Genomic DNA, 115,343 nt, shown 5'->3' with positions numbered 1-115,343 from the left:
TTGGTTTATTTATCAAAATTAACACTGACAGGTTTTCGTATGCTCAATAACAAGATCAAATTTCTTTTTGTGGGATTCATTTGTCTAACACTGTCTGGCTGTTTAGGTTTTGGATCACTCAATTACAAACAAGTTAAAATGTTAAAACAACAAGGTTTTGTCTTAACTGAGGAAGGATGGAGCTTAGGTCTTCCTGAGCGTTTGTTGTTTGAATTTGATCAATCTGAAATTTCTAGCCAAAACCTAACACAATTAACTCGTCTAGCAACGCAATTACACAAATACAAATTAAATAAAGTTCGTATTGTGGGACATGCTGATGATATGGGCAATCCAAATTATAATTTAATATTATCCGAAAAACGTGCTAAAAATGTGGCACAAGTATTTATTATCAATCAATTTTCACCTCAAAATGTTCAAGTGATTGGCCGCGGTTCATCACAACCACTCAACACCAACAATTCAAATGAAGCACGTGCTGAAAATCGACGCGTTTCCGTGATCATCACACCTTAAATAAAGTATAAAAAGATCTCCAACGAGATCTTTTTTTGGATCTAATTTTATGATCACTGAATTTTAGACATAAAAAAACCGCTTTTAAGCGGATTGTCTATTCTAAACTGTTTAATATAAATGGTCGGAGCAGTAGGATTCGAACCTACGACCCCCTGGTCCCAAACCAGGTGCGCTACCAAACTGCGCCATGCTCCGATATTCTACTTTTAAAGTAGTGGGGTGAATGACGGGATTCGAACCCGCGACAACCGGAATCACAATCCGGGGCTCTACCAACTGAGCTACATCCACCATTACAACATTTTGGTTCGCTAATATCAAGCTACGATGGTGCGCCTGACAGGATTCGAACCTGTGACCATCCGCTTAGAAGGCGGATGCTCTATCCAACTGAGCTACAGGCGCATTACCGATGATATTGATACCACTGGAAAACCTTCGCCTTGAAGAATTGGTCGGAGCAGTAGGATTCGAACCTACGACCCCCTGGTCCCAAACCAGGTGCGCTACCAAACTGCGCCATGCTCCGATTCATCTCAGCTTTGGTACCGTTCAACTTATCGTTTGATGTATTGTTCGGTACGGTGTGCATTCTAGGCGTGACGTTGTTACACGTCAACACCTATCTTCAAAAAAAATTAAAAAAACACGTCAAGTGTATATTTATCAAACATTTTGATCGATTTTAACGCTTTAAACTGGCACTAAAGTTCAACATTCGATCGAGCGGTAATTTGGCGCGCTCTGCCAGAGCGGAATCAACGAATATTTCTTGATCACCTTTACGCAGTACATCCAAAATGCCATCCAATTCATTCATTGCCATCCAAGGACAGTGCGCACATGAACGGCATGTTGCACCCTCTCCTGCCGTTGGCGCTTCAATCAGGGTTTTATGCGGTACCAATTGCTGCATTTTATAGAAAATCCCGCGATCCGTTGCTACGATCAGGGTGTCATGTGGTAGATCTTGTGCCGCCTTAATGAGCTGAGAGGTACTTCCGACGGCATCTGCGACGTCAATAACGGCTTCGGGTGATTCAGGATGCACCAAAACAGCTGCATTGGGATATAAAGCCTTCATTTGCTCAATGCCACGTGCTCGGAATTCCTCATGCACAATGCATGAACCATCCCAAAGCAGCATATCAGCACCTGTTTTCTTTTGAATATAACGTCCCAAATGTTGATCAGGTGCCCAAATAATTTTTTCACCGAGACTGTCTAGGTGCTCAATAATATCAACGGCACAACTCGAGGTGACCACCCAATCTGCGCGTGCTTTGACTGCTGCTGAGGTATTGGCATACACCACTACAGTATGGTCTGGATGTGCATCACAAAATGCAGAGAACGTCTCAGCTGGACAGCCGAGGTCTAAAGAGCAAGTGGCTTCTAAGGTCGGCATCAAGATCGTTTTGTTTGGCGATAAGATCTTCGAGGTTTCCCCCATAAACTTCACACCAGCCACCACCAGTGTCGTGGCTTCATGATCACGTCCAAAGCGTGCCATTTCTAAAGAATCCGAAACACAACCACCGCTCAATTCAGCCAACTCCTGAACTTCAGGATCGCAGTAATAATGGGCCACCAACACCGCGTTGTGTTTTTTCAATTCTGCTTGAATCTCGGCAAATTTTTGCTGTTTGGTTTCTTCACTTAAACTTGATGCCTTAGTTTCTCCTAAACGCGCCAAATGAGCTTGAACAATGGTTTTGGCTTCATTGGCAATGAGATGCGTTGAATCATTCATTCTGAATTCTCTATCCTTGGTGCTTATATTCACAAGCGATTAAGCCATAATTGGTAGGGCATCTTGCTTTGACCAATCGTTAAAATAATTAAAGCAACAAAAAAGCCTCACAATGGAGGCTTCTTGAACTTAGGAGCGATAATCTGCGTTGATCTTGACATAGTCATAAGACAAATCGCAGGTATACACCGTATCTTTAGCCTGACCGCGCCCCAAATCAACACGAATGGTGATCTCAGCTTGGTTCATTACCTTGGCACCCGCTTCTTCAGTATAGTCAGCTGCAGCGCCACCATCTTTACAGATTTGCACATCATCTAACCAAACTTGAATTTTTTCAACATTTAAATTTGCAACACCTGCATAACCAATGGCAGCCAAAATACGTCCCCAGTTTGGGTCCGATGCAAAGAATGCAGTTTTTACCAATGGTGAATGTGCAATGCTATAAGCAATATCACAACATTCTTGGGTGTTGGCACCGCCTTCAACTACGACGGTAATGAATTTGGTTGCTCCCTCACCGTCACGTACGATCAGTTGAGCCAAACGCTTCATCACACGCGCTAAAACTTCAAGAACCACAGTATAGCGCTGATCATCAACAGATGTGATTTCAACCCCACCTGCTTGTCCTGTGGCAGCAAAAATACAGGAATCATTGGTCGATGTATCACCATCAATAGTAATACGGTTAAATGACTGCTCGACCGTGGTTTTAAGTAACTGTTGCACCAATGCTCGAGAAATAGGCGCATCTGTGGCTACAAAACCCAGCATGGTCGCCATATTTGGACGAATCATCCCTGCTCCTTTAGAGATCCCCGTCATGCTGCAGGTCACGCCATCCAATATAAATTGTTCAGATGCACCTTTAGGCAGAGTATCTGTGGTCATGATTCCAGACGCGGCTTCTGACCACACGTCGTTTTTCAGACTGTCAAAAGCAGGCTTTAATCCTGCAATCAAGCGCTGCATTGGAAGTTGTTCACCAATGACACCTGTTGAAAATGGTAAAACTTCGTTGCTATTCACCTGTGCCACTGTGGCGAACTCGGCACACGTGGTTTGCGCATTTTGCATGCCAATTACACCAGTCCCTGCATTGGCATTGCCTGTGTTAATCACCAAATAGCGTGGATTAGTCTCCATGAGATGCGCTTTAGATACATGTACAGGAGCAGCACAAAATGCATTTTGAGTGAATACGCCTGCAACATTGGTGCCTTCAGCAAACTCAAATACCACCAAATCACGTCGATTTGGATATCGTACATAGGCTTCTGCCGAACCAATTTTCACACCTTTCACCACATGCATCTGTGGCATTGCTACGTCACCCACCGCCATTTTAGATTGTCCAGAATATAAAATTGAATTCAAAGCTTAGTAGAAATTGAGTTAAAAATCGAGGAAATAAAGTATCTCAATGATTGGAATGATGAATCTTAAAAGCGAGGGTTTTATTTAAAAACTATAAAGCCAGTAGAGTCACTGGCTTTATAGAAGAAGGTGCTAAATCTAAATTTAGTTGGCAGTTAAAGCAGCTGGATCAAGCAATGCTTGTTTGGCTTTTTCTTGACTCGATACTGACAGTGCTGGATTGGTTGCCACAATACGGTTGACTGTTGCAGGTGTCACGGCAGCAACTGCTGCTGTTTTTAAAATAATTGGCCGACCCGCAGTATTACCTAAGGTATAACGAATACCAGTACGTGGACTAATCACTGTGGTTGAATCATTTTTCACTTCAGTCTGCGCAGTGGTCACACCCTGAGCCGCCTGAACTTTTTCTAAAGTCGTGGTTTGAGTTGCTGTATTCGCCAGTGTAAATGTAGGTAAAGCAAAAAGTGCGACAGCTACAGTTTTTAGTATTGTTTTCATTTTCCATCCAAATATTTCAAACATGCCAAGTAAATAACATTAACTTGTTCAATTGGCAATGCTTATTCACATCTAGTCACCAAACCATGGCATAAAATTTTGGGCATAAACAGAATTTTGGACATAAACAGAAAAGTCCAGCGATAAAAAAAGCAGAACACCAAGTTCTGCTTTTTTACTACCACGATTAAATTTTACCGTGACACTGTTTGTATTTTAAACCTGAACCACATGGGCAAGGTGCATTACGACTTTCAGGTGGTGTAAAGCTTGTGCTTGAAAAGTCTGTCGCCTCTTGACGAGCTGTTTGTTGATCTAAAGTTTGTTCACCAGTTAAGCCGTCCACTTCAGCATGCGACAAAGACAGTTGCATCGCTTCTGCTTGCGCTTGCTGCTGTGCTTCCATTTCTGCCAACTCTTCAGCGGTTGGTAAACGCACCAATGACAAATCGGTCACGACATCTGACTTAATTACAGCCAACATACTGACAAATAAGTTAAAGGCTTCTTTTTTGTATTCTTGCTCAGGATTTTTCTGTGCATAACCCCGTAAATGAATCCCTTGACGCAAGTAATCCATCGCTGCCAAATGATCTTTCCAGTGACGATCTAGAGCACTGAGCATAAAGTTACGCTCAAGCATTGCTGCGGATTCATCACCCATTTGCGCACGTCGACTACGGTAGCGCTCAATCACTGCATCAGAAATACGGGCAGCCAATGCTTCTTCGTCGAGGCGGCGATCTTGATCTAACCACTGCTGAACAGGAAGTTCGATACCTAAGTCATTGCGAAGTGCAGACTCTAGACCTGGAATATCCCACTGGTCATGAATCGACTCTGGTGGAATATACGTTTCAATCACACCTTTCATGACTTCACGGTGCATTGACTCGATGTAATCTTGAAGCGTGCTTTCCGCTAGAACTTCATCGCGCTGTGAGTAAATGATCTTACGCTGTTCGTTGTTGACATCATCATATTTCAAGAGATTCTTACGAATATCGAAGTTACGTGCTTCCACTTTACGCTGCGCATTTTCAATTGAGCGTGAGACCATTTTGTGTTCAATCGCTTCATTTTCTTGCAAGCCCATCGCACGCATCATGCCCACAACACGATCACCTGCGAAAATACGCATTAAGTCGTCTTCAAGTGACAAGAAGAAACGTGAAACACCAGGGTCACCTTGACGACCTGAACGACCACGTAACTGGTTATCAATACGGCGTGATTCATGACGCTCAGAACCGATGATGTGTAAACCACCTGAATCCAGCACCATTTGGTTGTTCTGTTCCCACTCCGCTTTAAGACGCTCAACATCTTCGGCAGTGTAGTTTTCAATTTTTTCTAACTTCGCTTTCCAGTTACCACCGAGCAAAATATCTGTACCACGACCCGCCATGTTGGTGGCAATGGTGACTGCACGCGGTGAACCGGCTTGCGCAATAATATCTGCTTCACGCTCATGTTGTTTCGCGTTTAAAACTTCGTGAATAATGCCCGCTTCTTTTAATTTATCAGACAAAATTTCAGAGGCTTCAATGGTCGCTGTACCAATTAAAATTGGTGCAACGCCCGCTTCATGAATTTTCTGGATTTCTTCAATAATGGCATTGTATTTGCCATTACGGTTTAAATAAATTAAATCGTTTTGGTCATTACGCACCATTGGACGATGCGTTGGAATCAGCACCACATCCAAGTTGTAAATTTCTTTCATTTCTGCAGCTTCAGTGTCGGCAGTACCGGTCATGCCTGAAAGCTTTTTGTATAAACGGAAATAGTTTTGAAATGTTGTTGTTGCAAGGGTTTGGTTTTCAGGTTGAATCTCTAAACCTTCTTTGGCTTCTACCGCTTGATGCAAACCTTCAGACCAACGACGACCTGGCATGGTACGACCAGTATTTTCATCCACAATAATCACTTCATTGTCATGAATAATATACTGAACATTACGTTGATACAGATAGTGCGCACGAATTGCAGCAGTCACGTGGTGAACCAAGTTTAAATTTGCTGCTGAATACAGACTCTCGCCTTCAGCCAATAAGCCCATTTCAATCAGTTCAGCTTCAACCGCTTCAAAACCAGCTTCAGTAATTTCCACTGAACGTTGCTTTTCATCAATCCAGAAGTGACCACCATCTGCGACTTTTTCTTCTTTTTGTGCTTTGAGTTTTGGCGGGATCGCATTGATCGCCGCGTAAAGCTGCGAAGAATCTTCACTTTGACCCGAAATAATCAGTGGGGTACGCGCTTCATCGATCAAGATCGAATCGACCTCATCGATAATTGCATAAGTTAAGCCACGTTGTTTTTTCTCAGCGAGAGAAAATACCATGTTGTCACGTAGGTAGTCAAAACCGAATTCGTTGTTGGTACCGTAAGTGATATCTGAACGATAAGCTTCTGCTTTTTCAGTCGGGCTTTGCATAGAGTAAATCACCCCTACGCTTAAGCCCAAAAATTCATACAGTGGACGGTTCAACTCAGCATCACGCTGCGCTAAGTAGTCATTCACGGTAATCACGTGAACGCCTTGTTCACTGATGGCGTTGAGATATACAGCCAAAGTACCCATCAGGGTTTTACCTTCACCTGTGCGCATCTCAGCAATTTTACCTTCATGTAAGGTAATACCACCAATCAACTGGACGTCATAGTGACGCATTCCCATGATACGTTTACCCGCTTCACGGCACACCGCGAATGCTTCTGCTAACAATCGATCTAGACTTTCGCCTTTTTTATATCGTTGTTTGAATTCTTCGGTCTTTGCAGATAAGTCTGCATCATTTAGTGCAGATATGGCCGGCTCGAGCGCATTGATCTTCTCGACAATTTTACGCATACGCTTCAGTTCGCGCTCGTTTTTAGTACCGAAGATTCCTCCGATCAGACTTACCAACATGTATAGACTCTCTAAAACTTGCTTATCAAAATAAATTTTCTCAGACGTTATTATGGTGCTAGAAATTTGAAGTACAAGGGTTTTACACAAAAGCATTCAAAATTTTCTGACCAAGGTGTCTATCACGTATGAGCGACGGCGGATTAATGTAGCAAATTTAGCCATTCCATAGATAGTTGATTCGCATCAATTCTGTGGATTTTTTTCATGACTCAATCTTATATATTCTATTTTCTCATAAAGAAATAATAAAACGCTATTTTTAATTCTAAGAAAATGGGTCGATATTAATCTTCAATCATAGACCACTATTCTAACAATGAGGTTCCAAAATGACTTTACGTTTAGGTGATATCGCCCCAGATTTTGAGCAAGATTCGAGCGAGGGAATCATTTCATTTTATGACTTTCTCGGCGACAGTTGGGGCATTTTGTTTTCACATCCTGCTGACTACACGCCTGTCTGCACCACTGAACTGGGTTTTACTGCAAAATTAAAGCATGAATTTGACAAGCGCAGGGTCAAAGCCATCGCACTTTCTGTCGATGATGTGGAGTCACATCATGGCTGGATTAAAGATATCAATAGCACCCAAGGCACTGACGTTAATTTTCCGATCATTGCAGACAAAGACCGTAAAGTATCGACCTTGTATGACTTTATCCATCCCAATGCCAGTGAAACCCTAACCGTTCGTTCACTGATCATTATTGATCCCAATAAAAAAGTGCGTTTAATCATTACTTATCCCGCATCCACTGGTCGTAATTTCCATGAAATTTTGCGCGTGGTCGATTCATTACAATTGACTGATAAGCACAAAGTGGCTACACCTGCCAACTGGCAGCAAGGTGATGATGTGGTGATTTTACCCTCACTGAAAGATGAAGCTGAAATTCAGCAACGCTTTCCAACGGGGTATACCGCGGTGACGCCTTATTTACGTTTGACGCAACAACCGAAGTAAAAATCAGAAACACGATCCGATCGATACGATCTGAGAAGTTAAGCCCCTAATAAAATTGAAACAAAGACAAATTTAGGTGTTTTTGAACTACCTAAATTTAAAATCATTTAAGACACATTTGACGAGTCGCCTTAAATGTCGATTGCCTGTCTTCGGGCAGGTTTTTATTGCTTTAGCATCAAAATCACTGACTATTTTAAGCGTGCGCTTTAAATATCTTTATTGCTGTGAATGATTTGCGCTATAACAGTTTAAATAATTCAAAAAAAACTGACTATGATTCATAAGATTCATCATTTAAATTGCGGAAGCTTCTGTCCTTACTGTGCGCCTCTGTTCGGTCAACGCGGATTCAAGGCAAAATTGGTTTGTCATTGTCTCTTGCTCGAAACAAATCAAGGTTTGGTACTGGTTGATACTGGACTTGGCATGCAGGATTATTTGCACACCCAAAAGCGTTTAGGCACGATCATTTCCAAGTTTGGTACGATCAAAAACGATATCAATTTGACTGCCATCGCACAGATTCAAAAACTCGGCTTTAAACCGTCCGATGTGAAACATATTTTGGTGACGCATTTAGACTTTGATCATGCAGGTGGAATTTCAGATTTTCCACAGGCCATGGTGCATGTCCTTTCTAGTGAATTTAATGCGACACAAAACTTCAATTATAAAAATAAAATTCGCTATAAGTCAGAGCAGTTAAAACAGCATCGTTATTGGAATTTTATTGAGCCTGAGTTTGGTGAGTCTTGGTATCACTTCTCCAAAGTACAAAATTTTAAAATCTTTCAAGACGAGATTTTGATGATTCCGCTGTTAGGTCATAGTGAGGGTCACTGCGGAATTGCAATTCAACAAAAAGCGCATTGGCTATTGTTCTGTGGCGATGCGTATTATTCACATCAACAATTGAACCCGAAGACCCAACTCCCTGCTTTAGAGATGACTGAGCGCTTATTTGCTCATGATAATCTACAGCGCATACAGAGCTTAAAGCAGATTCAACTGCTCGCGCAAAATCATCCTGAAATTGAAATCATTTGTGCGCATGATCCGATTGAATTCGGCCGCTATCAATCATGATGTAATCAGTGAAGTAACCCATAGATGTTGCTTGATTCGGTTGAAATGATGTCACTCCCAAAAGACGTATATCCAAAGCGCCCTTAGCAAATCAATAGCATCCAAAATAATGATGCAGTGTGATTCATCAAGTCCACATTTTTATCAAAATTTTTTATCAAACCGGTACGGGTATCTTGTCGAAGTTGGCGAACCAAGTCGTTTTAAATCATGTCAAATACAGCAGTCATATTTTTCATCAGATTTAAATCAACAACGAGAAAATCTTTCGTCCTCACCAGAAAAAATGGATTCGAGAGCAGCTCTCGAATCCATTTTAATAGTCTTTATTTCGTTAAGTTTAATTAACGATTCTCGAGTGGCACCCAATCGATAACCCAAGCCGACTTCATGTTTAAGCTCGGATCAGTGTTAATTTTCTTGCGCGCAGCATCTGCCGATTCACGATCTTTTGATGGACCCACCATGATCCGAATACCTTTTGAGGTTGGACTTTTGGTAACTTTGTAGCCTTTGGCACGTAATTTTGCAGCAACAGCGTCCGCATTGGCTTCGTTGGCTGCCAAAGCGACCTGAACCATCCACTGCTTATCGCCATTTTCCAATAATTCACGTGCTTTATCGGCTTCAGCTTTTTTCTTGGCTTCTTCGGCTTTACGTTTTTTCTCATCCGCAGCTTTCTTCTCCGCCGCAAGCTTATCTATATCTGATTTTTTCTTGGCGTCTTCAGCTTTACGCTTATCTTCGACCGCTTTCTTCTCAGCAGCTTTCTTGTCTGCTAATTTTTTATCTGCAGCTAACTGCTCAGCCTGTGCTTTTTTCTTGGCTTCATCTGCGACGCGTTTTTGCTCAGCAGTGGTTTGCTCTGTTTTGGCTTTTTGCTGTTCCAGTTTTTTCTGTTCTGCTTTTTTGTCTTCAGCTAAGCGTTGTGCCTTGGCTTTTTCGTCCTCAATCAGTTCAGGTGGAATATTGTCTGAACTTTGCTGAGCACCTGTACGATTAGCATTCATCGCTGCATATTCTTCAGCGGCACGACGGGCAGCTTCAGCTTCAGCTTGCTGCTGAGTACGTAAAAATTCAGCAGATCGGGCTTCTTGTTCAGCCACTGCTTTTTCACGTGAACGGCGCTGTTCTTCAAGCAACCGTTTTTCAGTTTCAACATCTACCGTCAACGGTTGCAGCTGTACCGTTTCAGATGCGGCATTGCCCTGTCGAACCGTTTCGACCGGTTGATTTGGGCTTGGCATTTGGTTCTGATGTATTTCTTCTTTACCTTTGAGTAAAAGCGCGGCCAATAAAACACCACCACCCAATAGCACAACGCCTCCCATCCAGCGTTGTTTGTTATTCATTGACATTGTCTAAATACTCCCAGACCGCCTCTAAGGTATGAAACGAACCACACACCAAAATCAGCTGATTATTATTTGATTCTTCAAGCGCTGATTGAAATGCTGCTTGTACATGTTGGTAATGTTGTACTGTTTCGCCCGAAAGCGCAGATTCCAATTGCTTTAATGGTGCTGCTCTTGGTACACCCATCTCTGCAATTTTCCACTTGAATACAGTGTTTTTCAATAACTTAACCACAGAATTTATGTCTTTATCTGCAAGCATCGAGAAAACAGCGACAACTTCTGTGTACTGTTTATTGTATTCTAAGAATTTTCGCAATTGCTTTAACAAAAACTCAACACCATGAGGATTATGACCCGCATCGAAAATGACGGTTTTTCTCGCAATTTCTCGAATTTCAAAACGACCTGGTAAATGAGCGTCCACAATGCCTTGAGCAATCGATGCCTGATCTACATCCAGCCCACTGAGTAAAACTGCTGCTACCGCCGTTGAAATATTATCGACAGCCAGAGTACCATGTGGAAGTTTAAGCGTCGTACCAGCAGATGCAAAATTCCAGCTTAGACCATCTTCCGCTTCTACATAAAAATAATCACGATTTAATGCGTACAGCTGTGCATGGCACTGATCAACTTTATCTTGAATGGCTTGAGGCATATCTTGCTGACCAGCAAAAATTACCGGAATATTCGGACGAATAATGCCTGCTTTTTCAAATGCAATTTTTTCAATGGTATCACCCAACCAATCGGTATGATCAAGTCCTATATTGGTGATGACAGCAAGATTTGGATTCACGACATTGACCACATCTAGACGACCGCCAAGCCCGACTTCAAGCACCCAAACATCACATTTTTTATGTTTAAAAATAACAAAAGCCGCAAGTGTCGTGGCTTCAAAAAAAGACAGGCTTAACCCACATTCGCGGCGTGCTTGATCTACCAACACAAAAGCATTTACAAGCGCTTGATCATCTACTTCAATCCCAGACAATTTGACTCGTTCATTAAAACGATAAATATGCGGCGATTGATATAGCCCAACATGGTAACCCTGTGCCTGTAAAATCGAGGCTAAAGTGGTCGAAGTTGACCCTTTACCATTGGTTCCAGCAACGGTGAATACTGTTGCATTGGGGGATACAACACCTAACTTTTCCGCCACAGGAATGACGCGTTCTAAACCTAAATCAATCCCTGTAACGTGAACATGGCTCCAATAATCGAGCCATGTTTTTAAATCATCAGTTTCTAATGGAGCATTCAGCTTCAAGGCAAATTCATCAACTTTGATACGATTCGGTATACAGTATCACGTAATGCATGACGATGAACAATTTGGTCGATTACACCATGATCAAGCAAAAATTCTGCACGTTGGAACGGTTCTTCCAATTTCTCACGCACGGTTTGCTCAATCACACGTTTACCCGCAAAACCAATCATAGCTTTCGGTTCAGCAATATGTACATCACCCAGCATTGCAAGTGATGCAGTCACACCGCCATACACAGGATGGGTAAGCACCACGATATACGGAATGTGTGCATCTTTCATTTTTTGAATCGCAGCTGCTGTACGTGCCATTTGCATTAAAGACAACATGCCTTCTTGCATACGTGCACCGCCAGACGCTGCAAAACAGACCATCGGTTGTTTAGTCGCAATGGCTTTTTCTGCCGCTTGCACAAAACGATCACCCACCACAGTGCCCATTGATCCGCCCATAAAGTCGAATTCGAATGCACATGCGATGAGAGATAAACCTTTAATCTGACCTTGCATCACCACCAAAGCTTCAGTTTCACCGGTTTTTTCCTGTGCTTCTTTCATACGCACTGGATATGGCTTTGAATCTTCAAATTTGAGTGGGTCTTTGGCTACAAACTCTTGTCCCAGCTCGCCTGTGGTTTGGTCAAAAAACCAATTCAGACGATCGCGTGCCTTCATTTTCAAATGTTCATCACACTGCGGACATACATAAGCATTGAACGACATCGCGGTACGCGTGACTAAAGCATGACATTCAGGGCATTCAATCGTTGGCTCTGTAAATGTGGCTTTTAATGTTTGTTGTTCATCAGGTACGTGAATCCCCGGCACTGAGCGGTCAGTCCATGGTGTAACTGGACTTAAAATTTTCCCTGATTTCACTTCTTGATTCATACTAACTCATCGAGCGCAGCTCGAAGCTCCTTGACTTTGTTGACCGCTTGCTCAGCAGCTTGTTCAGGTGCAATGTTGGCAAATGGTTTGACAAAAGCACTTCCCACAATCACAGCATCTGCAACGCTACCCATTGCTTTCGCAGAAGCAGCATCACTAATTCCGAATCCAACACCCACTGGCACATGGGTCACCGCTTTGATTTTTTGAATGCGTGCAGCAGCATCTGCGACATCCAAAGTTGCAGCACCGGTCACCCCTTTTAATGACACGTAATAAATAAAGCCGCTGGCTTGATTTGCCACGTGTTGAATACGCTCATCCGTAGAGGTCGGTGCAAGTAAGAAGATTTGATCCATCTGATACTTTTTCAGTACTACGGCCAAATCTTTGGCTTCTTCAGGGGGTAAGTCCACCAAAAGAATGCCGTCTACACCGCTATCATGTGCAATCGATACAAAACGCTCATAGCCAATGACTTCTACTGGGTTCAAATAGCCCATTAAAACCACTGGTGTTTCTGTATCTTTTTCACGGAATTGCTTGACCATATTCAATGCATCAAGGGTATTGGTGCCCGCAGCTAAAGCACGCTCAGCGGCTAAAGCAATCACAGGACCATCTGCCATTGGGTCAGAAAATGGCAATCCAAGTTCAATCACATCCACCCCTGCCTCGACCATGTCATGCAACAGCGGAACTGTTACTTGTGGTTGAGGGTCACCCGCCATGACATAAGAAACAAGAGCCTTACGCTGTTGAGATTTAAGCTGTGCAAATCGTGTGGCTAAACGTGACATAGGGTTGTGCATTCCTTGAATTGTATAAAATTGAGGAGTTTGTTTTGTATGAATACAAGACAGCTCATTGTAACGCTATTTTTTACTCATTGAACAGAGCATGCGCACTGACAAATCCATCTCATATTCATTGAACAACCCGAGTGCATATTTATCAATGTTTTGGCTTTTTTCACAATGATCAAATAGCTCGTTTTTTTGGCTTTTTTAAAAGGTTCAATTTGAAGATTAGCTTAGCGATCAGCCCGAAAAATGGTTAAAAAAAAGCACGTTATGCATTACATTTTAATTTTTCTGAATTAACCAAAGCTGTTCTATACTATAGCGGCTTACTTATTTATTACTTTTGTTATGACCACATACTCCCAAGGTAAAGCTCCTCCCAGAGCGCTTGCCCTTCTACCGCTTATTGTTTTTTTAGCTATTTTCTTAGGCAGTGGTATTTATCACACCTTGATCGGCACTGAGTTTGCCTTCTATCAAGTGAAGGCACCGGTGGCTGCGCTCCCTGCGATTATTCTTGCAGTCGTGCTTTACCGCGGCAAACTCAACGCGGGTATTGAGGAGTTTTTTAAAGGTGCCAGTCATCCCAACCTGATTCTCATGTTTATGGTTTTTATGCTAGCAGGCGCGTTTGCCAGTGTGAGCAGCGCTATTGGCAGTGTAGATGCAACGGTGCAATTTGGGCTATCGATTATTCCACCAGAATTTGTCCTCCCAATGCTGTTTTTTATCTCAGCCTTTATTGCGACCGCCATGGGCACATCCATGGGCACGATTGCAGCCTGTGCCCCGATTGCTTTTGGCTTCACTCAAGTCACGGATATTAATCCTGCACTTGCCATTGGTGCAGTCGTCGGAGGGGCGATGTTTGGTGACAATTTATCGATGATTTCCGACACCACCATTGCAGCAACACGCAGTCAAAATGTCGAGCTCAGAGACAAATTTAGAGTGAATGTTTGGATTGCAGTCCCCGCTGCGCTACTGACAATATGCGGCTATATGTTGCTAAAATTTAATGCACAAAATGTTGCATATACTGCCTATAACTTTTGGTTAATTCTGCCCTATTTAGCGGTCTTCATTTTGGCATTTACCCGCTTGCATGTACTGGCCGTACTGAGTTTGGGCATCATCATTTCAGGTTTGGCAGGACTCATTGTCCAAGCTGATTTTGATGTGCTAAAACTGAATAATGCCATTTTTGATGGCTTTGTCGGCATGTTTGAAGTGGCATTATTGTCCATGTTCTTGGGCGGGATTTCTGCCATCATGCAAAAAGAAGGCGGTTTAGAATGGCTGATACAACGCATTTATAGTTTGACGCGATGGTTTAAGGTCGGTAAACAACGTGCAGGTGAAATTGGCATTTGTTTCTTGGTGGTCTTTTCCAACTTCTTTGTGGCCAATAATACCGTTGCGATTATTTTATCGGGTGACATGGCACGTGAAGTGGCCAAAGAATATGGTGTCGACCCAAAGCGTGCTGCTGCCTTACTGGATATTTTTTCATGTGTGGTTCAAGGTCTGATTCCCTTTGGCGCACAGTTGCTGTTGGCATGTTCCATTGCAAAATTATCACCTGTTGAATTGATCGGCTCGGTTTACTATTGTTGGGTGCTGGCAGTGATTGCAGTATTATCGATTATATTCCGCTATCCACGGCTGAAACAGGCATAAATAAGTAAGCTCACAATCAAACCTAAAAATACGCTTGGTTAAATTTAAAAAGGTAAGTACATACTTACTTTTTTTTATGTGCACTTTTTAGCATTTTCTTGCGTTCTAATAAAGTATGCCCATGAAATGATTTATAAGCTCTTGCTAGAGCAGATTGATCTGAATAGCCCAGCGCTAGCGCTATTTCAGTGAAACTCAGCTGTAGTAGTAAATTTTCACAGCGCGCCATGCGTTCAGTTTCAATAATGTTTTTAAAAGATGTGTTTAAAGCGCTCAGTTGCCGCTGTAAGGTTCTGACAGACACATGCAGCTCATACGCAATGTCTTCAATTTTAGGTACGGTTTGTTTGAGCCTTAAATATTCCGCCACAATCCCATGCAACTGTTGATCAATCGAATCGTGGCTTATTTTAGAGGCGATTGCATCTTCAGCTTGCTGGATCAGCAAATGAATCAATGACGGATCTGCGTGTTGGGGTTTTAGCGCAAGACTTCCTAAACTCAGCATCAGCGCATATTCGCTGTGTTTAAACAGCACCTCACAGCCATAGAACTTTTGATAATGATAACTTGCCATCAATGGCTCATGTGCCAGCAACACTTTTTCTAATGGAAATAACCCTTCAGGTAAAATGTGTTTCGCCAGTTTGATCATCATGGCAGTGGTGATTTCATTGATCCAAGCATATTCCTCAGTAATCAAAGGCCAACTGAGTTTCAGCAATGTCCCTTCTTGCTGAATGTGCATCGGCGTAATCTCATCGCCATCAATGACCAAACGGCTGAACTTTAAAATGTATTGCAATGCCTCTGCCACGCTGCCACGCTGCCACTTCGGGTTGCCATATACCCAAGGACACCGAAATGTTCGGCTTTGACATATTCTGCCATTTGAAAAATAAAATCAGGCGGTGCCACTTGACGTGTCTGTTCAATTAATTCAATAAAAAAAGCATGCGAGGACTGCCCCGCCAAAGGCAAATTCAAAATTTCATCAAGATAACTACGATCTTCCCCAATATTAAGCAAAAGAATCTGATCAAGATGAAGCTCACATATGTACCGATACCACAAATGAAAATAACCATTGGGAATGTATACATCTTTCATCTTATTCCATTCCGTTCATTAGGTTAGATGCTGACATTTTAGATTTTCTTTTGTCGTAAAATGTATAAAAAATGGCAAGAATTGTCAAAACAAAGCGATGAATGAACGCCATACTGACATGATCTGAAGTGATGCCAGTAAAATTAAAATGAATGCTTTCACCCAATACACTGTTGAACCCGTGGTTCGTAAAAATCTTAATTTTAAATTAGAGGAGATTCCGCGTTTTTGGTTTGGGGGTGATCCATTTAAAACCCGCATGTTTGATGCTTTAAGCCTGACTTTTCCAGACGGCGAGCGTTATTTTATTGAGTCGGTACGTTTATTTAGAGACAAAATTAAAGATCCGAAACTACAACTGCGCGTGGCTGATTTTATTCGTCAAGAAGCCCAGCACGGTATGGCGCATGACAAAATGAATCAAGTGATGAAAGATCAAGGCATGCCTGTTGATCAATTCATTCAAACATTGAACAAAATGTTTAAATTCGAGCTGACTAAACGCTCTCCTGCTTATAACATTGCAATGACGGCTGCCGCAGAACATTTAACGGCATTGATGGCAGATACTTTTTACAGTCATAAAGAAACGTTGCAGGATGCTCATCCCTATGTTCGTGCATTATTGGCTTGGCATGCGATTGAAGAAATGGAACATCGTGATGTTGCTTTTGATGTAATGAAACAAGTTGGTGAAGTTCCCGAACTTACCCGAAAATTTGCCTTAGCATTCACCACGGTATTGATGCTTGGATTTACCACATATCGTGCCAATATCATGCTCAAGCATGATGGTTTTGACCGTTTATCTAGACTGAAAATGACCGTTAAAGGTCTGCCTTGGTTTGTCGGAAGCAATGGTATGCTCACCAAAATGCGTAAACCTTATGCTGAATGGTTTAAGCAAGATTTTCATCCCAGCCAGCATCCGATTATTGCCCAATATGATGTTTGGTTAAAAACACTGGCGGAAACCAATGATCCTATCCAAGCGGGTGAAGCGTTTTGGCAAGCAGGTAAATAAATTAGGTGCGAAGTGCTTGATTGCTTAACATTTTAAAATCAATTGATCACGTTGACCTCGATACACGGAGTCGATGCACTGAATTGTTGGGTATTCATAAAGAGCATTATGACAAATGAAATGATCTTTAATGATAGAGATCCTATTTAATTTTTTTTGCATAATCTTAATTCAATTGATTTGAGTGATAAAAATAAAATGAATGCAATCAATCATCCTTCTTTAGATCCAGTCGTTCGTAAAAATCTAGATTTTCGCTTAGATGAAGTGCCTCGCTTCTGGTTCGATAATGATCCTTTTAAATCAAGACTCTTTGATGCGTTGAGTTTGACCTTTCCAGATGGCGAACGTTATTTCATTCAGTGTGTACGACTTTTTCAAAATCAAATCGAAGATCCTGAATTAGCGAATCGTGTGAAAGTTTTCATTCAACAAGAAGCACAACATGGCATTTCACATGACAAAATGAATAAAATTTTGATCAATCAAGGAATGCCTATTGAAAAATATATTCGACAGGTCAATCAACGTTTCAAACACGCCCTAAAACGGTATCCAAACACCTTTAATATTGCGATTACAGCATCATGCGAGCATTTGACAGCATTGATGGCGACCACATTTTTTAGCGAAAAAAGTACCATGCAGGGTGCACACCCCTTTATTCGCGGACTTTTTGCTTGGCATAGTATTGAGGAAATGGAGCACCGTGACGTTGCTTATGATGTGATGGTCGATGTTGCGAAAACTTCAAACGTAGTTCGGTATACCGCTCTGATTTTGGTTACGATCATGATGTTTGGTTTTACCATGCAACGAACTCATGGTTTATTAAAACAAGATGGATTTACTCGTATTGAAAGAGTCAAAATGTTTAAAGAAGGCTTGAAATGGTTACTTGGTCAAAAAGGCATACTGACCGTAAAAAAACAGGACTATTTAGATTGGTTTGATCCTAAATTTCACCCGAGTCAACATCCGATTATTCAACAATATCAAGTTTGGGTAGATACTTTAAATACAACACAAGATCCAATTGTCGCAGGTGAGGCTTTTTGGCAGGCAGCTCACTAATATCATCATTTAAAGAAAAAAGCTCACCTGATTAGATGAGCTTTTATTAGGATCTCAAACAATCACCACTTCGCGTAGTGTTGCTCAAGCAATCCATATTGTTGATCAAAATGAACAATACCCTGATCTTCTGTTTCAATCTGCCCTGTAATTTTGGATTGCCATTGACTAAATTGACTACAGACCATACGCAAATTTAGGTTTTCATAGCGTCGCCAACCGGTGTTTACAGTCAGATTAAGCTTTTCATCCAGCGAACGAATGCTCCAGACCTGCTCACTTTGCATTTCAAATAATACATCCGACAGTCCAAACAAATGCCCATTGATCCAAAGACAGTTCTCATTGCCAAAACTTTCATTGACGCCAGAGGCTAGATTCAATCCGATACGATTGCCTTGTTTATCCCAAAAGTTACACGACAACCAAAACCACGCTGTTTCAGGTCTTAAAAAACCACAGGTGTCATCAAGCGATGCAAAACTGCGTTCGTTAAATTCATTTTTTTCATTTTCTTTGTTCATGAAAAAGCCTTCCACCGTCAAGGTGCTCAGCTTTTGGGTATAAGTCCAACCATTAATACCCGTCGGACTACACATACTTAAGGAATCCGTTCCAGCACAAAAAATACGTGCTTTTAGCTTTTCTTCACCATGTTTTTTGACACTAATATAGCGCACACCATTGGCATGTTGAATATCCAAACTAAAAGGCGAACTGTGAAAATGACTGTGGTTATAGAGCGGCTGTTCATCCAAAACGGTATGATGTGCCATGACATTAATGGCATTCCACTCCAACACTTGCTGGGTTTGATGATCATAAATATAAATAAAGCCATGTCCCGCCCATGCAATATCGACTATAGCAATGCCAATGCTATAGTGCTCATGCTGAATGCTGCAAAATTTAAATTTCTTATATTTTAGTTTTTTTCGCCAACCATTTAAGGGTTTGCCATAAGGCGTTTTATAAATATAACGTTCAACCGTAATTGCACTGGGTGGCTCACTAAAGCGGCCATAACGTGGCTGTCCATTTGCTTGTATCAAATCCATTGAAAACTTTTCCATTGTCCAACTTTGAATAAGGTTAGACTTTAGTCGACTATTGTCATTATTACCTATTTTTATTATTTATGAAAATGTTGAATTATCGAACCAGAAAACACAGCAAAAAATAAAAAAAGCCAGTGATCAAGCTGGCTTTTTTAAGCAAAGCATACGTTAAAGATAAAAAATGATTACCACTTTCCCTCACCTAGTTCTTGACCAATATAATGGTAGCTCGCTTGTGATCTGGAGAACTTAATCGGACAGGCCAGTTGTCGTTCTGTTTCGGTCGAATTTGGTTTTAATGGGACATCGACCACCCAACCACGCTGCTGAGCCAGATCAGAATTCAGTGCTTCATCTAAATGCATAACCGGTTCCACACACACATCCAGAGATGAGAAAATGGTTTTCCATTCGTCCCAGGTTTTACTTTTAATTTTTTGCCCTATTGCCTCTTTCACCGCCTGACGGTCTTCAGCATCAAAAGACGTGCCTTTTTGTATAAGTATCGGCAATTCGAGTGTGGTTGCAAGGCCTGTCATAAACTGCGGTTCTAAACTACCAATGGAGATATAACGACCATCAAGCGTTGCATAGTAGTCATAAAAAGTGCCGCCATTTAAATGCTCTTGCTCAGGCTGCTGTTTTTGTGAACCCGCAAGCACTGCCGCTGCTGCCATATTGTTTAAGCCAACCACACAATCGGTCATAGAAATATCAATATACTGACCTAGACCACTTTGCTGGCGCTCGATCACCGCAGTTAAAACCCCAATCACGGCATGCAGAGAACCACCTGCCACGTCTGCAATTTGAATTCCCATAGGCGGCGGACCACTCTCTGCACGACCTGAATGACCCGCAATGCCAGATAACGCCACATAATTAATGTCATGTCCGGCCTTATCTTTATAGGCACTCGTTTGACCATAACCCGTAATGGAACAATAAATTAAGCGGGGATTGATCTCGGCCAAGGTTTGATAGTCCAATCCCAAGCGTTGCATTACCCCTGGACGAAACTGTTCAATGACCACATCATAATCAGAAATTTTTTGTTTGACCGCTTCAATACTTTTGGGGTCTTTTAAATCCAGTGTAACTGATTGTTTATTACGGTTTAAATAACTATGAGAGGTAGCCTGACCATTGGCATAAGGCGGTAACATTCGAACCAAATCAGGTCGTGTTGGCGATTCAATATGAACTACCTCTGCACCTAAATCTGCCAGATATAAGGTTGCAAAAGGTCCAGGCAGTAAGGTTGAAAAATCAAGAACTCTTAATCCTTTGAGTGCTGCTGTCATAATACAAATAATCCCAATAATGTTGATTTTTCATCCATCATAGAAATATAAAAGTATCTATACAATGTCATGTTCAGCCATTTACCTTGATAGTTTCGGCAATTTATGATGTAAAAGAGCAATTACTCTAGTGTAAATTGCTAATTTTAATTTTCTTAGCGTCATTTAGGTCAAGAAGAAGTGAACATCAAAGAGACTGAAGGATTTAACATGAGCCGCGATACGATTAGTATCCATTTCGTGAATGCTGCCCTCACCGGCGTCAAACGTCTAGGGATGGATGTTGATACTTTGCTTTCGCACGTCGGAATCGAAGCTGAACTCCTTCGTCAACCTAAAGCACGTATCTCTCCAGAGCAATACACCCGGTTTGTCAAAATGTTATGGATGGTCACCCAAGACGAACACGTTGGATTTGATATCCAGCCCCGTCGTCTAGGGACGTTTGCCATCATGAGTCAGCTCATCATCCATGCTAAAACGCTGGGTGAAGCCTTAGAGCTTTCTTCGCAATTTTACAAATTGTTTGGCGATGAATGGTCGGTGAGTTTAGAGCGTGATAAACATGAAGCACGCTTGGTTCCGATTATTCCAAGAAGCATGGATCCAGATCATTTCATTACTGAAAGTATGCTGATGATTTGGCATGGCTTGGCATCTTGGTTAATTGAACGCCGTATTCCATTAGAACGCGTGCATTTCGCTTATCCACGTCCGCAACATGCAGATGAATACGATGCCCTATTCTTTGCACCCGTGATTCAATTTGATTCAGCGCGAACAGAAATCACCTTTGCAGCAGATTATTTAGATCTACCGATTCGCCAAGATGAGAATACCCTTGAGGAATTTTTAAAAGGCGCACCTGCCAAGCTGTTGGTGAAATTCAAAAATACCAATTCTCTTACCTCACGTATTCGTGAAGTCTTAAAGAGTCAGATTGGTGAAGAAATGCCGACCTTGAATGATGTAGCGGCAATGCTATATTTATCACCGCAAACCTTACGTCGTCGCTTGGCTGCCGAAGGTAAGAGCTATCAGGGTGTAAAAGATGCGCTACGTCGTGATGCTGCGATTCATTTATTGCTTAATCCTTCTTTGACTTTAGAAGACGTGGCACAGCAAGTCGGTTTTAGTGAAACCAGTACATTCCACCGTGCATTTAAAAAATGGACTGGGGTGACTCCGGGTCTGTATCGCCAACTGCATGGTTATCATTAATTAAACATAAACCAAGTAATGAGCCTAGAAGCATTGATTGACTGACTATGATCTAGGTTCATTGCCTCTAGATGATTGGTTTAGATTTTCCTAACATGTGGGCATACAGAACAGGATGTTCTTTATAAAATACAATAAATAAATACCATCATAAGGAACGTGAGATACGACAGGAGTCATATCGAATTAAACCTATACAAAAAAGAGTTCAGCAGGATGTTGGGCTTTTTTGTACGTTTATAGGGACAAAATTGAGTATTAATGTCTAATTTGAATTTAAATTCGAGCTTAATACCCTATTAAATATCAGAATAATAAATATTTGGTATAAATAACTTGAATAATTATTAAATTGATGTAAGATTAACTCAACTAGAAAAAAAGTCTTGTTTCGGTAAATCTTCTTTAAGTATCGCAGTTTTAGTCATAATCCTTCGTTTTTTAGATTTTAAGTTCCATTCTTTATATTTTCAAAGTTATCATTGGTCTATAAAAAGACTTAAAATTATTAAAATCTATAGGATTTATTATGTCAAATTCAGCTGTTGTTAAAGGTACTGTTAAATGGTTCAACGAAACTAAAGGTTTCGGTTTCATTCAACAAGAAAATGGTCCTGACGTTTTTGCTCATTTCAGCGAAATCGCAAGCTCTGGTTTCAAAACATTGATCGAAGGTCAGCAAGTTGAATTCAGCGTTGCTCAAGGCCAAAAAGGTCCAAATGCTGTAAACATCGTTGCAGTTTAAAAAATACTGAACTATGAAGAATAAGATCTGATCTTGTTCTTATAGTGATAAAAAAGCCGACCTGTTCGGCTTTTTTTTTCGTCTTAAATTTGAGGATGCCTTATTTTTAAAGCGTGCAAAATAGATACTTAATATAAGAATAAAAACGATTGAGATGCTTATCGCTAAAATCTCATTTCAGAAAATATCCGACTAAGCTCTCCTCCTCATACCAAACTCGTCCAGCGCAGATAGATTTTAAAAGAAATTATGGTCATAGATCCTCTACGCATAAAAAGCAACCTGACATCATCATTAAAAAATTAAAATAAGAACGTGCCGCAACGTAATTCCAAAAGTTTGGACTCTATTTTCGATATAGCCGATAGGGGTATCCCATGTTGATACTGATGTTCGAAACTGATTCAGATCTTTCACTGATTATACTTTATTGATTCCAATCATTCAGACTGATCGCATGTAGACACACTATTTTAAAGATATTAAAAATTTGAACCACGTTTGAATACTGATCTTTTTTGGTTTTTTTACGGTTTGCGGTTAAGTGTCTATAAATTTGATATTGGCAGAAACCTCCATTGACCTGATTCGTTCTCGTCATTGCAGAATGTATAAGATCAATTACACTCGAAGACACCATAACAATGTTTAATTTATAAAAAAGGAATGCATATGAGCGAGGCATATATCATTGACGCCATTCGCACACCACGCGGAAAAGGAAAAAAAGATGGTTCACTTTATGAAGTTAAACCCATCACTTTATTGACCACCCTGTTGAATGAATTACAAGAACGTCATCAGCTCGACACATCAAAGGTGGATGACATTGTGTTGGGCTGTGTTACTCCAATTGGTGACCAAGGCTCTGATATTGCAAAAACTGCCGCGATTGCTGCAGGTTGGAATGATGATGTTGCGGGTGTGCAAATTAACCGTTTTTGTGCTTCTGGTCTTGAAGCAGTCAACTTAGCTGCACAAAAAGTCCGCTCAGGTTGGGAAGATGTTGTGGTGGCGGGTGGCGTTGAATCCATGTCTCGTATTCCGATGGGTTCAGATGGTGGTCCTTGGGCGCTTGATCCTGAAACCAATTTAAAATCGACCTTTGTCCCACAAGGCATTGGTGCTGATTTAATTGCGACTTTAGATGGTTACACGCGTGCTGATGTCGATGCATTTGCTGCAAATTCACAACAAAAAGCAGCAGCAGCACAAACTGCCGGACATTTTGATAAATCCATCGTGCCTGTCAAAGACAAAGCTGGCGTTGTGATTTTAGACAAAGATGAATTTATTAAACCCACCACTACGGCTGAAGGTTTAGCTCGGCTTAATCCAAGTTTTGAAATGATGGGTGGTATGGGCTTCGATGCTGTTGCCTTACAGAAATATCCAGAAGCGCAAAAAATTAATCACGTACATCATGCTGGAAACTCATCAGGCATTGTCGATGGTGCTGCAGTGGTCTTGATTGCCTCTGAAAAAGCAGTTAAAGAGCAAGGTTTAAAACCACGTGCCAAAATTCTCTCAACTGCACTGGTGGGTACTGACCCCACGATTATGTTGACTGGCCCTGCGCCTGCTGCGCGTAAGGCTTTGGAGAAAGCAGGTCTCACCATTGATGACATTGATTTATTTGAAGTCAATGAAGCATTTGCTGCAGTCGTCATGCGTTTCATTACAGAACTTAAAGTTGACCCTGCAAAAGTCAACGTGAACGGTGGCTCGATTGCCATGGGGCATCCACTTGGCGCAACGGGTGCCATGATCTTGGGCATTTTGCTTGATGAACTGGAACGCCAAGGTAAAAAGCGTGGCTTGGCAACCTTATGTGTGGGTGGTGGTATGGGTATCGCGACCATTATTGAGTTGGTTTAAGGAGAAGAATAATGAGTGCAATTCAATTTGAAAAAAATGCTGATGGCATTGTGATTCTGACCTTAGATTCTCCAAACCAATCTGCCAACACCATGAACGGCGATTTTCGTGTGGCTTTAGAAGACACTGTTGCCAAACTCAAAGCTGAGTCGGGTATTACAGGGATTATTTTTAAATCTGCGAAAAAAACGTTTTTTGCTGGCGGTGATCTAGATGAGCTGATTCAAGCACAACCTGAACATGCAACTGAATTTTTTGGCATGATTCAAAAGATGAAAGCTGAGTTTCGCTATATCGAAACCTTAGGCGTGCCTGTCGTTGCAGCCTTAAACGGTACCGCACTCGGTGGTGGTTGGGAAATTGCCTTAGGCTGTCATTACCGTATTGCATTAAATGATCCAAAAGCAAAATTTGGTTTGCCTGAAGTCACTTTAGGTTTGCTGCCAGGTGGCGGCGGGATCGTGCGCATGGTTCGCTTGCTGGGTTTACAAAATGCCTTCCCATTTTTAATGGAAGGCAAACAGTTTGGCGTGGATAAAGCGAAGTCATTGGGTTTAATTCATGACACTGCCGAATCAAATGAAGAACTGTTTGAAAAAGCGATCGCTTGGGTCAAAGCTAATCCCCCATCTATAAAAGCCTCACAACAACCCTTTGATGTAAAAGGTTATAAAATTCCGGGCGGCACGCCTTCTTCACCACAAGTGGCGCAAGTCCTTGCGATTGCTCCAGCTATGCTGCGAGATAAAACCAAAGGTTGTTACCCTGCCCCTGAAGCCATTATGTCAGCTGCGGTGGAAGGTGCTCAGGTCGATGTAGATACAGCACTGACCATTGAATCACGTTACTTTACTTATCTTGCAACAGGTCAGATTTCTAAAAATATGATCGGTACGTTTTGGCATGGACTCAATGCGATTAAATCAGGTGCAAGCCGTCCGCAAAATGTAGAAAAGTGGCAAGCGACTAAATTAGGTGTTTTGGGTGCAGGCATGATGGGCGCAGGCATTGCGTACTCAAGCGCGATCAAAGGCATTCAAGTGGTACTCAAAGATGTGTCACAGGAAGCTGCGGATAAAGGCAAAGCTTATAGCCAAAAATTGCTGGACAAACGTGTTTCTCAAGGTCGTATGACCGCAGAAAAGCGTGACCAAGTTTTAAGTCTGATTACCGCTACAGCGTCGAGTGAAGATTTAAAAGGCTGTGATCTCATTATTGAAGCCGTCTTTGAAAATCAGGAACTCAAAGCCAAAGTCACCCAAGAGGCTGAAAAACACTTGATTGCTGGCGGTGTCATGGCATCGAATACCTCGACTTTGCCGATTTCTGGTTTAGCGCAAGCAAGTCAAAATGCGAAAAACTTTATTGGTCTGCATTTCTTTAGTCCTGTGGACAAAATGCAATTGGTTGAAATCATTAAAGGCAAAGAAACTTCTGCTGAAACATTGGCCAAAGCCTATGACTACGTGCAGCAAATTGGCAAAACCCCGATTGTAGTGAATGACAGCCGTGGCTTCTTTACCAGTCGAGTCTTTGGTACTTTCGTTCAAGAAGGCTTACGTTTACTGTCAGAAGGCGTTCATCCTGCCAAAATCGAAATGGCAGCGCTTAAAGCAGGTATGCCAATTGGGCCACTGGCGATTCAAGATGAAGTTTCTTTAACCTTATCTGAGCATGTTACAAGTGAAACACGTAAGGCCCTACAGGCTGAAGGCAAAGACTTACCTCGCTCAGGTGCAGATGAAGTGATTGAAACCATGATTCATCAGTTTAACCGTAAAGGCAAAGCTGCTGGGTCAGGCTTCTATGACTATCCTCAAGATGGTAAAAAGCATTTATGGGACGGTTTAACGCACTGGAAAAAAGACAACGATATCTCTGAACAAGAAATCATTGACCGTTTCTTGTTTGTGCAGTCTCTAGACACCCTACGCTGTCTTGAGGAAGGTGTGCTTGAATCAGTGGTCGATGGGAATATCGGATCAATTTTTGGTATTGGTTTTGCACCTTGGACTGGCGGTGCTTTACAGTTCTTAAATCAATATGGATTAAGCAAAGCGGTGACACGCGCGCAAGCTTTAGAAGCCAAATATGGTGAGCGTTTTAAAGCACCTCAGCTTTTATTAGATAAAGCCAAGTCAGGCGAAAAAATTTAAGTCTTCATCAAATCAGTTAAAAAAAACCTCTCTAATCGAGAGGTTTTTTTTAATTCTCAATACATTATTCCGCTCTAAATTATCTTTACAGAATTAATTAAATGTTTTGCCAATAGGAAACCCTTTAAAGGGTTTAATTTCTTTGAGAATAAACATACTTTGCATTTCCTTAATGCCTGGTAAACGTCGAATCGTTGACATTGAAAAATCTGCATACGTATCTAAATCTTGGGATACCACCTGTAATAGAAAATCTGCATCTCCTCCAATACTGTAACAAGCCACTACATTTTCAAGCTCCAATACTTTTTCTTCAAATTTTTTAGCTTCTGCTTCGCTATGACTATCTATAGAGACTCGAATAAAAACCATGACCCCTAAGCCGAGTTTTCTTCGATCCAATAAAACACCATAACCTTTAATGATTTTTTCGTCTTCCAAACGCTTTACTCGTCGCCAACACGGTGATGCAGATACACCAATGTGTTCAGACAACTGTAGGTTGGTCGTTCTAGAATCTTGCTGTAAAACTTTTAAAATTTTCTCATCAACGCGGTCTATTTTCATTTTTGAAATTTTTTACCCAAAATTAAAATATATTATTAAATTTATACCTTAAACAATAAAAAACGAGGAAGAAATAGATAATTTTGACCCAAAAAAATAATCGAAAATCATGAAAAATTAAAACGAGATCATCATGTTTAGTCCATCAACACTCATTTTATACATCTTCACTTTAGGTCTTGCAGCACTCATTCCAGGACCAGGAATGACAGCACTCCTCCTAAAAACACTGACCAGCCATTATAGAAACGGCTTGATGATGTTATTGGGTCTAATCACAGGTGACCTATGTTATTTAATGATTGCATTATTTGGTATCAGCACGATTACCAATCTACTCGATGGAATATTTTCTTTAATTTTCATCTGCTGTGCTTGTGCCTACTTATATTATATTGCGTTCAAATTATGGCAAACCAAAGCAGACTTGTTGATTTTATCAAATATAAAAAATCCATCAAACGAACCTAAATTATTTTTTTTAGATTATTTCAATGGATTAAGTTTGACCTTAAGTAATCCTAAAACCATCACTTTTTATCTTGCGATTGTTCCTAGCATCTTCGGTTCAAGTTTCGTCATCTCTTATTCCTCTCTGATGATTATGATCACTTTAACTATCGTTATTTTATTACTTGTTGGTGGTCTATATATTTTTTCAGCAATCAAAATGAAGCGTTTTTTAAGCATAAAAAGCAATCAGCAACGCTTATTAAAAGCGATTGCCCTGATATTAGCATCCTTAGCAACCTATATGCTTTTGAACAAAATTATGCATCTGAATTAAAATGAAGGTACTTCTAAATTTTATGACTCAAGATTCTAGGGCGTGTCCTCATTTGAAGTATGTATAGCTGCAATCTTATTTTAGGATACAATGATAAAAAATTAATTTGTTCAAGATCATGCCTAAAGTATATTCAGTGGATTTACGTGAAAAAGTCATGCAGTTTTATGAAGAAAATAATCACAAATCATATACATGTAAAACCTTTAAAATATCTAGAACCACTTTGGATGATTGGATTCTTCTTCAAAACACCACTGGAGAATTGAAACAGCCTAAAATCAATGCAGGTCGACCCACTAAAATCAAGGATATGGATGCTTTCAAACACTTTATTGAAACTACTGAATTTTCTCAAGTGAAAGATCTCATCCCTTTATTTGAACAAAAGTTTGGGTATCCAATCCTTTACTCAACCCTGTTAAAAGCCATTCATAGACTTGGTTGGACACGTAAAAAAAGAGTTTTCTCTATAAGCAAGCCGACAAAATAACAAGGGCTGTATTCAACTGGTTTCTTCCGCAATGGAAAGAGGCGTTTGGGGAAGATCAGATTCTTTATATTGATGAGTCTGGGATAAACACCACAGATACAGCGCAATATGGTTGGTCTAAACTAGGCAGTCGTTGCGCTGCTTTAAAATTGGGTGGTCATGGTAAAAGATTAAGTATCATCAGTGCTGTGAGGTCTAATTCAGCGTATCAGTTCCTTTACCCTTTGATTTTTCAAGGTTCATGCGATCGAGCAATGTTCACGGGATGGTTGAGATATCTACTTGAAAATTTAACCAAAGATAATCAAGATAAGACCAAAAGACATCTGCTGATTCTAGATAACGCTTCGATTCATAAGAACGGAGATATCAAAAAACTAGCCAAAGACTTTAACTGTAGAATCATGTACTTGCCTGCTTACAGTCCAGATTTAAATCCAATTGAAAAAGCATGGTCAGTGCTAAAATCCAAAGTTAAAAGTATCGCTGTCCGTTTTGACAAAAACATAGAAGAAGCGCTCGATTTAGGCTTGAAGGCAATGTAGCTTAAAATTTAAATCCAGCTATATTTCACTCATCAGTTTCATTCTATTAAAATAGCTTAACTCGTTGTCTAGAATTAAGCTTCAGATCATGTCACGTAGAGTCATCACAGACGAAATTTGGAACCAAATCCAACAAACTATGCAATTTTATGGCTGTTATCGTTCACGTAAGTAATAGTAAGAATATTATGGAAGCCATCCTATGGAAGCTTCGCACTGGTGCTCCTTGGCGTGATGTTCCTGAAGATCTTTGCCCATGGCAAACGGCTTACAACCGGTTTAATCGTTGGGCGAACAAAGGGCTCTGGGAGAATTTGTTTTTAAATTACGAGGCGTATTGGATAAAGAATGGGTATTCATTGACGGAAGCTATATCCGCGCGCATCAGCATGCAAGTGGAGCTCGGCATGGTGAAGAGAGAGCAATTGGAAAATCAAGAGGTGGAGCGACTACAAAAATTCACCTTGCCGTCGATGCGAGTGGATATCCGATTGATTTTGAAATCACTGGCGGTGAAGTCCACGACAGTCAAGTTGCAAGCCAATTAATTGAATTGGTGGGTGAAGCAGAGTATTTGATTGCAGACAAAGGCTATGATTCAGAGAATATCCGGGAAGTTGCTCGAAATCATCATATGATTCCGATCATTCCAAGAAAATCTAATAGTAAGAAAGTAAACGTTGAATTTGATCATTATCTTTATGGATTAAGACATCTCGTTGAAAATGCGTTTGCTCGCTTAAAACATTTCCGGGGTATTGCCACTCGTTTTGAAAAGTTAGCTCGTAATTACAAATCAATGTTATTTTTGGCTTGCTCATTCATTTGGTGTAAATCCAAATGAGGACAGACCCTAATGTTTTATTAATCCCATAAAAAAATAGGTGTTTATGCTTTTAGGTCAGTTTTAGTGCCAATCTGTGTTATAAAGTTACCTAATAAAGATGCAATTTAACTGCTGGGTATGTACCTATGACTGATCACTCTTCTCCTGAAAAATCGCCTTGGGGCTGGAAAGCCTTAATCATTGCTATCATTTTAAGTATCATTTTCATGATTATTTTTTATGCGGCCATTTCAAATGAACCTGATTACATGCCAAGTCAGAAAAATAAAGAGACCAGTCAACACCATGCTTTTAAAGATTCTCCTGTCATGTCTGCAGAAGATTTAGCCGAAGCTGAAAAACAGAAACTTGCGCGTGAAGCTAATGCCGCAGCATCGACTGAAGCATCGGTTACTCAGCATAATATGAGTGCAGAAGAACATGCGGCAATGTCGAATGACAATGCTGAACACGCTCAAGGTACAACTCATGGTCATTAATGCTGATGAGCATATTTCATCGTAATGCATTGGTGGTCGAAGGCGGCGGCATGCGCGGGGCGTTTACCTGTGGCGTGCTGGATGCTTTTTTAGAAAACAACTTCAATCCTTTTGATCTCTACGTGGGTGTGTCTTCTGGCTCAACCAATGTTGCTAACTTTTTAGCCGGTCAAAAGGGTCGCAATATTGAACTCTATTTAGATCACTCCCTACGTCCTGAATTTATTCGGTATGGTCGCTTTTTTAAAGGCGGTGATCTTCTGGATATGCAGTGGATGTGGGAAGTGGTTGAACGTGAAAATCCGCTCGACCAGCAGGCGTTATTTGCCAACAATCCTGATTTCTATACAGTGCTGACTCATGCAAGAACAGGTCGTGCTGAATATTTGCATGCCGGTCAGGATACTTTAATTGACGCTTTACGTGCCTCAAGCTCTATTCCGGTTTTAACCCGTCAAGCCGTTAACATTATGGGTGAGCCTTATTTTGATGGTGGCGTTGCCGATGCATTACCTGTGAAATGGGCAGCTGAGCAAAGCCATGTGCAAAATCTTTTGGTGCTTCGTACTCGCCCACAGGATTATTTTAAAGCCAGCTCAAAAGGTGATGAGTTTTTAGCAAAATACGTGGTAAAAAAACATCAAGGTTTTGCTTCAAGTTTGAAAAACCGCTGTGCTCGTTATAATGAAGCGGTGAATTTTGTACGTCAATCTACTCAAGAGCATATCCCACAGCGCATTCTTGAAATTTGCCCACCGAATGACAAGCGGCTTGCAGATCGTTTCTGCAATACAGCTATCAAGTCGGTTTAGAAACAGGTGCAAAAGCCATAGAGCGCTGGAATAGTGAAATTGTTTAAATACGATCTCTTTTTTATAAGTTTGAAATGATGAGATCTAAATCTTTAAAGTAATGTAAATTTTCATTTGAAAGTTGCGAACGCTTATTCGGGTTTTGATTAAAATAAATCGTCTTCATTCCGGCTTTGTGCGCACCTTGAATATCAGCAATTTCATTATCTCCAATAAAAACACAGTGTTCTGGCGCAGTATTCAGTTGCAGACATGACCTATTGAAAATTTCAGGATCAGGTTTTCTTATCCCTATCGCTTCAGAGACGAGCACGCTACTGAAAAACTCATTCAATCCTAAAGCCTTAAAGTTATTTTCTTGAAAAGGTGATCGACCATTCGAAATTAATCCTAATCGATAGCCTTGTTGGTATAGCGTTTTTATCGCAAGTTCCACACCTTCAAATGCAGTCGCAAACTGATTAAAATCTTCAATATAACTTCGCAGTAAGGTATCAACAGATTGCGTTAAAGAAAATTCTTTGATCAGTTGTGTATAAACACTATCTTTCCAAACTGATCCATGACAGTCAAGCTTCATAAACCTGTTTATAAACGCCTTCTTTTTTTGCTGAGGTACAATTTGAAAAAAATTGATTTGCCAATCTAAAAATTTTTCTAAGGAACTTTCACGATCTAAAAGTGTCTGATCTAAATCAAAAATGACAGCATGAATATCTTTGTTTTTGGTCATAGGGATTCCATATTTTGAAGGCTTTAAAAGATTAAAGTCATATCCCTATGAGGAATACCACAATCTAAATATTCAGCACCTTCAGCTTTAAAACCTAAACGTTGATAAAATGCGATGGCGTGGACTTGAGCAGACAGTTTTAAAGTTTCTCTTTTTTGAATTTTAGCTTGTTGAATAATATCCAACATCAAAATCTTTCCAATCCCTTGTCCACGATATTCCTTTAAAACAGCAACTCGTCCAATGCTGTTGTTGTCCAATAATCGTGCCGTCGCAATCGGCTTTAAGTCGCCATACACCACAAAATGTAAAGATATTGGATCTTGCGCATCCCATTCATCTATCGCATCAATCTGCTGTTCCTGAATAAACACCAACTCACGAATATATTGAGCATCTTGCTTTAGCGTTGCCCAATCTGCTGAAACAATGTTGAATTTAGACATGACATTTCCCTCATCAAAAAGAGCAGTCTATCACTGCTCTTAGGCACTCAAATTAACATTTTTCACCCAGATTTTGCTGATCCCACTGATCATTGAGCAGCAGTTCTAAAGAGTGTTTTTGAATCCCATACATCTGCTTTAGAGCGACAATCTGTGCCAGAACTTCGGCGTCCGGTGTTTCATAATTTTTACGTTTGGTGGCCAAAATCATTTTATTTTTACTGGTATGTTCCAAGGCCACGAATTCGAAAACTTTGGTTTCATAACCATAGGCTTTGAGTAACAACGCACGAATGGTATCGGTCAACATTTCTGCTTGTTGCCCAGCATGAATACCAAACTGGAGCATGGGTTTTAACACTTGCGGACTTTGCATTTGTGGACGCAGTTCTTTGTGGCAACACGGCGCACACATAATCATTTGTGCATTTAAACGAATACCGGTATGAATGGCGAAATCGGTTGCGACATCACAGGCATGTAGCGCAATCATCACATCTAAATGTTCAGGCGAATACGTTCGAACATCGCCTTGGAAAAAATCCAACTGGGTATAGTTTGATGCTTGTGCCACATTTTGACAAAATTCGACCATTTTAGGATTCAGTTCGACTCCCGTTACAAAAGGCGTCTCTAGATTTTGATCCAAATAATCATATAAGGCGCAGGTCAGATACCCTTTACCTGAACCAAAGTCGACCACTTTTAGCGCTTGCTCTTTTTGCTCAATATGCGTCAAAGCACCTGCAAAAATCTCGACAAATTTATTAATTTGCTTCCACTTCCTTGCCATGCTCGGAATGATTTGCGCTTTCTGATCTGTAATGCCGAGATGCTGTAAAAACACGCGATCTTGATCAACATAACGATGTTTTATACGATCATGACCTTGCTGCACCTGTCCTGTCTGTGTGGACGCAGTTTGAGTTATTTTGGTCAAAACAGTTCTGGTTAACAATGCCTTTTTCTTATTTTTCTTCAGTTGTAGCTCTTCATCGACTGTGAACAAATTCGCTTGTTTACATGAGCTAGATAAGTCTTTAATCACAGCCTTTGCTTCAGACAGTAGATAGTTTTTAGTGACATCTTGGGTTTTATGACGATACAGACAATTTAAAACTTGCTCATTTTGTAATTGAATCACACGACAGGTTATTTTTTCTAAATCTGCAATATCACCACGATATTGACTCAAAATCAGTCGATCAATGGTTTGGGTTTCAATGGCTTGCTGTACAGCATCCAAAAATTGTTGTTCCTCTGGAAACAAAGAAGCCATCTGTGACATATGCAAAACTCAAATCAATCTAGGCCTGTATTTTAAAGCGTCTTACTTTAAAGGTAAAACTTCATTATGATGATTTGGTGTTTTTCAAGAATTTAATCCGCTATGAGTTCAGCAACCCTTCAGAGTTACGACCCTCGTGAAGAGCAGATCAATGCGCTCAGTCATGCCCTTGGTGCAATTCTGGCCGTTGTGGCCACTATTATGATGTTGGTCAAAGGCAGTTATTTACCTACAGGGCAATACATTGGTTTATGGGTATACGGTCTCAGTATGATTTTGCTTTTTAGTAGCTCAACCCTGTACCATTTTGCCAAAGTTGAACAGCGACGTCAGTTTTATAAAAAACTGGATCACACTGCGATTTATTATTTAATCGCAGGTACATACACGCCTTTTCTATCGATTGCACTGCCTACAGCCAAAGCAGATTATTTATTGATTGCACTTTGGGTGATTGCTGCCATTGGCACCTTATTCAAATTGGTTTTCATTCATCGTTTTCAGAAAGTTTCGCTGATTGCTTATCTGGTCATGGGCTGGCTTGCGCTCTTGGTCATGGATGATATGAAACAATATTTAAGCGATCAAAGTTTAACCCTTCTCATCATTGGTGGACTGGCTTACACTATTGGCGCATTGTTTTATGCATTAAAAAAGGTAAGATATACACACGCTATCTGGCATATTTTTGTACTGATTGGTGCGGGATCACATTTCTTCGCGATTTATCTTTACGTGATATAGCTCATTTTATCCACACTCTTTAGTCACCCTAAAACCGTGGATTCATTTGGGAGTTCGTGTTTTTTTAAAAAATTACGCCTTTTTTAAAAAGATGACGCTTTTAAAACTAATTTCTTTTATTTTTAGTAAGTGTAAGGTTCATCATGGCGTCATTAAACTCAAATACAGCGGCAGTTCAACCCGCTAACTCAAAAACACGTGTACTTACAGCAAGCCTTGTAGGTACGACGATCGAATTCTTCGATTTTTATATTTATGCGACTGCGGCAGTCATTATTTTCCCTTACTTGTTCTTCGCAGCAAGCACGGATCCAATGACGGCGACCATTCAGTCTTTAGCCACGTTTGCGATTGCCTTTATTGCCCGCCCGATCGGTGCTGCATTATTTGGACATTTGGGAGATCGTATTGGGCGTAAAGCAACTTTAGTTGCCGCACTGCTCACCATGGGGATTTCAACAGTATGTATCGGTCTATTGCCGACATACGCTCAAATTGGTATTTTTGCGCCATTATTACTTGCACTGTGTCGCTTAGGTCAAGGTTTGGGTCTGGGCGGTGAATGGAGTGGTGCAGTACTTTTAGCAACAGAAAATGCACCTGAAGGTAAACGTGCTTGGTATGGCATGTTTCCACAACTCGGTGCGCCAATCGGTTTCATTCTTGCAACAGGTTCATTCTTAACGCTGGGTGCGCTTATGTCTGAACAAGACTTTATGCAATGGGGCTGGCGTATTCCGTTTATCTCAAGTGCATTACTTGTGATTGTCGGACTTTGGATTCGTTTAAAACTACATGAAACACCTGCGTTCCAAAACGTGTTAGACAAACAAAAAGAAGTGAACGTTCCTTTTATTCAAGTCTTCAAAAAACATTCACGCATGTTAGTTTTAGGGACCATTGCTGCCATCTGTACCTTTGTGGTGTTCTACTTAACCACCGTATTTGCATTACAATGGGGTACCACCAAGCTGGGCTATAGCCGTGAAGAATTCTTAAAACTTCAGCTGGTGGCAACGCTATGTTTTGCGGCATTTATTCCACTGTCTGCAGTGCTTGCTGAAAAATTTGGTCGCCGAGCAACCTCAATTGGGGTATGTGTCATTTCTGCGATTTTCGGTCTATTCTTTGCGGATTTACTTGAATCAGGCAGCACACTGGTGGTGTTCTTATTCTTGTGTATTGGTTTAGCGATTATGGGCTTAACCTATGGTCCAATTGGTACAGTACTGTCTGAAATTTTCCCTACCTCAGTTCGTTATACGGGTTCAGCTTTAACCTTCAATATGGCGGGTATTTTTGGTGCGTCATTCGCTCCACTGATTGCAACCAAATTGGCAACTACCTACGGTTTATATGCGGTTGGTTACTACTTAACGGCAGCTTCATTACTGTCATTAGTCGCATTCTTAATGATTCGTGAAACCAAAAATGATGATGTCAATAATCAAATTTAAGTGTATTTAACACTTTAAAAAAGCCGGCTTAATTGCCGGCTTTTTTCACTCAATTCAAGGGATTTTCATCCACTAACTCAATTCAATAATATCAATCATTGGGGGGGCGCGAAAACGAAAAGGCACACCGACCATCCCCGTTCCGACTGACACAAAAACGTTGGCATGATCATGCTGATACAGACCGCGTTTGTGCCCCAATATCGAGACTTTCTTCATCACATAATCGGTTAACCACGGCAGTTCAACTTGACCGCCATGTGTGTGCCCAGAGAGCATTAAAGGATGGGTGGGCAGTTTAGGCACCATATCGACTGTATCGGGATTATGCGACAAAATCAGCCAAGGCTTGTCTTGTGGAAGCTCTGGCATATAACGCATATCCGCTTTGCCTGCCCACAAGTCACCGACACCAATTAAACGAAAATCATCAAATTCAACAATCTTCCCTTCGATATCCATGACATTATTCACTTCAAGGGCGTGTCTTAAAAGTTCTTGAATCGGAGGACCGGGATATTGTTCATCATGATTACCATTCACCGAATAGACCGGTGCTTGAATGTTTTTTAATACCGCCAACTCTTCTGCGAGTTTATTTTCAGGCTCATACGTCCAATCCCCAGCAACCACGACAAAATCGGGCTTTTGCTGATTAATTTTGTCTACAATCATACGTAGCTGACGCTCATGCCCTGAAAATAAACCAATATGCAAATCTGCAATAAGAGCAACACGGACAGGACGAGCAAAAGGCTGGTCTGAACTGAGTGTATACTGCACATGATTTATTTTAATTGAATGTGGTTCGATAAAACGTGCATAAATCAGTAAGCCACTGAGTAGGAAAACGAATATACTTTGATGGAGTGAAAAATATCCAATCCATCCTGCAAAAATACTAAAGAAGAACAGTGGAATTAATAAATAAGATAAGTAAAATGCCAACAAATGTACGAATGCTTTAAACGGATGGATCGTTTCAGTTCGAGATTGACTCAGCCAAGCCTGCCCAATGCCCCATATGGCAAGCATTGCAAAGCTGATATAAAATCCGTTTAGGATGATGTTGATGGTAAGCATATTTAATCTCTTAGACGATGAACGTCGGATCACTTTATTTATCTTTAGACGCCAGCCAATTATACTCTAGCCTAGCGAGTTCTCAGACATAGATATGCAAGACATGAACAACAACACGAACCAATTACCGCAATTGGCTCACAAACCGAAGACATCTGGTAAAGCCGTCTTCATTTTAAGTTCATGTTTGATCTTTGGCTTGCCTGCGTGTACGACTTTACCCAAACAACAGCCGATCACACCACAATTTGCTTATGATATTGAAACCGATCAGACTCCTTTGGCGAAGATTATCAATCCGCTTAAAATACAATACCCGGAATTGACCGGATATCATATTTTATACGAACCTTTGGAAGCGATTGCTGCACGCATCCAACTGATTGATAAAGCAGAAAAAACCTTAGATTTACAATATTATATTTGGGATAATGATAAAGTTGGAGCACTGGCACTTTATAAAATTATTCAAGCAGCTGACCGTGGTGTCAAAGTTCGTTTACTGATGGATGATAATAATGCCAAAGCGATGGAAAGCATTTATTTGGCTTTGGATCAACATCAAAATATCGATGTAAAACTGTTTAACCCCTATAAGTTTCGGCGCTTTAGACCTGTCGATATGGTCTTAGATTTAAAGCGTATTAACCGTCGAATGCATAACAAAACGTTTACAGCCGACAATCAAATTACCTTGATTGGCGGGCGTAATATGAGTAATCAATATTATAACGTCAGTGACAGTTACCAATTTTCAGATGTCGATGTGATGTTGGTTGGACATGCAGTCGATGACATTACTCACTCATTTGACGAATACTGGAACCATAGTTTTGCTTATCCTGTGCGAAATATTGTCAATCATCAACAATATACCTTGCGTTATGACAGCTTAAAAGCACAGCTCAGCCAGCATTATCGAGAAATTTCAGTTCAAAACTATTTAGACTTGAGCAACAGAACCCACGACTTTGATCATTGGTTAAATCATGATATTCAACTCGATTGGGTCAAAGCACAAGTGATTAAAGACTCGCCAGAAAAGATCAATGCCAAAGCTAAAAAGGAAGAGCATCTCAACTTTCAACTAGTGGGACGTTTAGAAAAACCTGAGGAAACGGTCGATATTATTTCAGCTTACTTTGTACCCGAGAAAAAAGGCGAACAACGTTTAAGTGCATTGGCACAGTCTGGGGTGCAAGTTCGTGTGCTCACCAACTCCTTTAAAGCCAATGATGTCGCATTGGTGCATGCATTTTATGCAAAGTACCGTGAAGACTTGCTTAAAAATGGCGTACAGCTGTATGAGTTCTTGCCTGCAATTCCTGAAGAATTTCAAAACAAAAATAATCCGCAAATCTCAAAAGAATCTAAAGTCAGCCTCAAGGGTCTCAGCCGTTCAAGTCTTCATGCCAAAATGATGACACTGGATGACAAACAGGTGTTTATTGGCTCGTTTAACTTTGATCCACGCTCAGCCAATTTAAATACTGAAATTGGAGTGATTTTAGACAGCAAGCCACTGGCGGATGCCGTGCATAAGACTATGGATGCCAATCTAAAGAAGTACGCCTATAAATTGGTTTTAGACTCGAAGAACAACATTAATTGGGAGCACAGCACACCTGCTGGCATAAAGACTTTAACGTCTGAGCCAAAAATGAAATGGTGGCAAAAAGCAGGGATTAAAGTTATTTCATGGTTACCGATTGAAGGTTTCATGTAAAGGCAACTTCATCCATTTATGCAGATCTTTATTTAAACCTTTATCCAATTGGAATATAATTTTTATAAAATTTTGAGTAAAAATAAGGCTGATGTTCGGCCTTATTTTTCTTGATCAACCTTTAATTCTAGCGTTGATCACTTGTCAGATGTCTATATTTTCTGGAAGAAAGTTTGCAAGCATTAAGCCCCATTCATATCTCATTCTATTTCAGCTTTAACTAAAACGGCCTGTTGCAACTCTGCCAAACCCTGTCGCATTTTTTCCTGTACCAACTTGGTTAAGCTATCCACAGTATGTCCTTCTACATCAATTGCAGGCAAAGCTTTCAAGTGGGCAACAACTTTTGACATCTCGAGCATCGCTTTGACATGATCGGCAAAACGAATATTGCCGATATACGGCGCGATGCTATCAAGCTCGCCTTGTTTATTGACATAGCAAATCAAACACACTTGAACAGGCTTATTGGCGTCAATTGCAGCTGCCAATATACGTCCATGAACTTTTTTGACTGTACTGCCGTCCGTGGTGGTGGCTTCTGGGAAAAACAGCACTGGAATATCTTGTTTTAAGAATTCCGTGATTTGTTCTTTAATCCGGATCGAGTCTCCTGAACCGCGTTTAATAAACAGCGTTCCGCCACCTTTTGCCAATTTCCCAAAAATTGGCCAATTTTCGATTTCAGCTTTTGCTAAAAAAAATACCCGCGCGCTTGAGCCCAACACCGCAATATCTAACCAAGAAATATGATTGCTAACCCAAAGCGCTGGCTGTCTTGGAATTTCGCCATGGACTTGCACCTCAATATTAAACACCTGACATAGACGGCGACAAAAATGTTGTACGTAGCGCGTATTGTTTGGATTATTTGGCTGCTGATACATTTGATGTCTGAAAATCAGATAAAAACCTTCGGTCACTGCCGCAGTACCTGCAGCAATTTTTCGAGTATAAAGCCATGGTTTAGTAAAAATATTCAATTTTTGGGGTATTACCTGAGTCATAGATTCTTCACTAATCAAAGCCCTGTTGGCTTTTTATCGTTCATTTTCAAATATTCTATACGTTTCCAAGCATCCTTGCATTGATTATAAAAACCGAAAAGCCCGATTAATAAATTCAATTTTAATTCAATAATTAAATCAATTATTATAAATTAATCGAAAATATAGATTTATCATAATGATCAATATCCCTGCTCAATCAGAACCGTGTTCTTTATCTATCCCTCATGCACTGTTCTATATTTTCATCAATGTGATGTTTATGGTGCTGTGTCTATTTGGTTTTGTGCGACTGTTTCAGTCACAATTAGGTTAATTGGTATCTAATTCACCCGAGCAGGTGAATTTCCACTAAAATACAATTTTGAAGTGGAGTTAGGCCTGAGTGGAAGATTTTGAGCAACATCAAGGAAGTGAACGCGCTGTCTTAGTCAGTGTTTCTGTACAAATACTGCAAGACCTTGATCAAGAAGAATTTCGATTACTGGCAAAATCAGCAGGTGCTGACATTCTTGAACATGTTCAAGCTCAACGCGTGAAGCCTGACCCTAAATATTTTATCGGCTCAGGTAAGGCAGAAGAAATTGCAGAATTGGTCAAAGCCATTGAAGCCGATATCGTGATTTTTGATCACTCACTTAGCCCTTCCCAAGAACGTAACCTAGAACGTGTTATTCAGTGCCGCGTCATTGATCGTACTCGCCTCATTTTAGATATTTTCGCGCAGCGTGCGCGAACGCATGAAGGAAAGCTACAGGTTGAGCTGGCTCAGCTTGATCATTTGTCCTCACGTCTGGTCGGTGGTCGCATGGGACTGGATAGTCAAAAAGGCGGGATTGGCTTACGTGGTCCAGGTGAGACACAACTCGAAACCGACCGTCGACTGCTCCGTTTACGCATCAGTCAACTCAAAGAAAAATTAGAAAAAGTGCGTTTAACCCGTATTCAAGGTCGTGCAGCGCGTCAAAAAGCCTCTATCCCCACCGTATCTTTGGTCGGTTATACCAATGCGGGCAAATCAACCCTGTTTAATATTCTCGCAGAAAGCGATGTTTATGCGGCAGATCAATTGTTTGCAACATTGGACCCTACCTTACGCCGTTTAAATTGGGATGGCATAGGCGCGCTGGTACTTGCAGATACAGTAGGTTTCGTGCGTAACCTTGCGCATGCTTTGGTCGACTCATTTAAAGCCACGCTTGAAGAAACACTAGAAGCGACCTTACTGCTGCATGTGATCGATTCAAGTAGCCCTGACATGTTGGAGCAAATTGAAGCCGTTGAAAAAGTGCTTAAGGAAATTGGTACAGACGTGCCGATTCTTCGGGTTTACAACAAAATTGATCAATCTGGTGAAGATGCGAAAATCATTTATGCCAAACCGCATCAACCCGATCGTGTCTATGTATCGGCTCATTCAAGTCAAGGCTTAGATTTACTTAAGCAAGCGGTTCAAGAGTGCCTCATGGGGCAGATTCAAAGCTTTGATGTGGTACTGAAGCCTGAATACGGCAAACTTCGTACCCAGCTTTATGCATTAAATGTAATTCAAGCTGAACGTCATGATGATCTCGGTCATCTCATTTTAAGGGTGAATATGGCTCCGCAAAAACTTGAGCAATTGATTCGACAAGCCCACTTACCTCTTGATGAAATCTTGGGTATGAAGGCGGAACAATTTAAAAGACCTCTAGAAGAGTTTGAAATCGAAGATTAAATGCGTTAAAACGTGATAAGTGCAATTAAAAGTTTAAAAATTATGCAATTTATTAAAAGTATCGATTGGCCAGCATGGATTGGTCTACTCATTTTGATTATCGGGTTTCGAGAAGCTTCGGTTTGGTTAATGACCCAACTGAATCGTCCTGAACTGGGTAATTTGGTGGGACTGCTTAGCTTGCTGGTGGTATTATTTATATGGCGCAAATGGAAAAGTGTCCCTATCCGTATTGTCGATGTGAATAATAAAATCATGAAGGAAAGTGCTTTTGCATTTTTACCCATCAGCGCGGGCTCACTGATGATGCTGCTTCACATGGGAAAAGAAATTCCACTTTTTTTGGTGGTGCTTACCGTCAGCACCTTAATTCCATTATGGATTTACGCCAAAATGGCCAAACGCTGGTTATAGGAGATCACAATGCTGACTGTACTTTATGGTTTTCTACTGACTTTAGTTGCCTATTTGGTTGCCAAACCTTTCAATAAAAAAATTCCTCAAATTCCCGTACTGGTTTTCGGAATGTGCTTTGTTATTGGTTTTTTAATGCTGGTCGGCATTCCTTATGAGTCTTATATGGCAGAGGTTAATCCATTATTTAATCATTTACTGGGTTATGTCACCGTGGCTTTGGCAATTCCTTTAGCTGCAATGCGCTATGACGATTTACCTTTAAAAGGCATTATTGGGATTTTGATCTTTGCCAGTTTAAGTGCTGTGGCTTTACCAATGAGTTTGGCTTATTTATTACATATGGCAGATTCCACCATCATGGCATTCGCGACACGTGCGGTGACCACACCAATTGCAATTAACATTGCGACCTTACTCGATGCACCGATCAGTTTGGCGATTCTCATCGTGATTCTTTCAGGGGTCATTGGTGCTGCTTTTTCACCGCTTATTTTAAGACATATAAATGATGAACGTGCTTCTGGTTTAGCCTTGGGACTCGCAGCCCATGCCATTGGAACGGCGCAAGCATGGCAACGTGGAAGTATCGCTGGTCGTTATGCCGCCTTTGGTATGGCAGTTAATGCCGTATTTACCGCACTCTGGCTGCCAACCCTTATACTGTATCTTAATAAAGTATGAAATGCATCACTATTCATGTGATTGATTAGCATATTTTTTCATCTTATTATGGAGCATGATATTTATTGCTTTTAGCACATGGGACAAAAAAGAATGAAATTCAATATACTGGGTTTAGTACTTGGTTTTTCTTTATTCAGTGGAACAACTTTCGCTCAAGATATTTCAGGAATTTGGCAACAGATTGATGATAAAAGCGGTGCACCTAAGGCAGTCATTCAAATCCGCAAAGAGGTGAATAATACTTATACGGGTAAGATTATTAAAATCACACCTCGCCCAGGCTATACCCCGCGCGCGCAGTGTAATAAATGTCCAGCACCTTACACCAATCAAGCAATTTTAGGCATGGATATTTTAAAAGGATTGATTCCGGTCAATAATTCGAATAACTATGAAAAAGGTCAAATTATTGACCCCTTGGCAGGTAAAATTTATTCGGCCAAAGTGAAAATGAATACTGCGGGTACCCGTCTTACAGTCAAAGCTTATATCGGGGTTTCTACCCTAGGACGAAGTCAAACCTGGATTCGACAAAACTAAAAAATAAAGCCACGCACAGTGGCTTTATTTAACTCAACGACTTGTTAAAAATAAAAATATCCTTTAACTTAAGCTGATATTGGTTTTTTTTTAACCACACATTTAAAGATCAATACCAATCCGCTTACCTATATCAATCAATGGAACTGAAATGATAAAGAAAATACTATTTGCTGTTTTAGGCTTTGGCTTGATCAGCACCTCCGTCATGGCGCAAGATATCTCTGGAGTTTGGCGTCATATCGATGACAAAACTGGAACATCCAAAGCACATATTGAAATCCGTAAAGAAGCCAATGGTACCTACACGGGTAAAATTATTAAAGTCACTCCACGCGAAGGCTATACGCCAAAAGAGACCTGTATTAACTGTCCTGCACCCTACACCAACAAGCCAATACTTGGTTTGGATGTGCTCAAAGGTTTAAAGTTTGATAAAGGCAATATGTACAATAGTGGTAAAATTTTAGACCCACTCTCGGGTAAAATTTACTCCATGAATGCCAAGTTAAGCCCAAATGGTAATCGTCTGCAAATGCGTGGCTACGTCGGTATTTCTGCGATCGGTCGTAGCCAAACGTGGATTAGAAACACTGCTGTTCAATAATAAAAAGCCACATGATGTGGCTTTTTTAACACTATATACGCTTTAATGAACGATATAAATCTCGCTTTTTATTGAATCAATATAAAAAATCCATTCCCCAATCACTCAATTTTTAAACTTTAGGCCGGCTCAGATATTTAATCTATTCCGCCAAAGCCAAGCTTAAACATCTCATATTTGAATTATGCGAAATTAACGGGTGAATCAGACAAAGGATTATTTACCGCAATGGAAAGTTGATCTTCTAAACGGTAAGCAATCAACTGATGTCCCCAAACACACCCACCATCTACATTCTGAATTTTATCTGACACCGTTTTACCTTGAAGGGCCGCCCAATGTCCAAAAATCACCTGATGAGTTTTTACCGCCTGAGATTCAAACTCGAACCACGGTTTAAATCCTGCAGGCATTGGATCATCTAAAGCGTCTTTAAAGCTGAATTCAAGACGTCCATTGCTATCTGTTAACCGCATACGAGTCAAATAATTAACGATACAACGTAGACGTGCATTGCCTTGTAAATCATTTGACCACAAGGTGGGCTCTTTGCCATACATTTCAGACAGAAACGCATCGAGTTGTTCAAAATCTTCATGACCAAGCACATGCTCCACTTCATTTGCGAGCTGAGCTGTTTGCTCTGCTGTCCAGTTCAGGGGGATACCGGCATGGGTCAAAATGGTCTGATCATTCGGGAATAAACATAAAGGTTGTTTACGTAACCAGTCAATCAAATCATCTGAATCAATCGCGTCGATCACATCACGTGTATTGTCTTTTTCTTTGACTGCCTTAATGCCACGTGCACCAGCCAGCAATGTTAAATCATGATTACCCAAGACGGTTGCAGCAACACCACGATCGACCAGCTTTTTAACAAAGCGCAAAACCCCAAGAGAATTTTCACCGCGTGCGACCAAATCCCCTGCAAACCAAATGAAATCTTGATCTGGATCAAACTTAATCTCTTTCAACAATGCTTTGAGTGCTTCAAAACAACCCTGCACATCACCAATGACATAATTGTAGCGGATTTGATCTGAAGGCATTTTAATTCACCATGTTGTCTGCTAATGCAACAAATTGAGCCAAAGTCAACGTCTCTGGACGCGCCATTGGATCAACGCCTGCCTTTTCAAAACCATCTTCAGCCAACATACCTTTTAAGCTATTACGCAAGGTTTTACGACGCTGAGTAAAGACATGTGACACCAAACGTGCCAACGCTTTTTCATTTTTAGCAATGATTGGTTTGGTTGCATAAGGTTCTAAGCGAAAAACGGCAGAAGTCACTTTTGGTGGTGGATTAAATGAACCCGGTGGCACTTCAAACAAATACGTCGGTTTACAGAAATACTGAATCATCACTGAGAGACGACCATATTCTTTGGTATTCGGCTCAGCGGTAATACGATCAACCACTTCTTTTTGCAACATAAAATGCATGTCTTGAACTTTGTCACCGAACTGCAAAAGATGAAACAGTAGTGGGGTTGAAATGTTATACGGTAAATTACCAACTACACGTAAAGGACGACCTTCTTCAAACAGCTCGGTATAGTCGTATTTCAATGCATCCGCTTCAATAATAGTTAAACGTTCAGGATGAGGCACACGACCCGGTAAACCTGCCGCCAAATCACGATCCAGTTCGATCACAGTTAAAGCATCACACTCACCGATTAAAGGCGAAGTTAACGCAGCTAAACCTGGGCCAATCTCTAGAATATTTTGACCTGGACGCGGATTGACTGAACGCACAATTTTCGCAATCACACGTTGGTCATGTAAAAAGTTTTGACCAAATCGTTTACGAGCCTGGTGCCCTTCTTGTTTTGGGTTTAAGGCATTAATTTGATACATAAAACATTTCCAACGTGAGTAAATAGTGAATTAGTGACGTGCCAGATCAAGAGCTAAATCCACAGCAACATGCAAGCTCGAACTTTTTGCAAGTCCCGTGCCTGCAAGGGAGAGCGCTGTGCCATGATCTACAGAGGTACGAATAAAAGGTAAGCCTAAAGTAATATTGATGGCTTCACCAAAGCCTTGGGATTTTAACACAGGTAAACCTTGATCGTGATACATCGCAAGTACAGCATCTGCATCTTTTAAATTTTCTGGGGTAAAGAGTGTGTCTGCGGGTAAACTTAAACTTATGTTAATGCCTTGTGCGCGATAGCATTCAAGTACTGGATTAATCACTTCAATTTCTTCAAGGCCCAAATAGCCATCTTCTCCTGCATGTGGATTTAACCCACAAACCAATATACGCGGATGATCAATTTTAAACTTGCTTTTCAAATCATGAATCAAGATATCAATCACTTGATGGAGTCGCTCTGAGGTAATTGCATCCGCTACATCACGTAAAGGTAAATGCGTTGTCGCAAGTGCTACCCGAAGCGTCTTGGTTGCCAGCATCATCACTACCCGCTCAACACCTGCAAATTCTTGATAATATTCAGTATGTCCACTAAAATGAATACCCGCTTCATTGATCACAGACTTTTGCACAGGTGCTGTTGCCACACCTACACTTTGACCAGACATGGCATAGTCAGCGGAGCGGCGAAGTTGCTCTAACACATAGGCAGCATTTTGAGCATTAAGTTGACCGCAGAGGACATTTGCCGTTAAAGGAACATGCTCAATATAAAGTTCTCCTTGAGACGATGCCTGTGTTTGCCCTTGATATTCAATGAAATTGATCTTATGATTTAACATTTCAGCACGTTGTTGTAGTAATTTTTGATCAACCAATACCACAACAGGACGCTCATCTATACGTTCTGCCAAGCTCAAACAGATATCTGGTCCAATGCCTGCTGGCTCACCGCTGGTCACATATAAAGGCAACATTACACACATCCCATCCCCACTGATGCCTCATTATAAAATGTCTTAGCGAAAACTTCAGTGTTAACTTGATAAAAGATCAACTTTATCTTCAAAGCGCATCATTATCGGAAACTTAAGCTGAGCTGAAATGAGTAAAATGAATAACAGTGATGACCCAAATTCAGGTTTAATACTTTTGGAACATTTGGCTAAATAGGCAGCGGTTAAAAATTCGCTTTAATCTAAAATACGATTCAACTAATAAATATACCCTTCATTTTATTTAATATATGTGACTCAAATCAACTTATTGATTCCTCGAAAATATAATTTAATCGACAATAAATCTCAAAGACCCTATAGAAAAGGGCTTAAATGTCAGATAAAAAATCATATACCACTGTTATTTATAAGTTTAAATAGGTAAAAAATGGACTAACATTATTTTAAGAGCAGGTTTAAATTAAAACGGGTAAATACTATCCATATTGGGTTTTTCTCTATATAATGTAGCCCTTGAAATTTATATATTTCGATTGTGAATCTACCGATTTTCAGATAGAATTCGCTCTCCTTTTTGTTTGGACAGACTCCATCGTCCAAACCAACTATAATAGGTAGTGGTTAATGAAAACTCTCAGCGCTAAGCCAGCTGAAGTTCAACACGACTGGTATGTTGTTGATGCTTCTGGCAAAACTTTAGGTCGTCTTGCGACTGAAATCGCTCGTCGTTTACGCGGTAAGCATAAAACGTCTTATACTCCTCACGTTGACACTGGCGATTATATCGTTGTCGTTAATGCTGAATTGATTACTGTGACTGGTAAAAAAGCTCACGATAAGAAATACTATCGCCACACTGGTTTCCCTGGTGGTATCCGTGAGACTAACTTCGAGAAGTTAATTGCTCACAAACCAGAAACAGTTTTAGAAAAAGCTGTGAAAGGTATGTTACCAAAAGGTCCTCTTGGTTATGCAATGATCAAGAAAATGAAAGTGTATGCTGGTACTGAGCACCCACATACTGCTCAACAGCCACAAGTTTTGGACATCTAAGGGATAACAGCACATGGCTACTAATTATGGTACAGGTCGCCGTAAGACCGCAACTGCACGTGTTTTCCTATCAGCTGGTACTGGTAAACTCGTAATCAACAATCGTACTCTTGAGCAATATTTCGGTCGTGAAACTGCTCGTATGGTTGTTCGTCAACCTTTAGAACTTCTTGAAGTTACTGAAAAGTTTGACCTTTACATCACTGTTGCTGGTGGTGGTATTGGTGGTCAAGCTGGCGCTATCCGTCACGGTATTACTCGTGCGTTGATCGCTTCTGACGAAACTTTAAAACCTGCTCTTCGTCAAGCAGGTTTCGTTACTCGTGATGCTCGTGAAGTTGAACGTAAGAAACTTGGTTTACGTAAAGCACGTAAGCGTCCACAGTTCTCTAAACGTTAATACGTTTACGAACTCGGACAAAAAACCTCGGCTTATGCCGAGGTTTTTTTATACCATCAATCTATATTAAAAATCTAATTACTGATATCTTGATACTCAGAAATATATATGCATTTTAATCTTCCATTTCGTTATCAATTTTTCTTCGCTTAACCACTTTAAAAACGCGAATAAAATAATAAATTACTCAGGCCAAATTTTCATTTCAAGATTAGTTTTATTCTTTTTAACCAGCGATTATTTGATGAAATCAAAGTATCCGTGATTTTGTTGTCCAATTTTAGTATCCTATCTGATTCACTCTGCTTAGTTTGTATATATGTCTGTCGAGAATGCTCCGCTTCAAGGAATTACGCTTTATAGCCATGCAGATGACTTTCGTTCACATTGGATTCGCTTTCTCCTTGCTGAAAAGCAAATTAAGCATCATTTAATTTTAGTGGATGATCAAGACGAAGATTTAGCCAACCTGAATCCATATAACCAACTTCCTATGATGATTGAAAATGAACTCAAAATTTTCAATACTGCCATCATTTCTGAATATTTAGATGATCGATATCGTCAAAATAAATTGTATGCAGATGCGCCCGCACCACGTGCCGAACAGCGTCAATACATTTGGCGTTTTGAACAGGATTGGTTGGGATTGGCAGATACTATGCTACGTCATGCGGATACCTTAGATGTAAAAGCCAAAGCGCAAGCACAAAAAAAATTACGTGATACCTTAATTTCGCTTACGCCATTATTCCAACATTATCCGTATTTTATGTCCGAGCAATTTACAATTTTAGATTGCATGTTAGCCCCAATTTTTATACGGTTAAATGTGATGGGCATTGAGTTGCCTAAACAGCAGTGTCGCCCAATCCATCTCTATTGCCAAAGAGTTTTTAGTCGCCCTGCTTTTATTAAGTCAATGACTGTTCAAGAAAAAAGCCGTTTTAGCGCAGTTTTAGCCAATCAATAGTTTGTCTTCAAAAGAGTTATGTACCATGTCTGATCAAGAATTAAATCTAAGCCCGACACGTCCCTATCTAGCACGTGGAATTTATGAATGGATTTGTGATAACAATCTGACGCCTTATCTATTGGTCGATGCGACAAAGCCTTATACAGATGTGCCGACTCAGTTTATTCAAGATGGTCAAATTGTCCTCAATATCGTGCCGCATGCAGTACACAAGCTAAATATGAGCAATGATGCCATTACCTTTTCTGCACGTTTTGGTGGGGCATCTAAAGATATTTATGTTCCAATGGCGGCAGTTTTAGGTTTATATGCCAAAGAAAATGGTCAAGGCTTGTTCTTTGATCCAGATGAATATGCAAATGCACAAACAGAGCAAAATGCTTTAGAATCAACACAGCCAGAAGTATTAGAAACAGAAACACCGAAGAAAAAACCAAGTTTAAGAATTCTAGATTAAATATAAGAGGAGAAATGAATGGCTTTTGATTTAGTACAATATTTTGCTGAGCAGATTAAGATTCAAAAGCCTCAGCTTCTTCGCCAATATTCTTCAGAAGAGCGCTGCGAGTATTTAAATGAAATCAATACCTTAAGCCTGGGTAAGTTGATTAGTTTGTGGCGTAAAGATGAAGATAAAATCTATCATGAAATTCATTCTCAAGATCAACTTTATATTCAAGAAGTGGCACGACACCTGACCACCTCAAAGCACAATCAGTCGACCTTATCCAAAACTGAACTTGAAGCGGCAACCAGTGAAATTTTGACTCTACAAATCAATGAACTCAAACAGCTTGATGTTACCGGTCAATATAAGGTTCGTGGTATGCGTGAATTGCTTCTTGGGCAAATTGAGCATCTTTCCGGTCATGCAAAAGACTGGGTTTGGTCAACAAACGAACTAACTGAACTGATTGGTTCTCAACCTGTAGAGCAAGAAGAGTTATCATTAGACCAAACGATGAAGGAATTTAATCATATGGTCACCCATCCACACGTAGATACTCCTATAGTTGCTGAGCCAATTGTTGTTACTGTACCAACATGGTCAAAAATTGTAGAGCCTGCCGTTGCAATCTTTATTCTCGCTGTACTGTACTGTGCCTTGCAAACCATATTTGCTTAATTTGTTTTAAATAAAAAAGCGATCATTAGGTCGCTTTTTTTATTTTAAATCAGTTTAAATCACAACAATATAATTAATACGTGATTAAAATCACAATTATAAAGGCATTAATTAAAATATGAAAAATTAATATTCAAGTTATTGCATTTATAATCTTCTCCACTATACTAAAATAAGTAAAAAAAACTGAGTATACCAGTCAGTTATTTTTTAGCTAAATAAAATTTAATATAACTTCATACATATAAATAAATAGAGTGAGAAAAAGCATGGGTAAAGTAACATTACAATCACTAGAATCAATTGATGGCTTCTGTGCTGCTGCATTAGTAGATGGTGAAAGTGGATTAGCACTAGCGACGCAAGGTGGAGGTGGGATTGACCTTGAGCTAGCAGCCGCAGGTAATACAGAAGTCATTCGATCAAAGCGCAAAGTTGCTAAAGCACTCAACTTGAACGATAATATTGAAGATATCTTGATTACCTTAGGGAAACAATATCATTTAATTCGTCCCTTAGAAAAAAATCAGAATATTTTCCTTTATTTAGTATTAGACCGGAGCAAATCGAATCTTGCTATGGCACGACATGAGTTAAAAAGCTTTGAAAATGAATTAGATTTTTCGTAATGCTTTAATGCCCATTTATTATTTCATAAATGGGCTTTTCTCGAATAAATATTAAAGTGTAGCTATGAATAATAACTGTGTAAATATAGCAATATCGGGATTAGGATTATTAACCATAGATGATATTAAGAAGAGATTAATAAATGGATTACCACATTCCACTCAAATTAACTGGACACATATTACAGACAATAAATTAGATTGCTTGGTTATCAATGAAGATTTTTTTGAAAATAATAATATCCAAAAAATTATTAATGAAAAAAATATTCCTTATCTGAAAGTATCTAAAGTTAAACGAGCAAATGATCCACATTTATTATGTACACCAATCACAGATGAGGCAGCTCTACAAAATTTGATTCAATCCTGTCTGAAAATGATATCAAATACCCCTGTGCAATTCCAACCATCAGACCTTGATTCAAACTCAGCTATGGATTCCCAGCTTTTTAATCAAATATACAATGAATACAGCCGAAAACTATTATTGAAAGATCAGTATGGAACCATTGCGGTGTTGGATCACCATGCACACTGGGCATGGCCCGATACTACTCGCCAAACATTTATGACCAATGAAAGTATTATGTATGTGGATGCAACAACCTCAGATTTTTTAAGAATTTCACGTAAACATCAAAAAAATTTAGAAAATTGGTTGTTTGAACTGATTTGGAATTCACCTCACTTTATGCACCTACCAGATGATTTTGCCACTTTTAGATTGCATTATTGGCCACAGCCTATTGTGACGGATCAAAAAATCATTTTGCAACTATCGGCAGCATTTAGTCTAGGCGCACAGGTTTCCACAGTTTCAGAAAAACTGAATATTTCATTGATGACTGTTAAAAAGTTTGTTATCGCCAATCAAGCCATCAAAAATATTGAAAAAATATCGCTTAAAGATGTTCGATTTTCTGTGCAAAATACCAAGATTCAAGAATCAGCTGAATCTTCCCAAATAGCAAACTTTTTCCAGAAATTAAAACGTCGATTCGGTTTTTAAATCAAGGTTCGTATGATTATTCAAAAATATAAAATTGTATTTGCTGGTTCAATGGGATCAGGTAAAACAGAGGCCATTAAGTCGCTTTCGGAAATTCCAGTTCTCGCCACGGAAACGCTGAATACAGACGATGCTAGCCATAAAAAAATGTTAACCACTGTAGGGATTGATTATGGCGAAATCACTTTAGAAGATGGGGCAAAAATAGGTTTATACGGTACACCTGGTCAAGAGCGTTTTAATTTTATGTGGGGTGTCATTAGCCAAGGAGCGATTGGCACGATTATTCTGATTGATCACAATGTAAATGCTCCCCTTGATGAGCTTCAATATTATTTAGATTTCTTTAAACATCACGCTGAAAATATTGCTATTGGTGTGACCCATATTGATGAAAACCTTGACCACTCCACGCACCAATATCGGGAATGGTTAGTCTCTAATCATCTCAATTACCCGCTATTTTTTATCGATGCACGCAAAAAAGAAGATGTTTTAATGTTGATTGAAACACTCATCACCAAGTTAGAAATAGAGCATATGTAAGGCGATTGATATGATTCCAGCATTTAAACAAAGACAAGCGCCAGAAAAGTTAGTGCAATTTGCAAAAGAGCAGATTCATGATGTATTGATGCATGTGAAAGGGGTCGATTATATTATGATCTGCTCATCTGACGGTTTTGAACTCGAATCCGTTTCACGACGTACCGACTTCAACTCCAGTAAGCTTGCTGCTGTCAGCAGCTCAATTCTTGCCATGGTGAGCGCATTTTTGAATGAGATTCAACTTACAGGTTGTAATAGTATGACGCTGGATGCTGAAAATGGTAAAGCGATTTTGACCTCCGTACCCTCAAATCAACATCCGATGGTGATCGTCACATTGGCAGCCAAAGATGTGCTATTGGGTCAGCTGCTCTACAGTTTAAAGCAAGCCAAAAATGCCATCATTGAAGCTGATCAATAATCTATTTCGTTAAAAAAACCCGCTATCAGCGGGTTTTTTTTAGTTCATAATTACAGCTCAACACTCAATAAAACTTGACGTTTTTTCACTTGCTGACCAACCTGTCCCACAATCTCACCCACAACCCCATCGACATCGGATTTAATCTGCTGCTGAATCTTCATGGCTTCTAAGATCAATAAGGTCTGCCCTTTAGTTACTGTATCGCCGGGATTCACGACCACATTAATAATGGATCCATCCATTGGGGCGCGGATTTTACCATCACCTGCCACTTGAGCCGTTTCTGGCGGTAAATAGGTAATGTTTTCAACACTCACATTGCCGTTGGCGGTATCTAGATACACTTGATCACCTACAAGCACATAACTGATTTTACGGCGCACCCCATTGATCAGATAAATCAGCTGCTGCGTATTTTGCTCCACAATTTCAATAGTTTGCTGCTCACCGCAAATCTCAACGCTGACTTTGGAGGCATCAAGTTTCACAATCAAATCTAGCTTTTGCTCATCGTAACGAAGCTTTAATGGCAGTGACAATGCAATGCCAGTGTTCCAGCTACTTTGTGTGGATGCATTTGAGAACAATGCTGCAATCAACGCTAAGCTTTCAAGACTTAAACTCTGTTTATTTAAACTGACATCTTCTTGGAAATGTTGTTGAATAAAGGCGGTGTTGGTATCCCCTGCCACGACCACGGGGTGACGTAGCAAATTCACCAAGAACTCTTTATTGCTGTTCACACCGAGCAAAACGCTCTCTTCTACCGCCGCCGCCAGTATGCGAATGGCATCCTTGCGGTTTTTACCATAGGCAATCACTTTTGCAACCATAGGGTCATAAAACGGACTAATCTCACCTTGGGATAACATGCCATGATCAATACGAACATTCGGCAACTGTGCAGATTCCCAACGTAAAATTTGACCTGTTTGCGGCAAAAAATCTAAACGTGGATCTTCTGCATATAAACGTACTTCAATCGCATGACCTTTGAAAGTCAATTCAGATTGTCGTAAGGGTAATGTCTCACCATTGGCCACACGGAGTTGCCATTCGACCAAATCTAGTCCAGTGATCATTTCGGTCACCGGATGCTCAACTTGCAGACGGGTATTCATCTCTAGAAAATAAAATGCACCCGATGCGTCCAATAAAAATTCAACCGTGCCTGCACCCACATAATCACATGATTTTGCCGCAGCGACTGCCGCTTCCCCCATACGTTGACGCAAATCTGGTGTCATCACCGGACAAGGTGCTTCCTCCACCACTTTTTGGTGACGGCGCTGAATTGAGCAATCACGCTCAAACAGATAGACATAATTGCCATGGGTATCACCAAAGACTTGAATCTCCACGTGACGAGGTGCTATCACTGCTTTTTCAATAATCAGCTCGCCTGAACCAAAAGCATTTTCAGCTTCTGAGCGCGCTGTGTTGAGTGACTCCAGCAGTTCAGATTCCTGATGCACCAAACGCATTCCGCGTCCGCCGCCGCCTGCCGAAGCTTTGACCATCAGCGGGAAACCCACCTTACGTGCTTGCTCTGCCAGAAAATCGATCTCTTGATTGTCGCCTTCATAACCCGGTACGCAGGGTACACCCGCTTGAATCATCGCAATTTTAGACAGACGTTTACTGCCCATCAGCTCAATCGCTGCTGCGGTCGGTCCAATGAAGGTGATACCATTCTCAATACAAGCTTGTGCAAAATCAGTATTTTCAGACAAAAAGCCATAGCCTGGATGCACGGCATTGGCTCCGGTTTTTTTACATGCTTCAATAATATTGGGAATAGATAAATATGATGCGGATACTTTTGAAGGTCCGATATACACGGCTTCATCTGCGACCTGTACATGACGTGCATGTTGGTCTGCATCTGAATACACTGCAACTGTTTTGTAGCCCATTGCTTTAGCTGTTTGCATTACACGTACCGCAATTTCACCACGATTCGCCACTAAGACTTTAGAAAACGCCATATCACCACCACTATTTTTATCAGACCTCCTTTATCCAAGGAGGTGATTTTCATTTTTTATTTGGGTATAGAACATAGAGTGTGATCCCTATTCATCTGCCCAACTTGGTTTTCTTTTTTGAATAAAGGCCATGGTTCCTTCCATACCCTCTGCACTGTTGACAGCCTCTGCAAACTGCGCTGCTGCATCATCCAATAATGTACTTAACGCTTCTTGATTCGATGCACGATGTAATAACGCTTTGGTTGCACGTGATGCCAATGGCGCTGTACGTTTGATTTGCTCAAGCGTGGTTTCAATGATTTGCTCAAGCGCCATCGTGGTATCAGCAACTTCATGCACAACACCAAAATGTAAGGCTTTTTCACCACTAAAACGTCCACCTAACAGCGCTAAACGGCGTGCCTGTGTTAAACCAACACGTTTCACGACAAATGGTGCAATTTGTGCAGGTAAAATACCAAGCCCAGTTTCAGGCAAACCAAATTGAGCATCCGCATGACTGATTGCGATATCCGATACACAGGCCAATCCAAAACCACCGCCAAGCACAGCTCCTTCCAATACCGCTACAACCGTTTGTGGTGCTTGTTCAACCAGTTCAAGCATGGCGCCAAATTGGCGGTTAAATGCGATATAAGGCGTGTTGTTCCCTAGACTCATTGCTTCAGCACGAATGCCTGCCATGTCTTTAATGTCACCACCTGCACAAAAATGATTGCCATGCCCACGGAAAACCACAGCACGAATAGAGGTATCATCCGCAATCGCGTTAAAGACACTCATGATCGATTTGACCATGTTTAAACTCATGGCATTACGGCTGTCTGGACGATTTAACCAAATTTTAAGTATCGAGCCATGTTGCTCAAGCTGAATACTGTCATCTTCCAAGATGCTATTGAGTGGATGTGAATAGGACATCATCTATCTCCTTATTTACGTTTGCTTGGCAAGGTATCCATCAGTTTACAGATAATGCCGAGCATGATTTCATCTGCACCTCCACCAATGGAAACCAAACGACCATCACGGAAAAATTGTGCAGCAGGGTTATCATTCATAAAACCATTTCCACCCCAGAACTGTAAACAACTATCTGCCACTTCACGAGTCAAACGACCTGCTTTGAGTTTTGCCATAGAGGCGATTTGGGTGACATCTTCGCCAGCAATGTGTAATTCACATGCACGATAATTCAATGCCTTAAGCGCTTCGACTTCAGTCATCAGTTCTGCAAAACGAAAATGAATATACTGGTTATCAATGAGTGGCTGACCAAAAGTCGTGCGTTCTCTGGTGTATTGGATGGTCTTTTCAATACAACTCAGCATCCCCCCCATGGCATTGGCTGCACCCCACATACGCTCTTCTTGAAATTGAAGCATTTGCATCATAAAACCCATACCTTCAGTACCCACCAAGTTTCGCTGGGGTACTCGGACATTATCGAAGAAGACTTGCGCTGTGGTACTAGAACGCATCCCCAATTTATCTAAAGGTTCTGAGAAACTAATGCCTGGCGTTTTTGCAGGAACAATAATCATCGATTTATTAAAGTGTGGTTTCCCATCAGAAGTGTTGGCCAATAAACAGAAAAAATCTGCTTGGAGTGAATTGGTGATCCACATTTTATGACCATTAATAATGTAATCATCACCGTCTTTCACTGCTGTGGTTTTTAGTGCTGCAACATCAGAACCTGCTTGAACTTCTGAGACGGCAATCGCAGCCACATAGTCACCCGCAATGGCGGGTGTTAAAAACTCATCGCGCAATTCTTTACTGCCAAAACGTGCAATTGCAGGGGTTGCCATATCAGTTTGCACGCCCATTGCCAGCGGCACACCCCCACAATTAATACGACCCAACTCTTCTGCGACCACCAAATTGTATGAATAATCTAACCCGAGTCCGCCATTTTCTTCAGGCTTACAAATACCCAGCAAACCCAAATCGCCCATTTTTTTAAACACTTGATGAATCGGGAATTGACCGGCTGCTTCCCACTCCGCGACGAATGGATTGATTTCGCTGTCAATAAATTGGCGTGTGGTACGACGTAATGCATCATGTTCTGCGGTAAATTTCATTTTTTATATCCTTAATTTTAATTATGTTTTAATCCCTCCCTTGCGAAGCGATGCTTCTCACCTCTTTGAAAAGAGGGGAAAGTCCCTCCTTAGTAAAGAGGCTCTCTCTCCTTTTAGGAGAGGTGAGGCATATATGCCGCAAGGGAGGTTGTAAATCGTTAGAACCGCGATACACCAAATCGTGTTGGATTCAAATTACGGTTTTCTGCTTCATAAATGGTTTGCAGAAGGAAGATCAGCACTTTACGGGTATCCCGTGGGTCAATAATGCCATCGTCATGCAACATGGCCGTATTGAACAAAGCCGTCGATTGCGATTCCAACTTTACTGCGGTACTTTGCTCCAAGAAATCCAGCATTTGCTCATTGGGTTCCATGCCGGATGCGCGCTGTTTGCCTTCGGTAACAATCCGCAGCACTTTGCCTGCCTGCGCTGAACCCATGACCGCCACATGTGAATTCGGCCATGCAAAAATAAAATCTGGCGCCAGTGGACGTCCACACATCGCATAGTTGCCTGCGCCATATGAGCCATGCGCAATGATTGAAATTTTGGGTACAGTACAATTGGCAACGGCTTGAATCAGTTTTGAACCATGTTTAATAATCCCGTTTTGCTCAGCATCGGTTCCCACCATAAAGCCTGTGGTGTTGTGCAAGAACAATAGTGGACGACGCGTTTGCTCACACAGATGAATAAACTGCGCAGCCTTGGCTGCACCTTGCGGGGTAATTGGACCATTATTGGTGATTATCCCAATATGTAGCCCCCCGATTTTCGACCAGCCACACACCGTATGTGCGTCATATTCTGCTTTAAACTCGAAGAAATCAGAATCATCCACCAGACGTGCAATAATTTCTTTCATATCCAAAGGCTGTTTCGGATCAGCTGGAATAATGCCCAGCAATTCTTCAACATCAAAGCGTGGTTCTTTATAATCCACATCTAAGCTTTGGGTTTGTTCCTTCCAGTTTAAATGTCCACAAATTTCACGTGCAATAAGAATTCCATCAGCATCATTTTCAGCTAAAAATTCTGCAGTTCCTGCTACTTGAGCATGCATTTCTGCCCCGCCGAGTTCTTCAGCGGTTGCCACTTCACCTGTTGCGGCCAAAAGGAGTGGCGGTCCAGCAAGAAGCATTTCAGTTTGTTTACGTACCGTAATCACATAATCAGAAAGACCTGGCTGATAGGCTCCACCCGCAGTTGCATTACCATGTACCACTGAAATTTGTGGAATCCCCATCGCAGACATGCGGGCTTGATTGGCAAATGTGGTTCCACCTGCTGTAAACACTTCAGCAGCATAGTTTAGGTTTGCACCACCACTTTCCGCCAAGGTCACGATCGGCAATTTTTGCTGCATCGCGATCTGTTGTAGACGTAAGGTTTTATGCACACCCATCGGTGCCATCGTGCCGCCTTTGATTGCACTATTACTAGCAGTGACTAAACTACGCACACCATTAATGAAACCGATTCCCGCAATAATACCCCCGCCAGCATCTGAGCCATCCTTATCATCATGCATGTTATAGCCCACTAGGCCACAGAGTTCTACAAATGGAGAGTCGGAATCGAGTAATAAACGCACACGCTCATAAGGCAAAATTTTGCCTTTCTTTTCAAATTTAGCTTTAGCGGCATAAGATTTATCCACACCTTTTTGTTGGACTGCACGCACTTCTTCAAGCTGTGCCAGTAGCGACGCTCTATTGCTTTCAAATACTTCACTGCCCACAGCCACTTCAGATTGGAGTATCGGCATGACTTCGCTCCTTAAGCTTGATGATTTCTTTTTTTAATGACATCAGGAATAAATGCACGGTGAAAGCCGTTATAGGATTCACTGTTTTTTGCATCTGATAATGGATACATGCGTGTGCCTTGCGATGCTGCACCATCTATTCTGAGCGTGACACCCGAGACAAATCCTGCCGCTTCAGACAGCAAATACACAATTGCAGATGAGACTTCTGATTCGGTCCCCATACGCTGTAGAGGGACATTATTGGATAAACTCGGAATAATCACTTCCGCAAATACGCCCGAATACGTATCCATGCCTGATGATAAAATCCAGCCCGGTGCCACAGCATTGACCCGCACCCCAGATTTACCCCATTCAACAGATGCAGTCTTGGTCAAATTATCCACCCCAGAACGTGCTGCCCCTGAATGTCCCATACCTGGCATCCCGCCCCACATATCAGCCGTCATATTGACGATGCTGCCGCCATTTTTTTCCATCCACTGGTTATACGCTTCGCGCATTAAATAAAAGGTTGAATGCAGGTTATTACGGATGACCGCATCAAAACCATTGGCAGAAATCCCTTCTAAACTTGATGGAAATTGACCGCCCGCGTTATTCACTAAACCATCGATTCTGCCAAATGTTTCAATCACTTCAGCAATCATGTCTTTGACTTGTTGTTCTTCACGGTTATCACAGACGATGAAATGAACCTTGCCACCATCTTCAGTAATTTCGTTGCTGACATGTTGAAGTTTTTCAATCTTTCGACCAGTGATCACCACTTGTGCACCCAGTGCAGCAAGCTCATGTGCCGTACAACGTCCTATCCCTGAACCACCACCCGTCACAATCACGACTTTTTCGGCAAATGCATCGGGTCTAAATATCGAGCGATAACTCATCCTGATTTTCTTCCTTTATTAATTCACACTTATTTTTTACAGTTTTTCTGATTCAATTTTTTACAATTTCAACGATTAGCCGCTTGATTCAATAATGATACAGGTACTTTGACAGGCATATCTAAAAGTTGTTGCGCAAAGGCTTTACCTTGGGGGTCAATGCGTAAACTCGCCACTCCACCACCGCCCAAAGCATCAAGTAGTAAGAAATTCAGCGCATGAAACCCTGGAATTTCATAACGTTGCACTTTATTTTCTTGATTATCTACAGCTTCGAACACATGCTTCATGTATTCCGCGACATTCACTTCAGTCAGTGATGCACGAATCCAAGGCAGAAATTCTGGTCGACGCGCAATCACCCCGATATTGCTGTAATTGCCTTTATCCCCACTGCGCGCATGCGCCACTTTGACCAAAGGCACTTCAATTTCATCGCCTTTAAATTCCGCCACTTCACCCGCAGGCAATGTTTGCGTCTGCACAGCGGAACCCACTGGAATTTGAACGGGATGACGTTCACCATTAAGATCCACTTCAACCTTCAAAGATGATTTATCCACCAAGAAAGAAAACAGTTTAATCACAGGAGATGGTTTAGGACGTCCCCCCACAATGCCAGTCAATGCAGGTGCCATACCGGTTGATGCTTGTGCAATTTCAGATGCAAAAAACATACAGGCTTCTTTAAACATATGCTTTACCGCAATTTTCACCACCACCTCACGGTTGCCTTGTACGCGGCGGTTCGCGCCATAGGTGGTTTCAGTTCCCAAAATTTCCACTGACTTTTCACTAAATGGTGGAACTGAACGCATTGCAAGCACACGTTCAACTTTGGTTAAGATTGCATTTGAAACAGCTAAAGCTTTTTCTTCAGCATCTTGACCGGCAAGTAAGAAACTGACCAATACGCGGTGACCATCTGGGTAGGTGGTGCTGACTTTATAGTGTGAGCTGGGTGCGGATCCTAAAGCCCCAGAGACTTTGACGCGGTGCTCGCCGACTTGCTCCAACTTCACTTGAGTGAAATCTGCAGTCACATCTGGCAATAAATATGCTTGCGGATGACCAATTTCATACACCACTTGTTCAGCGACTGTACCCACCGAAACCAGACCGCCGGTGCCTGCAGGTTTAGTCACCACAAATGTACCGTCTGCTGCCACTTCAACAATGGGAAAACCCATGTTGTCAAAGCCTTCAACCAAACGCCAATCGGTAAAATTACCCCCGGTACACTGCACACCACACTCAATCACGTGACCTGCAAGTGATCCTTGAGACAGTTTGTCATAATCGTCCAATGACCACTTGTATTCATGTAAAAGTGGACCCAACACTACTGCTGAATCCACCACACGCCCGGTAATGACGATATCTGCGCCCAAATCTAGAGCATCACGAATCGCAACAGCACCTAAGTAAGCATTACTACTTGCCACATGCGCAGGTAAATCTTCGCCGCTAAACATCTCATTGATATTTTGTTTTTGCAAAGTGGTATGTTGATCCATTAAATCATCACCCAATACCACCGCGACTTTCAAATCAAGTCCTGCATTTTCAATCACTTTGACTAAGGCATCACGGCATGCCAATGGATTGACTCCACCTGCATTGCTGATCACTTTTATTTTTTTATCGGCAATTTTTTTAATGAGGGGCGTCATCACACGACTGACAAAATCAAGTGCATAGCCATGCGAAGGCTCTGTCATTTTCGCCTTGGCCATTATCGACATGGTAATTTCTGAAAGATAGTCAAACACTAAATAATCAATATCGGACATGTGCACCAGTTGGAATGCCGCGGTATTGGTATCCCCCCAAAAACCAGAAGCACAGCCAATTTTTACAATTTTTTGATCATCCTGATGTGTAGTCATTATTGCCTTCTCATTATTATGTTTAAACTTTAAACACAATCTACCAAGCAAGCGCTTGGTTTGTAAAGTGCAAAATGTTATTATTCTTGGCAAATCTGCTTAACTTAAATTTAGATACTGATACAGCAAGGCTTTCGCCAATAGAACGGGATAAAATAATAAAATGATTGCTTCTTCAATTGAACACATTCAACCGATTGCATGTTTTGATGACACCCCCCGTGGGCGTTTACTGTTAGGTGCGGCTTATCTATTCCATAAACAAGGTTATGCCAAAACCACAGTCAGAGAATTGGCGCAATTTATCGGGATCCAATCGGGCAGTTTATTTCACCATTTCAAAACCAAAGACGATATTTTAGCCAATGTGATGGAACAAACCATTATCTACAATAATGCTTGTCTTGAAGGTGCGATAGCCACATCAGATGATCCTGAACTGCAACTTAAGGAATTGATTAAAGCCGAACTCGAAGCGATTTCCGGTGATACAGGATCTGCTATGGCGGTCTTGGTGTATGAATGGTTTGCGCTTTCGCCAGAAAATCAGAAAAAATTACTCAAACTTAGAAATGATTATGAACGTATTTGGCTGAATGTGATTCAAGTATTACATGATCAAGGAAAAATTAAACACGATCCATTTATTTGGCGCCGCTTAATTGGGGGGGCTATTGCATGGACGGTGACATGGTATAAGCCAGAAGGAAAATTAAGTTTGGATCAATTGACCGATATCGTCTGGGAAATGACCCTCAATCCGACATAAGCTCTTACACCTCAAAATAAAACATAGGTGACTCATGAGCCACCCATTATTATTCATTTAACTTAATTCATTCAACTTAAATCATTAGAAGCCCAATTGACGACTGGCCAAATCTTTCATGATTTCTTCTGCACCACCACCAATCATATTCACCTTCACTTCACGGTAGATTCGCTCTGATTTCATTCCGCGCATAAACCCCATACCACCCAACGTTTGCACCGCAGCATCTGCACAAAACTGCATGGTTTGTGTCGCAACATTTTTGAGCATACAAATTTGTGCAATCAGTTCATTGCCTTGTAATTCAGGACGTCCCATTTTATATGCGGTGTCTTCGAGCATGGTTCTGGTCATTTGCAGACGTGTCGCCATATCGACTAATTTATGACGCACCACTTGATGATCAACTAGACGTTTACCAAAAGTTTTACGCTGTTGCGCCCAATCGAGTGCTTCTTTATAACACACTTGGGCATAACCATAACTGCCCGCGGCTAAGAAAAAGCGCTCCATATTAAAATTATTCATGATCACAAAGAATCCCATATTTTCAGGACCAATTAAATTTTTCGCAGGTACACGTACTTGATCAAAATGTAGATGTGCTGTATCAGATGCCCACCAACCCATTTTATCTAATTTAGTTTTAGTAATTCCTGCAGAATGCGCATCAATCAATAACATCGAAATCCCATTTGGGCCTTTGGCTTCAGGATCCGTGCGTACTGCAACCGTATAATAATCAGCGCGAATGCCTGAGGTAATAAAGGTTTTTTCGCCTGTCACTATATAATCATCACCCTCTTTAATCGCTTTGGTCTGCAAAGCAGCCACATCTGAGCCACCGCCCGGTTCAGTAATGGCTAAGGCTGATATTTTTTCACCCGATAAAATTTGTGGTAAAACTTCTGCTTTTATCTCTTCACTTGCGAAACTATTGATCGGTGGTGCACCAATCATATGCGAAAGCAATGATGCAACTAAACCTCCTGAAGCACATTTCGCTAATTCGACACAGGCCAGTAAGGTATAGAATGCATCTGTCTCCGTGGTACCACCATATCTCTCATCAAAACCTGATGCCATCAATCCAATATCTGCCGCTTTTTTATAAAGTTCACGTGGAAATGTTCCAGCCTCATCCCATTCATTCACAAAAGGCGTAATTTCTTTTTCTACGAATTTTTTAACTGCATTGGCAAAGGCAAAGTGCTCATCTGTATAGTAAATTGGATTGTATTGCATTATCTATGTCCCTGAAATTATTTAAATCCTTCCTTTTCATACTGACATTTACTGATGTTTATTTAATAGCAAGAAGCATCATTTTTTTGGCATAAATCAACAATCATCTAATTTTCAGACACTATGAGATTGATTATTGAAGAGTTATTAAAATTTATGATTTAATTTTAATAACAATCTTGTAAGATTCAGTGATTCTAGAGGACAAATAAATTCAAATTGGACTTTTTCAACACTTCAAAATTCTCATCAATCGCATCACAATATTCAATAACTTCAATTTTACTGAGATCACTTTGACATCACATTCTTGAATATTAAAGACTTGCAGAACATTAATATCTCTATAAAAAATGTTGCCACATTCAACATAATAAGCAAAATAGACAGTTTGGTATTTGAGCAGTCTGCCCTTCAAAAAATCAGTTGCAGTTATTTTGAGGTCCGAAAATAAAATTTGGGGCAAACAAGCTTCAAAGCACAAGATTTATAGCGATATTCGATATCGTCATCTATTTTGAATTTCATCATCATTCTAAAATTTTAGGATATTTCAATATTTTACTTCTATTTTGCACTCTTCCTCATGCTAATTAAGATTTACATTAACCAATAAGACAAGCTATGTTGTTCAGATTTTTTTTCTAAGCAAAAAAAACACCCCCTTCATCATTAAGATGAAGGGGGTGTTTTAGGAATTAATGAGCTGGCGATGACTTACTCTCACATGGGTAACCCCACACTACCATCAGCGCGAAGAGGTTTCACTTCTGAGTTCGGGAAGGGATCAGGTGGTTCACTCTTGCTATTGTCGCCAGCACAACTGTTTATGGATACTTGCATTGGTCTTATTTAGATGCCAAGGCGTTCTACCAAAAGAGTTATTAACAGAATAATATTTGAGTTGCAGTTTAGGTACTTGCGATTACTAAATCAAGGTTTTTGTATCAATTAGATCAACAACACCAACTGTTTGGGTGTTGTATAGTCAAGCCTCACGAGTAATTAGTATTGGTCAGCTTCACATATCACTATGCTTCCACATCCAACCTATCAACGTTGTAGTCTTCAACGGCTCTTTAGAGGACATATAGTCCTAGGGAAATCTAATCTTGAGGTAGGCTTCCCGCTTAGATGCTTTCAGCGGTTATCCCTTCCGAACATAGCTACCCGGCGATGCGACTGGCGTCACAACCGGTACACCAGAGGTTCGTCCACTCTGGTCCTCTCGTACTAGGAGCAGATCCTCTCAAATTTCCAACGCCCACGGTAGATAGGGACCGAACTGTCTCACGACGTTCTAAACCCAGCTCGCGTACCTCTTTAAATGGCGAACAGCCATACCCTTGGGACCTGCTTCAGCCCCAGGATGAGATGAGCCGACATCGAGGTGCCAAACACCGCCGTCGATATGAACTCTTGGGCGGTATCAGCCTGTTATCCCCAGAGTACCTTTTATCCGTTGAGCGATGGCCCTTCCATACAGAACCACCGGATCACTAAGACCTACTTTCGTACCTGCTCGACTTGTGGGTCTCGCAGTTAAGCGCGCTTTTGCCTTTATACTCTACGCGTGATTTCCGACCACGCTGAGCGCACCTTCGTACTCCTCCGTTACTCTTTAGGAGGAGACCGCCCCAGTCAAACTACCCACCAGACATGGTCCTCGCTCCAGATTATGGAGCAGAGTTAGAACCTCAATATTACCAGGGTGGTATTTCAAGATTGGCTCCACTTGAACTAGCGTCCAAGTTTCAAAGCCTCCCACCTATCCTACACAAGTAAGATCAAAGTTCAATGTCAAGCTGCAGTAAAGGTTCACGGGGTCTTTCCGTCTAGCCGCGGGTACACCGCATCTTCACGGCGAATTCGATTTCACTGAGTCTCTGCTGGAGACAGCGCCCCCATCATTATGCCATTCGTGCAGGTCGGAACTTACCCGACAAGGAATTTCGCTACCTTAGGACCGTTATAGTTACGGCCGCCGTTTACTGGGGCTTCGATCAAGAGCTTCGCTTACGCTAACCCCATCAATTAACCTTCCAGCACCGGGCAGGCATCACACCCTATACGTCCACTTTCGTGTTTGCAGAGTGCTATGTTTTTAATAAACAGTTGCAGGGGCCTGGTTTCTGTGGCTATCAATAGCTCAGGAAGTAAATTCCATCACCGTCGACAGCGTACCTTCTCCCGAAGTTACGGTACCATTTTGCCTAGTTCCTTCAGCAGAGTTCTCTCAAGCGCTTTGGTCTACTCGACCTGACCACCTGTGTCGGTTTAGGGTACGATTCCTGTGTAACTGAAGCTTAGAGACTTTTCCTGGAAGTATGGTATCAGCCACTTCGCTAATAAATTAGCTTGCTATCAGTTCTCAGCATAGAGCACCCCGGATTTGCCTAAGATGCATGCCTACTACCTTTCACCTGGACAACCAACGCCAGGCTGACTTAACCTTCTCCGTCCTCTCATCGCATTACACAGAAGTATTGGAATATTAACCAATTTCCCATCGACTACGCCTCTCGGCCTCGCCTTAGGGGTCGACTCACCCAGCCCCGATTAACGTTGGACTGGAACCCTTGGTCTTTCAGCGAACGAGTTTTTCACTCGTTTTGTCGTTACTCACGTCAGCATTCGCACTTCTGATACCTCCAGCAGACTTCTCAATCCACCTTCATCGGCTTACAGAACGCTCCCCTACCACTTGCAATAAATTGCAAATCCGCAGCTTCGGCATATAGTTTTAGCCCCGTTACATCTTCCGCGCAGGCCGACTCGACTAGTGAGCTATTACGCTTTCTTTAAAGGATGGCTGCTTCTAAGCCAACCTCCTAGCTGTCTATGCCTTCCCACATCGTTTCCCACTTAACTATAATTTTGGGGCCTTAGCTGGCGGTCTGGATTGTTTTCCTCTTGACTACGGACGTTAGCACCCGCAGTCTGTCTCCCGGATAGTACTCATTGGTATTCGGAGTTTGCATCGGTTTGGTAAGTCGGGATGACCCCCTAGCCGAAACAGTGCTCTACCCCCAATGGTATTCGTCCGAGGCGCTACCTAAATAGCTTTCGGGGAGAACCAGCTATCACCAGGCTTGATTAGCCTTTCACCCCTATCCACAAGTCATCCCCTGGCTTTTCAACGACAGTGGGTTCGGTCCTCCAGTTAGTGTTACCCAACCTTCAACCTGCTCATGGATAGATCGCCTGGTTTCGGGTCTACACCCAGCAACTAAACGCCCTATTAAGACTCGATTTCTCTACGGCTCCCCTATTCGGTTAACCTTGCTACTGAATGTAAGTCGCTGACCCATTATACAAAAGGTACGCAGTCACCGGACTCAATGCCGGCTCCCACTGCTTGTATGCATGCGGTTTCAGGATCTATTTCACTCCCCTCACAGGGGTTCTTTTCGCCTTTCCCTCACGGTACTGGTTCACTATCGGTCAGTCAGGAGTATTTAGCCTTGGAGGATGGTCCCCCCATATTCAGACAAGGTTTCACGTGCCCCGCCCTACTCGACATCATCATATAAGCCCTTTCGTGTACAGGACTATCACCCACTACGGTTGCACTTCCCAGAGCATTCCACTAGAACTTATATGACTTAATGGGCTTTTCCCCGTTCGCTCGCCGCTACTAAGGGAATCTCAATTGATTTCTTTTCCTAAGGGTACTGAGATGTTTCACTTCCCCTCGTTCGCCTTGCAACACTATGTATTCATGTTGCAATACCTACCTTATGGTAAGTGGGTTTCCCCATTCAGAAATCTCCGGATCACAGGATATTTGCCGCCTCCCCGGAGCTTATCGCAGGCTATTACGTCTTTCATCGCCTCTGACTGCCAAGGCATCCACCACATGCACTTAATTACTTGACTATACAACCCCAAACAGTCGTAGTACTTTACAAGCAGTACTAGGACAGAAGTCACTTACGTTACTTCATACAGTTCGTTGTTTCGTGTATTTAAACACTATATAGCTTCAATCTAATTCATATACCAAAACGCTTGATTCAGTTAATCGCTAGTTTCTCATCACTTCACTTTCATTCAATCGTTTCACTTGCGTGTAACAATTCAATGTCAATTTAGTTCTGAGCCTTAAACAATTTATTTCAACTCAAATATATTCTGTTAATGATTGCTCTAGCCTTCGTCAGGTCTAGAAACTGTGATAAATCACAGAGATTACCAAGTCCGCATATCTTAATGCTTGTACTTGTTAATCTCTATAAGCTATCTAGCTGTTTGCTTGTTTTGCATTCGAACATCGCTTCGTTTGATTAAAGCCTGCGCGAAGCATAGCTTCTTGCTTTAAATTTCAAGGAAAAGCATGCTTTTCTTGTCTTGAAATTTGGTGGAGACTAACGGAGTCGAACCGTTGACCTCCTGCGTGCAAAGCAGGCGCTCTACCAACTAAGCTAAGTCCCCAGCTTATCATATAGATTCGATATATCTTCTTATCCTTCACTCCGATGAATTGCTTCATCTTCGTTCGTTAGATTGGTGGGTCTGACAAGATTTGAACTTGTGACCCCACGCTTATCAAGCGTGTGCTCTAACCAACTGAGCTACAGACCCTCAGATACATCTTCATGAAGAACAACTTGTTGTGGATTCTTACCGATCGTCAATCTTTCGTTAAGGAGGTGATCCAGCCGCAGGTTCCCCTACGGCTACCTTGTTACGACTTCACCCCAGTCATCGGCCACACCGTGGTAAGCGTCCCCCCTAAGGTTAGACTACCTACTTCTGGTGCAACAAACTCCCATGGTGTGACGGGCGGTGTGTACAAGGCCCGGGAACGTATTCACCGCGGCATTCTGATCCGCGATTACTAGCGATTCCGACTTCATGGAGTCGAGTTGCAGACTCCAATCCGGACTACGATCGGCTTTTTGAGATTAGCATCCTATCGCTAGGTAGCAACCCTTTGTACCGACCATTGTAGCACGTGTGTAGCCCTGGTCGTAAGGGCCATGATGACTTGACGTCGTCCCCGCCTTCCTCCAGTTTGTCACTGGCAGTATCCTTAAAGTTCCCGGCTTAACCCGCTGGCAAATAAGGAAAAGGGTTGCGCTCGTTGCGGGACTTAACCCAACATCTCACGACACGAGCTGACGACAGCCATGCAGCACCTGTATCAGAGTTCCCGAAGGCACCAATCCATCTCTGGAAAGTTCTCTGTATGTCAAGACCAGGTAAGGTTCTTCGCGTTGCATCGAATTAAACCACATGCTCCACCGCTTGTGCGGGCCCCCGTCAATTCATTTGAGTTTTAGTCTTGCGACCGTACTCCCCAGGCGGTCTACTTATCGCGTTAGCTGCGCCACTAAAGTCTCAAAGACCCCAACGGCTAGTAGACATCGTTTACGGCATGGACTACCAGGGTATCTAATCCTGTTTGCTCCCCATGCTTTCGTACCTCAGTGTCAGTATTAGGCCAGATGGCTGCCTTCGCCATCGGTATTCCTCCAGATCTCTACGCATTTCACCGCTACACCTGGAATTCTACCATCCTCTCCCATACTCTAGCCAACCAGTATCGAATGCAATTCCTAAGTTAAGCTCAGGGATTTCACATTTGACTTAATTGGCCACCTACGCACGCTTTACGCCCAGTAAATCCGATTAACGCTTGCACCCTCTGTATTACCGCGGCTGCTGGCACAGAGTTAGCCGGTGCTTATTCTGCGAGTAACGTCCACTATCTCAGAGTATTAATCCAAGTAGCCTCCTCCTCGCTTAAAGTGCTTTACAACCAAAAGGCCTTCTTCACACACGCGGCATGGCTGGATCAGGGTTCCCCCCATTGTCCAATATTCCCCACTGCTGCCTCCCGTAGGAGTCTGGGCCGTGTCTCAGTCCCAGTGTGGCGGATCATCCTCTCAGACCCGCTACAGATCGTCGCCTTGGTAGGCCTTTACCCCACCAACTAGCTAATCCGACTTAGGCTCATCTATTAGCGCAAGGTCCGAAGATCCCCTGCTTTCCCCCGTAGGGCGTATGCGGTATTAGCAGTCGTTTCCAACTGTTGTCCCCCACTAATAGGCAGATTCCTAAGTATTACTCACCCGTCCGCCGCTAAGTTAGGTAGCAAGCTACCTTCCCCCGCTCGACTTGCATGTGTTAAGCCTGCCGCCAGCGTTCAATCTGAGCCATGATCAAACTCTTCAGTTTAATATTGCTTAGTACCTTAAAGGGTACCAATCTTGGCTCATCAATCTTCTGACAAATATTTCTCAAATAAACTTCGAGTAATTTCTACCAGTAAATCAATGAAAATAATTTCGATCGATCAATCAGTAAAAATCCACACAAGTTGTTCTTCATAATCTCTTAATGATCTTCTTGTTGGTTCGTCACCAGCAAGCTAGGTCGGCTATACTACTCTCTTTCGAAGAATAGTCAACAGGTTTTGCTAATTATTTTTTAACTCGTTCAATAAACTTAAATTTAACCACTTGGACTAAGCTATTGTTTATCAACAAGTTTTAATCAACATCACCGCCGATGGATGTGCATTCTACAGCATTTCTAACGCCATACAACCCCCTTTCTCAATTATTTTAAAATAAATCCAACGAGTGGTTGTTCTGTGTACAAAATCGGTATTTTTATGACGATTTCTAACATTATTTGATCAAATTTAGCTTAATACTTATCAGATAAGACCTGCTAGAATGTTGAAATGCTATATTTCCATACATAATGAATATTTTTTTTAGAATTTAGGAACTTTTTATGCATCGTTCTTCTCTTATATGGGTCGGTATGCTGAGTTTTAGTTTATCGACTCCTGTTTTTGCACAAGATGAAAGCATCAATAACAATACGACTGATTCTGCTGTGCCTAAAATGAATGAGTCACCAGTAGTTGAGACAAAATCTGATGTGAAGCATCCACGCCTTGAGTCACTAAAAGAACTTAAAAATTTAAAAGTTGATGATTTAAAGGTGAATGCGTCTGCTGCTCAGTCAGATGGTATTAAAGACCCGCTGCAACCTTTAAACCGTCAGATCTATGAATTTAACGATATGCTTGACCGTAATGTGGCGCGTCCGCTTGCTGTTCAGTACACAGAAAAAGTGCCAACTGAAGTTCGTGGTTCATACCGACAGTTTCGTAAAAATTTAGGTGAACCTTGGAATGCAGTCAACCAAGTGGCGCAAGGTCGTTTTGGCCGTGCCGCACAAACCTTAGGTCGCTTTACCCTTAATACAGTGACCACATTGGGTTTTGCAGATCCAGCGCGACGTTTAGGTCTAGGCACTGAAGATGAATCTTTAGGAACCACATTGGGCTACTACGGTGTACCTTCTGGTCCTTATTTGATGCTGCCATTGATGGGTCCTAGTACGCTTAGGGATGGCTTAAGTAGTATTGTGGACAGTCAAGCACGTCCTCAGAAATATCTACTCGAAGACAATGATCGCTTGTACTACTCAGAACAAGTGATGCGTGGCATTGATGCGCGTTCGCAACTGCTCGATGTAGAAGATGTTTTACAAGGTGACAAATACGCGGCTATTCGTGATATTTATTTACAGCGTAAAAATTTCCAAATTGCTCAGAAAAAAGGTGGTGAAACTGGCGCAGACTTATTTATTGATTCAGACGGCGATGCCGATTTTATTAAATAATTAAGCCATACGATTTTGTATTTTCTTGATTCTAATTGCATTGAGGGGGATTCACTATGAATTCCCCTCAATGCTTGGATAAGCCTCTTACATCGTCTAAGATAACTTAAGCGACTATTAATCAGGATCATCGTTCAATTCTATGTATTTCATTCAGCCCACGCGTAACATTCCCAATTTAGATCAAGTTCTAGATACGCTTCCGAGCCTGCAAATGATCAATATAGAAGATATTCATTTATATGATCCAACTATTATCGCAATTGCTGATGTCAATGATTTTCTAGATTATCAATGGTCATTACCAACAATTGTGATTGCCTATGAACATGAAGGGGCACAATTGTCTCAAGCCTGGGAAATGGGTGCCCTCGCTGGTTGGTTATGGTCTCGCTTGCCAGTAAATCCTGAAAAGGCACTGTCAAAAATTGATGCGCAGTACAAGCGTAATCAAGACAGTCGTGATTTGCCTTCAGCTGCGGCATTACAGAAGAAGCTTTTACCCAATCCGATTGAACTACAAAACTATAAAGTCGAAACCTTGTTTCAACCGTCTGCTTATTTATCTGGGGATTGGTACGATTACTGGAAAATTAGTGATAAAGAAGTCATTTTTTATTTAGCTGATGTCTCTGGGCACGGTGTGACCAGTTCATTACTCACCTCTTGGATGGCAGCCTTTCATGGTCGTTCTAAAACACCGCGAGAGCTATTAAAGAAACTTAACGGCATGTTGTTGCAAGAGAATATTGAAAAACATATCACCATGTTAGCGGGTGTATTGAATTTGGAAACCCATCATTTAAAATGGTCAAGTGCTGGGCATTATCCACCTGCGATTATCTTTGAGCCGAACCAACCGCCCCGTATCTTAAATACCAGTAGTTTTCCGTTGGGTTTGACTGCCGATTTTGAAATTGAAGAACAAGAATGCGTATTAAGTCGTTATGCGCGTTTCATTATTTGTTCAGATGGCGCACTTGAACCTTTTGATGGGGGTTTGAATGAACAATTCACACAATTGCTATTTCATTTGCAGAACCAATCATTTGAAGCACCAGAACATGTCGCAGATGATATTGCAATCTTAAGCTTTCAAAGAATGAATTAACTTTATAATCAATAGTCTACGTTTTTAGACCCCTCTCTACGACCCTAGACCACTTGAGTATAGGGTTGTGCTATGTGATAATTTTACCATCCTTTTCTGCACATGGCATTTATATGTCAACAGGTCATGTTGAATATGCAAGCTTAAATGGCACGCATATCTTCAAACTTATTGGTGAAGTTCGAGCGCAATCTTGTATTAGTTTAGACAAGCTGCTGTCTCGAATTGAACAACAAAATAACGTCATTGGCGCAATTGTTGATTTAACACAAACCACATTTATAGACAGTACTGTTTTGGGTATTTTGGCGAAGCTGGGTTTAAAGCTGAAGCAAGTGCACAATATTCAGGCTGTGATGTTATCGACCAATTCAGACATTACCACTCTGGCCAATAGTATGGGCCTAGGGCAGGTTTTCGTGATCCTGAATTATTGTGGAGATCCGAATGTATGCACGCGTGAATTGCTCGATGAGCACATTACGCACAATACCATGCTGTCTACGGTGTTAGATGCGCATAAAACCTTAATGAAGTTAAATCAGAATAATCAAAATATGTTTGAACCTTTGGTCAAACAGCTGGAAAAGCAAAAAGATACGATTGATCATAGTATCTAAAAACAATAAATTTTAAGCCTAGGAAGAGCATCATGACTTTAGTTTCTATTGTTCAAATGAATTCTCAAGATGATATTGAAGCAAACTTCAAGGCCATTGAATCATTGATCATTAAAGCGAAAAGTGGTGGTGCTTCTTTAATTGTTTTTCCTGAAAATTTTGCATGTTTCGCCGCGGGTAAACAGCGTGAAACAGCGGAACGCTTTCAAGAGTTTCAGCAGCGCCTACAACAGCTTGCGCATACGCATCAAATTTGGATCGTCGCGGGAACGCTTCCTTGCCCATATCGCCCAGATGGAACAGTTGTTCCCGATGGTCGTGTGCGTACCACCAGTTTATGTATTAGCCCTGAGCGTACCGAAGCACGTTACGATAAAATTCATTTGTTTGATGTTCAAGTCGGTGATGCGGTCGGTGGGTATCAAGAATCTAAATTCTTTGAACCTGGGGATGAGGTGGTGGTTGCACAAACACCATTTGGCAATATTGGTCTTATGGTTTGTTATGATCTGCGCTTTCCTGAACTTGCGTTAAATTTAAGACACCAAGGTGCTCATCTATTAACCGCACCTTCTGCTTTTACTTACACCACAGGTCAAATGCACTGGCAATTGTTATTACAGGCACGTGCGATGGACAGTCAATGTCAAGTCTTGGGTGCAGCGCAACAAGGCTTACACGGCGAAAAACGTCAAACTTGGGGGCATTCTGCAGCCAGTAACAGTCGTGGGCAAATTTTAGATAGGATTGATAGTGAAGGTGCACAGCTGATTACTGTACATTTTGATTTAGAAGAGCAAGCCAAAATTCGTGAATCGATGCCGCTCATGCAGCATCGCAGACTGCTGCAATTTTAATAGTTAAATTACACAAATTTTAATTTTCAATCACACAATAACGCGTAAATTTACAATTTCACTGATTATTTGTTCATCAAAATCAGCCACGATCAGAGTTCACATTGATTAATGGGATTTTGTCATGTCATTAGAAAAAATAGTATATACCGCAAAAGCCAAAGCAACCGGTGGTCGTGACGGTCGTGCAACATCATCAGATGGGGTCTTAGATGTTCAATTGGCTGTGCCGAAAGAAATGGGCGGTCCCGGTGGTGGAACAAACCCTGAACAGCTTTTTGCCGCAGGTTATTCGGCGTGTTTTTTGGGTGCGATGAAGTTTGTCGCGAATCGAGATAAATTAAATATCTCTAAAGATGCGTATATTGAGGGCGAAGTGAGTATTGGCCCTATTCCGACAGGTTTTGGCTTAGCGGTAATACTGAATGTTCACTTAGAAGGTTTAGAGCAAAACGAGGCGCAAAAGCTGGTTGATGCTGCACATATTGTGTGTCCATATTCAAATGCAACACGTGGCAATATTGATGTGACCTTGAATGTGATTGTTTGATTTTATAAAAAATTGCAATCCACTATAAAAAATAAAAAGCTGATATGTTTTGCATATCAGCTTTTCTATGAATAATAGATTTAACTTCTTATAAGAGATTTTATCTAAAATGATTGCTCGAAATAACTTCGATCGGAGAATTTCGCATAACGTCCATTATGTTAAATAGAAGGAATATTTATCACTATTCTAAGGTTCTTATATATTCTTTCTGTACTCCAGTTAAGATCCTCACAAGTTGTTTCTTTAAATCATCAGCATCTTCTTTATAGTCAGTATTCCAATCATTCCAATCAGTTGGTCTACTAGCTAAATCCCAGTCGCATAGTGCTAATCCATTTATGACTTCCATATCAAAAATTAAAATGTTTAATTGTTCTTGGATTTCTAATGGAAATTTATCTTTAAAATTTTCATAAATATTTTCAACATTTTTGGCAAACTCAGCATAGTGGTAATGAGTTTCTGTTGCTGTCGAATATTCTTGTACAAATTCTAAAAGTTCATTCATTTTATTTCCCCTTACCATCAATTTTTCCATGTGATACCGTAACCACATCGCCTCGTTTATTAGTTACTACAGTGACATTATTTGTTGGACTATAATGGTTGGTTGTAGATTTTTTACCTACTGTTTGAGAACCATGTTTAATCGTATCTTTTACAACTGATGGCATAATACCTCTATCCTGCATCCTATCAAGAGCATGCCCAGAATAGTTACGACCATCTATATTGGTAGGATTATTTCTAACTGGTTGGTAATTGGGATTTTTGGGTTGATTCATTTGATTATGGCGGCTACCTAAAACGCCTGTAGCTTCTCTACCTAAAGCTTTTTCTCCTGCTTCTTTTGCAGCTTTGCCAATAACTTTAACTTTACCAGGGCCAATTACTGCTCCTATAATCTCTCCTTGTTCTAATTTCTTAGGATCAGCAGGTTCCATTCCTAAAGCTGTTAAAACTTTTTCACTCATTCCAAAAGTTAAATCGTTTAATACGCCTCTAGTTGTATCAGGATCACCGCGCCCACTGCCAGTAAATGGCCCTTTCGGCTGATTACTTTGATCTGTTAACCCCATTGTCATATTCGGTAAGCTTGAGGCGGCCTTCGCTATTGGGGATTGAGTATTCTGTAGTTTTGACATAGCAGAGCTAGGAGATGAAGAACTCTTAGGTTGAGATACAACAAGGTGTTGATTACCAAGAAATGTAGCACCACACGTTGTTTTATCTCCTGCAAGAACTACGGCTCTGCCATTAACGATAGTTGATTGATCAGAGGCAATTGCTGAAACGACAGTTTTACACTTGGGACAGAAATGTTTCATGCCATTCAAATGAACGGCAATTCCATTGATGATAAAGGTAGTATCACATTCCGAAACAATCCCGCCATGATTGGTCATTGATCCAATGGTTACTAAAGCTTTTGACATAGTTGCATATTTCTAGTTCTTTTATTTCGTACTTAACCTATCATAATTAACAAAAATTTGAAGCCAAGCGATTATTCTAATTTGTTAATATTTCTAAAATTAACATAATACACCTTATGCGAACTGTGTTATATTTCCCTTTAAAATTCAAATAGTTATTTCAAATTTTACAGCCCAAACATCACTGTTTGGGCTTTTTTTCTGATCATTCACGTTTCCCGCCTATTCTTTGATTATTATTTCACAGCTTTAATTAAACTCATTGAATAATACGTTTCGGATCCGCAGACAATATTTTCTACATCACTCCGCTGCTTCATTGGTCACTCTCAACACTTCCTCTAAAGTTGTTTTACCTTGCAATACTTTACGCAATCCATCTTCTCGAATCGAACCCGACTGCTGACGTACATAGCTTTCAAGCTCATACTCCGCTGCGTTGCCATGAATTAAACGGCGCATTTGATCATCAACAGGTGCTATTTCATATATCGCAGTTCGACCACTAAACCCTGTATGCGAGCAATGCTCACACCCTTTGGGCTGAGGTAACTTAATGATGCTTTCTTGACTTACAGTTCTAAATATTTCATGTTCAAAATCATCTGAATCACGTAAAGTATGACAATGCGAACACAGCGTACGCACTAGTCTTTGCGCAATCACGCCAATCAGTGAACTGGCTAAAAGGAAGGGCTCAATGCCCATGTCTTTAAGACGCGTCACTGCACCAATCGCTGTATTGGTATGTAGGGTGGACAAAACTAAATGTCCGGTGAGTGAGGCCTGAACTGCAATTTCTGCTGTTTCTAAATCTCGAATCTCCCCGACCATCACCACATCTGGATCTTGACGCAGCATAGCCTTTAACGCACGAGCAAAAGTCATATCGACTTTGGTATTGACTTGAGTCTGCCCAATGCCTTCAAGTTGATATTCAATGGGATCTTCTGCAGTGAGAATATTTTTAGAGCCATCATTTAAATCGGACAGTGCTGCATACAGTGTGGTGGTTTTACCCGAACCTGTCGGCCCTGTGACCAAAATAATGCCATGCGGACGGTGTACCAACTGAGTCAAGCGATCATAATCACTTTGCATCAGTCCCAAATGGGTCATATTCAAACGCCCTGCTTGTTTATCAAGAAGACGCATCACCACACGTTCACCATGCGAGGACGGTAAGGTGGAAACACGTACGTCTACCTCACGCCCTGCAAGTCTTAAGGAAATACGACCATCTTGCGGAATGCGTTTTTCCGCGATATCGAGCTTTGCCATGACTTTAATACGAGATACCAAAAGCGGCGCAAGCTCACGACGCGGTTGTACAATTTCTCGAAGTTGACCATCGACACGTAAACGAACTGACAGTTTTTTTTCAAAGGCTTCAATATGAATATCGGATGCCCCAACACGAATGGCCTCAGACAACAAGGCATTGATTAAACGGACAATTGGTGCATCATCTTCTTGATCCATGAGATCTTCAGTTTCAGGCACTTGATCCGCTAGGCTGAGTAAATCTGGATGATCCTCAAGTCCCGCTGCGACTTGTTGAGACTCACCTGTTTCCCCTGCGTAACTTGAACTCAGCAGTTGATTAAAATCTTGTTCAGTGCTTAATTGGTGGTGAGCCACACGTCCAATATAACGACGGGCTTCTTGAATGGAAACCAATGATGCATCTTGACGACGAACAATAAAAACTTGATCACCTTCATAACGTAGCAGCACTCCATGCTTTTTTGCAAAACTATAAGGTATTTGTAATTGTTTAAGTACTTGCATTGCGACTTATAATGATGATTAGAATTGTTTTAAGTGTACTCTAAGCACATGACAGCGTGAAGTCTGTTTTTTCACAGAATTTTTTTAAGGATATGCCGCTTTGTTTCAAAATGAACCGCGAGAGCCAGAGAATACAAACCTAAAATGGTGGGGCGAACAAAAATTTGAATTGAATCAATCCAAGGCATGGCAATTTGGTTCTTTAATGTTTCGCTTAACCCGTGGGATGCAAGAATGGCGTTTAGAATATTACCGCCCACAGGTACAGCATGATTATGAGCAAAACTGGCATATCATTGAGGATGTCCATTTTGCTTTTCCACAACCGGTGCATGTGGAGCGCTATATGTTCCGCGAAACCAGTCCAAATGTACAACTGCTGCCGCGCTTGGCCGATCGTTCAGTGGTGATTCGGCCTGTGGATCCCATCTATATTCCCGCAGGTCAGCGCGGTACGCTTTACATCAGTACGCCTTTATGGATTTCGGGTTATGTACAGGGTCAAAAAAGCCCACTCTTTGATATTCCGGTGATTATGCCCAAAGACACGTGGTTCGGCCCAGACCCGAGAAGTGGTGAAATGTGTTATGCGACTTCCGTAGATGGACGCACAGAGCTTAAACAGCTTCGACCTCGTGCATTTCGTGCGGTGACGCCGATTGATTTTCATAATGTGAGTGGGCAACAGCTGCGTTTTGATCGAATGAATGTCCCGGTGCCTGCCCTACCTTTGTTCTATAGTGAAAGTACCCAGCGCTTATGGACATCACAAATTAAAGTCATTCATGAAGGCAGTGATCGTCCTGCACGTATCCGAATAGAAAACCGTACCCCCCCTTTGGCGGGTGAAGTCAGTTATGTGAACCCTGCACGTTCACCGGGCGGTGCACTGTTCAATATGTTTGATTCATTCTTTTAAGAGGGCAATATGGCTGATAGTCTTACCAAAACAATTGCTGAGAGTCTTAAAAGCATATTCACCACGGTTAACACCGATCGTCTCACTGAAATTTTAATTGCAGTGGTGCTGTGTTTTATTGGATTTCTGTTCGCCCGTGTAGTGTCGAATACGTTTATTCGCACCATTGGTCATAAGTTTAATGCACACCAAAGACTGGTCTGGCGACGCGGTATTTTTTACTTCATTTTTTTGATTTTTGTGATGGCAAGCTTAAAAGAAGCCGGTTTTAAATTGAGCGTCTTCTTAGGTGCAGCCGGTATTTTGACGGTTGCCTTAGGTTTTGCTTCACAAACCTCTGCAACCAACTTAATCAGTGGTCTGTTTTTGATTGGTGAAGGTTCATTTGAAATTGGGGATACCATTCAACTTACGCTGATACGCGGTAATACCATCGAAGGTGAAGTGATTTCAATTGACTTACTTTCGGTCAAATTGCTCACGCAGGACAATGTCTATGTGCGCTTACCGAATGAACAGCTGATTCGTGCTCCCGTGCATAACTTGTCGAAATTTCCCATACGGCGCATTCCGATTACCCTTGCGATTAACTTTCATGAAGACATCATTAAAGTGCGTGAAGTGTTATTGGGCGTTGCAAATAGCTACCCACTGGTACTGGCAGATCCGAAACCTGCGGTGACCGTGACCGCATTTCGTGAATCCTCCATTGAGCTGTTATTTGCCATATGGTGCCAACAAGAAAACTTCCTACAAGTTCGTGATGAAATGCAGGAAAGAATTCGAAATGGTTTTGTGGATAATCTTATTGAAATTCCAGTACCTAAAATGGGTTTTGTAGACCGTACATCACAGCAAGCGCTGAGCAATGAAGAAATTGACAACTATGCCCATGCAGAAGACTTAAAGCGTGAACCAAAAATTTAAGGCTTGATGCTTAAGCTTTGAAGATTGAACACAAGCATTTAAAAATTTGAGAATGAGGTGTTTTAAAGCGCCTCATTCTCAACTGCTTTTATACGGTCTTTTAAATTTATTCTTTTGAATCGAGAGCCAACAGGTTCTCACCTTCTGGCATCGGGGCAATATAAGCAATGATTAACATCACAAAGCCTGCACCCAAAAACGAAATTACACGCGTCAATGTTCCGACGTGAGACAAATCCAGCAGCACCAGTTTTAAGGTCACAATCAATAAAATACTGCCGCCTAAAATCCAGAGCGAACGAATCTGCTTCCGCGCGGCGACACTCATGGTGATGAACGCGAGACTGACCCAAAGTAAAGTCAAACTCAGCTGTACCGAAGCATTTTCCCAAAGCTGTAAATCGTTATACGGCGTTTGGAAATAAACATGCAAAGCACGCAGTACAATATAGCTGCTCAGCCACAATAAACTCATCACCATTAAAATAGCGACCACACTTCGATCTAAACCTGATTTAAGCTGCGAAGACAACATCCCTATAAACACCAACAGCATGGCTAAACTCACCAAATCAAATAGATTCAATAGTGGCAACACATAAGCTTGAAATGCTTGCTCAGAGAATAACTGTGAACAAATCATCCAAATGACCATCAGCATGACAGCGCTTCTTGACTGCCATGACAGAACCCATATGGGATGTGACTGAGAAAACCTAGACCAGACACACATCAGTAGCGGCAAGATCACCACACTGATATACGGCATACTCGGTAGCAGCGTCAAACTCGCCAATCCCAATGAGCTAAACATGCCTAAACTGATCCATTCTCGTTCAGATTGTTCACTTGACACAGGCCTGAACCACAACACAGTGAGCACCAATCCAGATAAAGCAAAAAGTATCCGCTCAGAGATGGAGTTCCATTGCAAAGCGCCCTGCTCGACCTGCGTTAGTGTGATCCAGAATGCAAAAATCATCAGTGGAATCAGCCCCGACCATTTAGGGATGAGCCATGTCCAGTTTGCTTTTCTAAACAACAGCACTTCATTGATCACAAAATAAATCAAGCTGACCAGCAACAGACTTAAGCCTGACTGCAAAGTGTCCTCCAAACCGTGCAACCCATCCAACCAAAGAACAAGCTGTATAGTACTGGCAGAGAGACTTAATAGACTGAGAAAGAGCACACTGGGTAATGACAATTGTGAGCGAAAATCTGTACGGATATTTGCAATCAGCACCACAGCCAAATAACTGAAACTGAGTATCCAATACATATTGCTTGGAAATACAGCCAACTCAACCCAATAATAAAGACTGGATAAGCCCGCCACAATCAGTAAACCCATCGCCAAATAACGGCTGATGCTTGACTGACGATAAAGCGCAAAGATAAAAATCAGGACACCTTCAAGCGCCCAACCCGTCACACTCCACTCTTCGGGCAATAAAATAGGTGGAACTAAGGCGAGAAAAATTAAGCTCAAACTGAGATAACTTTGTGAAATTAAACCAACAGATTGATTACGCTTGGCCAGTTGATACAGTATGGCAAAGATCACAGCAAAACCAAAACTCATACCGGCTTGCCAAGCAATCTCTTCAAAGTACATCAGGTAAATACACAGATAACCGACTATGGGCGCACTAAAGATCAATGCAACATCAAGCACCGGTTTTAAACCGAGTTGAACCCCGTCTTTTTTGGCCAGCAACTGACTAAAACGAAAACCCAGCCAGATAAAAATAGCCGTATGCGCAAGCACCAAAGCAGTAATTAAGTCACGCTCTTGCACATAGCCATGAATAAAAACATAGATGCTGCCAATCAATGCGGTGGCCAAAAATGCAATTTGATTGAGCATTTTCCACGGTCTTAAGGTGCTTAATATTGCAACTGCAACATTAATGACTAAATAATATGCGACCAACTCAACAGCAGTGGCTTCTCGCACGGGCAGGGTAAAAGGCGCAATATAAGCAATCAACATTGCCATGAGTGCCAACTCAACACTTTGTTGGCGCAAACTTAAAGCCAAGGTGCCCGCCATAATCACCATATAACACAGTGATGCACTGCCTAAACTTGGAATGACATGATTGTAATACGCAAAAAATAAGGTCAGAAACAGTCCAGCCAAACCCAGCCCTTCCAGTGCCAAGGCAAAGCTTCTATTTTTATTTCTTAAAGTTAATCCCAATATCGTTGTAATTAAACTCAGTAAAGCCACAATGGTCAGTTTTAAGGCAAGACTCAATTGCCAATGCTCTGTTGCAAAGCGCAATAACAAAATGAGACCGATGACCAACACCACAATCGCCACTTTTAACACGGGATTGCCATTGAATATCCAAGATTTGATTTGATCCGTGAAACCCAATTCTGGTGTGGAGGCTTGAAGTGTTGAAGATATGGATTGCTGAGAATTCAACGAAGGATCCAAAAGACCATCATGACTTGACGCCATTCCTTCTGTATTTTTGATTTTTTGATGGGCTTGAATATGATTTAAATTTTGTTCCAACCTCCGGAGCCAACGTAAAAAAAAGAAAATCCAACTCGATGCTGCTAAGCCCACCAACCAATACCAACTCATCAGACTACCCACTACCGCAACAATTGAAGACAGATATAGCGGTATTTTTGAGGTCACCTCAAAAGCTGAATCTGATTGTGCTGCTAATTTTTCAGCAGGTTTTTCAATTGCATCGATATATTGCATTACGCTCAAAACGAAAGCGATAGCACACAGAAAGGTCAGAATCGGGAGTTTTAAAAACCACGCACCAACCGCGGAGATGATTAAAACCATCAACCAAATCATTCGAATTTCACTGTGTTGCTTCAGCATATTGTCTTTCTCTGTCCTTGAAATTTGATCATACAGTAGCGCTCCAGCTTGTTCTGCTCAATTCATCAGATATTCGGTAAGCGTAAGCCCTGCCAAGAGTCAGCGGAATGCCCAAAAATCACGTACAATAATCGGGTTATTTGGATAAGGAAAGTTTCAATGCCACCATTTGTCTTGGTCGATGGGTCATATTTTTTATTTCGTGCCTATCACGCACTCCCGCCGTTAACCACGTCAACAGGTTTACAGACCAACGCTATTCGTGGCGCAATTTCTGCAATCCAAAAACTGATGCGCCGTGTGCAACCGACCCATATGGCGGTGATTTTTGACACGCCAGAGCCGACTTTTCGACATGAATTGTCACCCATTTATAAAGGTGATCGTCCAAGCATGCCGGATGAGTTGTCACAACAAATACCATATTTGCATAATTTGATTCGGGCATTAGGCATTCCTCTGCATGTACTGCCGGGCGCTGAAGCCGATGATATTATCGGGACACTGGCCAAACGTGCAGAAAAAGAGGGTTACCAAGTTCTTATCTCCACTGGTGATAAAGACATGGCGCAGTTGGTCACGGACAAAGTGACATTAGAAGACAGCTTTAAAGACAAACCGATGGATGTGAATGGCGTCTTTGAAAAATTTGGGGTATGGCCAAATCAAATCATCGACTATTTAACCTTGATGGGCGATGCCTCTGACGGAATTATGGGCGTTCCGGGTGTGGGGGCCAAAACCGCAGCGAAACTGTTGAATGAATACGGCTCGATTGGCGGTATTTTAGAAAATGTCGATCAGATTAAAGGTAAAGTTGGTCAAAACATTAAAGACAGTGTCGAAGGTATAACGCTGGATCATCAATTGGCGAGTATTGTCTGTGACTTGGAATTAAATCTTACCTATGAAGATTTAAGAGTGGCTGATCCAAATGTCGCTGAATTACGCCGTCTGTATACTGAACTTGAATTTCGCAACCAATTACAGTCCTTAGATCATCCGAATAATCCAAATCACAGCGCATATAAGCAAAGCGCCAAAGCCATTGAAAAATCAGTTGCACCGCAAGCACCGAGCGAGATTGCGACTGAGGATCAAGCGACACAAAGTAGTGTCGATGATCAATTGGGTCAAGCCACCTACCACACGATACTGACCCCATCAGATTGGGAAAACTTCTTCAAACGTTTCAGTACGGAAACCTGCTTTGCATTTGATACTGAAACCACCAGCTTAGATTATCGTGTAGCCGAAATGGTCGGATTCTCTGTTGCATTCGATGCCAATGATGCCTATTACATTCCACTGGCACATGACTACGAAGGCGCACCTGAACAACTCAATCGTGATGCAATTATTGCGCAAATTAAACCGATTTTAGAAAATCCCGAAGTCAAGAAAATTGGCCATCATTTAAAATATGATGCGCACATTTTAGAAAATCATGGGATTCATTTACAAGGTTGGTATTTCGATACCATGCTCGCATCCTATGTCTTGAATGCTGTCGCAACTCGTCATGGTATGGATGATGTGGCACGGGTTTACTTAAGCCACCTCACCACCACCTATGAACAAGTGGCAGGCAAAGGCGCGAAACAAAAGACCTTCAATCAAATCGAGATTGAAACTGCTGCCCATTATGCCGCGGAAGATGCGCATGTGACCTATCGTTTGTATGAGGTATTGGAACGTAAACTGAAAGAAACGCCTCCACTGCTGGATATTTTACAAAACATCGAAGTTCCAACCGCGACTGTTTTAACCTCAATGGAAGAAAATGGCATTGCTTTGGATCTGGCATTTCTGGACCAGTTAGGCTGTGAATTTGCAGACACCATTCAAAATCTGGAAAATCAGATCATTGAAATCGCAGGTCAACCGTTTAATGTCAGCTCACCAAAACAAGTCGGTGAAATCCTATTTGATAAATTAGGGCTTAAAGGCGGTAAGAAAACTGCAACAGGTCAGTACAGCACCAGTGAAAGTATTTTAGAAAAAATTAATCATCCGATTGCTGAACTGATTTTAGAGTATCGTGGTCTATCAAAACTCAAAAGTACCTATACCGATGGATTGCTCAAGCAAGCCAATGATGGTTCGCATCGTGTACATACCAGTTATCATCAAGCATTAACCGCAACTGGACGGCTCTCTTCAACTGATCCAAACTTACAAAATATTCCTATACGTGAGGAAATTGGGCGTCAAATTCGCAAAGCCTTTGTCGCACCTGAAGGGCGTGTGTTACTGGCAGCCGATTATTCTCAAATTGAACTGCGTTTAATGGCACATTTTTCTCAAGATGAAGCCTTGGTCGATGCCTTTAACAATGGTCAAGACGTGCATCGCCGTACTGCTGCTGAAGTGTTAAATGTTGCCCTTGAGGATGTCACGAATGATCAACGTCGCCAAGCCAAAGCGGTCAACTTTGGACTACTCTACGGCATGTCTGAGTTTGGTTTAATTCGTCAGTTGGGCTTTAGCCGTGAAGAATCACAAAACTATATCAAGCAGTATTTCCAGCGTTATCCGGGCATTTATGAGTATATGCAACGTACCCGCCAAGTGGCATTGGAGCAAGGTTTTGTGGAAACCATTTTAGGTCGTCGCCTGTATACGCCTGAAATTGATGCCCGTAATATGATGATTCGTAAAGCAGCAGAACGGGCTGCGATTAATGCGCCACTTCAAGGCTCAGCGGCAGAAATTATTAAACTTGCCATGATCGCGGTGGATAAAATTTTACCGAAAGACCAAGCCAAATTATTACTCCAAGTCCACGATGAATTGGTCTTTGAAGTGGATGAAAGCATTGCAGATGAATTGGCGCTGAAAATTGCCGAAGCGATGCAAAATGTGGTGAAAATTTCAGTGCCTTTACTGGTTGAAGTAGGCAAAGGTAAAAACTGGGACGAAGCGCATTAATCATTAAAATCTCCCTAAATCCCTCTTTGAAAAGAGGGACTTCACAGCCTCTCCCCTTTTCTAAAGGTGAGAAGCACTGCTTCGTAAGGGGAGGGATTCATTATCCCTAAAGCTAAAAAAGGACTCCATGGAGTCCTTTTTTACATCTGAAACTTTATCCAATCGACTTCAACATCATCTCAGCAATATATAAAGTAAAGAATGCCAATATGGGAGAAAGATCAATCATGCCCATATTCGGCATAATCTTACGAAAAGGCGCCAGCATCGGTTCAGCCAATTCTTGAATCGCCTCAATATAAGGTGAACGCGATTGAGAAAACATCACAATCCAGCTACAAATAATGTAACCAAAGAGCAAGTATTTCAAAATCGAGATCAATGCTTGCAGCATAGACAACACAGTCGATGCAATAAAATAAAGCGCATCACCTGTAGGCTGAGCATTCAGATATTTAACACCAAATACTTTTAAGAAGTACAGCAAAATGACCAAGACCAAAGCCGCGAGATTGACTCGCCCACCGCCGACGGTTGGTAAAATACGACCAAAAATATCGACAATTTGAGTGGCTTTGGTGGTGGATAAAACCACAGGATTATATGCGTTCACACCCGCCAGTTGCATTAAAAAGCGAAAGAACACCAATAAGATTGCGACATTAATAATAATGTCAAAAAATAGCGCAGAACTCGCACCCATACTTAAATTTTCCTAATCAATTCGGTTATTTAGCACTTTCACTTAATTCTTCTGCTAACTCTTGGCTACGCTTTTGCGCAGCAGCCAAAGCCGCTTGAATGTTCTGTGAAATTTGAGCACGATCAAAAACTTCCAATGCCGCTTGGGTTGTCCCATTGGGGGAAGTGACATTTTTACGCAGTTCAGCCGGTGTATTTGAGCTAGTGATTGCCATTTGTGCAGCACCTAAAGCGGTTTGCAAGGTTAATGCAGTGGCAACTTTTTCATCGAGTCCCAAGTTTTTACCGGCTTGGATCATACTTTCCATCATATAGAAAAAGTAGGCAGGACCTGAACCCGATACGGCAGTCACCGCATCAATTTGCGATTCGGTGTTAAGCCAAAGCGTTAAACCTGTCGCAGCTAAGATCTGACTGGCCAACTCACGTTTAGAGGCATCAACAACTTCATGCGCATATAAACCATGCGCCCCAGTTTGAACCAATGCGGGCGTATTAGGCATCACGCGAACGACATACGCAGATCCGGTAAATTGGCTAATGGTTGCAATTTCTGCACCTGCAACAATTGAAACAATCAACTTACCGTCAAATAAACCGTGAAGCGGCTTCAACACTGAGGCCAAAACTTGGGGCTTTACGGCCAAAACCACCACATCTGCATCACGAATGGCAGCCAAATTATCTTCGGTTACATGGACATCTTTTTCTTGTAATAACTCACGAACACGCTCGACCGGATCAGACACTGTAATGCGTGTAGCAGGAAGTCCACGACTGAGCAAGCCACCAATTAAGGCTTGAGCCATGTTTCCACCGCCAATGAAACAAATATTACAATTTAAAGCAGCACTCATGAATCACACTCGACTTTTGCATCTTTATTATAACGAAGAGATTAACTTTGGTTGCCATCCACCCACTTCGCAGTATTTAGACTGAGCCAACCAAAACCCTTGTGGCGTAAAAACACCAAGCATAACATTATCTATGCTTAATATTTGAATTGTCTGACGCATCCACGGAAAAATTTGTGCTCCTTGAATCGCTTTTTTTAGCGGCCAAGTTCCTACTCTGCCATACAAATGAATTTTTTCACCGCCCGTACGCCATCTCAAATTAAGTACTTTGCCCAGCAACTCAGGGCTTAAACCCATGTCATGAGACTCAATTTTAAATTGACCTGAGTGCAAATCAATCTGCTGATTCAATTCAAACTTTAAATGAATGTCTGAAGGTTTGGGCTGTTGATCTGCTAGATAGATATCTTGTGCAAGTCGATGAAGTACATTTTGATAACGTACATAATAAAAACCGTTCCAATGAAGTGCCCCTTGTGCATCCACCTTGGCATCGATGACTTCATCTTGCAGACGCTCTACCATGTCATAGGCAGGACGATAGTTTGATTTTCCTCGCATCCAAACAGACAGCAGTTGCCGTTGCCGTGCTTTAGAAAGTTGCTTAAGTTTATGTAAATCAAGCTGCCGATCATGACCACAATAGGCTAAATCTTGGGCCAAAACTTCATTTAAAATTTCATCCGCATCCTGCATCAGATAGCTGGTTCGGCTTAAAGCATCCTGCATTTTTGGAAAGCGACTTTGCAAAATATGCCAAAGCTCCTGTCTGCACCATGCACGATCAAAGTGGGTATCGAGATTGGTTGGATCATTCACATAAGGAATCTGTAGCTGGCGGACCCATTGGCAAATCTGCTCACGCGAGAGATCCAAAAGTGGTCGCCACATGGTGATTTTTTCGCGTTGATCAATCATTTTCATGGCAGATAAACCTTGCACACCTGCGCCTGAAAGTAGACGTAGCATTAAGGTTTCAGCTTGATCTTGCTGATGGTGCGCAAGCAGAAGAATTTCGTTGGCTTGCAGATGCTGCTCAAAGGCACGATATCGCGCTTCGCGTGCTTGATTCTCTAAATTACCTGATAAAACAGCAACATTTTGAACAATAACAGGAATATTTTTGGCGAGGCAGTAATTTTCAACGAAAACAGCCCAATCATCACTGACTCGCTGTAATTGGTGATTCACATAGATCGCCCGAACACGATCAGGATAAATTTCAGACAGCAAAAAAAGCAGCAGCATGGAATCCATGCCGCCGCTACATCCAATTAAGAATGTGGTTTGATCACTAAATTGTGAACCCTGTTTTAAGAAGCTAGACCTGAATTGTCGCTGCCAAACTTCATTAAACGTTGGTAACGCGCTTCGCATCGTTCGCTTGCATCCATTGGAGTCAGTTCATCAAGTGCTTGTTGTAACACATCTTTAAGCTTTTCCATTACAGCAATGGGCTGTAAATGTGCGCCTTCACCTTCATCCACCACGTATTCGACAATACCCAGCGCAGAAAGTTTATCTGCCGTTAATGCCAGTGCTTCACTGGCTTGTTCTGCTTTTTCTGCAGTTTTCCATAAAATTGACGCACAGCCTTCAGGTGAAATCACTGAATAAATACTGTGAGAGAGCATAATCACACGGTCCGCCACGCCAATGCCGAGCGCACCACCAGAACCGCCTTCACCCAAAACTGTTGCAATCACAGGCACTTTCAAAGATGAAAGCTGCGCTAAACTGGTCGCAATCGCTTCTGCTTGACCACGTTCTTCTGCGCCTACCCCGGGATATGCACCCATGGTATCAATAAAGGTAAATACAGGCAGATTGAAACGTTCAGCCATATTCAGTAAACGTTGTGATTTACGATAACCTTCAGGATTACTCATTCCAAAGTTATATTGCAGTTTTTCACGTGTACTACGACCGCGATGTTGACCCACTATCATTACCGCTTGACCGTTAAAACGTGCTAAACCACCCACCATTGCACCATCATCACCATAGAGACGGTCGCCATGTAAAGCATCGAATTCAGTAAAAATTTCACCGACATAATCCAAAAATTGTGGACGATCTGGATGACGTGCAATTTGAACCGTTTTCCATGCTTTAGACTGCGCAGCTTTATTTTTCATAAGTCGATGAATATCCCTAAATTAACCAACATTTAGTTAACTGATAAAATTCTGATTACCGATTGACTCAGCATCGATAAATTGTTCCGACTGAATATGCAAATCAATGTCCCAATGTTTAAATTGCACTTGCTCATCATGCAAATCTGCAACCAACAGCGGCCATTGTTTGGCATCACCAGAAACTCTAAGCTGCCATTGTTGCTCATCTAGAATGGTTAATTCAATGGCAGGAAGCATCTCATCACTACGGCTGTGATTCAGCAAAATCGCTAAACGAAGCAGTAGACATAGGTAAACTAACTTGATTCCACCGACTTTTTGCACGTCACTTTTCGCTTCAACACGTAATTTACGACGATGATGAGCGACCAAATGTGACAAATAGTTCTGATCAATTTGCGAGAAACCTGCGATGTCAGAATGCTGCAACAGGTATGCACCATGACGATGATAGCCCGCATGACTAATCGCCAAACCAATTTCATGTAAATAAGCAGCACGACGAAGCAAATCACTGTCATCACTGCCCAGTTTCAATGTTGCTGCGACACGATTAAACAATTCTTGCGCTGTTTCCACCACTCGTTCTGCTTGCTTTTGATCTGCACCGTAACGTCCCATCAGGGCTTGGACACTGCGATCACGTACGTCTTCATGCTGAAAACGACCCAACAGGTCATACATCACGCCTTCACGCAATGCCCCATCCGAATAGACCAATTTATCAATATTAAGAACTTCAAAGACTGCATATAAAATAGCAACACCCGCGGGTAATACAGCACGACGATCTTCTTTGAGTCCATCAAATTCGAGTTCTGAGACATGCTTATATTTCAGCAGTTTATCTTTAAGCTTTTCTAAGCCTTCACGGGTGAGATTCTCTTGATCATCACTCCAGCCCATATTGACGGCAATTTGACGACAGGCTTTGATGGTTCCGCTTGAACCAACCACTGTTTCCCAACCTGCCGCTTTATAAGTATTCACTAAACCTGACATTTCTTTACGCGCCGCAGTCATGGCTTTATCAAACGCTTTTTGACTAATTTCGCCATCAGCAAAATAGGCTTTGGTAAAAGCAACACAGCCCATTTGTACAGATTCTGTATGAATAGGCTCAAACTCTTCACCAATAATTAACTCTGTCGACCCACCACCAATATCGATCACTAAACGGCGACCGGAATTTACCATGGTGTGTGACACGCCCAAATAAATTAAACGTGCCTCTTCTCGACCCGCAATAATTTCAATCGGTTTGGGTAAAATTTCTGCGGCTTTTTGAATAAACTCGTGCCCGTTCTTGGCTTGACGTAGTGCGTTGGTCGCTACGATTCGTAAACGGTTTGATTGCACCGAACTTAAACGCCCGACAAAACGCGCTAAACATGCCAATCCACGCTGCTGCGCGGCTTCTGTTAAATTTTTATTTTCGTCTAACCCTGCAGCCAATTGTACTTTTTCTGACATGGACGCCACTTTTTTGACTTCGCCGTGGTCCACACGTGCAATCGCCAAATGGAAACTGTTTGAGCCCATATCGATGGCTGCAAGTAATTCTTCATCAATTAAAAAATCAGACATTATTTAAACAAGTTCATCCAGAATTGTGCCTAGATTAATTCACCTCAGACTAATTTCAAAGCCATTTATTCAGTCAATTTCACGAGCTATTACTTTTTCTGCATATATGACAGTTGTGTTACACCGATCGTCAATATCGTCAGCATCAATTGGACAAATGCACAATAAAGCTTGAAAATTTACGCATTCCCCTACTTTGTTAAAGATGTCTATGTAATACTTATATTCATAGATAGATCATCTTTAAAAAAACATTTGGAGCAACTTCCATGTCCGCTAATATTGTAAATACCACTGATGCTAATTTTGAAGCTGACGTTTTAAACTCCGATACACCTGTACTTGTCGATTTCTGGGCAGGCTGGTGTGCGCCTTGTAAAGCCATTGCACCTGTACTTGAAGTACTTGCAAATGAATATGAAGGTAAAGTGAAAATTGTTAAAGTTGACGTGACTGCCTGCGAAGAGACCGCGGTAAACTATAACATTCGTAACATTCCTGCACTTTTGATGTTTAAAAATGGTGAAGTTGTGGGTCAACAAGTGGGTGCTGCGCCTAAATCTAAATTGGCTGCATTCATCGAAGAAAATATCTAAATTTTAAATTCAAATTTAGAACATCAAGCGCCGTGATTTCATGGCGTTTTTTTCATCCTTAAATTGACAAAGTTCGCTATCTCACTTATATTGCATGTTCAAGGAACACTTGGAAATTTCCTCCACGTTTCTTACAAAACACAAAACATAAGATCGCCGCTCGGCTAAAGAAATTGTTTTTACACATTTCTCCTCGAAAGAACTAACTAGATTCTGAGTTTGTTGTTGTGCAAATCAATTGCTACTCTTTTCTTGCACTGCGGATGTCTTTTGCTTCATTTCTATTTTGTACCACACATCCTTAATTCAATCTGACCATATATGAACTTAACTGAACTCAAGAAAAAACCGATAGGCGAACTCATCAAAATTGCTGAGTTCATGGGCCTAGAAGGAATGGCACGTAACCGTAAGCAAGACATTATCTTTGCCATTTTGAAACGCCATGCAATGAATGGTGAAGAGATTTTTGGTGATGGTGTTCTTGAAATTCTTTCTGATGGTTTTGGCTTTCTTCGTTCCGCAGCAGGCTCTTACCTCGCGGGTCCTGATGATATCTATATCAGTCCGTCGCAAATTCGTCGTTTTAACTTACGCACGGGTGACACCATTACAGGTACGATTCGTCCACCAAAAGAAGGTGAACGTTATTTTGCACTGTTAAAAGTCAACCAAATTAACTACGACACACCTGAAAACTCACGTAATAAAATTCTTTTTGAAAACTTAACCCCACTCTTCCCAACTGAACAGTTGATGATGGAGTTAGGGAATGGTTCGACTGAAGATTTGACCTCTCGTGTGGTCGATCTGATAGCGCCGATTGGTAAAGGTCAACGTTCAATTATCGTTGCACCACCCAAAGCGGGTAAAACCATTTTACTTCAAAATATCGCACAATCGATTGTACGTAATAACCCTGAAATTTTCCTGATCGTTCTTCTTATTGACGAACGTCCAGAGGAAGTAACAGAAATGGAACGTACAGTTCGCGGTGAAGTCATTGCATCAACCTTCGATGAAGCCCCTGCTCGTCACGTTCAAGTGGCTGAAATGGTCATTGAAAAAGCGAAACGTTTAGTTGAACACAAGAAAGATGTGGTTATTCTACTTGACTCCATCACGCGTTTAGCGCGTGCTTATAATACTGTGATTCCGTCATCGGGCAAAGTATTGACCGGTGGTTTGGATGCACATGCACTTGAGCGTCCAAAGCGTTTCTTCGGTGCTGCACGTAATATCGAAGAAGGTGGCTCATTGACCATCATTTCTACTGCGCTGATTGAAACGGGCAGTAAAATGGATGAAGTGATTTACGAAGAATTCAAAGGTACAGGTAACCAAGAGATTACACTTGATCGCCGTATTGCTGAAAAACGCGTCTTCCCTGCTATGAACATTAAAAAATCAGGCACGCGTCGTGAAGAACGTCTCATGTCTGAAGATAATCTACGTAAAGTCTGGATTTTACGTAAGCTACTACATCCAATGGATGAGCTTGCAGCAATGGAATTTCTACTCGACCGTATGAAAGAAACCAAAACCAATGATGACTTCTTTGATCAAATGAAGCGTAAAGCTGCAAATTAATTCTTTAGTCATAAAAAAAGACCACCTTTAATAGGTGGTCTTTTTTTGGTTGACAGCTATTACATAAATACACAATTGGCTCAAAACTCTGTAAAGTTATTTATAAGAATTTGATAAATATCAAGCCTCACTATAAAACTACCATATTTTTAGTAGCTTAGTTTGTATTTATCCAATTTAAAATGACAAATCAATTGTAATTATCTGTTAAAAAAGCATCGTTTTTTTGTCATTTTGGGCATTTTTTTCATTTTACCCAGTAGTAATTCAAAATGCGCAGTGATAGCATGTCGGCATACCAGTTAGGCTGCTCCATGCGTTATTAACCTTGCTAACGTTAGGAATAATAAAAGCACACAACAGACTAACCGGGTTTTTTGTCTCTATATATTTAATGAGAGTGATGCCATGTTATTCAAAAAAATTGCTATTGCTGCTGCCGTTGCTACTACTTTAGCTTTCGTTGGTTGTGCTAAAAAAACTGAAGAAGCTGCTGCTGACGCTAACGCTGCTGCATCTGAAGCTGTTGAAGCTGCATCTGAAGCTGTTGTAGCTGCTGATGCTGCTGCAGTTGAAGCTGCATCTGACGTAGCTGTTGAAGCTGCTGCTGCTGCTGACACTGCTGTTGATGCTGCATCTGCTGCTGTTGATGCTGCTGCTGACGCTACTGCTTCTGCTTCTGCTGCTCAATAATAGTCTTTTAGATTATTATTCGAAAAAAGAGAACCTCTGGTTCTCTTTTTTTTCGCCCAGATTTTGCGTAAGAAGTTATTTTTCATGATCAAATCAAAATATTCATAATAAAAAACCCCGAATAGCGAACTATTCGAGGTTCTTAAAATCAGAGAGTATTAATCAACTTGCTCTGTACCCACACGTTGTCTAAATTTCTGACCCGCGCGGAATGTAACAACACGTCGCGCTGAAATTGGAATCTCTTCCCCAGTCTTCGGGTTTCGCCCTGGACGTTGACGTTTGTCACGTAGTTCAAAATTACCAAAACCTGAAAGTTTGACGTGTTCGCCAGCAATCAATGCTTGGCTAATTTCATCAAAAAACAACTCAACCATTTGCTTAGCTTCACGACGGTTTAAACTCGTGAGCTCACTCAAATGATCAGCCATTTCTGCTTTTGTTAATGCTGTCATGAGGCCCTCAATGTCGCTTGGTAAGTGTCTTGCAACACTTGAATAATGTGATCCATGCCGGATTTAATTTCAGCATCTTCAAGTGTGCGTGATGGATGTTGCCATAGAAGTGCAAATGCCAATGAGCGCTTGCCATCTTCAACACCTTGACCCGTGTACACATCGAATAACCAAGTAGAGTCTAAAAGCTCACCACCTGCTTTTTCGATAAGTTGCTGAATTTCACTAACATTAATCTTATCATTAATTAAAAGCGCAATATCACGTCTAACCGATGGAAATCGTGATAATTCTGTAAAATTAGATACATAAGTTTGCAAAACAGACAATTGATCGACTTCTGCAACCCATGTTGTGCCTAAGTCGAGTTTCTCCTCCAATGAAGGATGCATGCGACCTAAGTAACCGATTGATTTTCCATTCACTAAAATTTCAGCAGATTGTCCTGGATGTAGCCAACTACGCGTTGAACGAATATACTCAACCTTGACACGACCTGCCGCTAAAATCTCTTCTACCTCACCTTTAAGATCGAAGAAATCCATGGTCTGTGCTTTAGCATGCCAAGATTCTGAAGTTTTTGCACCCACTGCAATCATCGCAAGCGTTGGAATTTGCTTTAAGTCATGAATGCTGCTTGCATCTTGATAATCAAAACGCAAACCTAATTCAAAGAAGCGAACACGACTCTGCTGACGATTAATATTGTGCTGTACACATGGAATTAAGCTTGAGAGTAGAGTTGAACGCATGACTGCCAAATCGCTTGAAATTGGGTTTGCCAATGCCAATGGATTCACCGCAGGATTCAATTGCTTTTCAAGTTTTAAATCTGCAAAGCTAAAGCTGATGGCTTCTTGATAACCCAAAGTGACTAGAGTTTGACGTAATTGTGGCAATTCAAACTGGTCCTGATGCTTCGCCAATTTTACATCAATGACGGGTAAGCTGATTTGAATGTTGTCATAACCATGAATACGTGCCACTTCTTCAATCAAATCTTGGTAAATGGCCATATCATAACGATGTGATGGTGGAATCACTGACCATTGCCCTTCTGCTTGAACAGTAACAATACAGCCAAGACGTGTTAATGCATCGCCAATGAAATCAGATTCAACTTTATAACCTAGCAATTGATCCACTTGGACTTGATTCAGTTGAATTGCATCACGCGTTGGCAAAACTGCCGCGTTTTCTGCAATGGTAATTGGACCAAATTCACCACCAGCAAGCTCAGAAATCAATTGTGATACACGTTGCATTGCCATCATAGGTAATTCAAAATCTACACCGCGTTCATAACGCTGTGATGCATCTGTATGCAGACCAAATTTACGCGCACGACCCGCAATTGCAAGTGGTGCAAAGAATGCAGATTCAAGAAAAATTTCAGTGGTTTCATCTGTTACAGATGAAGATAATCCGCCCATAACCCCTGCGATTGCCAATGCTTTCTCATCATCTGCAATGACCATAACATCAGTATTCAGCTCAACTTCTTGTTCATTCAGTAGAACCAGTTTCTCACTTGCGGTCGCTTGACGGACATGAACCGAACCTTGAACTTTTCCAGCATCAAACGCATGTAGCGGTTGACCCAGTTCCATAAGCACATAGTTGGTAATATCAACTAAAATGCTGTGCTGACGAATACCTGAACGCGCAAGTGCTCGCTCCATCCATACAGGTGTTGCAGCTTTGGTGTTTACATTTTTGATTACGCGACCTAAATAGCGTGGGCAACCTTCAGTTGTAACAACCACTTTCTTTTCATCTGAAATCGTTGCAGTAACATCTTTAATTTCAGGGGCATTTACAGGCAATTGGTTGATCACTCCAATTTCACGTGCAATCCCACGAATACTGAAACAGTCACCACGGTTAGGCGTAATACTGATATCGATGACGTTGTCATCAAGGTCTAAGTATTCACGAATATTTACACCCACTGGCGCATCATCTGGAAGCTCTAACAAACCATCAATTTTATCTTCTAAATCAATTTCAGATGCACCGCATAGCATGCCTTGTGATTCAACACCACGAAGCTTGCCTTTTTTAATTTTAAAATCGCCAGGCAACACCGCACCAATGGTTGCAACCGGTGCTTTCATACCCACACGCACGTTTGGTGCACCGCATACGATTTGTAATGGCTCACCCGAACCAATATTGACCGTCGTTACACGTAAGCGGTCTGCATCTGGATGTTGCTCTACAGTCAACACTTCACCCACAAGCACGCCTGTAAATGGTTTAGCTGCAGGAGAAAGCTCATCAACCTCTAAACCCAACATGGTGAGTTGATTTGAAAGCGTATCGCTGTCTACAGCAGGATTCACCCATGTACGTAACCAATTTTCGCTAATTTTCATATTCAATTTCCTTAATCTCCCCTAACCCCTCTTTGAAAAAGAGGGGGAAACACGTGCGATCTTCATAACGTGGAAGTCCCCCTTTCTAAAGGGGGATTTAGGGGGATTTTTATAAACCTTTAAATTGTTAAATATCGATTCAAACTATTAAGCAAACTGGCGTAAGAAACGCACATCATTTTGGAAGAACATACGCAAGTCATTCACTCCGTAGCGAAGCATTGCGAAACGCTCTACACCTAGACCAAATGCAAAACCTGTATATTTTTCAGGATCAATGCCCGCAGCTTGAAGTACATTGGGATGCACCATACCGCAGCCTAAAACCTCCAACCAACGACCACGTTCATCCATAATATCCACTTCAGCACTTGGTTCTGTAAATGGGAAATAAGAAGGACGGAAACGCACCGTTAAGTCTTTTTCGAAGAACTCATTTAAAAGGTTAATCAATAACCCTTTCAGTTCTGCGAAGCTGGTTTTCTCAGCCACATACAACCCTTCAATTTGATGGAACATTGGAGAATGCGTTTGATCCGAGTCACAGCGATAGACACGACCCGGGCAGACAATACGAATGGGTGGCTGTGAGGTTTCCATGGTGCGAATCTGCACACCAGATGTATGCGTACGTAGCAAATGATTCACATCAAAGTAAAAAGTATCATGCATTGCACGCGCAGGATGATGACCCGGAATATTGAGTGCTTCAAAGTTATGATAGTCATCTTCAACTTCTGGACCTGTGGCAATACTAAAACCAGCCTTGGTAAAGAATTGGCAAATACGATCTTGCACTTGTGTCACAGGGTGAATACTGCCCACTGCCTGACCACGACCCGGCAAAGTAATATCAATCTGTTCACTTGCAAGTTTTTGTTCTAATGCAGCTTTTTGCAAAGACGCTTGTCGCTCAGTCAATGCACTATTGATGGCTTCACGTACTGCATGAATCTGAGCACCAAAAACTTTACGTTCTTCAGGGTCCATTTTGCCCAGCGACTTCGATTGTTCAGCGAGCTGGCTTTTCTTACCCGTAAACTGCACACGTACTTGATCGAGTGTAGCAAGGTCGTCTGCTGCTGCAATGGCAGCGAGCGCTTCAGTGGTCAAGGCTTCCAGTGACATAGTAACTCTCAAAGCAACAATATAAGAAAAAATAATATAACTGCATATTCTAACAGTTTTTATGCAGTCGAATGAAGTTTAGAAAGCGGAAAATTATATGCGCAATAAGAATAGTAATTTGATTTATAAAAAGGATAAGATATTGCCAATGTCACCCAGAAGATGAACCATGGCTCTTGACCCAATTTGGAAACAACAACTTGCACTTGTCAGCTATGGCAATGAATATCTAAATCAAAACCTCAGTTTCAATGACTGGGCGAATCATGCCATTTTTAACCAACATATTTTGGCTTTTCGTGATTTAAATAATCAGCATTTGCTAGCACAACATTTTCAAATATGGTTAGAAAGTTTAAAAAAACAAGGGGTAAGCAAAATTAGCTTACACAACTCAAGCCTCCTTATGGATGAAAAAAACCCCAATCCGAATGTGGAATTGCTGCCCTATGCGCACTTTATTGTCAGTCATCATGCCAAATCCCAAGTTGCTTGGATTTTTGGTAAAGAACTGGCTGAATGGTATACCGCGGACAATGATTTTGACGTACCACTACATCAAAGAAGTAAGGTTCGTACAGAAATCATGTGGCGTTTTGAACTCAACTCAACCCATGCAAAACGTGTCGAGGCTGATCTGCAACAGCCAAATTGGGATGATATTCACGTCTTTACAGAACATGCATTATTTGATCAGCCTTTGGCTCAAGGCTTTATTGCACCTCATTTGTTGGGTCAGTCCTATTATGGCTATGAATTGAAACCAAACAGTGAAGACTCCATTATTTCAGATCAACTGAACTTGGCTCTTCTACCCAGCCATTACAATGCTACATATGCCCACGACAGCTTGATTCGATTAGATGCCCTGCATCGTTATATATCCCAAAAAATCAGACAGCCTATTCAAGAGAATGGCCAAGCATTAGCGGCGGATGAAATTTTGAATCTGCGTCACTTCCAACAAAAACTTGAAGACCTCACTGCAAAATTCGTGACCAAAGTGGCCAATCACTACAAAACGGCTCGATTAACCCCGATTGAGGTGAGCTCACCGTTAGATGAACCTGCAACATACAAAACTGAAAAGCGCTTTTTCAATAATGAAATACACAGTTCAAAATCAGAGCATAAATCGGGTAAATCGAATGTTTTTGCTTTAATTATGATTACCGTGTTGATTTGTGTTTGTGCTTATTATTTTGGGCTATAAAAAATGAGTACGGAGGCAATTTATAATTGTTTCCGTACTTCCATCAAAGCAAAACCGAGTAGATTTAATCCCTTCCAAAGAACAGGCTTGTCTACAGTCTGGTCATGTTCGTCGACGCCAATTCCCCAAATTTTATCAAACGGCGAAGCCTCAACTAAGACCTGATCTCCCGTATTTAATAGGAATTGACCTAAGTTTTTATTTTGTGAGAATTTAGCCAAATTCCCTTTAACCACAATAGCCAAACGATGTTTTACCCATGTATCATCTTGATAATTTTTAACTAAACGACCTAGTGCTTTAATTTCTTTTGGATTCCCAGTTAAAAGAATCTTAGAAAAGATATCATAATCATCAAACAATTTGGCTTTTTGAGCCATCATATATTGCTCAGTATTTTTATAAAGATGCCCATCAAGTTCAAAACTGGCAGGATACCACTGACTTAAACAACTTTTATCTACGATATGAGACTGTTTGGATGTATGCCCCCAAAAGCCTAAATATTCAAAACGTTTGCCTTGTTGAACTTGTTTTTGTAATTCCGCTAAATACTGTGTATCAGACATCAACTCAGCTCCTTTTTTATTTGTTTCAATGCTTAAGTGATAATGTAAAATTTTTAATTCATGAGCATAATTTGAAGCATCCTCAATTTTAATACACTTTGCTCCAAGCTTTTCATAAAAATAACGGCTTGGATTTCGATCAAATACTTCGATCTTCATCAAATGGCATTGTTTTTGTTTGAATAATGCCAAACCCTGTTCCATCAATTGTAGACCTACACCTTTAGCTTGTATCTTTTTTAGCAGATAAATTGCTCGAAGCTCTCCAACTTTTTTACTCACATCAAAGTAGAAATCTGCGAATCCAAGGACTGTTTGATCTTCCTCGTATACCCAAACAACTTGGTTTGGATCTTTTAGTACACTCTCCCAAATCTTGATTTTTTTTGATTCATCTAAACGATTTAAAATTTCTTGATCAACAATTCCAGTATACGTTTCTTTCCAACTCAATATATGTACTGCTGCAATTTGGATGGCATCACTCAGTTTCGCATGTCTTATCATAATTTTGATCTTGTTAAAAATTCATTTATGTCTTTTCTCGATCTTAAGTGGATAAATTGAATATCCGAATATTGAGGATCATTCAAAATTTTAAGATATTTTTCCCGATTTTTTTGATGTGTTTTCACCATCCAAAAAACAATCGAATCACGAGCAAACAATGATTTAAAACTCTCGGTATTATTAGAACTGATCCATAATGGTTGTTGACTGAAAACCCGATGTAACGCCCGTTTTACGGATCGGTAAAAATTGATATGAAAAGGTAAGTCTAACCAAATGATGGTATCGATCTGTTCCCATTTTATTTTTTGGGTTCGTGTGTAGTTCCCATCAATCACATAGCCTTCAGGAGCTTGATTGATTTTCTGTTGCACCTTTTTAAAAAATTCCTGATCAGAAGACTCTTGCCAATCATCCAACCAAAACAGGTCATCGAGTTCGATATAACTAAGTTTCAACTGCTGAGCGAGTGCTTTAGAAAATGTACTTTTCCCTGAAGCAGATGTTCCAACCACATTAATTCTTTTCACACCAACCTCTACATATTAGCCTTCTTGTTATTGCGTCAAACACATCACTTTAATCGTAAGATAAATCATCTTCATCTACATTGATAAAATCTGGTTGAGGCATAATTGTAAATTGCACAGCACCAATAAAACTTAAGTTCAGCATTTTGGCTTTAGCCACGCGGTGCATACCATCCATAACTCGCCCTTCAGGACAGAGAATAATGGGATAACTTAGATCAGCTTCCCCAACCAACTTAAAATGCTCAAGCAGCTCAATTGTATTTGGATAATGATTAGGAAACCAATAAGGTTCCTTCAACTCTTGAATATCATCCAATGAAATTTGTAGGACGGGCAAATGAGAACTTTGATGAATGAGCTGATCCATATCCCAAATATAGGTGTCTTCACCGACCTTTCTAAAATGATATTGTTTTCGCATTTACCTATCATTAATTCCAAATTATGATGAACCAACAATATACTTAAATACTGACGATAAAAATGATAATGGATGACTATTGGAAATTTATTTTTGGAGTCCAATACAACGCTAACCTTTTCTTCAACAATGAAATTGAGTATCACCAAATTAAGCATGAATGGAGTTCTTTTTTTTGTGATGTATTCTTAGTTCGAGACTATGCAACAAATACTTTACTTTATGATTCTATTGATGGGCTTGTGATCGGTCTGTTTCAGCAACATTTTAAATCATGTTCTCTCTACCCTTTTGAGCTACTTTTTGATGAGAGTGGATTGAATCAAAAGATTCATTTTGATTTTCCAATCTATAACTATCCTGTCGCAGTATTTAAAAGTATGGGTTTTGGATGGATTGCTTTAATCCAAATCAATGAGAAACTAAAGTCAAAAGAAATTCACCCTCTTGGAGATCCGCGAGAGTTTTGTGGCGTAAGCTCCAGCCAAAGAGCAAGTAACAATCAACTATTTACTTTAATACGATTAAATGAAGCACAAGAACAAAAAGCTCAAGCCTTTGATCAACATTTAGATTGGATGAGTTATTTCAATCATATCAAGGCTAATTTTTTAGAAAATCGGTTTAACTATATAGATGATTCTGGACTCCTCATCGCCCATAATTTATTTATAGAATATCACGGAGAAAAAAAATTAAGCGAGGAGGATGACAACCCGAATAATCTCGCTTTTTCATTGCTTCAACGCTGCATACATGTCTATGAATGTCTTTCACAGTTGCATACCAATTATCATGAACGTCCTCCATACCCCGATTTTATTGATTCACATACAGAGCAATATGTAGAGTTTACTGAGCAGTTTGAAACTGCAATCATCAACTTGATTTGTCATACTGCAAATGATTATAAGAATGCTAAAGTAAAAACTAAATTTATCCCAATTCAAAAAAATAAATACATTACTTATGAAGCCGAACTTGAACCGAATATTGATGAATTCAATGAAGATTCAACCGAGATCGAAACACTACCTCAAAAGAACCCAGATCTGCCCATCACTGGTATGAGAGCAATCACAACTCTACTCATTTTATTTATCGTTATTTTTTTAATTGTTTATGGATTATTTTGGATGATGCGCCAATATGAACTTGCAAAAATAACAGTGATCACCACAGGGCTCATCATCCTGCTATATCTTTGGTCAAAAAAATAAGACCATAAAAAAGACCGCTAAAAGCGGTCTTTTTTTGAATCATCTATGACAATTAAGCAGCTAATGCGCTTTTCGCTTTTTCAGCGATAGCAGCAAATGCAACTGCATCATGCATAGCGATGTCAGCAAGTACGCGACGGTCGATGATGATCTGAGCTTTTTTCAAGCCAGAAATCATACGGCTGTACGACATACCATTTAAACGCGCACCAGCATTGATACGAGCAATCCACAAAGCGCGGAATTGACGTTTCTTCTGACGACGGTCACGATATGCGTATTGACCAGCTTTGATTACCGCTTGGAACGCTACGCGATAAACACGTGAGCGAGCGCCGTAGTAACCTTTAGCACGAGCAAGAATTTTTTTGTGACGGCGATGAGCCTGAACACCACGTTTTACACGAGCCATTTATAATCTCCTTAGATGTACGGGCACATACGGCGAACTGAAGCAACGTCACTCACGTGAACCATTACACAGCCGCGTAATTGACGAATACGCTTAGCAGATTTTTTGGTCAAAATGTGGCGTTTGAACGCTTGTTTACGCTTAAAACCGTTTGCAGTCGCTTTAAAGCGTTTAGCTGCACCACGGCGAGTTTTCATCTTAGGCATAACAACCTCTTTTGAACACCTGTTCGGAACGTCTGCACCATTGCAAAAACGACCTGCAGGTAAGGGAGCGGGTATTCTAAAGCATCTTTGTTTAAAACAAAAGCACTAAGCGCAAATACATCTTCGATATTCCGATCAAATACTCAAACTCTTTGATTGATGGCTTTATCCTGATTTTATGGTCATGCATATACATAAACAAAAAAACTTGCAGCACTTTGTAAATACGTCAATACTCTCACCGCCTTGTACGACACTCACTCAACTTATTATCAAGATTACATTCATGAAAGCACTGCTCTATTCTGCCCTTGTCCTATGTTTTGCCACAACTTCGGCATACAGCAAAGAAAACAACATCACTCAACTGGCAACACAAACGGTAACGGCTGAATCTGCGCACTTAACCACTCGTATTCAATGGGTCAAATTCCCTAAAATTCAATTTGATGATGCTGACCTCAAGTCTCAAGATCGCTATGCAATTGTTCGAATTAAGGCAAATGAAGCAGGCAAAGTCATTGATGCGGCAGTGAAAGAAAGTACAGGCATTACCAAACTCGACCAAATTCTTTTAAAAGCGGTGTATGCAGCCCAAACAAAACCATTTCAGAAAAATGGCAATGAGCTATCTATGATTGGTTATCAAGCCTTTAGCTTAAAACTCGATCAAAATAATACAGGCAATTGCGCGCTCGATTTTGATTCCAAAGTTTGGCAGGCACAACAACAGAAAAAGAAAACCTCATTTACTTATGTTAAAGCGCCACAGCTTAATATCAGTGCCAATGATCTCAATGGGCATGATCGTAAAATTAAGTTCACACTCAAAATGAATAAACACGGCAATGTGAAACAGGTCAAAATCACCCAAGGCTCTGGCGTCTATACCTTAGACCAAGTGCTAAAACAATCGCTTTTAACGGCTCAAGTTAAAGTTCCGCGTCAATATTGGATTTATAAAAAGTCCACATTAAAGGATGAAATTCAACTGCATTTAGATCAATGCAAACCTTAATATAATTAGCCTCAAGTGACGCGCTGATATTTTTAAAACCTTGTTCTCACTGTACAGTGATATCACGAAATAGCGTAAAAAATTAAGTCATAGGCTATTCGGATTGTATTGAGAAAATTAAGTGATTAAAGCTTGGCTTGTACTCTAGATCACCCCCAAGAAAATCAAATAAATAAAAAGATAACGTCCGATTTTCGCAATAGATACCATCAGTAAAAATCGGACAAAACTTTCCTTCAGCAAACCCGCAATCAAAGTAATGGGATCACCAATAATCGGCACCCAGCTCAGCAATAAAGACCAATACCCATATTTTTGATAGGTTTTTTTTGCCTTTTGCATATTCTGCTCTGACACAGGAAACCATTTTTTATCCTTATATTTTTCAACTTGGATGCCCAAATACCAGTTCACACATGAACCCAAAATATTTCCTAGACTGGCAACAACAATCAGCACCCATACCGCGTGCTCATTTTGAAGCAATAATCCAATCAAAACCGCCTCAGATTGCAGCGGCAATAATGTTGCCGCTCCAAAGGCCGAGATAAAAAGAAAAAATAAACTCAGCATGAGCGCCCGATTTTCTTCTTCGTGGTTTTGTACTCATAGACCGACCAAATTACTGCGGCAATCATTACAAAGTAACGACTTAGACTGTAGCGCTGAATTAAAGGTTCAATTGCAGCCTTTACTACCGTTTTACTTTCACTCGACAATGATTGTATCAGTGTTTGAATATGTACAGCTTCAGCAATGAACAGGAGCAAACACCCTACTATGCCCACAATAATACTGGCGTAAATTTTGGCATTATGTTCAATAATAGTGGTTAAGTTTAACAAGAACGCTTTCATCAATATATGATCCAATAAAAAAACCACCCTCAGGTGGTTGATGTCTTCATGTTTAAATATTATCACAACTTGACCCGTGCTTTCGATTTACACCTGAATCGCAAGTGCCTTTTGCACAGCAGGGCGTGCATTTAAACGTTTAACATAATTTTTTACGTTTGGATAATCATCTATCGCAATATTTTGCCATTCATAACGGAGTAACCACGGAAATATCGCGATATCAGCAATGGAGTACTCTCCTGCCACATATTCTTGCCCTATGAGCTGCTGATCTAAAACGGTGTAAAGACGTTTGGTTTCTGCAGTAAAACGTTCAATCGCATAAGGGATTTTTTCTTTGGCAAATTTACCAAAATGATGATTTTGCCCCAGCATCGGACCCAAGCCGCCCATTTGCCACATCAGCCACTGTTCGACTTCGACACGCTTTTGCTCGTCTTTCGGATAAAATAAACCAGTTTTGCGCCCCAAATATTGCAAAATTGCCCCAGACTCAAAGACTGAAATAGCTTCGCCAGCTGGACCGTCTTGATCAACAATTGCGGGGATTTTATTGTTGGGTGAAATTTTTAAAAAATCATATTGAAACTGATCATTTTCTAAAATATTGATCGGAAAAATACGATAATCCAAAGCCATTTCTTCTAAAGCAATCGTTATTTTTTGACCATTGGGTGTCCCCCAATAATATAAATCTATCATGTTCAATCCTTTTGATTCTGTACTGTATTCTTCAATTTTGTCTATTTTATAACACGTTTAGATAGGATAAATCATATATAAAATTGCGAATCGCTGATTCAAATATCTGAATATCAAACATTTGAAAAAAAAAATTTAAAAAAATGAAAAAATAATCTTGAAATTTTGAAAGCTGTACCGATATTTAAATCATCAGCAATGATCAAATGATGTTGCTGAATATCTGTCGGTGCAATGCACAACAGATTGAAATCTTGTTTTTATAACTTTGCTGACCTCAGGAGGTTCTATCAATGAGTAACATGAGTCTTACTCCACTGTTCCGTCGTAGTATTGGTTTTGACCGTTTTAACGATTTGTTTGACTATGCTATGCAAAGTGAAACACCCAATTATCCACCGTATAATATTGAAAAAACTGCGGACAACCATTATCGCATTGTGGTTGCAACAGCTGGTTTTTCTGAAGATGAACTTTCGATACATTTGGAAAACTCGGTGCTGAGCATATCAGGTAAACCAAGCGAGGATGACAAAGACGGCAATATTGAACTATTGCATAAAGGCATTGCACGGCGTGCGTTTAAATTGTCTTTAAGACTGGATGAGCATATTGAAGTGCAAAATGCTAGCTATGAACATGGTTTACTCAGCATTGCATTACAGCGCATTATTCCAGAGGAAAAAATGCCACGACAAATCCCGATTGGCACCAAATCCGCTCAACCCTTAATTGAAACCCAAGCGAGTTAAATCACACGATTCGATCTATTAATTAGAAAGACCGGCAATCGCTGGTCTTTTTTATGTGTTTTTTCACAGCATTCAACAAGTAACAGACAAAAAAAGCACTGCATGATGCAGTGCTTTTTTCTGTCAAAAATAGATTACTTTTTCTTTTTAGGACCAAGCAACATACCCATCTGACGACCTTCCATTTTCGGTGATTGTTCAACCACACCAAAATCAGTTACATCAGCTTCAATTTTTTGCAATTGAGCTAAACCTAGCTGTTGGTGGGCCATTTCACGACCACGGAAACGCAAAGTAATTTTAACCTTGTTGCCTTCTTCTAAGAAACGAAGAATGGCACGCAGCTTGATGTTGTAATCACCAATGTCTGTACCAGGGCGCAACTTAATTTCTTTCACCTGAACTTGATGCTGTTTTTTCTTAGCATCTTTTTGCTTTTGCTTCAGATCGAATAAATGCTTGTTAAAATCCATGATCTTACAAACAGGTGGCTCTGCATTAGCAACGATCTCTACAAGATCAAGCTCAACTTCTTCTGCAGCGCGCAAAGCTTCAGCAAGTGAAACGATGCCCTTTTGCTCTCCTTCAGCACCAACGAGACGTACTTCCTTAGCACGGATCTCGTCATTTAATGCTGGACGATTGCTTTTAGCACCTTGTTGTTGGTTACGGTCAGGCTGTTTAATCTTTATTACTCCACAATATACCGGCCACGTTCGGCTACGGCTACTTTCACTAAGTCAACGAAAGCATCAATTGACATAGTACCTAAATTTGTTCCAGAGCGAGTACGAACATTGACTGTTCCTTCCTCAACTTCGCGATCCCCAAGTACCAATAAGTAAGGAATACGCTCTAGAGTACGCTCACGAATCTTAAAGCCGATTTTCTCATTTCTCAAGTCTGAAATTGCACGAATGCCCTTTTCTTTGAGTTTAGCGACCACTTGCTCACAAGCGGCGCCTTGAGAATCGGTAATATTCATCACACATGCTTGGACTGGAGCCAACCATGGTGGCATAAAACCAGCGTAATGTTCAATTAGTATACCAATAAAACGTTCAAAACTGCCAAGAATTGCACGATGCAACATTACAGGATGATCACGATCATTCTCTTCAGTCACAAAAGAAGCATCTAAACGTACGGGTAAGTTAAAATCACACTGTATTGTACCGCATTGCCAGATACGACCTAAGCAATCTTTTAAAGAGAATTCAATTTTTGGACCATAGAATGCACCTTCACCCGGTTGAAGATCCCATTCAAGACCTGCAGCATCTAAAGCATCAGCTAAAGACTTCTCTGCAACATCCCAGAGTTTATCATCACCCACACGTTTTTCAGGACGTGTCGAGAGTTTCATTTGGACGTCTTCAAAGCCAAAATCTTTATATACATCTAAAGTCAGCTTGATAAAGTCTGCCACTTCTTGACCAATTTGTTCTTTGGTACAGAAAATGTGTGCATCATCTTGGGTAAATCCACGAACACGCATGATACCGTGTAATGAACCCGATGGTTCGTTACGGTGACATGAACCAAATTCTGCTAAACGCACTGGAAGATCACGGTACGATTTCAAACCTTGGTTAAAGACTTGTACGTGGCAAGGACAGTTCATGGGTTTAATTGCGTAGTTACGGTTTTCAGAATGCGTAGTAAACATACCATCAGCATAGTTTGCTGCATGACCTGATTTCTCCCAAAGGGTAAAATCTACAACCTGTGGTGTACGAATTTCTTGATAACCATTGTCTTGTTGGATTTTACGCATGTATTGTTCTAATACTTGGTAAATGGTCCAGCCGTTCGGATGCCAAAACACCATACCGGGTGCTTCTTCTTGCATATGGAACAAATCAAGCGCTTTACCAATTTTACGGTGGTCACGTTTTTCAGCTTCTTCAATACGTTTTACATAGGCTGCAAGCTGTTTCTTGTCTGCCCACGCTGTACCGTAAATACGTTGAAGCTGTTCGTTCTTCGCATCACCGCGCCAATACGCACCTGACATTTTGGTGAGTTTAAATGATTTTAAGAATTTAGTATTCGGTACGTGCGGACCACGGCACATATCGACATATTCTTGATGATAGTACAGACCCATTTGAGTCTCATTCGGCATATCATCAATCAAACGTAATTTATAATCTTCGCCACGTTGCGTGAATAACTCAATTACTTCTGCACGAGGTGTCATTTTTTTAATGACATCGTAGTCTTCATCGATGAGCTTTTTCATACGTGCTTCGATGGCTGCGAAATCATCTAATGTAAATGGTTTTTCACTAAAGATATCGTAATAGAAACCTTCTTCAATTACAGGACCAATCACCATTTTTGCTTCTGGGAACAATTGCTTAACAGCATGACCCACTAAATGTGCGCAAGAATGACGAATAATTTCGACCCCTTCCTCATCTTTAGGCGTAATGATTTGAAGTGTTGAATCTTCTGTAATTAAATCTGATGCATCAACCAAAAGATCGTTTACACGACCCGCAACTGTATTTTTCGCAAGACCAGGACCGATGCTTAAAGCAACATCCATAACCGATACGGCTTGATCAAACTGCTTTTGATCGCCATTTGGCAAAGTAATAATGGGCATAAAAAATCCTTAAGGAGTGATGCCCCGTACCATGGAGCATGTCACCGCGAGATTATGATCGAGGAAAACCTCAAAATATAAAATCGGTGCAATAAATCTAAGTGCGAAAATTTTACACCTATAATCAGTTTTTATAAACCACTCACTAAAATTAAACACAAATCTAGCTGATTTAGTTCATCAATTTAATTATAAATTTTTGATATAATCATTTTTACAATAAATAAACACAGGTCATCATAATGAATTTAGCTTCTTTCCCCCTTCGAATCTTATCTCTTTCTCTTCTGTCGATCAGCCTCGTTGCTTGTGGCGGCGGTGATGGAGACTCTATTGCTGAAAATCTCAATCCAACCAACATTCAATGCGTCAACGGAATTCCTAAAAATCTAAAAACCAAAGGTAATGGTGTTTTTTCTGAGGAACTCTTTTCTATAGATACTTTTTCTGATCAAGATGATGAAGATCAGGTAATTTTCAAATCGAATCGTCTTGAAAACGGCGTATGGTATGAAAATTTAAGTCAAATCATTCCCAATGCATTCACCCGTTTAGATGATGAGTATAATGCTGGCTACCACTTAACCCCTCAAACACTCACCACTAGTTTCAAACAAATCACCACCACTGCGGGTCTGCCTTTGGGTTACGTCACTGAGCAAAATAAAGAAGCGCTCACCTTGGTGCCATTTAGCGATACTTGTGACTTAAACACGGAGCGTAAGATTGCTGTGCATTTAGACCAGTTAGATTTAACGGGTAAAACCATGGCAGACTTACTGGCCTATTATGAATTGGGGAATCCTAAAAAAGCCAAACGCTATTTGCCTTCGCATATTGAATACGTGTTCTCTCAAGACCGCACGCTGTATCAAAAATTAAAAAACAATCCGATCACATTCCCAGCAGGTTCAGTCATTTATTTTCCAGACCAAGAAATTTACACAGCTCCCTCTATTTCGTTCTATGAAAGCGAAAAGACCCCTTTACGCAGTTTGACTGAATATACCAACCACTCATCTAATCGACTGCCAGCAGGTTACGCATGGAAGTTGGATACGTTTGCGGGCTACAAAGTGGTTTATCCAATCAACAGTCAATCAGGTGCTTATGCTTACCTCAATAACGCTTATCCAGGCGTTGAATATCAAGGCGGTATTTATTCAGGATTTGGCGTCATTCCAGGCAATTACTTGAAATATTCACAATATGATCGTGCTGAAGATATTGATATGGACACCACTTATTTTAATAAAACAGCAGCACAAGCTTTTGCAAACATTCTTAAAGCCAGCCAATAATCAATTCATCTGGTGATTCGTTAATTAAGCTCAAAACCACTTTCGAGTGGTTTTGAGCTTTGAGCAGTCATAAAATAATTATCTCAATCCTAGGACACAGCGGACCATTTTTCGCCCCCAAGCACCCCTTGTTACTATGGCATACTTGTTCAAAGTTCCGTTGTTTATAACTAAGCATCACTTACATTCATTTCATATAAAAATAATGAAACATTCGCCCCCCTTTATTCATAGGCAGGTCATATGCAAGCGCATCCCCTCATTTCATTTGATTCATTAGACGTTTTAAAACCTGCTTACGCACTCGCAGCCAATGTTGATCTGGTGGTTTTAAGATTAACCGAAGATGACCCAGAACAAGTCGTGGTCATGTATGGGCGTTGTCAACATCGCGGTGCATTGATGTCAGACGCACGTATTCAAGGCGATAAAATTGTCTGCGGTTTACATGGTTCGCATTATAATTTCAAGACGGGAATCAACCCGCGTTATATCACCAAAAACTTGCAGAAATTCAAAGCTTGGATTGAAAACGGTAATGTTTATGTTGATCTTGAAGAAATTGCAGCGTGGGAAGAAAAACATCCGCAAAATATCAAACGAGATCAATATCAAGGCCTATATGCAGATTCACAGCCTGCACCTGAAGAGCCGCACAATCGATTTATTTTAGAACTGGCAAAACACGGCTTAAGCAAATTTGGACATCATGGTCCCACTACATCAATGGGCGTACCTTTTGATCAGCTTCCAAAATGGGAAGACATTCAACTGGTGACTGCACAGCTTTGGAAAGTTCCTTTACTTGATGATGCCCCTGTCTGCACTGAAGTAATCATTGGCCCAAATGCTAGAAAACCCCTTAAACTCGATATTCCGTTGTTTGTCTCTGATATGAGTTTTGGTGCACTTTCTCAAGAAGCCAAAGTGGCGCTTGCGCGTGGTGCAGAACTTTCAGGTACTGGCATCTGTTCGGGTGAAGGCGGTATGCTCGAAGACGAAAAAGCCGCGAACTCGCGTTACTTTTATGAACTGGCCTCTGCTCGCTTTGGCTATGACATTGAAAAAGTCAAACAATGTCAGGCTTTTCATTTTAAAGGGGGGCAAGCAGCCAAGACCGGTACAGGCGGACATTTACCGGGTCATAAAGTGGTGGGCAAAATTGCTGAAGTACGTGGGTTGAGTGAAGGTCAAGCAGCGATTTCGCCTGCGACATTTCCAGATTGGACTGAACTGTCACAATATAAAGAATTTGCAGCATATATCCGTGCTGAAACGGGTGGTATTCCGATTGGTTTTAAACTCTCCGCACAGCATATTGAAAAAGACATCGATGCTGCCTTAAGCATAGGGGTTGATTATATTATTTTGGATGGTCGTGGTGGTGGGACAGGTGCTGCGCCTACCCTGTTCCGTGACCATATTTCAGTACCCACTATTCCGGCTTTGGCACGTGCGCGTCGCCATTTAGATCGACTGGGTCGCCAAGATATTAGTTTGGTCATCACAGGCGGTCTGCGTGTGCCTGCTGACTTCATAAAGGCACTGGCGCTAGGTGCTGATGCAATTGCGGTTTCAAACTCAGCCATGCAAGCCATAGGTTGTCTCGGTATGCGTGCCTGCCAAACCAATGATTGCCCTGTCGGAATTGCCACTCAGCAAGATTATTTGCGTCGTCGTTTGGAAATTGAAAAATCTGCACAGCAATTGGCAAATTTCTTTGGGGCGTCTGTCGAGCTGATGCAAGTCATGGCGCGTGCATGTGGGCATCACCATTTGAACCAATTTAGTCTTGATGACCTGACCACATGGAAAAAAGACATGAGTGAACTGACTGGCATTGCATACGGCGGCATTCATTAATGCTTTTATTTTAATAAAAATGCTTCAGTGCTTAAGCTCAGTCTTTCAATCGGCTGAATCTATTCAGCCGATTTTTTTAAGGCCTTAAATCAGCTCTGCAGTCAGCTCAAGTTTGAATTACCGGTTTACACGCGACTAAAGCATAAAGGCAATTTTTCAAAAAAATTCTTATCTTGTACGTAGGAAGAATAATTAAAGTTTTGGAGAACTCAAATGAATAGCGCTTATGATGAATTGCCCCGTACGCCTGCAAACTTTGTCGCTTTATCTCCTTTACGCTACTTAGAACGTGCTGCGTATATTTATCCCCATCAAGATGCGATTGTTCATGGTTCCCGTCATATTTCATGGCGTGAAAAATATAACCGTTGTCGCCAGTTCGCAGATCAACTGCAAAAATACGGCATTGGTAAAAATGATACAGTTTCAGCACTCCTTCCCAACGTGCCTGCCATGCTCGAAGCGCATTTTGCCGTGCCTATGGCGGGCGCAGTACTCAACACCTTAAATACCCGTTTGGATGCCAAAACTTTGGCGTTTATGCTTCAACATGCCGAATCAAAAGTGCTGTTGGTCGATCCAGAGTTTTCAAGCTTGGCTCAAGACGCACTGGCTTTAATCGATCAAGAGATTCTAGTGATTGATGTGGCAGACTCAGAATATGAGCATCACGCCTCTACCGCTGCTATTGGTCAGATTGAATATGAAGACTGGCTTCAAGGGGGTAACCCAGAATTTGAATGGCAATTGCCTCAAGATGAGTGGGATGCCATCAGCTTAAGTTACACCTCAGGCACGACAGGCAACCCCAAAGGCGTGGTCTATCATCACCGCGGGGCATATATCAATGCAGCCAGCAACATTATTGCATGTGGGATGACGCCTCGTGCCACATACCTGTGGACATTACCACTATTCCATTGCAATGGTTGGTGTTTTGCATGGACCATGGCGGCCAATGGCGGCACCAACATTTGCTTGCGTAAAGTCGATCCAGAACTGGTTTTTAAATTGATTACAGAATATAAAGTTGATTATTTCTGCGGCGCACCGATTGTGCTTTCGATGATGATCAACACACCAAAAGAACAACAAGTGAAAATTGAACACCGTGTTGAAGTGATGGTGGCTGGTGCAGCGCCGCCTGCTGCGATTATTGAGGGAATGCGCAATATTGGAGTAAATGTCACCCATGTTTATGGTCTGACTGAAACTTATGGCCCTTCTGCACTTTGTGCCTCTCAAGCAGGCTGGAGCGACCTCAGCATACAGGAACAAGCGCAACTTCATTCACGTCAAGGTGTACCTTATCCACTGCAAGACGGCATGAAAGTGATTGACCCTGAAACCATGTTGCCTGTACCTCACGACGGCAAAACCATGGGCGAAATTATGTTCCGTGGCAACATTGTCATGAAAGGTTATCTGAAAAATCCAGAAGCGACTGCTGAAGCATTTGCTGGGGGATGGTTCCATACGGGTGATTTGGCTGTATCTCAACCCGATGGTTATGCCAAAATTACCGACCGCTCAAAAGATGTGATTATCTCAGGCGGTGAAAATATTTCATCGCTTGAGGTTGAAGAAGTGCTCTATCAACATCCTGCTGTTATGACCGCAGCTGTGGTGGCGAAACCTGATCCGCGCTGGCAAGAAGTACCGTGCGCCTTCATTGAGTTAAAGCCCGAGATGCATGCGACAGAAGATGAGATTATTGAATTTTGCAAACAGCATCTAGCGCGTTTTAAAGTGCCTAAAGACATTGTGATTACTGAAATCCCCAAAACATCGACTGGGAAATTACAAAAATTCATTTTGCGTGATTGGGCAAAAGAGCGTTCAGTGGGTGAATTAAGCTAATTGTACCGCCTGTAATTTGAAGCAAAAAAGCGATCCTTCGGGTCGCTTTTTTTTCGGATATTTTTGATGATTGAATCAATGTTGCATCAGTTAAAATCATAACGCTGAATATTCACGGCAAATGCTAATGGCTTGCTGACAAATCCCTTCAACTTTACGCTGCCGCTCAAATAGCTCAGCTGACATCACATCAAAATGGTCAAAGAAACTAATTTCATTTCGATTGATGTCATAAACCAGTGAATGATTGCCCACGCCTTCTAAAGTGTCGTAATACACTATCACCCAATGACCCTGTTCAATTTTGCTTTGAATTTCTGCATAACTTAAAGTCTCTAAAATGGGAATCTGCAATCGAGTGGCCTCGGCATAACAGGGGAGCTCTTTCGCATCTTTATGCAAGTCTTCTTCGGTATGAAAAGTCACACTAAAGCCCATTTTCTTTAAACCCACCGCCAGCCCAATGCTAAATGTGCCATCATTTTGATCATAACCGCACACCTTGGCAAGATCCTGAAGATCAAGCTCAATATTACAATGCTGTAAGATCATCCACACTGCATAAATACCGCAATTGGCAGGCATATCCTGCAACTGCTGAGGAATTTCCAAACTCATAACTGTATACTCATCACTATATACTTATCACCAAGTGTTCATAACTGCATACTTATAACTGTCTATTCATAACAGAGTGCCCTTCTATCAACGGGTCCATCTTTCACTTGCCGTTTGATGAAAATCAAATTGAATTGAAAAAGCGACCGGATTCGGTCGCTTCTTTAGAACACTCAACTTGAATGTGTTGAAAAATACGTTATTTCAAGGTTTCTGAAATCAAGGCCACTTGCTTCACATAGTTGGTCATATTCAATCGAGACTCCGCCACAGCCTCTTCACCCAATTGCTGCTTAATATCACGCTGAATACGCAAAATATGTTGGCGAATTGCATGATGTTCCGCTGCACCATACGCCTTAATGAACTCTTTGATGGCAGGATCACCTTGCAAAATCATTCGATCTACCCAACGTAACAGTTGAGCCTGCTTTTTAGCCCCTTGCTGCGGTGTTAAATAAGACAAAATGACCGTTTCATCTTCATTACGTAATAATTTACCAATACGTGAAAACTGACGACGACGCGCTTCATATGATGTAATCAGTTTCACATCAAGAAGGGCATCAATTAAGCGTTCTTCCACTGGGAGGTTTTGGATTTGCTTAATACTTAACTCAGCCAATTGCTCACCGAGAGCAGCCATGCGTTGCACAGCTTTCTTTTTTTCAGTTTTACTTGCACGCCCTTCCAAAGACTCAAAATCATCTTCAGTAAAACGTTGCGTTTGACGTGCCACGATTATTCTGCCTCGTAAAATTTTGCTGCGAACAATGCTTGAACTTCAGACAAAGCTTTTTCTTCATCTGCACCTTCAACCACAATACGCAAAGTAGTACCCTTGCCTGCACCGAGCATCAGCAAGGACATAATATTTTTGGCATCAACTAATTTTTCGCCCTTACCAATTTGAATCGAACAACGAAACTTAGTAGTGACTTCAATGAGCTTACCAGATGCTCGCGCATGTAATCCTAATTTGTTAATTACGTCAATAGTTGTGTCAATCATGACCAGTGCTTCATTTCTCTATGCAAGACTTGAATAGACCATTTTGCCTCAAGAGCCTTTTTCAGTCTATCTACAATATATACGGAACGATGTTGCCCACCCGTACATCCTATGGAAACCGTGATGTAATGGCGATGTCCTGCTGCAAATGCAGGCAGCCATTTCGATAAAAATTGATTTAAATCATCAAACATGTCATTGGTTTTGTCATGTGAGCTTAAAAATGTCTGAATCGGCTCATCTAGCCCTGAATATTTTCGAAGCTCAATGTCCCAATGTGGATTAGGTAAATGTCGAACATCAAAAATAAAATCAGCATCTAAAGGAATGCCGTGTTTATAGCCAAAAGATTGTAAGATTACAATCAGATTATCCACCTGACCCAGCCGCGATAATAAAGTATCTTTGAGGTCATGAACACTCTTATCCGATGTATCTATTTGAACCGTGGCTTTTAATTGAATCGGAAGCAGCAACTGTTTTTCTTCTTGAATGCATTCATTCAAGCTTTTAAAACGATT

The 115,343-nt window shown here is 41.1% G+C and carries 104 protein-coding genes, 6 tRNA genes, 3 rRNA genes and 4 pseudogenes (2 of these 117 running past the window's edge); 53 read left to right on the top strand and 64 right to left on the bottom strand.

What is annotated here, in order from left to right; translation table 11 throughout:
- On the top strand, nucleotides 1-22 hold the 3' end of the coding sequence (locus tag AMD27_RS03245) for a diguanylate cyclase domain-containing protein (protein ID WP_067656282.1). Its footprint begins 1,196 nt before the window's first position; 22 of the gene's 1,218 nt are visible here — the last part of the coding sequence; the start codon falls outside the window, past its left edge; it ends in the stop codon at nucleotides 20-22.
- A 17-nt stretch (nucleotides 23-39) separates the two neighbouring features.
- Nucleotides 40-519, top strand: a complete 480-nt coding sequence (locus AMD27_RS03240; protein WP_067662738.1) for an OmpA family protein — start codon at nucleotides 40-42, stop codon at nucleotides 517-519.
- Nucleotides 520-640: 121 nt separating this feature from the next.
- Here the strand turns inward: AMD27_RS03240 and AMD27_RS03235 are convergent.
- From AMD27_RS03235 to secA, 8 genes are all read right to left on the bottom strand, one after another.
- Nucleotides 641-717 (bottom strand) — tRNA-Pro (locus AMD27_RS03235).
- Nucleotides 718-737: 20 nt separating this feature from the next.
- Nucleotides 738-813: transfer RNA gene (locus tag AMD27_RS03230), tRNA-His, on the bottom strand.
- Nucleotides 814-850: 37 nt separating this feature from the next.
- Nucleotides 851-927: transfer RNA gene (locus AMD27_RS03225), tRNA-Arg, on the bottom strand.
- Nucleotides 928-974: 47 nt separating this feature from the next.
- Nucleotides 975-1,051: transfer RNA gene (locus tag AMD27_RS03220), tRNA-Pro, on the bottom strand.
- 156 nt (nucleotides 1,052-1,207) lie between these two features.
- Nucleotides 1,208-2,275, bottom strand: a complete 1,068-nt coding sequence (gene nadA, locus AMD27_RS03215) for a quinolinate synthase NadA (RefSeq protein WP_067656278.1) — start codon at nucleotides 2,273-2,275, stop codon at nucleotides 1,208-1,210.
- A gap of 129 nt (nucleotides 2,276-2,404) precedes the next feature.
- Complete coding sequence (gene argJ / locus AMD27_RS03210) at nucleotides 2,405-3,625, bottom strand: bifunctional glutamate N-acetyltransferase/amino-acid acetyltransferase ArgJ (protein ID WP_067656276.1); 1,221 nt, start codon at nucleotides 3,623-3,625, stop codon at nucleotides 2,405-2,407.
- 177 nt (nucleotides 3,626-3,802) lie between these two features.
- A complete protein-coding gene (locus tag AMD27_RS03205) occupies nucleotides 3,803-4,159 on the bottom strand; it encodes a hypothetical protein (protein ID WP_067656274.1) in 357 nt (118 codons plus the stop codon).
- 187 nt (nucleotides 4,160-4,346) lie between these two features.
- On the bottom strand, nucleotides 4,347-7,076 hold the full coding sequence (gene secA, locus AMD27_RS03200; protein WP_067656271.1) for a preprotein translocase subunit SecA: 2,730 nt from the start codon (nucleotides 7,074-7,076) through the stop codon (nucleotides 4,347-4,349).
- Between the two features lie 332 nt (nucleotides 7,077-7,408).
- On the opposite strand from secA, the gene AMD27_RS03195 reads away from it, so the two are divergent.
- Both AMD27_RS03195 and AMD27_RS03190 read left to right on the top strand, forming a co-directional pair.
- Nucleotides 7,409-8,044 carry a peroxiredoxin gene (locus AMD27_RS03195; protein WP_067656268.1) on the top strand — a complete coding sequence of 212 codons (636 nt, stop codon included), beginning with the start codon at nucleotides 7,409-7,411 and terminating at the stop codon, nucleotides 8,042-8,044.
- A gap of 276 nt (nucleotides 8,045-8,320) precedes the next feature.
- Nucleotides 8,321-9,133, top strand: coding sequence for an MBL fold metallo-hydrolase (locus tag AMD27_RS03190; protein ID WP_067656265.1), 813 nt, complete (start codon nucleotides 8,321-8,323; stop codon nucleotides 9,131-9,133).
- A gap of 344 nt (nucleotides 9,134-9,477) precedes the next feature.
- Here the strand turns inward: AMD27_RS03190 and AMD27_RS03185 are convergent, their stop codons facing one another.
- The 4 genes from AMD27_RS03185 to trpA are packed head-to-tail and all read right to left on the bottom strand — an operon-like array spanning nucleotide 9,478 to nucleotide 13,460.
- Nucleotides 9,478-10,491 (bottom strand): SPOR domain-containing protein, encoded by a 1,014-nt coding sequence (locus AMD27_RS03185; RefSeq protein WP_416202800.1) that lies wholly within the window; start codon nucleotides 10,489-10,491, stop codon nucleotides 9,478-9,480.
- Nucleotides 10,478-11,767 (bottom strand): bifunctional tetrahydrofolate synthase/dihydrofolate synthase, encoded by a 1,290-nt coding sequence (folC, locus tag AMD27_RS03180; protein ID WP_150115747.1) that lies wholly within the window; start codon nucleotides 11,765-11,767, stop codon nucleotides 10,478-10,480. Before folC ends, AMD27_RS03185 begins: the two co-directional genes overlap by 14 nt.
- Entirely contained in the window at nucleotides 11,764-12,660 is an 897-nt protein-coding gene (gene accD, locus AMD27_RS03175; protein ID WP_067656262.1) for an acetyl-CoA carboxylase, carboxyltransferase subunit beta, read from the bottom strand. The genes folC and accD overlap by 4 nt, the downstream gene beginning before the upstream one ends.
- Nucleotides 12,657-13,460 (bottom strand): tryptophan synthase subunit alpha, encoded by an 804-nt coding sequence (trpA, locus tag AMD27_RS03170; RefSeq protein ID WP_067656257.1) that lies wholly within the window; start codon nucleotides 13,458-13,460, stop codon nucleotides 12,657-12,659. The genes accD and trpA overlap by 4 nt, the downstream gene beginning before the upstream one ends.
- A gap of 351 nt (nucleotides 13,461-13,811) precedes the next feature.
- Between trpA and AMD27_RS03165 the strand changes: the two genes are divergently transcribed.
- A complete protein-coding gene (locus AMD27_RS03165; protein WP_067656254.1) occupies nucleotides 13,812-15,143 on the top strand; it encodes a Na+/H+ antiporter NhaC family protein in 1,332 nt (443 codons plus the stop codon).
- Nucleotides 15,144-15,207: 64 nt separating this feature from the next.
- Here AMD27_RS03165 and AMD27_RS03160 read toward each other — a convergent pair whose 3' ends face one another.
- The gene (locus tag AMD27_RS03160; RefSeq protein ID WP_322843238.1) at nucleotides 15,208-15,948 is read right to left on the bottom strand and encodes a helix-turn-helix domain-containing protein; all 741 of its coding nucleotides are present in this window, start codon (nucleotides 15,946-15,948) and stop codon (nucleotides 15,208-15,210) included.
- Nucleotides 15,933-16,253: a hypothetical protein gene (locus AMD27_RS19320; RefSeq protein WP_322843237.1), complete on the bottom strand. Its 321-nt coding sequence runs from the start codon at nucleotides 16,251-16,253 to the stop codon at nucleotides 15,933-15,935. The genes AMD27_RS03160 and AMD27_RS19320 overlap by 16 nt, the downstream gene beginning before the upstream one ends.
- Before the next feature lie 148 nt (nucleotides 16,254-16,401).
- On the opposite strand from AMD27_RS19320, the gene AMD27_RS03155 reads away from it, so the two are divergent.
- Nucleotides 16,402-17,277, top strand: a complete 876-nt coding sequence (locus tag AMD27_RS03155; protein WP_067656251.1) for a metal-dependent hydrolase — start codon at nucleotides 16,402-16,404, stop codon at nucleotides 17,275-17,277.
- 198 nt (nucleotides 17,278-17,475) lie between these two features.
- Entirely contained in the window at nucleotides 17,476-18,351 is an 876-nt protein-coding gene (locus tag AMD27_RS03150; protein ID WP_067656248.1) for a metal-dependent hydrolase, read from the top strand.
- A gap of 62 nt (nucleotides 18,352-18,413) precedes the next feature.
- Here AMD27_RS03150 and AMD27_RS03145 read toward each other — a convergent pair whose 3' ends face one another.
- On the bottom strand, nucleotides 18,414-19,409 hold the full coding sequence (locus AMD27_RS03145; protein ID WP_067656245.1) for a DUF2804 domain-containing protein: 996 nt from the start codon (nucleotides 19,407-19,409) through the stop codon (nucleotides 18,414-18,416).
- Nucleotides 19,410-19,594: 185 nt separating this feature from the next.
- A complete protein-coding gene (locus tag AMD27_RS03140; RefSeq protein ID WP_067656242.1) occupies nucleotides 19,595-20,713 on the bottom strand; it encodes a CaiB/BaiF CoA transferase family protein in 1,119 nt (372 codons plus the stop codon).
- A 210-nt stretch (nucleotides 20,714-20,923) separates the two neighbouring features.
- Between AMD27_RS03140 and AMD27_RS03135 the strand changes: the two genes are divergently transcribed.
- The 4 genes from AMD27_RS03135 to AMD27_RS03115 all read left to right on the top strand — a co-directional run bounded on the left by AMD27_RS03135 (nucleotide 20,924) and on the right by AMD27_RS03115 (nucleotide 26,713).
- Nucleotides 20,924-21,934, top strand: a complete 1,011-nt coding sequence (locus tag AMD27_RS03135; RefSeq protein ID WP_067656239.1) for an AraC family transcriptional regulator — start codon at nucleotides 20,924-20,926, stop codon at nucleotides 21,932-21,934.
- A gap of 529 nt (nucleotides 21,935-22,463) precedes the next feature.
- Nucleotides 22,464-22,679 carry a cold-shock protein gene (locus AMD27_RS03130; RefSeq protein WP_067656236.1) on the top strand — a complete coding sequence of 72 codons (216 nt, stop codon included), beginning with the start codon at nucleotides 22,464-22,466 and terminating at the stop codon, nucleotides 22,677-22,679.
- A 672-nt stretch (nucleotides 22,680-23,351) separates the two neighbouring features.
- Nucleotides 23,352-24,557, top strand: coding sequence for an acetyl-CoA C-acetyltransferase (locus tag AMD27_RS03120; RefSeq protein ID WP_067656230.1), 1,206 nt, complete (start codon nucleotides 23,352-23,354; stop codon nucleotides 24,555-24,557).
- Nucleotides 24,558-24,568: 11 nt separating this feature from the next.
- Nucleotides 24,569-26,713, top strand: a complete 2,145-nt coding sequence (locus tag AMD27_RS03115; RefSeq protein ID WP_067656227.1) for a 3-hydroxyacyl-CoA dehydrogenase NAD-binding domain-containing protein — start codon at nucleotides 24,569-24,571, stop codon at nucleotides 26,711-26,713.
- Nucleotides 26,714-26,806: 93 nt separating this feature from the next.
- Here AMD27_RS03115 and AMD27_RS03110 read toward each other — a convergent pair whose 3' ends face one another.
- Complete coding sequence (locus tag AMD27_RS03110; protein ID WP_067656224.1) at nucleotides 26,807-27,280, bottom strand: Lrp/AsnC family transcriptional regulator; 474 nt, start codon at nucleotides 27,278-27,280, stop codon at nucleotides 26,807-26,809.
- 133 nt (nucleotides 27,281-27,413) lie between these two features.
- On the opposite strand from AMD27_RS03110, the gene AMD27_RS03105 reads away from it, so the two are divergent.
- The 6 genes and pseudogenes from AMD27_RS03105 (at nucleotide 27,414) to AMD27_RS03080 (ending at nucleotide 31,290) form a co-directional block, all read left to right on the top strand.
- Nucleotides 27,414-28,067: a LysE family translocator gene (locus tag AMD27_RS03105; RefSeq protein ID WP_067656221.1), complete on the top strand. Its 654-nt coding sequence runs from the start codon at nucleotides 27,414-27,416 to the stop codon at nucleotides 28,065-28,067.
- Nucleotides 28,068-28,185: 118 nt separating this feature from the next.
- Nucleotides 28,186-28,560 carry an IS630 transposase-related protein gene (locus tag AMD27_RS03100; protein WP_067655598.1) on the top strand — a complete coding sequence of 125 codons (375 nt, stop codon included), beginning with the start codon at nucleotides 28,186-28,188 and terminating at the stop codon, nucleotides 28,558-28,560.
- On the top strand, nucleotides 28,557-29,105 hold the full coding sequence (locus AMD27_RS17955; RefSeq protein WP_081405914.1) for an IS630 family transposase: 549 nt from the start codon (nucleotides 28,557-28,559) through the stop codon (nucleotides 29,103-29,105). Before AMD27_RS03100 ends, AMD27_RS17955 begins: the two co-directional genes overlap by 4 nt.
- 88 nt (nucleotides 29,106-29,193) lie before the next feature.
- Nucleotides 29,194-29,949: pseudogene (locus AMD27_RS03090) on the top strand (IS5 family transposase).
- Nucleotides 29,950-30,077: 128 nt separating this feature from the next.
- Complete coding sequence (locus AMD27_RS03085) at nucleotides 30,078-30,431, top strand: hypothetical protein (protein WP_067656218.1); 354 nt, start codon at nucleotides 30,078-30,080, stop codon at nucleotides 30,429-30,431.
- 5 nt (nucleotides 30,432-30,436) lie between these two features.
- Nucleotides 30,437-31,290 (top strand): annotated as a pseudogene (locus tag AMD27_RS03080) (patatin-like phospholipase family protein).
- A 14-nt stretch (nucleotides 31,291-31,304) separates the two neighbouring features.
- Here the strand turns inward: AMD27_RS03080 and AMD27_RS03075 are convergent.
- Genes AMD27_RS03075 through AMD27_RS03065 form a run of 3 tightly spaced genes read right to left on the bottom strand, consistent with a single transcriptional unit; the run spans nucleotide 31,305 to nucleotide 33,710 of the window.
- On the bottom strand, nucleotides 31,305-31,976 hold the full coding sequence (locus AMD27_RS03075) for an HAD family hydrolase (protein WP_067656215.1): 672 nt from the start codon (nucleotides 31,974-31,976) through the stop codon (nucleotides 31,305-31,307).
- A gap of 23 nt (nucleotides 31,977-31,999) precedes the next feature.
- A complete protein-coding gene (locus tag AMD27_RS03070; protein ID WP_067656212.1) occupies nucleotides 32,000-32,422 on the bottom strand; it encodes a GNAT family N-acetyltransferase in 423 nt (140 codons plus the stop codon).
- Nucleotides 32,423-32,474: 52 nt separating this feature from the next.
- Nucleotides 32,475-33,710: a class I SAM-dependent methyltransferase gene (locus AMD27_RS03065; RefSeq protein WP_067656209.1), complete on the bottom strand. Its 1,236-nt coding sequence runs from the start codon at nucleotides 33,708-33,710 to the stop codon at nucleotides 32,475-32,477.
- 102 nt (nucleotides 33,711-33,812) lie between these two features.
- On the opposite strand from AMD27_RS03065, the gene trhA reads away from it, so the two are divergent.
- Entirely contained in the window at nucleotides 33,813-34,454 is a 642-nt protein-coding gene (trhA, locus tag AMD27_RS03060; RefSeq protein WP_067656206.1) for a PAQR family membrane homeostasis protein TrhA, read from the top strand.
- A 143-nt stretch (nucleotides 34,455-34,597) separates the two neighbouring features.
- Nucleotides 34,598-35,911: an MFS transporter gene (locus AMD27_RS03055; RefSeq protein WP_067656204.1), complete on the top strand. Its 1,314-nt coding sequence runs from the start codon at nucleotides 34,598-34,600 to the stop codon at nucleotides 35,909-35,911.
- 72 nt (nucleotides 35,912-35,983) lie between these two features.
- Here AMD27_RS03055 and AMD27_RS03050 read toward each other — a convergent pair whose 3' ends face one another.
- A complete protein-coding gene (locus tag AMD27_RS03050; RefSeq protein WP_067656201.1) occupies nucleotides 35,984-36,994 on the bottom strand; it encodes a metallophosphoesterase in 1,011 nt (336 codons plus the stop codon).
- A gap of 103 nt (nucleotides 36,995-37,097) precedes the next feature.
- Between AMD27_RS03050 and AMD27_RS03045 the strand changes: the two genes are divergently transcribed.
- Nucleotides 37,098-38,720 carry a phospholipase D family protein gene (locus AMD27_RS03045; RefSeq protein WP_228140695.1) on the top strand — a complete coding sequence of 541 codons (1,623 nt, stop codon included), beginning with the start codon at nucleotides 37,098-37,100 and terminating at the stop codon, nucleotides 38,718-38,720.
- A 200-nt stretch (nucleotides 38,721-38,920) separates the two neighbouring features.
- Here AMD27_RS03045 and AMD27_RS03040 read toward each other — a convergent pair whose 3' ends face one another.
- The gene (locus tag AMD27_RS03040) at nucleotides 38,921-39,727 is read right to left on the bottom strand and encodes a lysophospholipid acyltransferase family protein (RefSeq protein ID WP_067656195.1); all 807 of its coding nucleotides are present in this window, start codon (nucleotides 39,725-39,727) and stop codon (nucleotides 38,921-38,923) included.
- A 385-nt stretch (nucleotides 39,728-40,112) separates the two neighbouring features.
- Here AMD27_RS03040 and hflX point away from each other — a divergent pair, with 385 nt between their 5' ends.
- The 5 genes from hflX (at nucleotide 40,113) to AMD27_RS03015 (ending at nucleotide 43,692) form a co-directional block, all read left to right on the top strand.
- Complete coding sequence (gene hflX, locus AMD27_RS03035; protein WP_067656192.1) at nucleotides 40,113-41,444, top strand: ribosome rescue GTPase HflX; 1,332 nt, start codon at nucleotides 40,113-40,115, stop codon at nucleotides 41,442-41,444.
- A gap of 42 nt (nucleotides 41,445-41,486) precedes the next feature.
- Nucleotides 41,487-41,858: a hypothetical protein gene (locus AMD27_RS03030; RefSeq protein WP_067662729.1), complete on the top strand. Its 372-nt coding sequence runs from the start codon at nucleotides 41,487-41,489 to the stop codon at nucleotides 41,856-41,858.
- Between the two features lie 9 nt (nucleotides 41,859-41,867).
- Nucleotides 41,868-42,542 carry an LrgB family protein gene (locus tag AMD27_RS03025; RefSeq protein WP_067656189.1) on the top strand — a complete coding sequence of 225 codons (675 nt, stop codon included), beginning with the start codon at nucleotides 41,868-41,870 and terminating at the stop codon, nucleotides 42,540-42,542.
- A gap of 93 nt (nucleotides 42,543-42,635) precedes the next feature.
- Nucleotides 42,636-43,085, top strand: a complete 450-nt coding sequence (locus AMD27_RS03020) for a DUF2147 domain-containing protein (protein ID WP_067662726.1) — start codon at nucleotides 42,636-42,638, stop codon at nucleotides 43,083-43,085.
- 151 nt (nucleotides 43,086-43,236) lie between these two features.
- A complete protein-coding gene (locus AMD27_RS03015; RefSeq protein ID WP_067656186.1) occupies nucleotides 43,237-43,692 on the top strand; it encodes a DUF2147 domain-containing protein in 456 nt (151 codons plus the stop codon).
- Between the two features lie 182 nt (nucleotides 43,693-43,874).
- Here the strand turns inward: AMD27_RS03015 and AMD27_RS03010 are convergent, their stop codons facing one another.
- Genes AMD27_RS03010 through pdxA form a run of 3 tightly spaced genes read right to left on the bottom strand, consistent with a single transcriptional unit; the run spans nucleotide 43,875 to nucleotide 46,557 of the window.
- Nucleotides 43,875-44,744 (bottom strand): symmetrical bis(5'-nucleosyl)-tetraphosphatase, encoded by an 870-nt coding sequence (locus tag AMD27_RS03010; protein ID WP_067656183.1) that lies wholly within the window; start codon nucleotides 44,742-44,744, stop codon nucleotides 43,875-43,877.
- 1 nt (nucleotide 44,745) lies between these two features.
- On the bottom strand, nucleotides 44,746-45,558 hold the full coding sequence (gene rsmA / locus AMD27_RS03005) for a 16S rRNA (adenine(1518)-N(6)/adenine(1519)-N(6))-dimethyltransferase RsmA (protein ID WP_067656181.1): 813 nt from the start codon (nucleotides 45,556-45,558) through the stop codon (nucleotides 44,746-44,748).
- Between the two features lie 30 nt (nucleotides 45,559-45,588).
- A complete protein-coding gene (pdxA, locus tag AMD27_RS03000; protein WP_067656178.1) occupies nucleotides 45,589-46,557 on the bottom strand; it encodes a 4-hydroxythreonine-4-phosphate dehydrogenase PdxA in 969 nt (322 codons plus the stop codon).
- A gap of 606 nt (nucleotides 46,558-47,163) precedes the next feature.
- On the opposite strand from pdxA, the gene rplM reads away from it, so the two are divergent.
- From rplM to AMD27_RS02955, 9 genes are all read left to right on the top strand, one after another.
- The gene (gene rplM, locus AMD27_RS02995; protein ID WP_067656174.1) at nucleotides 47,164-47,592 is read left to right on the top strand and encodes a 50S ribosomal protein L13; all 429 of its coding nucleotides are present in this window, start codon (nucleotides 47,164-47,166) and stop codon (nucleotides 47,590-47,592) included.
- Between the two features lie 13 nt (nucleotides 47,593-47,605).
- On the top strand, nucleotides 47,606-47,992 hold the full coding sequence (gene rpsI, locus AMD27_RS02990; RefSeq protein WP_004647927.1) for a 30S ribosomal protein S9: 387 nt from the start codon (nucleotides 47,606-47,608) through the stop codon (nucleotides 47,990-47,992).
- Between the two features lie 319 nt (nucleotides 47,993-48,311).
- Nucleotides 48,312-48,965, top strand: coding sequence for a glutathione S-transferase N-terminal domain-containing protein (locus AMD27_RS02985; RefSeq protein ID WP_067656171.1), 654 nt, complete (start codon nucleotides 48,312-48,314; stop codon nucleotides 48,963-48,965).
- 25 nt (nucleotides 48,966-48,990) lie between these two features.
- Nucleotides 48,991-49,425: a ClpXP protease specificity-enhancing factor gene (locus AMD27_RS02980; protein WP_067656168.1), complete on the top strand. Its 435-nt coding sequence runs from the start codon at nucleotides 48,991-48,993 to the stop codon at nucleotides 49,423-49,425.
- A gap of 18 nt (nucleotides 49,426-49,443) precedes the next feature.
- Nucleotides 49,444-50,094: a hypothetical protein gene (locus AMD27_RS02975; protein ID WP_067656165.1), complete on the top strand. Its 651-nt coding sequence runs from the start codon at nucleotides 49,444-49,446 to the stop codon at nucleotides 50,092-50,094.
- Nucleotides 50,095-50,363: 269 nt separating this feature from the next.
- Nucleotides 50,364-50,723, top strand: a complete 360-nt coding sequence (locus tag AMD27_RS02970) for a hypothetical protein (protein WP_067656162.1) — start codon at nucleotides 50,364-50,366, stop codon at nucleotides 50,721-50,723.
- Nucleotides 50,724-50,787: 64 nt separating this feature from the next.
- Complete coding sequence (locus tag AMD27_RS02965; protein WP_150115746.1) at nucleotides 50,788-51,735, top strand: hypothetical protein; 948 nt, start codon at nucleotides 50,788-50,790, stop codon at nucleotides 51,733-51,735.
- 12 nt (nucleotides 51,736-51,747) lie between these two features.
- Complete coding sequence (locus AMD27_RS02960) at nucleotides 51,748-52,281, top strand: GTP-binding protein (RefSeq protein ID WP_067656156.1); 534 nt, start codon at nucleotides 51,748-51,750, stop codon at nucleotides 52,279-52,281.
- Nucleotides 52,282-52,291: 10 nt separating this feature from the next.
- Nucleotides 52,292-52,705, top strand: coding sequence for a roadblock/LC7 domain-containing protein (locus AMD27_RS02955; protein ID WP_067656153.1), 414 nt, complete (start codon nucleotides 52,292-52,294; stop codon nucleotides 52,703-52,705).
- Between the two features lie 50 nt (nucleotides 52,706-52,755).
- Here the strand turns inward: AMD27_RS02955 and AMD27_RS02950 are convergent, their stop codons facing one another.
- From AMD27_RS02950 to AMD27_RS02925, 6 genes are all read right to left on the bottom strand, one after another.
- Entirely contained in the window at nucleotides 52,756-54,696 is a 1,941-nt protein-coding gene (locus tag AMD27_RS02950) for an acetyl-CoA carboxylase biotin carboxylase subunit (RefSeq protein WP_067656150.1), read from the bottom strand.
- A gap of 87 nt (nucleotides 54,697-54,783) precedes the next feature.
- Nucleotides 54,784-55,620 (bottom strand): enoyl-CoA hydratase/isomerase family protein, encoded by an 837-nt coding sequence (locus AMD27_RS02945; protein ID WP_067656147.1) that lies wholly within the window; start codon nucleotides 55,618-55,620, stop codon nucleotides 54,784-54,786.
- Between the two features lie 11 nt (nucleotides 55,621-55,631).
- Entirely contained in the window at nucleotides 55,632-56,789 is a 1,158-nt protein-coding gene (locus AMD27_RS02940; RefSeq protein ID WP_067656140.1) for an acyl-CoA dehydrogenase family protein, read from the bottom strand.
- A gap of 158 nt (nucleotides 56,790-56,947) precedes the next feature.
- Nucleotides 56,948-58,561 carry an acyl-CoA carboxylase subunit beta gene (locus tag AMD27_RS02935; RefSeq protein WP_067656137.1) on the bottom strand — a complete coding sequence of 538 codons (1,614 nt, stop codon included), beginning with the start codon at nucleotides 58,559-58,561 and terminating at the stop codon, nucleotides 56,948-56,950.
- A gap of 11 nt (nucleotides 58,562-58,572) precedes the next feature.
- Nucleotides 58,573-59,454, bottom strand: a complete 882-nt coding sequence (locus tag AMD27_RS02930) for an SDR family oxidoreductase (RefSeq protein WP_067656134.1) — start codon at nucleotides 59,452-59,454, stop codon at nucleotides 58,573-58,575.
- Between the two features lie 68 nt (nucleotides 59,455-59,522).
- The gene (locus tag AMD27_RS02925; RefSeq protein ID WP_150115744.1) at nucleotides 59,523-61,343 is read right to left on the bottom strand and encodes an acyclic terpene utilization AtuA family protein; all 1,821 of its coding nucleotides are present in this window, start codon (nucleotides 61,341-61,343) and stop codon (nucleotides 59,523-59,525) included.
- Nucleotides 61,344-61,506: 163 nt separating this feature from the next.
- Here AMD27_RS02925 and AMD27_RS02920 point away from each other — a divergent pair, with 163 nt between their 5' ends.
- The gene (locus AMD27_RS02920) at nucleotides 61,507-62,112 is read left to right on the top strand and encodes a TetR/AcrR family transcriptional regulator (RefSeq protein ID WP_067656131.1); all 606 of its coding nucleotides are present in this window, start codon (nucleotides 61,507-61,509) and stop codon (nucleotides 62,110-62,112) included.
- An 84-nt stretch (nucleotides 62,113-62,196) separates the two neighbouring features.
- On the opposite strand, the gene AMD27_RS02915 is transcribed toward AMD27_RS02920, so the two are convergent.
- The 6 genes from AMD27_RS02915 to AMD27_RS02890 form a co-directional block, all read right to left on the bottom strand.
- Complete coding sequence (locus tag AMD27_RS02915) at nucleotides 62,197-63,360, bottom strand: acyl-CoA dehydrogenase family protein (protein WP_067656128.1); 1,164 nt, start codon at nucleotides 63,358-63,360, stop codon at nucleotides 62,197-62,199.
- A gap of 704 nt (nucleotides 63,361-64,064) precedes the next feature.
- A 5S ribosomal RNA gene (gene rrf / locus AMD27_RS02910) occupies nucleotides 64,065-64,179 on the bottom strand.
- A 165-nt stretch (nucleotides 64,180-64,344) separates the two neighbouring features.
- Nucleotides 64,345-67,239 (bottom strand): 23S ribosomal RNA (locus AMD27_RS02905).
- Nucleotides 67,240-67,718: 479 nt separating this feature from the next.
- Nucleotides 67,719-67,794: transfer RNA gene (locus tag AMD27_RS02900), tRNA-Ala, on the bottom strand.
- 73 nt (nucleotides 67,795-67,867) lie between these two features.
- A tRNA-Ile gene (locus AMD27_RS02895) sits at nucleotides 67,868-67,944 on the bottom strand.
- 61 nt (nucleotides 67,945-68,005) lie between these two features.
- A 16S ribosomal RNA gene (locus tag AMD27_RS02890) occupies nucleotides 68,006-69,543 on the bottom strand.
- Together the 16S, 23S and 5S rRNA genes with 2 tRNA genes alongside form the textbook arrangement of a ribosomal RNA operon.
- 564 nt (nucleotides 69,544-70,107) lie before the next feature.
- On the opposite strand from AMD27_RS02890, the gene AMD27_RS02885 reads away from it, so the two are divergent.
- The 5 genes from AMD27_RS02885 to AMD27_RS02865 all read left to right on the top strand — a co-directional run bounded on the left by AMD27_RS02885 (nucleotide 70,108) and on the right by AMD27_RS02865 (nucleotide 74,145).
- A complete protein-coding gene (locus AMD27_RS02885; protein WP_067656125.1) occupies nucleotides 70,108-71,007 on the top strand; it encodes a VacJ family lipoprotein in 900 nt (299 codons plus the stop codon).
- Nucleotides 71,008-71,149: 142 nt separating this feature from the next.
- The gene (gigA, locus tag AMD27_RS02880) at nucleotides 71,150-72,118 is read left to right on the top strand and encodes an RsbU family protein phosphatase GigA (protein WP_067656122.1); all 969 of its coding nucleotides are present in this window, start codon (nucleotides 71,150-71,152) and stop codon (nucleotides 72,116-72,118) included.
- A gap of 113 nt (nucleotides 72,119-72,231) precedes the next feature.
- On the top strand, nucleotides 72,232-72,738 hold the full coding sequence (gigB, locus tag AMD27_RS02875) for an anti-anti-sigma factor GigB (protein WP_067656119.1): 507 nt from the start codon (nucleotides 72,232-72,234) through the stop codon (nucleotides 72,736-72,738).
- Nucleotides 72,739-72,770: 32 nt separating this feature from the next.
- Nucleotides 72,771-73,595 (top strand): carbon-nitrogen hydrolase family protein, encoded by an 825-nt coding sequence (locus AMD27_RS02870; protein ID WP_067656116.1) that lies wholly within the window; start codon nucleotides 72,771-72,773, stop codon nucleotides 73,593-73,595.
- A 124-nt stretch (nucleotides 73,596-73,719) separates the two neighbouring features.
- The gene (locus AMD27_RS02865; protein WP_067656113.1) at nucleotides 73,720-74,145 is read left to right on the top strand and encodes an organic hydroperoxide resistance protein; all 426 of its coding nucleotides are present in this window, start codon (nucleotides 73,720-73,722) and stop codon (nucleotides 74,143-74,145) included.
- Nucleotides 74,146-74,329: 184 nt separating this feature from the next.
- Here the strand turns inward: AMD27_RS02865 and AMD27_RS02860 are convergent, their stop codons facing one another.
- The 3 genes and pseudogenes from AMD27_RS02860 to gspE all read right to left on the bottom strand — a co-directional run bounded on the left by AMD27_RS02860 (nucleotide 74,330) and on the right by gspE (nucleotide 77,375).
- Nucleotides 74,330-74,656, bottom strand: coding sequence for a hypothetical protein (locus tag AMD27_RS02860; RefSeq protein ID WP_150115743.1), 327 nt, complete (start codon nucleotides 74,654-74,656; stop codon nucleotides 74,330-74,332).
- Between the two features lie 667 nt (nucleotides 74,657-75,323).
- Nucleotides 75,324-75,584 (bottom strand): annotated as a pseudogene (locus AMD27_RS19005) (PAAR domain-containing protein); the annotation flags it as partial.
- A 303-nt stretch (nucleotides 75,585-75,887) separates the two neighbouring features.
- Entirely contained in the window at nucleotides 75,888-77,375 is a 1,488-nt protein-coding gene (gene gspE / locus AMD27_RS02850) for a type II secretion system ATPase GspE (protein WP_067656106.1), read from the bottom strand.
- A gap of 100 nt (nucleotides 77,376-77,475) precedes the next feature.
- Between gspE and AMD27_RS02845 the strand changes: the two genes are divergently transcribed.
- Both AMD27_RS02845 and AMD27_RS02840 read left to right on the top strand, forming a co-directional pair.
- The gene (locus AMD27_RS02845) at nucleotides 77,476-78,294 is read left to right on the top strand and encodes a hypothetical protein (protein ID WP_067656103.1); all 819 of its coding nucleotides are present in this window, start codon (nucleotides 77,476-77,478) and stop codon (nucleotides 78,292-78,294) included.
- Between the two features lie 9 nt (nucleotides 78,295-78,303).
- Nucleotides 78,304-79,221, top strand: a complete 918-nt coding sequence (locus AMD27_RS02840; protein ID WP_067656100.1) for a mechanosensitive ion channel family protein — start codon at nucleotides 78,304-78,306, stop codon at nucleotides 79,219-79,221.
- Between the two features lie 106 nt (nucleotides 79,222-79,327).
- Here the strand turns inward: AMD27_RS02840 and AMD27_RS02835 are convergent, their stop codons facing one another.
- Nucleotides 79,328-82,078 (bottom strand): DUF2339 domain-containing protein, encoded by a 2,751-nt coding sequence (locus AMD27_RS02835; protein WP_067656098.1) that lies wholly within the window; start codon nucleotides 82,076-82,078, stop codon nucleotides 79,328-79,330.
- 159 nt (nucleotides 82,079-82,237) lie between these two features.
- On the opposite strand from AMD27_RS02835, the gene polA reads away from it, so the two are divergent.
- Nucleotides 82,238-85,009, top strand: coding sequence for a DNA polymerase I (gene polA / locus AMD27_RS02830; RefSeq protein ID WP_067656091.1), 2,772 nt, complete (start codon nucleotides 82,238-82,240; stop codon nucleotides 85,007-85,009).
- A gap of 154 nt (nucleotides 85,010-85,163) precedes the next feature.
- Here the strand turns inward: polA and AMD27_RS02825 are convergent, their stop codons facing one another.
- The 5 genes from AMD27_RS02825 to ppx are packed head-to-tail and all read right to left on the bottom strand — an operon-like array spanning nucleotide 85,164 to nucleotide 90,299.
- Complete coding sequence (locus tag AMD27_RS02825) at nucleotides 85,164-85,712, bottom strand: YggT family protein (RefSeq protein WP_067656089.1); 549 nt, start codon at nucleotides 85,710-85,712, stop codon at nucleotides 85,164-85,166.
- A gap of 25 nt (nucleotides 85,713-85,737) precedes the next feature.
- On the bottom strand, nucleotides 85,738-86,568 hold the full coding sequence (gene proC, locus AMD27_RS02820) for a pyrroline-5-carboxylate reductase (protein WP_067656086.1): 831 nt from the start codon (nucleotides 86,566-86,568) through the stop codon (nucleotides 85,738-85,740).
- Between the two features lie 27 nt (nucleotides 86,569-86,595).
- The gene (gene tilS / locus AMD27_RS02815) at nucleotides 86,596-87,948 is read right to left on the bottom strand and encodes a tRNA lysidine(34) synthetase TilS (RefSeq protein WP_081405913.1); all 1,353 of its coding nucleotides are present in this window, start codon (nucleotides 87,946-87,948) and stop codon (nucleotides 86,596-86,598) included.
- The gene (locus tag AMD27_RS02810; RefSeq protein WP_067656080.1) at nucleotides 87,885-88,709 is read right to left on the bottom strand and encodes an acetyl-CoA carboxylase carboxyltransferase subunit alpha; all 825 of its coding nucleotides are present in this window, start codon (nucleotides 88,707-88,709) and stop codon (nucleotides 87,885-87,887) included. The genes tilS and AMD27_RS02810 overlap by 64 nt, the downstream gene beginning before the upstream one ends.
- Nucleotides 88,710-88,745: 36 nt before the next feature.
- Nucleotides 88,746-90,299, bottom strand: a complete 1,554-nt coding sequence (gene ppx, locus AMD27_RS02805) for an exopolyphosphatase (RefSeq protein WP_067656077.1) — start codon at nucleotides 90,297-90,299, stop codon at nucleotides 88,746-88,748.
- A gap of 269 nt (nucleotides 90,300-90,568) precedes the next feature.
- On the opposite strand from ppx, the gene trxA reads away from it, so the two are divergent.
- The 3 genes from trxA to AMD27_RS02790 all read left to right on the top strand — a co-directional run bounded on the left by trxA (nucleotide 90,569) and on the right by AMD27_RS02790 (nucleotide 93,178).
- A complete protein-coding gene (gene trxA, locus AMD27_RS02800) occupies nucleotides 90,569-90,895 on the top strand; it encodes a thioredoxin (protein ID WP_067656074.1) in 327 nt (108 codons plus the stop codon).
- A gap of 321 nt (nucleotides 90,896-91,216) precedes the next feature.
- Nucleotides 91,217-92,485 carry a transcription termination factor Rho gene (gene rho / locus AMD27_RS02795; RefSeq protein ID WP_067656071.1) on the top strand — a complete coding sequence of 423 codons (1,269 nt, stop codon included), beginning with the start codon at nucleotides 91,217-91,219 and terminating at the stop codon, nucleotides 92,483-92,485.
- 408 nt (nucleotides 92,486-92,893) lie between these two features.
- Nucleotides 92,894-93,178 carry a hypothetical protein gene (locus AMD27_RS02790; protein WP_067656068.1) on the top strand — a complete coding sequence of 95 codons (285 nt, stop codon included), beginning with the start codon at nucleotides 92,894-92,896 and terminating at the stop codon, nucleotides 93,176-93,178.
- A 158-nt stretch (nucleotides 93,179-93,336) separates the two neighbouring features.
- On the opposite strand, the gene AMD27_RS02785 is transcribed toward AMD27_RS02790, so the two are convergent.
- The 3 genes from AMD27_RS02785 to pheS all read right to left on the bottom strand — a co-directional run bounded on the left by AMD27_RS02785 (nucleotide 93,337) and on the right by pheS (nucleotide 97,139).
- Nucleotides 93,337-93,633 carry an integration host factor subunit alpha gene (locus tag AMD27_RS02785; protein ID WP_035265376.1) on the bottom strand — a complete coding sequence of 99 codons (297 nt, stop codon included), beginning with the start codon at nucleotides 93,631-93,633 and terminating at the stop codon, nucleotides 93,337-93,339.
- Nucleotides 93,630-96,011 (bottom strand): phenylalanine--tRNA ligase subunit beta, encoded by a 2,382-nt coding sequence (pheT, locus tag AMD27_RS02780; RefSeq protein WP_067656065.1) that lies wholly within the window; start codon nucleotides 96,009-96,011, stop codon nucleotides 93,630-93,632. The genes AMD27_RS02785 and pheT overlap by 4 nt, the downstream gene beginning before the upstream one ends.
- Nucleotides 96,012-96,158: 147 nt before the next feature.
- Entirely contained in the window at nucleotides 96,159-97,139 is a 981-nt protein-coding gene (gene pheS, locus AMD27_RS02775; protein ID WP_067656062.1) for a phenylalanine--tRNA ligase subunit alpha, read from the bottom strand.
- Nucleotides 97,140-97,308: 169 nt separating this feature from the next.
- Here pheS and AMD27_RS02770 point away from each other — a divergent pair, with 169 nt between their 5' ends.
- Entirely contained in the window at nucleotides 97,309-98,352 is a 1,044-nt protein-coding gene (locus tag AMD27_RS02770; protein WP_067656059.1) for a hypothetical protein, read from the top strand.
- 20 nt (nucleotides 98,353-98,372) lie between these two features.
- Here AMD27_RS02770 and AMD27_RS19000 read toward each other — a convergent pair whose 3' ends face one another.
- The 4 genes and pseudogenes from AMD27_RS19000 to AMD27_RS02755 form a co-directional block, all read right to left on the bottom strand.
- Nucleotides 98,373-98,921: an NADAR family protein gene (locus AMD27_RS19000; RefSeq protein ID WP_067662719.1), complete on the bottom strand. Its 549-nt coding sequence runs from the start codon at nucleotides 98,919-98,921 to the stop codon at nucleotides 98,373-98,375.
- Between the two features lie 102 nt (nucleotides 98,922-99,023).
- A pseudogene (locus AMD27_RS18995) lies at nucleotides 99,024-99,428 on the bottom strand (GNAT family N-acetyltransferase); the annotation flags it as partial.
- A complete protein-coding gene (locus tag AMD27_RS02760; protein ID WP_067656052.1) occupies nucleotides 99,425-99,961 on the bottom strand; it encodes an AAA family ATPase in 537 nt (178 codons plus the stop codon). The gene AMD27_RS02760 and the pseudogene AMD27_RS18995, both read right to left, overlap by 4 nt.
- A gap of 49 nt (nucleotides 99,962-100,010) precedes the next feature.
- A complete protein-coding gene (locus AMD27_RS02755; RefSeq protein ID WP_067656049.1) occupies nucleotides 100,011-100,385 on the bottom strand; it encodes a hypothetical protein in 375 nt (124 codons plus the stop codon).
- Nucleotides 100,386-100,453: 68 nt separating this feature from the next.
- Here AMD27_RS02755 and AMD27_RS02750 point away from each other — a divergent pair, with 68 nt between their 5' ends.
- On the top strand, nucleotides 100,454-101,605 hold the full coding sequence (locus tag AMD27_RS02750) for a hypothetical protein (RefSeq protein WP_150115742.1): 1,152 nt from the start codon (nucleotides 100,454-100,456) through the stop codon (nucleotides 101,603-101,605).
- Nucleotides 101,606-101,657: 52 nt separating this feature from the next.
- On the opposite strand, the gene rplT is transcribed toward AMD27_RS02750, so the two are convergent.
- Nucleotides 101,658-102,017 carry a 50S ribosomal protein L20 gene (rplT, locus tag AMD27_RS02745; protein WP_067656042.1) on the bottom strand — a complete coding sequence of 120 codons (360 nt, stop codon included), beginning with the start codon at nucleotides 102,015-102,017 and terminating at the stop codon, nucleotides 101,658-101,660.
- Nucleotides 102,018-102,028: 11 nt separating this feature from the next.
- Entirely contained in the window at nucleotides 102,029-102,223 is a 195-nt protein-coding gene (rpmI, locus tag AMD27_RS02740; protein WP_004278281.1) for a 50S ribosomal protein L35, read from the bottom strand.
- 286 nt (nucleotides 102,224-102,509) lie between these two features.
- On the opposite strand from rpmI, the gene AMD27_RS02735 reads away from it, so the two are divergent.
- The gene (locus tag AMD27_RS02735; RefSeq protein ID WP_067656039.1) at nucleotides 102,510-103,241 is read left to right on the top strand and encodes an energy transducer TonB family protein; all 732 of its coding nucleotides are present in this window, start codon (nucleotides 102,510-102,512) and stop codon (nucleotides 103,239-103,241) included.
- A gap of 144 nt (nucleotides 103,242-103,385) precedes the next feature.
- Here the strand turns inward: AMD27_RS02735 and AMD27_RS02730 are convergent, their stop codons facing one another.
- The 3 genes from AMD27_RS02730 to AMD27_RS02720 form a co-directional block, all read right to left on the bottom strand.
- Nucleotides 103,386-103,811, bottom strand: coding sequence for a YqaA family protein (locus AMD27_RS02730; RefSeq protein WP_067662716.1), 426 nt, complete (start codon nucleotides 103,809-103,811; stop codon nucleotides 103,386-103,388).
- Nucleotides 103,808-104,098 (bottom strand): hypothetical protein, encoded by a 291-nt coding sequence (locus AMD27_RS02725; protein WP_228140694.1) that lies wholly within the window; start codon nucleotides 104,096-104,098, stop codon nucleotides 103,808-103,810. The genes AMD27_RS02730 and AMD27_RS02725 overlap by 4 nt, the downstream gene beginning before the upstream one ends.
- A gap of 87 nt (nucleotides 104,099-104,185) precedes the next feature.
- Entirely contained in the window at nucleotides 104,186-104,803 is a 618-nt protein-coding gene (locus AMD27_RS02720; protein ID WP_067656033.1) for a glutathione binding-like protein, read from the bottom strand.
- Between the two features lie 293 nt (nucleotides 104,804-105,096).
- Here AMD27_RS02720 and AMD27_RS02715 point away from each other — a divergent pair, with 293 nt between their 5' ends.
- Nucleotides 105,097-105,555, top strand: coding sequence for an Hsp20 family protein (locus AMD27_RS02715; protein WP_067656030.1), 459 nt, complete (start codon nucleotides 105,097-105,099; stop codon nucleotides 105,553-105,555).
- Nucleotides 105,556-105,689: 134 nt separating this feature from the next.
- Here the strand turns inward: AMD27_RS02715 and infC are convergent, their stop codons facing one another.
- Both infC and thrS read right to left on the bottom strand, forming a co-directional pair.
- Nucleotides 105,690-106,241 carry a translation initiation factor IF-3 gene (gene infC, locus AMD27_RS02710; RefSeq protein ID WP_081405911.1) on the bottom strand — a complete coding sequence of 184 codons (552 nt, stop codon included), beginning with the start codon at nucleotides 106,239-106,241 and terminating at the stop codon, nucleotides 105,690-105,692.
- Between the two features lie 5 nt (nucleotides 106,242-106,246).
- Nucleotides 106,247-108,169: a threonine--tRNA ligase gene (thrS, locus tag AMD27_RS02705; RefSeq protein ID WP_067656020.1), complete on the bottom strand. Its 1,923-nt coding sequence runs from the start codon at nucleotides 108,167-108,169 to the stop codon at nucleotides 106,247-106,249.
- Nucleotides 108,170-108,411: 242 nt separating this feature from the next.
- On the opposite strand from thrS, the gene AMD27_RS02700 reads away from it, so the two are divergent.
- The 3 genes from AMD27_RS02700 (at nucleotide 108,412) to AMD27_RS02690 (ending at nucleotide 113,193) form a co-directional block, all read left to right on the top strand.
- A complete protein-coding gene (locus AMD27_RS02700; RefSeq protein WP_067656017.1) occupies nucleotides 108,412-109,470 on the top strand; it encodes a hypothetical protein in 1,059 nt (352 codons plus the stop codon).
- 243 nt (nucleotides 109,471-109,713) lie between these two features.
- On the top strand, nucleotides 109,714-111,333 hold the full coding sequence (locus AMD27_RS02695; RefSeq protein ID WP_067656014.1) for a glutamate synthase-related protein: 1,620 nt from the start codon (nucleotides 109,714-109,716) through the stop codon (nucleotides 111,331-111,333).
- A gap of 213 nt (nucleotides 111,334-111,546) precedes the next feature.
- Entirely contained in the window at nucleotides 111,547-113,193 is a 1,647-nt protein-coding gene (locus AMD27_RS02690) for an acyl-CoA synthetase (protein ID WP_067656011.1), read from the top strand.
- Between the two features lie 96 nt (nucleotides 113,194-113,289).
- Here the strand turns inward: AMD27_RS02690 and AMD27_RS02685 are convergent, their stop codons facing one another.
- The 4 genes from AMD27_RS02685 to rapZ form a co-directional block, all read right to left on the bottom strand.
- Complete coding sequence (locus AMD27_RS02685; RefSeq protein ID WP_067656008.1) at nucleotides 113,290-113,811, bottom strand: cysteine peptidase family C39 domain-containing protein; 522 nt, start codon at nucleotides 113,809-113,811, stop codon at nucleotides 113,290-113,292.
- Nucleotides 113,812-114,010: 199 nt separating this feature from the next.
- Nucleotides 114,011-114,550 carry a ribosome biogenesis factor YjgA gene (gene yjgA, locus AMD27_RS02680; RefSeq protein ID WP_067656005.1) on the bottom strand — a complete coding sequence of 180 codons (540 nt, stop codon included), beginning with the start codon at nucleotides 114,548-114,550 and terminating at the stop codon, nucleotides 114,011-114,013.
- Between the two features lie 2 nt (nucleotides 114,551-114,552).
- Nucleotides 114,553-114,822 carry an HPr family phosphocarrier protein gene (locus AMD27_RS02675; protein WP_067656002.1) on the bottom strand — a complete coding sequence of 90 codons (270 nt, stop codon included), beginning with the start codon at nucleotides 114,820-114,822 and terminating at the stop codon, nucleotides 114,553-114,555.
- On the bottom strand, nucleotides 114,819-115,343 hold the 3' portion of the coding sequence (gene rapZ / locus AMD27_RS02670; protein ID WP_067655999.1) for an RNase adapter RapZ. 327 nt of this gene lie beyond the right edge of the window; 525 of the gene's 852 nt are visible here — the last part of the coding sequence; its start codon lies beyond the right edge, outside the window; it ends in the stop codon at nucleotides 114,819-114,821. Before rapZ ends, AMD27_RS02675 begins: the two co-directional genes overlap by 4 nt.

It is taken from the genome of Acinetobacter sp. TGL-Y2 (assembly GCF_001612555.1).
In the GTDB taxonomy this organism is placed as follows: Bacteria; Pseudomonadota; Gammaproteobacteria; order Pseudomonadales; family Moraxellaceae; genus Acinetobacter.
Note: the sequence above shows the minus strand (reverse complement) of the source record. Positions and strands in the feature narration are given on the sequence as shown.

What these genes read in the sequence shown, in the direction of transcription:
- AMD27_RS03240 (WP_067662738.1), top strand. Translation starts at nt 40, where the DNA reads ATGCTCAATAACAAGATCAAATTTCTTTTTGTGGGATTCATTTGTCTA.
- nadA (WP_067656278.1), bottom strand. Translation starts at nt 2,275, where the DNA reads ATGAATGATTCAACGCATCTCATTGCCAATGAAGCCAAAACCATTGTT.
- argJ (WP_067656276.1), bottom strand. Translation starts at nt 3,625, where the DNA reads ATGGCGGTGGGTGACGTAGCAATGCCACAGATGCATGTGGTGAAAGGT.
- AMD27_RS03205 (WP_067656274.1), bottom strand. Translation starts at nt 4,159, where the DNA reads ATGAAAACAATACTAAAAACTGTAGCTGTCGCACTTTTTGCTTTACCT.
- secA (WP_067656271.1), bottom strand. Translation starts at nt 7,076, where the DNA reads ATGTTGGTAAGTCTGATCGGAGGAATCTTCGGTACTAAAAACGAGCGC.
- AMD27_RS03195 (WP_067656268.1), top strand. Translation starts at nt 7,409, where the DNA reads ATGACTTTACGTTTAGGTGATATCGCCCCAGATTTTGAGCAAGATTCG.
- AMD27_RS03190 (WP_067656265.1), top strand. Translation starts at nt 8,321, where the DNA reads ATGATTCATAAGATTCATCATTTAAATTGCGGAAGCTTCTGTCCTTAC.
- AMD27_RS03185 (WP_416202800.1), bottom strand. Translation starts at nt 10,491, where the DNA reads ATGTCAATGAATAACAAACAACGCTGGATGGGAGGCGTTGTGCTATTG.
- accD (WP_067656262.1), bottom strand. Translation starts at nt 12,660, where the DNA reads ATGAATCAAGAAGTGAAATCAGGGAAAATTTTAAGTCCAGTTACACCA.
- trpA (WP_067656257.1), bottom strand. Translation starts at nt 13,460, where the DNA reads ATGTCACGTTTAGCCACACGATTTGCACAGCTTAAATCTCAACAGCGT.
- AMD27_RS03165 (WP_067656254.1), top strand. Translation starts at nt 13,812, where the DNA reads ATGACCACATACTCCCAAGGTAAAGCTCCTCCCAGAGCGCTTGCCCTT.
- AMD27_RS19320 (WP_322843237.1), bottom strand. Translation starts at nt 16,253, where the DNA reads ATGAAAGATGTATACATTCCCAATGGTTATTTTCATTTGTGGTATCGG.
- AMD27_RS03155 (WP_067656251.1), top strand. Translation starts at nt 16,402, where the DNA reads ATGAATGCTTTCACCCAATACACTGTTGAACCCGTGGTTCGTAAAAAT.
- AMD27_RS03150 (WP_067656248.1), top strand. Translation starts at nt 17,476, where the DNA reads ATGAATGCAATCAATCATCCTTCTTTAGATCCAGTCGTTCGTAAAAAT.
- AMD27_RS03145 (WP_067656245.1), bottom strand. Translation starts at nt 19,409, where the DNA reads ATGGATTTGATACAAGCAAATGGACAGCCACGTTATGGCCGCTTTAGT.
- AMD27_RS03140 (WP_067656242.1), bottom strand. Translation starts at nt 20,713, where the DNA reads ATGACAGCAGCACTCAAAGGATTAAGAGTTCTTGATTTTTCAACCTTA.
- AMD27_RS03135 (WP_067656239.1), top strand. Translation starts at nt 20,924, where the DNA reads ATGAGCCGCGATACGATTAGTATCCATTTCGTGAATGCTGCCCTCACC.
- AMD27_RS03130 (WP_067656236.1), top strand. Translation starts at nt 22,464, where the DNA reads ATGTCAAATTCAGCTGTTGTTAAAGGTACTGTTAAATGGTTCAACGAA.
- AMD27_RS03120 (WP_067656230.1), top strand. Translation starts at nt 23,352, where the DNA reads ATGAGCGAGGCATATATCATTGACGCCATTCGCACACCACGCGGAAAA.
- AMD27_RS03115 (WP_067656227.1), top strand. Translation starts at nt 24,569, where the DNA reads ATGAGTGCAATTCAATTTGAAAAAAATGCTGATGGCATTGTGATTCTG.
- AMD27_RS03110 (WP_067656224.1), bottom strand. Translation starts at nt 27,280, where the DNA reads ATGAAAATAGACCGCGTTGATGAGAAAATTTTAAAAGTTTTACAGCAA.
- AMD27_RS03105 (WP_067656221.1), top strand. Translation starts at nt 27,414, where the DNA reads ATGTTTAGTCCATCAACACTCATTTTATACATCTTCACTTTAGGTCTT.
- AMD27_RS03100 (WP_067655598.1), top strand. Translation starts at nt 28,186, where the DNA reads ATGCCTAAAGTATATTCAGTGGATTTACGTGAAAAAGTCATGCAGTTT.
- AMD27_RS03085 (WP_067656218.1), top strand. Translation starts at nt 30,078, where the DNA reads ATGACTGATCACTCTTCTCCTGAAAAATCGCCTTGGGGCTGGAAAGCC.
- AMD27_RS03075 (WP_067656215.1), bottom strand. Translation starts at nt 31,976, where the DNA reads ATGACCAAAAACAAAGATATTCATGCTGTCATTTTTGATTTAGATCAG.
- AMD27_RS03070 (WP_067656212.1), bottom strand. Translation starts at nt 32,422, where the DNA reads ATGTCTAAATTCAACATTGTTTCAGCAGATTGGGCAACGCTAAAGCAA.
- AMD27_RS03065 (WP_067656209.1), bottom strand. Translation starts at nt 33,710, where the DNA reads ATGTCACAGATGGCTTCTTTGTTTCCAGAGGAACAACAATTTTTGGAT.
- trhA (WP_067656206.1), top strand. Translation starts at nt 33,813, where the DNA reads ATGAGTTCAGCAACCCTTCAGAGTTACGACCCTCGTGAAGAGCAGATC.
- AMD27_RS03055 (WP_067656204.1), top strand. Translation starts at nt 34,598, where the DNA reads ATGGCGTCATTAAACTCAAATACAGCGGCAGTTCAACCCGCTAACTCA.
- AMD27_RS03050 (WP_067656201.1), bottom strand. Translation starts at nt 36,994, where the DNA reads ATGCTTACCATCAACATCATCCTAAACGGATTTTATATCAGCTTTGCA.
- AMD27_RS03045 (WP_228140695.1), top strand. Translation starts at nt 37,098, where the DNA reads ATGAACAACAACACGAACCAATTACCGCAATTGGCTCACAAACCGAAG.
- AMD27_RS03040 (WP_067656195.1), bottom strand. Translation starts at nt 39,727, where the DNA reads ATGACTCAGGTAATACCCCAAAAATTGAATATTTTTACTAAACCATGG.
- AMD27_RS03030 (WP_067662729.1), top strand. Translation starts at nt 41,487, where the DNA reads ATGCAATTTATTAAAAGTATCGATTGGCCAGCATGGATTGGTCTACTC.
- AMD27_RS03025 (WP_067656189.1), top strand. Translation starts at nt 41,868, where the DNA reads ATGCTGACTGTACTTTATGGTTTTCTACTGACTTTAGTTGCCTATTTG.
- AMD27_RS03020 (WP_067662726.1), top strand. Translation starts at nt 42,636, where the DNA reads ATGAAATTCAATATACTGGGTTTAGTACTTGGTTTTTCTTTATTCAGT.
- AMD27_RS03015 (WP_067656186.1), top strand. Translation starts at nt 43,237, where the DNA reads ATGATAAAGAAAATACTATTTGCTGTTTTAGGCTTTGGCTTGATCAGC.
- AMD27_RS03010 (WP_067656183.1), bottom strand. Translation starts at nt 44,744, where the DNA reads ATGCCTTCAGATCAAATCCGCTACAATTATGTCATTGGTGATGTGCAG.
- rsmA (WP_067656181.1), bottom strand. Translation starts at nt 45,558, where the DNA reads ATGTATCAAATTAATGCCTTAAACCCAAAACAAGAAGGGCACCAGGCT.
- pdxA (WP_067656178.1), bottom strand. Translation starts at nt 46,557, where the DNA reads ATGTTGCCTTTATATGTGACCAGCGGTGAGCCAGCAGGCATTGGACCA.
- rplM (WP_067656174.1), top strand. Translation starts at nt 47,164, where the DNA reads ATGAAAACTCTCAGCGCTAAGCCAGCTGAAGTTCAACACGACTGGTAT.
- rpsI (WP_004647927.1), top strand. Translation starts at nt 47,606, where the DNA reads ATGGCTACTAATTATGGTACAGGTCGCCGTAAGACCGCAACTGCACGT.
- AMD27_RS02985 (WP_067656171.1), top strand. Translation starts at nt 48,312, where the DNA reads ATGTCTGTCGAGAATGCTCCGCTTCAAGGAATTACGCTTTATAGCCAT.
- AMD27_RS02980 (WP_067656168.1), top strand. Translation starts at nt 48,991, where the DNA reads ATGTCTGATCAAGAATTAAATCTAAGCCCGACACGTCCCTATCTAGCA.
- AMD27_RS02975 (WP_067656165.1), top strand. Translation starts at nt 49,444, where the DNA reads ATGGCTTTTGATTTAGTACAATATTTTGCTGAGCAGATTAAGATTCAA.
- AMD27_RS02970 (WP_067656162.1), top strand. Translation starts at nt 50,364, where the DNA reads ATGGGTAAAGTAACATTACAATCACTAGAATCAATTGATGGCTTCTGT.
- AMD27_RS02965 (WP_150115746.1), top strand. Translation starts at nt 50,788, where the DNA reads ATGAATAATAACTGTGTAAATATAGCAATATCGGGATTAGGATTATTA.
- AMD27_RS02960 (WP_067656156.1), top strand. Translation starts at nt 51,748, where the DNA reads ATGATTATTCAAAAATATAAAATTGTATTTGCTGGTTCAATGGGATCA.
- AMD27_RS02955 (WP_067656153.1), top strand. Translation starts at nt 52,292, where the DNA reads ATGATTCCAGCATTTAAACAAAGACAAGCGCCAGAAAAGTTAGTGCAA.
- AMD27_RS02950 (WP_067656150.1), bottom strand. Translation starts at nt 54,696, where the DNA reads ATGGCGTTTTCTAAAGTCTTAGTGGCGAATCGTGGTGAAATTGCGGTA.
- AMD27_RS02945 (WP_067656147.1), bottom strand. Translation starts at nt 55,620, where the DNA reads ATGTCCTATTCACATCCACTCAATAGCATCTTGGAAGATGACAGTATT.
- AMD27_RS02940 (WP_067656140.1), bottom strand. Translation starts at nt 56,789, where the DNA reads ATGAAATTTACCGCAGAACATGATGCATTACGTCGTACCACACGCCAA.
- AMD27_RS02935 (WP_067656137.1), bottom strand. Translation starts at nt 58,561, where the DNA reads ATGCCGATACTCCAATCTGAAGTGGCTGTGGGCAGTGAAGTATTTGAA.
- AMD27_RS02930 (WP_067656134.1), bottom strand. Translation starts at nt 59,454, where the DNA reads ATGAGTTATCGCTCGATATTTAGACCCGATGCATTTGCCGAAAAAGTC.
- AMD27_RS02925 (WP_150115744.1), bottom strand. Translation starts at nt 61,343, where the DNA reads ATGACTACACATCAGGATGATCAAAAAATTGTAAAAATTGGCTGTGCT.
- AMD27_RS02920 (WP_067656131.1), top strand. Translation starts at nt 61,507, where the DNA reads ATGATTGCTTCTTCAATTGAACACATTCAACCGATTGCATGTTTTGAT.
- AMD27_RS02915 (WP_067656128.1), bottom strand. Translation starts at nt 63,360, where the DNA reads ATGCAATACAATCCAATTTACTATACAGATGAGCACTTTGCCTTTGCC.
- AMD27_RS02885 (WP_067656125.1), top strand. Translation starts at nt 70,108, where the DNA reads ATGCATCGTTCTTCTCTTATATGGGTCGGTATGCTGAGTTTTAGTTTA.
- gigA (WP_067656122.1), top strand. Translation starts at nt 71,150, where the DNA reads ATGTATTTCATTCAGCCCACGCGTAACATTCCCAATTTAGATCAAGTT.
- gigB (WP_067656119.1), top strand. Translation starts at nt 72,232, where the DNA reads ATGTCAACAGGTCATGTTGAATATGCAAGCTTAAATGGCACGCATATC.
- AMD27_RS02870 (WP_067656116.1), top strand. Translation starts at nt 72,771, where the DNA reads ATGACTTTAGTTTCTATTGTTCAAATGAATTCTCAAGATGATATTGAA.
- AMD27_RS02865 (WP_067656113.1), top strand. Translation starts at nt 73,720, where the DNA reads ATGTCATTAGAAAAAATAGTATATACCGCAAAAGCCAAAGCAACCGGT.
- AMD27_RS02860 (WP_150115743.1), bottom strand. Translation starts at nt 74,656, where the DNA reads ATGAATGAACTTTTAGAATTTGTACAAGAATATTCGACAGCAACAGAA.
- gspE (WP_067656106.1), bottom strand. Translation starts at nt 77,375, where the DNA reads ATGCAAGTACTTAAACAATTACAAATACCTTATAGTTTTGCAAAAAAG.
- AMD27_RS02840 (WP_067656100.1), top strand. Translation starts at nt 78,304, where the DNA reads ATGGCTGATAGTCTTACCAAAACAATTGCTGAGAGTCTTAAAAGCATA.
- AMD27_RS02835 (WP_067656098.1), bottom strand. Translation starts at nt 82,078, where the DNA reads ATGCTGAAGCAACACAGTGAAATTCGAATGATTTGGTTGATGGTTTTA.
- polA (WP_067656091.1), top strand. Translation starts at nt 82,238, where the DNA reads ATGCCACCATTTGTCTTGGTCGATGGGTCATATTTTTTATTTCGTGCC.
- AMD27_RS02825 (WP_067656089.1), bottom strand. Translation starts at nt 85,712, where the DNA reads ATGGGTGCGAGTTCTGCGCTATTTTTTGACATTATTATTAATGTCGCA.
- proC (WP_067656086.1), bottom strand. Translation starts at nt 86,568, where the DNA reads ATGAGTGCTGCTTTAAATTGTAATATTTGTTTCATTGGCGGTGGAAAC.
- tilS (WP_081405913.1), bottom strand. Translation starts at nt 87,948, where the DNA reads ATGCGAAGCGCGTTACCAACGTTTAATGAAGTTTGGCAGCGACAATTC.
- AMD27_RS02810 (WP_067656080.1), bottom strand. Translation starts at nt 88,709, where the DNA reads ATGAAAAATAAAGCTGCGCAGTCTAAAGCATGGAAAACGGTTCAAATT.
- ppx (WP_067656077.1), bottom strand. Translation starts at nt 90,299, where the DNA reads ATGTCTGATTTTTTAATTGATGAAGAATTACTTGCAGCCATCGATATG.
- trxA (WP_067656074.1), top strand. Translation starts at nt 90,569, where the DNA reads ATGTCCGCTAATATTGTAAATACCACTGATGCTAATTTTGAAGCTGAC.
- rho (WP_067656071.1), top strand. Translation starts at nt 91,217, where the DNA reads ATGAACTTAACTGAACTCAAGAAAAAACCGATAGGCGAACTCATCAAA.
- AMD27_RS02790 (WP_067656068.1), top strand. Translation starts at nt 92,894, where the DNA reads ATGTTATTCAAAAAAATTGCTATTGCTGCTGCCGTTGCTACTACTTTA.
- AMD27_RS02785 (WP_035265376.1), bottom strand. Translation starts at nt 93,633, where the DNA reads ATGACAGCATTAACAAAAGCAGAAATGGCTGATCATTTGAGTGAGCTC.
- pheT (WP_067656065.1), bottom strand. Translation starts at nt 96,011, where the DNA reads ATGAAAATTAGCGAAAATTGGTTACGTACATGGGTGAATCCTGCTGTA.
- pheS (WP_067656062.1), bottom strand. Translation starts at nt 97,139, where the DNA reads ATGTCACTGGAAGCCTTGACCACTGAAGCGCTCGCTGCCATTGCAGCA.
- AMD27_RS02770 (WP_067656059.1), top strand. Translation starts at nt 97,309, where the DNA reads ATGGCTCTTGACCCAATTTGGAAACAACAACTTGCACTTGTCAGCTAT.
- AMD27_RS19000 (WP_067662719.1), bottom strand. Translation starts at nt 98,921, where the DNA reads ATGTCTGATACACAGTATTTAGCGGAATTACAAAAACAAGTTCAACAA.
- AMD27_RS02755 (WP_067656049.1), bottom strand. Translation starts at nt 100,385, where the DNA reads ATGCGAAAACAATATCATTTTAGAAAGGTCGGTGAAGACACCTATATT.
- AMD27_RS02750 (WP_150115742.1), top strand. Translation starts at nt 100,454, where the DNA reads ATGGATGACTATTGGAAATTTATTTTTGGAGTCCAATACAACGCTAAC.
- rplT (WP_067656042.1), bottom strand. Translation starts at nt 102,017, where the DNA reads ATGGCTCGTGTAAAACGTGGTGTTCAGGCTCATCGCCGTCACAAAAAA.
- rpmI (WP_004278281.1), bottom strand. Translation starts at nt 102,223, where the DNA reads ATGCCTAAGATGAAAACTCGCCGTGGTGCAGCTAAACGCTTTAAAGCG.
- AMD27_RS02735 (WP_067656039.1), top strand. Translation starts at nt 102,510, where the DNA reads ATGAAAGCACTGCTCTATTCTGCCCTTGTCCTATGTTTTGCCACAACT.
- AMD27_RS02725 (WP_228140694.1), bottom strand. Translation starts at nt 104,098, where the DNA reads ATGAAAGCGTTCTTGTTAAACTTAACCACTATTATTGAACATAATGCC.
- AMD27_RS02720 (WP_067656033.1), bottom strand. Translation starts at nt 104,803, where the DNA reads ATGATAGATTTATATTATTGGGGGACACCCAATGGTCAAAAAATAACG.
- AMD27_RS02715 (WP_067656030.1), top strand. Translation starts at nt 105,097, where the DNA reads ATGAGTAACATGAGTCTTACTCCACTGTTCCGTCGTAGTATTGGTTTT.
- thrS (WP_067656020.1), bottom strand. Translation starts at nt 108,169, where the DNA reads ATGCCCATTATTACTTTGCCAAATGGCGATCAAAAGCAGTTTGATCAA.
- AMD27_RS02700 (WP_067656017.1), top strand. Translation starts at nt 108,412, where the DNA reads ATGAATTTAGCTTCTTTCCCCCTTCGAATCTTATCTCTTTCTCTTCTG.
- AMD27_RS02695 (WP_067656014.1), top strand. Translation starts at nt 109,714, where the DNA reads ATGCAAGCGCATCCCCTCATTTCATTTGATTCATTAGACGTTTTAAAA.
- AMD27_RS02690 (WP_067656011.1), top strand. Translation starts at nt 111,547, where the DNA reads ATGAATAGCGCTTATGATGAATTGCCCCGTACGCCTGCAAACTTTGTC.
- AMD27_RS02685 (WP_067656008.1), bottom strand. Translation starts at nt 113,811, where the DNA reads ATGAGTTTGGAAATTCCTCAGCAGTTGCAGGATATGCCTGCCAATTGC.
- AMD27_RS02675 (WP_067656002.1), bottom strand. Translation starts at nt 114,822, where the DNA reads ATGATTGACACAACTATTGACGTAATTAACAAATTAGGATTACATGCG.